Here is a 115343-nt window from a genome sequence, read left to right on the forward strand (position 1 = left end):
TGCTCCATCAGACTTGCGTCCATTGTGGAAGATTCCCTACTGCTGCCTCCCGTAGGAGTTTGGGCCGTGTCTCAGTCCCAATGTGGCCGATCAGTCTCTCAACTCGGCTATGCATCATTGCCTTGGTGGGCCGTTACCCCACCAACTAGCTAATGCACCGCGGGCCCATCCTAAAGTGACAGCTTAAAGCCGCCTTTCAAACAAAAGCCATGCAGCTTCTGTTGTTATCCGGTATTAGCACCTGTTTCCAAGTGGTATCCCAGTCTTTGGGGCAGGTTGCCCACGTGTTACTCACCCATCCGCCGCTCGCGTCCAACAAATCACCCCGAAGGGATCTTTGAATTCAGCTCGCTCGACTTGCATGTATTAGGCACGCCGCCAGCGTTCGTCCTGAGCCAGGATCAAACTCTCATTTTGAAAATGAGCTCTTTTTAATCTGCTCCAGATTATTGCTTGCGAATTGACTTCGCTTATTTGTTTGGATTCAAGTAAACTTGAACCCGCACACTGCGAAACTTTGTTCAGTTTTCAAAGTACCAACTTGTTGCCTGCCTTTCGGCGACGCAACGTTTTATATCTTAGCAAGATGATGAATCCTTGTCAACATCTTTTTAAGATTTTGTTTCCTTAGGAAAACGCTTCGGCTTTCCCGCGGGAGCAAATAATACTTTACCTGCATTTTGCTTTTAAGTCAAATTGCCCTTTTCATTCGTTTTGTACCATAAACGCACGGGTGCGTTGTAACACGCTATTGATTTAAGCTTTGTAAAGCATCGCCTTGCAATGTTAATCTCTTCTATTTTTCTCGCTGATTGTTCGGAAATTACCGATTTTATCCTTTAAAATTTCCCAAACTTTTTTCTTTTTTTGTTTTTTCAAGCAAAAAAATTAAGAAAATACGGTAAAAAAACAAAAAAGAAGCCGGCGCCTGCCGGCTTCTTTTTGCTTGTTCAGTTGCTTTGTCTTCATTTTTTCTTTTAGTTTGTAAAATTGGCCGTTTGGAAACTATGCCGGATTCTGCTGCTTTATCAGCTGAGTTCCTTGATGATGCCTTGCAATGTTTCCTTTGCCTCATTTGGCAATGGATTTTCCGGATTCTTGTCATTGTAGTCGTTGACCCAGTCAAGCCGGTCCTGCATTCTCGCCACCAAGGTCTTCTTGTAGTCTGGATCATCCAGCTTGACCTCAAAGCCTGCCAGCGGCATGTAGGAAACGCCCTTGAAGTCACCAAACGGCTTCCACTCATCAGTATCGTCAGCCAGGTATTCCAGGATCTTCATGGTCAGCTCCTTAGGAATGTCCTTGCCCATGAAGGCATCCGTATTCAAAACGTAGCAGGCCGCGTGACGCTCAGTGAACAGTTCCTTAAAGTCGCCGTAGTCGCCAGCCACTGGGTAGGCTCTGAACGGGTCAGCAAATGGCTCGATGACCAAGGTGTTCATGTCAAAGCCCTTTGGCAGGTTTTCCGCGGAAGTCCGCTTGGTGGCCAAAGTCAAGCCCATGGTCGTGGCCAGGACCGGATCGTCAATCTTCAAGACTGGCGGCAAAGAGTTGTCCTTCATGATCCAGAACAAGGCCGTGATTGGATCCTTCTCCACGTCTACCCGGTTGGCGGAAGTGTAGCGGCTCTTGATCACCCGGCCGTTGTGGTTGCGCAGGTCCTCAGTCACCAAGACCTTTCTCCCGGCTTCATCCTGGGTCACCGCGCAGTTCATCACTACCGTATAGTACTCGGTTTCGTGGTGGCCGGCTGGATAATCGTGGGTCTTGTCAAAGTAGGCTGGCTCAAGGGCTACGGATGAACCGTCTTCTCTTGAGATAATGAAGGCGTCATCGTGCAGCACCGTGATGTCATACTTGCCGCCATGGGTCGCGTGGGTCAGGGTTGACTTGCCTGAGCCTGACAAGCCGTAAAAAGCAAAGACCTTGTCGTTCTTGTCCTTGAAGTGGAAGGCCTTTTCCCCGCCGTGGCAGGCCGCGTAGCCGTGGCGGTGGGCCATGGCCCAGGCCAAGGTCAAAGTCCCCTTCTTCAGCTCCCCGAAGTAGCGCAGGCCAAAGACCGCGGCCGCGTTGTGGGGAGCGTCAAAGACGCCAAAGCCCTTTGGATAGTCAGGATCAGTGACGTTAGGGTCAAAGTAGAAGTAGATATCGCCCTCATCATATGCCTTTGAGTTCTTGTACATCTTGGCTGCTTCCTCATCAAAGAACTGGAAGTTCAAAATGTAGCTCAAAAGGTTGAAAGCCTGGTCTTCCGGCATCATCACGTGCGCCTTGACCGTGAATGATTCATCAAGACCTACCAGGACCGTCGCCTTCAAGTACCGTTGCTCATGGCCAGCATAAATATCTTCATACAGGTTGCTTGCCAAGGCTGCCGGGTCTTCCTTTGGATCGTCGACAAAGTGCCGGGCGCTGGCCGTCCGGCCCAAGATCTTGCCGTGGTTGTAAACAAGCTGGGTGGCTCCCATTGGCAAGCCTAATTCCTTAGTGTGCAGGATTGGCAGGTCAGTCACGATCACTCCTGACTGCTTCTTTGCCAATTCATAGGCTTCAGCGACGCTGGTCACCTCATGCACGTTGTTGCCGTAAAAGGCACTTTCGATCGTCGCGCGCACGCGGCTGAAGACCGGGTTGGATCTTTTTAGTTCATTTTGCTTAAAACGTTCTTGCGTACTCATCTTTCTGGTTCCTTCCGTATTTTTCAAAAGCGGTTACATTTTCTCCTTGTCTTAATCATAGCAAGTTCTTTGTGAAGAATCAAACATTAGCTCAAACTCTTGCAAGAATCTTATGAAATCGCTTCAATTTAGTTAAATTCACGGTAATTCTTTGTAAAAACGCAAAAGAAAAAGCACTTCGGACTGAAGTGCTTTCAGAGACTATTCATTGAAAATGTCTTACAAAACTAGTTGCCACGGACGTACTTCACGGCTTGGATGCCGGCTTGCCGGCCAAAGACAACCGTCTCCGCGATTGAGTTCCCGCCAATCCGGTTGTTGCCGTGCAGCCCCCCGGAAACCTCACCAGCAGCGTAGAGGCCAGGAATTTCGTGACCGTTGGTGTCCAGGACTTCGGTTTCAGGCGTGATGTGGATCCCGTCCATCGTGTAGTGGATGGCTGGGTGAATGTGGATGGCGAAGAATGGCGCGTCAGTCACGCCGCGGTCCATCCCCGTGGTTCTGCCAAAGGCTTGGTCGTCATGCTTTTCAACCGCCCCGTTCCAGGCAGCCACCGTGGCTTCCAGGCCAGCAGCGTCGACGCCGATCTTGCCGGCCAGTTCTTCCAGGCTTTGGCCATGTTCAACCAAGCCGACTGAATCATAGAACTCAACCGCCTTCACGTGATCCCGAATGCCTTGGTCAAAGATCAGGTAGGCCCCATCCTCATTCAAACCGGTGATGGCCGCTGAAACGACTTTCCGGGTGTCCAGTTCGTTGACGAAGCGCTGGCCGGCCTGGTTGACCAAAATAGCGCCTTCCCCGCGGACTGCTTCGCCGATCAAGAAGGTTCTAGGGCCATCGGTTTGGGCCGTTGGGTGTACTTGGATAAAACGCATCTGGATCAGCTGGGCGTCTACCCCTTCCGCCAGCAGTAGGCCGTCACCAGTCGCGCCAGCCTGGTTGGTCGTCTTGTAGTCAGCCAGGTCAGGCCGGTATTTCTTGATGATTTCCTTAGAAGCGCCAAAGCCCCCCGTCGCCAGGATCACGGCCTTGGCCTTCACGGTTCTGCGGCCGTCAGGGCCAGCAATCTCAACCCCGGTAATTCGTTTGCTTTCATCCTGCAGCAGCTTGGTGACCTTGGCCTGGTTGAAAACAGAGATTCTTTCCTTTTCAACGCTCTTGAGCAGGCCCGTCACCAGGTAGCCGCCAACTGGAGCCATGGAAGCCGGACGGTGGGCCCGCTTCTGGCTCATCCCCCCAGTGATGGTCAAATCGGAAAGCTCAATCTCGTGTTCCTTAAGCCAGTCAATCGCCAAAGGCGCATGATCGACAAAGTAATGGAGCATCTCGGTATCGTTCAGGCAGCCACCGCCCTTTAAGGTTTCCTTGTAGAAGTCAGCCTTGTTGTCAATGATCCCATGATCGTATTGCACCAGGGATTCAGCCGCGTTCATGCCGGAAGAAGCCTTGTTGGTGTTGCCGCCAAGGGCCTCATTCTTTTCAAAAACGGCCACGCTGGCACCCAGTTCATGTGCCTGCAAGGCAGCTGACAAGCCAGTGCCGCCGGCGCCAATAATTACTATGTCATAGCTCGGGTTGACCAAATCAATTGGACTTGTTTTGAATAAGTATTTTGCCATGTCTTTTCCTCTACTTAAAATTATTTCTGCTTACACTCTCATTATAAGCTGCTTTTTGTATTTTTTAAAATCAAAAAAGATTATTTTAAAATATTCAAATAATTGCCGCTAGAGTTCAAAGGCTTGTAAGCGCTGCAATCAGTGCTTGACAAACGCAAAAAAGACTCTCCAGCGGAGAGTCTTTTGCAGAGCCTGCTTAATAATTAGCGGTGCTGGTGATTGAGCTTCTTGGCCAAGAAGTCGCCGACGACTTGCACGATGAAGATCATGATGACAACCAGCAGCGTTGCCAGGAATGTTACGTCGGTCGCGAAGTCGCGGTAACCGTATTGGATAGCCGTCGTACCCAAGCCGCCGGCCCCAACGGCCCCAGCCATGGCGGTCAAGCCGATCAGGCTGATGATGGAGACGGTGGATACGCGGACGATTTCGGACCGGGTTTCCTTCAAGTAGACGTCAAAGATAATGTCCCAGTTGGAAGCCCCCAAGCTCTTGGCGGCTTCAACCTTGCCTGGGTCCAGGCTTTCCAAAGCGACTTGGACCTGGCGGGCGTAGAATGGGAAGATCCCCAAGGTCAATGGCACCAAAGCCGCGGTATCGCCGATTTCAGTCCCGACGATCAAGCGGGTCAAAGGTGACACGAAGGCCAGCAAAATAATGAATGGGACAGCCCGCAGGATGGAAACCAGCTTATCGCACACGTTGTACCAGAACCTGTTTTCCAAAATGCCGCCGGGTTCAGTCAAGACCAGGACGACCCCGAAGAAAAGCCCCAGGATGCCCCCAAAGACAGATGGCCAAAAGGTCATGTAAATGATCTGCATGATGGAGGTGCCCCAGCCGGTGTCCCCGCTCCAGCCTAAGTTGTAAATGTTAGGGAAGTTGACAGCGATCCAATGTACAAATGCGTTCATTATAAGCGATTGCCCCTTTCATCCAATTCAGTAACCGTAACCCCTTGCTCGTTCAGGAACTTGACCGTGGCCTTTTGCTGGTCAGCATCCCCCTTGGCGGTGATCAGCAGCGTGCCGACCGGCTCGTCGGCCAGAATCTCCACGTTCCCGTACAGCATGGAGGCTTCAACGCCCAGCTGCCGATAAAGCTCAATGATGATTGACTTTTCCACGTTGTTCAAGTTGTAGACCAGCTGGTAGAGGGCCTCGTTTTCGTGCAGGGTAATATCCAGCCCCTTCAAAGTGTCCACGACTTGCAATGAGCCGCCCACGAACTTCTGGGTCAATTCCTTTTGCGGGTGCAGGAAGACTTCCCGCAGGTTGCCCTTTTCGATGACTTTCCCGTTTTCCATGACGGCAACCTTGTTGGCTACCTTCTTGACGGCGTCCATTTCGTGGGTGATCAAGACGATGGTCAGGCCCAGTTCCTTGTTCAATTTCTTGAGCAGGTCCAGGATCTGGATGGTGGTCTGCGGGTCCAGAGCACTCGTGGCTTCGTCTGACAAAAGGATGTCCGGATCGTTGGCCAAAGCCCGGGCAATGGCCACCCGCTGCTGCTGGCCACCAGACAATTGGGCCGGATATGCCTCCGCCTTGTCTTCCAGGTCAACCAGCTTTAAGAGCTTGCGGCATTTGGCTTCCAGGTCTTCATCGCTTAAGCCGGAGTGCTTGAGGGCGAAGGCAATGTTTTCAATGACCGTGGTCTCGTTCAACAGGTTGAACTGCTGGAAGATCATGCCAATCTTTCGTCTATGAGCACGCAGGTCCTTTTCGGAAATGACTTGCTTGCCGTCTTTTACGAATTCTACCCCGTCAACCGTGACGCTGCCGGCAGATGGCTTTTGCAGCAGGTTGATGGTACGGACCAGGGTCGACTTGCCGGCACCTGAGAAGCCAACGATCCCGTAGATGTCCCCTTTTTCAATGTGCAGGGTAACATCCTGCACGGCTTTAACGTCCTCTTCCTTCTTGCGCTTAAAAGTCACGCTGACATGGTCTAGTTGAATAATGCTCATATATGACCGTCCTTTTATTGATTATGCTTGCTTAGTTGGCTTAGAACTTAGCGTCCCAAGCTGCTTCTTGCTTAGTGCCGTAGTACTTCTTGTACAGCTTCTTGGTCTTCGCGGTTTGGTATGCCTTTACGACATCCTTGTAAGCCTGCTTGTTCTTGTCCTTCTTGTTGGCAACGATGATGTTGATCCATTGGAATGAGTCCTTGTTGATTGGCTCAACGTAGATGGTTTGCTTGTCGCCAAGGCCAGCTGGGTTAGCGTAGTCGTTGTTGACAACGGCGGCGTCAACTGACTTCAAAACGCGGGCAGCTTGTTCAGTTGCAACTTCCTTGATCTTGAAGTTCTTCGGGTTGCTCTTGATGTCAGCAACTGAGTAAATCTTGGTTGCGCTGGTCCCTTTCAGGGTAATCAGGCCGGCGTTCTTCAATACCAGCAGGGCCCGGGCTTCGTTGGTTGCATCGTTAGGAATGGCAATCGTCGCGCCCTTTGGCAGAGCCTTGAGTGACTTGTACTTCAGTGAGTAAAGACGGATTGGGGCGATGTAGGTCTTGCCGATGGCTACCAGGTTGCCCTTGTTGGCCTTGTTCCAGTTGTTCAGGAAGTTGTAGTGCTGGAAAGCGTTCAGATCCAGGTCGCCTGACTTCAAGGCGCTGTTTGGCTGGTTGTAGTCAGAGAAGTTCTTGATCTTGACGGTCACGTTGTACTTCTTCTTGGCGGTTTGCGCCACGCTCTTCCAGATGGCCCGTTCAGCCTTAGTCGCGCCAACGACGCCGACCGTTACGGTCTCGCTCTTGGCTGAGTCGTTTGAGCCCTTCTTACCGAATGACAGCCAACCGATCAAGACCAAGGCCACTACGACAACGACGGCAATAATAATATTTCTTTGCTTCTTTTTCTTCATTTTGAAGATCCTCCCATATTTTTATTTCCAGATTAAATAAACTCTTATCTCTAAAAACACTAATTTCTACAAGTCATCACGATTGGCCGAGCGGTGATAAAAAAAGCGCTCCGTCCCTCTGTAAAGGACGAAGCGCTTCGTGTTACCACCTTTAGTTCATTCACTGCTTGCACAGCGAATCTCACCAACTGTCTCCCCAATTCATCAGGGAACCAGCTTGCTTGTTTAACGAGAGCAACCCCGGAGCCGGCTAAATATCACCGGCCCATATCATTCCAAGCCCATCTTCGCCAGGAAGCTCCTGTCGCCTTTCACCAACCGGCGACTCTCTGTGAAGAAGCTTGCTCCAGCTACTCTGCTTTTCGAGATAACTTGTATTTCATTTGATGTTTATAATTTATCATCATTTTTTAAGGTCGTCAAGAAACAATATTAAAAAAGTCCGGATTTTTTTAATATTGTTTTTCCTATAGTTCACCGGCATCCTTGCGGTAAGCCTTGATAATGTCGCCGACCTTGGCCTCACGGCCCTTTTCGCTGATGACATTGGAGACTTCTTTAATCCCATCGCAGATCCGGGACATGCCCCTGAACAAGGTCATGCCGGCAAAGAAGAGGACAATGATCGTGAAGACTGCCCGTTTCGACAGAGCTGAGAGCCTGAAGAAGCCAGGGATGAAAATGATCGACAAAATGATGCAGACCGCGGAGACCGCCATTACCAGCAGCCGGTACTTGTTCAGCGGCCGCGAGATCCAGAAGAGCACCATCATGCCTACCAAGACCAAGAGGATGGTTGACGAGGTTCCTACTTCCTTAGAGCCGATATTGATAAATTTGTCGGTCAAGACCAGGATGCTGACGGCCAGCCAGTCGGTAATCCCGCCAGGAATGGACTTGGTCAGGATATTGACCGTAAAGTTGCCGCGAATGCGCTTATGGTTGGTCTCAAGTGCCAAAAGGAAGGATGGCAGGCCAATGGTAAAGCTGGAAATCAGGGTGATCTGGGCTGGCTTGAGCGGGTAATTAATGGTCAAGATCAAGGACATCAAGGCCATCAACAAAGAGAAGATGTTCTTGACCAAAAACAGGCCAGCTGAGCGCTCGATGTTGTTGACTACCTGCCGGCCTTCATTGACGACCTGCGGCATCTTGGCAAAGTTGGAGTCCAGCAAGACGACCTGCGAGGCCTGTACGGCCGCGCTGTTGCCTGAGGCCATGGCAATTGAGCAGTCGGCTTCTTTCATGGCCAGAATGTCGTTGACCCCGTCCCCAGTCATGGCCACCGTCTTGCCCTGCTTTTGCAAGGCATTGACGAACTTCTTCTTCTGTTCCGGCTTGACCCGGCCAAAGACATTGTAGTCAGCAACGGCTTTTTCATATTCGCCGTCTTTGATCGTCTGGGCGTCAAGATACTTGTCCGCCCCGGCAATGCCAGCCTGGGCCGCGACTCTGGAGACGGTCACCGGATTGTCCCCGGAAATGACCTTGATGTCCACGCCCTGCTTGGCGAAGTACTGGAAGGTATCCTTGGCCTCGCGTCTGATCGGGTTGGACAAAAGCACGTAGCCCAGAACTTCCACCGGCTGGGTCAGGGCTTCTTTTTCATCTGCCATCTCCAGTGGATAGCGGCAAAAGGCCAGAACCCGGTAGCCTTCTTCAGGATATTTGGCAAATTCTTCCTGGTATTCCGGCAGCTCGCCCTGCAAGAGCATTTCAGGTGCCCCCATCAGCAGCGTATAGCCGTCAAAAACCGCCCCGCTATACTTGTTCACGGAAGTGAACGGAATAATTGCCTTGGCCTTGCCGCCGCCCTCTTGACCATACTTTTGGCTCAGGGCTTCGGCCGTAATGTTGTCCACTGGCATGCTGGCGGCATAGTCGGTCAACAGAGCCTCTAAGTCCCGGCCTTGGTAGTGGGGGGACTGGATGGCTTTTTCAACCGCCATTTTCGGTTCCGTAATCGTCCCCGTCTTGTCAACGCAGAGGACGTTGACCCGGGCCAAGGTCTCCACGCTCTTCATGTCGTGCAGCATGACCTGGTTGCGGGCCAGGCGCATTGCAGCCAGGGCCAGGGCCACGGTCGTCAGCAGGTAGAGTCCTTCCGGAATCATCCCGATAATGGCCGCTTCCATGGAACTGATGGATTCCGCGAAGCCCTGATGGTTCATGAAGTAGGCTTGGGCAAACAGGGCCACGCCAAGGGGAATGATAATGATCCCGACCCACTTGATCAAGCGGTTGATCGCGCGGATCATGGCCGACTCTTCTCCGCCGCCCATGGCTTTGGCCTGGGCTGTCAGCTTGGCGATGTAGGAATCGGCGCCAACCTTGACCAGCTGGGCTAAAACCTTGCCGGAAACGATAAAGGAGCCAGACAATAGCTGGTCGCCTGGGCTCTTGGCAATTTCATCGGCTTCCCCCGTCAGCAGGGACTCATTGACGTGGACTTCCCCGTCAACGACGACCGCGTCAGCTGGAATCTGGTCCCCGGTCTTCAGCAGGACCAGATCATCAGCCACCAATTGGTCAATCGGGACCCGAACCCGCTTCTTGCCGCGGATGGCCACCACTTCGGCCTGGTTCAGGACGCTCAGCTTGCTTAAGACCGACTTGGCCCGGATTTCCTGAACGATCCCAATCACCGTGTTCAAGATAATGACCGGCAGGAAGGTCAGGTCCCGGATGTCCCCGGCAATCAGCAACAGGATGGTCAAGACCAGGAAAATCAGGTTGAAGTAGGTAAAGACGTTCTCCCTGATAATCTGCTTGTTGGTCTTGAACTCATCATCAATCGCGACGTTGACCTTGCCGGCCGCGACCCGCTGGTCAACCTCGGCTTGGGTCAAGCCCGTCTCAACATTCGTTTTCATTTTTTCACCCTCTCATCTTTCCGTGCAGCTCGTCTTCATTCATCGCCGCGCGTTTTTAGTGCTTGCGCTGGTAGCTTTCAAAAACATAAGGGTACTTGTTCTTGGCATCCGGCTCATGGCTTTCAGCAGCCACCAGGTCAAACTGCCCGTAGTCAATGGCCGGCATGTAGGTGTCGGCTGCAAAGGCCGCCTTGATCACCGTCCGCTCCAGCCGATCAGCCCGGCTGGCCAGCATTTCAAACAGGCTGGCCCCGCCGATGGCGCAGACTTCCACGTCCGCGTTCGCCGCCAGCCACTGGTTCATGGCCTCCTGGCTGGTCAAGACGAGCACGCGGTCATTGTCCGCGTATTTTCGGGCAAAATCCGCGCTCCGGGTCAAAACGACGTGAACCCGACCCGGCAGCAGCTTGGGGAAGGAGGCAAAGGTCTTGCGCCCCATCAGCATTGGATGGCCCATGGTCTTGTCTTTAAAGTGGTGCAGGTCAGCGGGCAGATGCCAGGGCAAGTGGCCATTCAGCCCGATCGCCCCGTTTTCGTCTTCCGCCCAGACAAAAGTAATCATTTGAATCTCCTTTGACTAGATATAGAAAGCAATTATACCGCTACTGGCGCCTTAATGGTGCCATGGTGCTTATAGTCAAGGACCTTGATGTCCTTCATCTCAAAGTCAGCCACCGCCCGCTTTTCCGGGTTGAGCCACAAGGTTGGGGCGTCATATGGCTGCCGGGTCAGCTGCTCCTTGACTTGGTTAAAGTGGTTGCGGTAGATGTGGGCATCGCCCAAGGTGTGCACGAATTCGCCCACTTCCAGGCCGGTTTCCCTAGCCACCAGCGACAAAAGCAAAGAATAGCTGGCAATGTTGAAAGGCACGCCCAGGAACATGTCGCCTGATCTTTGGTAGAGCTGCAAGGAGAGCTTGCCGTCGGCCACGTAGAACTGGAACAAGACGTGGCAAGGCGGCAAAGCGCTGGCTGGCACGTCTTCGGGATTCCAGGCAGTGACGATCATCCGGCGGGAGTCCGGCGTGGTCTTGATCTGCTCGATCACGTTGGCAATCTGGTCGATAAAGCCGCCGCCCCGCTTGCCCCAATGACGCCACTGGGCCCCATAGACGTCGCCCAGATCGCCGTATTTTTGGGCAAAGTCGCTGTCATCCAATATCCGCTGGCAGAACTTGCCCATCTCATCATCGTAGACCCGCTTGAAATCCGGGTCCGTTTGACTGCGCAGGCCAAAGTCAGTCATGTCCGGACCTTGATATTCCGGGCTGGTGACCCAGTTCTTGAAGGCCCACTCATCCCAAATGTGGTTCTTGTGCTGGAGCAGGAAGCGGATGTTGGTGTCCCCGCGCAGGAACCAGAGCAGCTCGCTCTTAATCAAGCCAAAAGGCACCCGCTTGGTCGTCAAAATCGGAAAGCCCTGGCTCAGGTCGAAGCGCATCTGGGCCCCAAACAGGCTCCGCGTCCCCGTTCCGGTCCGGTCGCTCTTGTCGTGGCCTTCTTCCATGATTTTTCTAAGCAAATCCAAATATTGTTGATCTTGATTAGCCATCGATACGTCCTTTTCTAAAACTCTAAAACAAAAATGGTTAAGTCTTTTTCCCCCTCAAGTCTAACAGACTTTTTGCCGCAAAAAGCAAATTTAGATGTTCTTTAAGCTCTTTCTTGGCTATAATATTGTCCATATCCAAAAAGTATTATGGATATTATTGCATCATTTTTTATTTACAATCTGGAGGATTGCCAATGATTATTGTAAGGATTTTATTGATCGTCTTAGTCTTGGTCCTGCTGGCCGCGGGCATCAGGATCGTACCGCAGAATTCCGAAGGGCTGATTGAAACCTTGGGCCGCTACAGCCGGACCGTAAAAGCCGGACCTACCCTGCTCATCCCCTTCATCCAGCGCTTAAGAAAAGTTTCCCTGGCCCTGCAGCCGCTGGAAATCTCCAAGTACTCCATTATCACCAAGGACAACGCGGAGATTACCACCAGTCTGACCTTGAACTACCTGGTCACCGATTCCTACAAGTACTTTTACAACAACACCGATTCCGTTGAATCCATGGTTCAGCTGATCCGCGGCCACCTGCGCGACATCATCGGGCGGATGGAACTGAACGAGGCCTTAGGCTCAACCAGCCAAATCAACGCCCAATTGTCCGATGCCATCGGCGACTTGACCGACATCTACGGGATCCGTGTGGTCCGGGTCAACGTCGATGAACTCCTGCCCAGCCCGGAAATTCAGAAGGCCATGGACAAGCAATTGACGGCTGACCGGGAAAAGACCGCTGCCATTGCCCGCGCTGAAGGGGAAGCCCGCAATATCGAGCTGACCACCAAGGCCAAGAACGACGCCCTGGTAGCCACCGCCAAGGCCAAGGCGGAGGCCATCCGCACCCAAGCCGATGCTGACGCCTACCGGATCAGCAAGCTGGAAGCGGCCTTAAGCCAGGCTGGTGAAGGCTACTTCAGAAATCAGAGCCTGGACTCCTTCAACAACCTGGCGGCCGGTCCCAACAACCTGATCATCCTGGACAAGGACGAGATCGGCGACTTGGGCAAGATTCCTGCCGCGGCCCAGATCTGGGACAAGAGCAGCCAGCAGAAGCCGCAAGCTTAACAGTCCAAAAAAGCCGGAGACCAGTTCTCTCCGGCTTTTTTGGCGCTTATCGTCTCTTCACTCTATTTTGCAAGCTGTATTTCTCTATTTTTTCTTTCCCTGTATTTTGATTTTGTCTATTTTACTTGGAAGATAGCCGCCTGGCCGTCCAAAGTGCGCTGGATGTCGGTCATGCTTTGGAAGAACATGTTCTTGACCGCCATCTTGGTGTAGTAGGCTGAGTGCGGCGACATGACCACGTTCGGCATGTTGATCAGTTCAGTATAGTCTTCAGGCAGTGAGCCCACGTCTTCAAACTTGCGGCCAAAAATCTTGCTTTCCCCTTCAAGCACGTCCAAAGCCGCCCCGCCAATTTCGTGGTACTTCAAGGCCACGATCAGGGCCTTGGTGTCGATCAATTCCCCGCGGGATTCATTGACGATGATCGCGTCATCCTTCATTTCCGCGAATTCGTTGGCGCTGAACATCCCCACGTTGTCCTTGGTCAACGGAATATGCAGCTGGATGATGTCCGCCGTCTTGATCAAGGTCTCCAGATCAACGAAGTCCAGAAAAGGCTCCAAAGATGCATTATAGACCGGATCATAGCCAATCACGCGGGCCCCAAGGGCATGATAGAGTTCCGCCGCGGCTGACCCGATCCGGCCCAGGCCGACGATCCCGACCGTCTGGTTGAAGATTTCATCGCTCATCAGCTCAACTGGCCGGGTAAAGTCCCCGCGCCGCATCTTGCGGTGGTAGTAGCCCCATTTGCGCAGCAGGTACATGGCCCCGGTCAGGCCGTTTTCGGCAATGGCGCGCGGTGAATAGGCCGGAACGTTTGAAACGACGATGCCATACTTCTTGGCCAGCTTCAAGTCCACGATATCGACGCCGACCTGGCGGATGGCCAAGTGCTTGATCCCATTGTCTGCCAAGGCCTTATAGATCTTTTCATCTTTAATTTGCTCCATCTGCTGAACGGAGACGGCATCAAAGCCCTTGGTCAGGTCAACGGTGTCGTCCGTCAATGGACTGGTGGTATATTTGATTTCATCATCAGCATGCTGGTCTTCCCATTCTAGAAAGAACCGTTCCTCAACGGGAGACAGGCTGAATACGTAAGCTTTCATTTTATTCTCCTTCCAGACTTTTTGCCTATATTATTACAAAAAAATGAGAAAGATTCCAGCCCTATTTTGCTATTTTAATTTTTCTCACTTAATCCGGAAAACAGCAGATTTCTTTAAATAAATTTTAAGCGTAATTAACCTGCCCCAGCCAAGGCAAATAGGCGCCTGCGTGTTAAAATAGAACACGCAAAACTCAGTCAGCAGATCATTATTGGAGGAAAAATGTCAGCAGAACACCGCTACGTGCAGCCGCAAAATGCCCAAGAAGCCATGGAGCTGATTCAAAAGCTCTTCAACCAGTACCGTCACGCTCCCCTGACTCCGGAGCTAATGGCCTACCACAACAACCTGATCGCCCGCCTTGAAGGCGACATCCGTCAAGCCGCCGCCGCTGAAGGCAGCCAGGAGCGGCTAAAAGATTTGGACAGCATGACCAGCCTGATGAAAGACTGGACTTCCATCCGCCTGTCCGGCCGCCCCTTCGCCGGAAAAATGCGGCATTTCAAGTTTGTCTCTGACCAGCACCAGCACTTCAAGCGCCGGGTTCACAAGATTAAAGGCACGAGCGACCACCGGGCTACCCGGCACTAAAAACGGCATATGACAAAAGGACGCAGATCTCGCAGCATGATCTGCGCCCTTTTGCTTTTACACAAATATCTTGCCAGCAGGCATCCCCCACAAGAAAGAAATCAAGGTCAGCGACCGGGCCACGATCTTCAACCTCATGGTTGGCCTTAACGGCTACACCATCAGTTCCGGGATCATCTCCAGCAAGCTGAACGACGACAAGATCGTCGCGATCCCCCTGGACCTGGACGACCCGATTACTTTAGGCGTGGCCTGCCACCAGCATGCCCGCCTGAGCCACCTGGCACAAAGGTACCTGCAGCTGCTCAAGAACCACATTCGCGGCTATGGCTTCAAGATTATCGGCGAAGACTAAAAAAACAAGCACCGGCCTCGGTGCTTGTTTTTTGCTTGAACGCTTTATTGGATATAAGCGTACTTGTAGCTCCACTGGGTCCCGGCATTGTTGTGAATGACGCCCTTGACCTTGCTCTTTTGCAGGTAGGCCGTGGTCTGCTGGTAGATCGGCGTGATAGCCTGCTCGCTGTTGACCAGGCGGGCCGCAGCCACCAGATCATCCCAGCGTTTTTGCGGGTCATTGGCGTCTTGGTTCAATGCCCGCTTGATCAGGGCGTCGTACTTGGCGCTGGTCCACTTGCCGTAGTTGTAGGAAGTGCCGCTTTCCATGATCTGCATGAAGGTCATCGGGTCGTTGAAGTCCCCGCCCCAGCCGGAAACGTAAACGTCAAAGTCGCCATCGCTGGCCTTGGCATAGGCATTTTTGCCGGGGATGCTGGAAACCTTGACGCTGATTCCCTCCAAGACTTTGGTCCATTGGGACTGGATATACTGGGTCAGCGCGTCGGCGTTGGTTGACTCGTTTGAAGCAAGTAGGGTAATCGTCAGCTTCTTGCTGCCCAGCGCCTTCAAGCCGGCCCGCCAGTGCTTTTCCGCCAGTTTTTCATCGTAGTCGACGGTATTAGCCACTTCCTGCTCGTCAGCGAAATCCCGCTTGCTTGCCGGATCGTAAGCCAGGCCTGAGGAAACGAAGCCCTTAGGCACGGTTGAGCCATCGCCAAAGACCTTGGTCGTCAAAGTCTTGCGGTCAAGGGCCAGGGACATGGCCAAGCGGATGTCCTTGTTGTTGAGTGCCTTTTTGACCACCGGATCCTTGGCCTTGAAATTGTAGGCCAGAAAGGCTACGTAAGAATAGCCGTAGGTTCTGTAGTCCTTGCTGGTCTTAAGCTGCTTGACCTGCTCGCTTGACAGGGGCGTCAAGTCCAGCTTGCCCTGCTGGTAGAGCTGGTAGCCGGTGTTGGTCGTCTTGACCACTTGGTAGTTGATCTTCTGCAGCTTGACGGCCTGCTTGTCCCAGTACTGTCCGTTCTTGACAAACGACCAGCTGTCATTGGTCCCCTTCCAGCCAGTCATTTTGAACGGGCCGGAATAAAGCATGTACTTGGAGCTGGTCGCGTACTTCTTGCCAGTCTTCTTGATGAAGGCCTCGTTTTGCGGCCCAAAGAGTGGGTAAGCCATCAGGACCTTGAAGTAGGCGATTGGCTTGTCCAGCTTGACGATGACCGTGTCCTGGCCCTTGGCGGAAATGCCCAGCGAACTCGGACGCTTTTTGCCCGCGGTGATCGCGTCCGCGTTCTTTATGCCTGAAAACAGGTAGGAATATGGGGACGCGGTCTTGGGATTGATCGTCCGGCGCCAGGAGTAGACAAAGTCCTGCGCCGTGATCTTTTCGCCGTTGGACCATTTGGCATTGGGACGGATTTTGAAGGCCCAGGTCTTCCCGTTCTTGGAGACTTGGCCTTCCTTTGCCAGGCCAGGTGCTGGCGTCCCCTTCTTGCCCAAGCGGTAGAAGCTTTCAAAGACATTCCCCGTCTGTCCATAGCCCGTGGCCTTGCTGATGTCGATGGTGTCCAGGGGGGCGGCAGCCGACAGGTTCAAGACCTGCTTGTCCCTACTGGCCTTTTGGGCCGCGCCATTCGTGCCGCAGGCAGCCAGCAACAAGGCCGCGCTGACGCTCAAGCCGGCGGCCGCCAATTTCTTAAACTTGCTCATGTTTTTTCCTCCATGCTGACAAAAAAAGCAGCCGTCTCCAAAGTTGGAAACAGCTGCTCGTTCTCTGCCATTATTGATAATTTCGCTGATAGTGACCCTTGGTCAGCTACCTGCTTGGCAAATCCGCTTGAAAGGCTAAATCCAATTTCGGCATCACAAATGAGTCGTATGCGTGACACATACAACATGCTGACATAACTTGACAGTTTTGTGATGCAAACATTGACTTAGCTCCTTTCACCGATTTAGTTAAATCATACCGATCCGCTTACTAAAAGTCAACAGTTTTAGTTGACTTTTGTAACTTTTATTTTTTCAGGGTCAAGACCTGGTCAAGCGGGCAGCGGGGGGCGTCATAGCCATTGACGTAGTGGTCCTTTGGATAGCCCAGGCCAATCCCCATGGCAACCCATTGGTCGTCAGGGATGCCCATGACGGCGCGGACTTCATCCGGGTATTTGACGAATTCATAGGCCGGCATGGAGGATACCCCCAAGCCTTGGGCCGCCAGGGCCAAAGTCTGGCCAAAGGCCCCCAGGTCATAGATGGACCACTGGTTGGAGATCTTTGGCAAAGTCAGGTAGGCAATGGCCGGGGCATCAAAGAGCTGCTTTTGCAGGGTGACCCCTCTGAGTTCCTTGAGTTCTGGCGTGTTCAGGTATGCGGCCGTGGCCTCGTTGTGCTTGGCCATGTTGGCCTGCGGGAAGGGATCCCAGTCCGTGCGGTGGGTCGTCGGCCAGTCAGGCGCGGCTTCCCGGCCACTGGCAACATTGTCCAGGTGCCTTTGCCGCAGGGCCTTCAGGCTCTCCCCAGTCGCGAGATAGACCCGCCAAGGCTGGGAGTCAACCCAGGATGGAGCTCTTTGCGCCAAAGCGACGATTTCGCGCAAGGTTGCCTCTGGCACTTCCTTGTCCTTGTCAAACCAGCGGATGCTGCGGCGGTTCTTGATTGCTTCAATTGCGTCCATTGCTTGCCTCTTTCTTTTTCATGACGATGCTTACTTTTCGTTAATATAGCACAGAATTGGCTTTTCACGCAAAGAATCGCTATAATTGATTCAAAAGCTGACCAAAGGAGGAGAAACAGATGGGCTTGACCTTTAGAAACAACAATGACCTGGACCGCTTGTTCGACAAGTTTGCCAGCGTCCCTGACCCAAAGAAGACGCCAAAAGGCGCAGGCAAGGATGCCAAAGACACCAAGAAAGACGATAAAGCCGCGGACGAACACAAGTAAGCTGCCTGACCATCAACTGATGGTCTCTTTTTTTGCCATTTTTTGACCGCTAATTTTTTCTAAAGGCAGGTAAAAATTAGGCGTTTTCATCCCCGCCAGCACTACATTTAGGCTAAAATAAAAATTAGAAGAAGCAATCGACTATGCGTTAGGAAGTGAGCGGCAATGGACAATGACAACAGCAACCTGCTGACCTATTTGGAATGGCGCGGCGACATCCCCCTGGACAAGTCGCCATTCAATGAGATCGACGCCTTGGTGCTGGCAATTTTTTCATACTTGAACTTAGAGGACTACATTCCGGCGGGGAAGAAATACGTTACTCTGGACAGTGCCGCCAAGAAATACTTCGCCAAAGAAGAGCATGAGCGCGACGCGTCCCAGTACCAGCAGCTCTTCCGCCTGATGTCGGAGGCTGACCGCTTCAAAAAGGCCAAGCTGTCGCACTTTAACACGACTTTGACCGACCAAAGCCAATTCAGCGCCGTCAAGGTGGTCCTGGAGGATGATACCCACTTCGTGGCTTTCCGCGGCACTGACGACACCCTGGTGGGCTGGAAGGAAGACTTTGAGATTTCCTTTAAGGAGACCCGGGCACAGACGATGAGCGTCAGGTACATGACCAAGATCCTGAACGAAGACAGCGCCCCATATATCTTGGGTGGCCACTCCAAGGGCGGCAACCTGGCCGAATACGCGGCCATTCACCTGGCCAGCCAGTACCATGACCGGATCAAGGCCGTCTATACTTTTGACAGTCCTGGCCTGGCCGATGAAGTGTCCGGCGACTGCAACGGCGATTATCTCAAGCGAATTCTGCACCGCTATGTGCCAGACTACTCCATCATTGGCCGCCTGTTTGAGCCAAAGGACATTGAGCCTACGATCGTCTACTCAACCAACGGCAACCTGGCCCAGCACGACACCTACTCCTGGCAGATCAAGGGCCACCAGTTCGTGACCCGCAAGCGGCCCAACTCAGAGTCGCGGATCTACAACCAGTTGATCAGCCAATGGATCGGCGAAGCCAAGCTGGACGAGCGTGAGGCCTTGACCAACGACCTGTTTGACGCCCTGGCGGCCAGTGGGTCAACCAAGATCAACCAGCTGGACAAGAACGGTTTTGGCGGCTTTGGGGCCATCCTTTTGTCAGTGGCCAACTCCTCCAGAAGAACCAAGTTCGTCCTGGGCAACCTGTTCAGCTCCATCTGGAGAATGATCAAGGACCAGCAGATCGGTTCGGCCCTCTTCTCCAGAGACAGCCTGACCGGCTGGCTCTTGGTCCTGGCCGGCATCATCAGCTTGACCGCGCCTAACTATGCCTTTAAAGCCTTCGGCGTTCTGGTAGCCGCCGGCGGGATCATGTTCAGTTTCAACCATATCCTGAAAGTTTCCGTCTCCGCCTTTAAGCCCCAGCAGAAGCGCTTTTTCATCATCACCTACCTGATCCTGTTCGCGGTCTCGGTCGCCCTTTTGTCCAACAACCAGCTGCTGATCTTCCTGGCCCACTACTTCCTGGGGATCTTCCTCCTCTTTTATGCCTACGGCCGCAGCCGGAAGATCATCCTCCACAAGGAGCATGGCATTTTCCGGATGATCATTACAGGGGCTGAAGCCTTGATTTCTTTTGCCCTGGGCATCGTGGTGATCATCAATCCGGAATACTTCAACCACCGGTCAATCATCATCATCGGCGCCCTTCTGATCGCCTATGGGGCCTTCAAGCTGCTTGGCGAGCTCTTCACCCACCGGCCAAAGATGCCAAAACGGCACCGGTAATCCGAAAGAAAAGACTAAAAAACTGTTGCGCTTGCCGCGCAACAGTTTTTTGTTTTTATCTTTTTGACTGCTTAATATGCATCTGCCTAGTCTTCCTGCAGGCGATCGTCAATCCACTTGCCCAATTCATCCACGTGGAGCTTATCCACGGATGAAAAGCACAGGAAGTCGACATTGTCCAGCTTGCTCAGGCCCAAGGCCTTGTTAAAGGCGGAATAGGTCTTGTTGAAGGCATTCTTCTTAACCTTGTCCATCTTGGTCGCCACTACCAGAATTGGCAGCTTCAGGTACTGGGCATAGTCAAACATCGCGATGTCATCATCAGTTGGGGCATGGCGGCCATCAATCAAGATGATTAAGCCCTTCAGGTAGGCCCGGGTTTCCAGGTAGTCCTGGATCATCTGGCCAAATTCTTCCCGCTGCTTCTTTGACACCTTGGCGTAGCCATAGCCTGGCACGTCGACCAGGTAAAAGTCGCCATTGACCTTGTAGAAGTTCAAAGTCTGGGTCTTGCCCGGCGATGATGAGGTTCTGGCCAGGTTCTTCCGCTTCAGCAGGGTATTGATCAGGCTGGACTTGCCGACATTGGAACGGCCAGCCAAAGCGATCTCATCCAAGCCATCGGTTGGATACTGGCTCTCATAGACCGCGCTGGTCGTAAATTCGCTGCTTTTAACGATCATCGGCGACCTCTTTCAATTCTCGGCGGACAATCTTTGGCTTGCCCATCCCGCTGATGGTTTCCGGCGTAATGATGACCTTGGCAATGTCCTTTTCGCTAGGCGTCTTGTACATGACGTCCATCAGGGAGTTTTCAATGATGGTCCGCAGGCCTCTAGCCCCCATCTTGCGCTCAATGGCCAGGTTGGCAATTTCCCGCACGGCGGCAGGTTCAAATTCCAGGTCAACCCCGTCAAGAGACAAGAGCTTCTGGTATTGCTTGACCAAGGCATTCTTTGGCTCAGTCAGAATCCGGACCAGGTCATCCGCGTCCAGCCGGTCAAGGGTTGTGATGATTGGAATCCGGCCGATGAATTCCGGAATCAGCCCAAACTTGACCAAGTCGCCCGTCGTCAGGAACTGGTTCCAGTTGTCATCATCAACCTTGCCAGCCTCTTGCTCAGCCCCAAAGCCGATCGTCTTCTTGCCTAAGCGGTTCTTGACGATCTGTTCGATCCCGTCAAAGGCACCGCCGACGATGAAGAGAATGTTGGTCGTATCCATCCGGATCATTTCCTGCTGCGGGTGCTTGCGGCCGCCCTGCGGCGGAACGGAAGCGATCGTGCCTTCCAAGATCTTCAAAAGCGCCTGCTGCACGCCTTCCCCAGAAACGTCCCGGGTAATTGAGACGTTTTCCGACTTCTTGGAGATCTTGTCGATTTCATCAATGTAGATAATCCCGCGCTGAGCTCTTTCCAAGTCGTAGTCAGCGTTTTGCAAGAGCTTGAGCAGAATGTTCTCCACGTCTTCACCCACATAGCCGGCTTCAGTCAAAGTCGTGGCATCCGCGATCGCGAATGGCACGTTCAAGATTCTGGCCAGAGTTTGGGCCAGGTAGGTCTTGCCTGAGCCAGTCGGCCCGATCAAGGCAATGTTGGACTTTTGCAATTCCGTTGAAGAATCCACGTCCATTTGGCTGATCCGCTTGTAATGGTTGTAAACGGCCACGGACAACACGCGCTTGGCTCTGTCCTGCCCGATCACGTATTGGTCAAGCTGCTGCTTGATTTCCATTGGCTTTGGCAGCTCCCGCGCTTCCTTGAGCGAATCCAGTCGCAATTCATCATCGATAATATGCTTGGCGAGGTCAACGTCCTCGTTGCAGATATACACGCCGTTGCCGGCGATCATCTTCTTAACTTGGCTGGCAGATTTCCCGCAGAATGAGCATCTCACTTCTTCTGGATCTGTAAACTTTGTAGCCATGTATTCCCTCCTCTATTTGCTAAAGACTAGATTAGCATAAAAGAGCCTTCATTGCCTAAATTAAGCATTAAAAAGGCTAAAAAGGTCCAAAGAAAAACCCCGCATGGCCCAGAGCCATTACGGGGTTCCAAATAAATCTAAGCTAGCAGCTTAAATTCATTAGTCTTCTGACTGTTCGTCATCGCTGCCTTCTTCAAGCTTAGCTTTAGCAACTTGCTTTGCGGAGTCAGTGATCAAGTCCATGGCCTTGCGAACGTTGATGTCGTGTGACAGCATTTCGTTGCTCAAAGTGTTGCGAACAACCTTTTCGTCCATGTTGTATTCGTGGGCCAATTCCTTGATTTCGTTGTCGATTTCTTCTTCAGAAGCAGTGAAGCCTTCAGCCTTAACGATTGCTTCAAGAACCAGGTTGGTCTTAACGCGTTCAGCAGCGTTGGCTGAAAGTTGCTTGCGCAGCTGGTCTTCAGTGGTATTGGTCAGCTTGAAGTAAGTAGCTGGGTCAATTCCTTGACGTTGCATGTCGCCCAAGTATTGGTTGAGTTGCGTGTCAACGTCTTCTTGGATCATGACGTCAGGAATTTCGTCTACAGTAGCGTTCTTAACGGCAGTGGTGATTGCTGCTTCTTGGATAGCGCGCTTAGCGGCTTCTTCCTTGTCAGCCTTCAGGTCAGCCTTGATCTTGTCCTTCAATTCGTCCAAGGTTTCAACTGAGTCGTCAACGTCCTTAGCGAATTCGTCGTCAAGTTCTGGCAATTGCTTTGACTTGACTTCGTGGATCTTGGTTTGGAAGTGAGCTTCCTTGCCAGCCAAGTCCTTAGCGCCGTAGTCTTCTGGGAAGGTAACGACTACGTCTACTTCGTCGCCGGCTTCATGGCCAACAAGTTGGTCTTCAAAGCCAGGAATGAAGGTTTGTGAGCCCAATTCCAGTGAGTAGTTTTGAGCTGAGCCGCCGTCAAATTCCTTGCCGTCTACAGTCCCAACGTAATCGATCGTAACAGTGTCGCCGTTTTCAGCCTTGCCGTTCTTCAAGACCATTTCAGCGTTTTGTTCTTGGCGCTTAGTCAGTTCAGCGTCGATGTCCTTTTGGTAGACACGGGTGTTTTGCTTTGGAACTTCGATTTCCTTGTATTGGCCAAGCTTGACTTCTGGTTCGACAGTCACAGTAGCCTTCATTTCCCAAGCCTTGCCCTTTTCCAATGAAATAGGGGCGATTTGCGGTTGGCCAACAGCCTTGATGCCAGCTTCTTTAACGGCTTCTGAGTAAGCCTTTGGCAAAGCAATGTTCAAAGCGTCTTCGTAAAGTGCTTCTTCACCGTAGTATTGGTCAAAGATTACGCGGGAAACGTGACCCTTACGGAAGCCAGGCACGCGCAGGTTCTTCTTGACGCGCTTGAAAGCCTGGTCCAAGCTCTTCTTTACTTCATCTTGAGAAATTTCGAAAGTAAGTTCACCAGTGGTCTTACCGGTGGTTTTCCAATTAGCAGACATTAATCAAATACCTCCAATGTCTATTTTGAGTTTGCTACTTTGCATACTTTAAATATATTACCTTAAAGACGGGCAAAAAACAATGAAACTGCCTCAAAATAGCGAATATTTACAATAAAAAAGGCGTTCTTCAGAGAAGAACGTCTTTTTCTTACTGTTAGAACTAATAAATTATTGAACTAATCAATTAGTCGTCAATTTCAGTAACTTGGCCGGCACCAACAGTTCTACCACCTTCACGGATAGTGAACTTAGTACCAACTTCGATAGCGGCTGGCTTGATCAGAGTAACTGAGAATTCAGTGTTGTCACCAGGCATAACCATTTCAGTACCTTCTGGCAATTCGATTTCACCAGTAATGTCAGTGGTGTGGAAGTAGAATTGTGGACGGTAGTCTGAGAAGAATGGAGTGTGACGGCCACCTTCGTCCTTGCTCAAGATGTAGACTTGACCCTTGAAAGTTTCGTGAGTCTTGATTGAGCCTGGAGCTGCCAGAACTTGACCACGAACAACTTGGTCACGGTCGATACCACGCAGCAATACACCAACGTTGTCGCCGGCTTCACCCAAGTCAAGAGTCTTGTGGAACATTTCCAAACCAGTTACAACTGACTTAAGAACCTTTTCTACCAAACCAACGATTTCAACTTCGTCGCCGACCTTAACAGTACCACGGTCGATACGACCTGAAGCAACAGTACCACGACCAGTGATAGTGAAGACGTCTTCAACTGGCATCAAGAATGGCTTGTCAGTGTCACGTTCTGGAGTTGGGATGTATTCGTCAACAACGTCCATCAATTCTTCGATCTTCTTTTGAGCTTCTTCATCGCCTTCAAGGGCCTTCAAAGCTGAACCACGAACAACAGGAACGTCGTCACCAGGGTAACCGTATTCTGAAAGCAAGTCTCTTACTTCCATTTCAACCAGGTCGATCAATTCTGGGTCGTCAACAAGGTCGCACTTGTTCAAGAAGACAACGATGTATTTAACACCAACCTGACGAGCCAACAAAATGTGTTCACGAGTTTGTGGCATAGGACCGTCAGTTGCGGCAACAACCAAGATGGCACCATCCATTTGAGCCGCACCAGTGATCATGTTCTTGATGTAGTCGGCGTGGCCTGGGGCGTCCATGTGGGCGTAGTGGCGCTTTTCAGTTTCGTATTCAACGTGGGCAGTGTTGATAGTGATACCACGTTCCTTTTCTTCTGGAGCAGCGTCGATTTGTGAGTAATCTTCAGCTTGTGCCAAACCCTTCTTAGCCAACACAGTAGTGATAGCTGCGGTTAAAGTAGTCTTACCGTGGTCAACGTGGCCAATAGTACCAATGTTAACGTGTGGCTTAGTTCTAACGTAATGTTCTTTTTCTGCCATTAAAATGACCCTCCTGAAATTTTACAAGAAGTCCGTTGAGACAAAACTAACGGATGATTCTCTGTTGAATATTGTACTACTTTCATCAGAGATACGCTAGTATGAAATGCGCATCTCCTTTGAAAATGTCCAAAAATGATTATACTAAATGCACCCTAAATGTAAAGTAATTTACTCAAAACTGGCCGCATTTTTTTGATAGATCCGGTCAAGCAGGTCCTGATACTCAAATCCGCCCTGCTTTTGCAGGTAGCTCAGCAAGGCTTTGGCAAATGAATCCGGGTTGGATACATAGTCTGCAATAAACGGATACAGGGATCCCAGCGCCAGGTTGGCTTCATTCAAGTATAGCGGCAATTCGCTGGGCCGGCGGCGCAGCTTGTCCGCCACTGAGCCGATTGCCTCCCGGTAGACCGGGTCTTGGCGCAAGAGGCTGGCCGTGCTTGGCACGAAAGTCTTGACCTCGCCCAAGGTCAAGACGCTGATTTTCTGGTCAATTCCCAGCTTGACCAGATCCTCGCAAAGCGCCAGGCGCAAGGCAAAGCCCTGGCTTGGATCAAGCAGCAGGCTTTGGACAAAGGGCAGGTAGCTGGGCAAATCCAGTTTAAAAAGGCTTTGATAGTGGACGTTGGTGACGACCGCGGCTTTGCGGAAATTCTGCATGATCTCTTGCTGCTGGGCCAAGCTGGCCGCTTCAACCGGAATTTCCAACTGGCCGCCGGTAAGGTGCTTGACCTGCAAGGCTTCAATCAAATAGTGATTGGCCTTTAGCGTTTGCTGGTATTCTTCAAACAAGGCCTGGTCAGAAAAAAGATCAGGCGCCGTCTTTAAAACGGCATATGCCTGATCTTCTTGTCCGTTAAGGCGGTAGACTTTCGCCAATTCAGCCCCTACGGCATTGTCAAAGCCAGAGCGCAGGGCCTCTTCCAGATTGGCAATGGCCCCTTCGCTGTCGCCTTTGGCTTCACAAGCCCGGGCTAAAGCCAGCAGGTTCGCTTGACTAACGTTTGTCATCCTTATTCCTTGCCTGCCTTCTGTCCTTGGGGCTTGCCGGTCTTCTTGGCGCTTCTGGGCTTTTGGCCAGGCTTTCCTTTGCCGTTTTTCGGAGCCTTCTTGTTTTGGGCGTGCTTCTTAGCAGCCTTGCCAGTCTTCTTGGTCCCTTTCTTGCTTGGGGTCTTGCCAGCCTCTTCGCCCTTCTCTTGGTCTTCAGTCCGCTTTTGCATCGCGCGGTGGCGGTTCTGGTTGACTTCCATTACGACTGGCAGAACGACTGGGTGCCGATTGGTCTGCTTGTAGAGGAACTTTTCCAGGTTGTTGCGGATATCCTGCTTGAGCTCAGACCAGTCAAACTTCTTGTGTTCAAAGTTGGCTTGGATGGCGTCCTTGATGACCTGAATCGAGTCTTCCATCAGCTTGTGGTTGGCCTTGATGTAGACAAAGCCCCGGCTGGTGACTTGCGGCTCGGCAATGATCTTCTTCTTCTTGCGGTCAATCGTCACCACGGCGATGAAGATCCCGTCATCTGACAAGACTTCCCGGTCGCGCAGGACGATATTGCCGACGTCGCCGACGCCGGAGCCATCGATCATGGTGTCTTCGCCTGGCACGGCAGCATCACGGACCAAGCGGTCACGCTTTTCATCATAGGCCAGGCAATCGCCGTTTTGGGTGATGAAGACGTTGTCAGCCGGCATGCCGGTTTCCTCGGCCAAATCCTTGACCTTTTCCAGCAGCCGGTAGTCGCCGATGACTGGAATCAGGAACTTCGGCTTGAGCAGGTCGATCATGGTCTGGATGTCGCGGCCAGTAGCATGGCCGCTGGTGTGCATGTTGCGGCCCAGTTCAATGACCGTGCCACCAGCCCGGTAAACCATGTCGCTGGTAACGGCAACCGTGGTTTCCACAGCATGGGACGGGGTAGTCGCGATGAAGACCAGGTCGCCTGAGTGGATCTTGATCATCCGGTGGCGGTTGTTAGCCATCTTCTGCAAGGAGTGGAGCGGCTCGCCCATGCGGCCGGTTTCCAGAATGACCGTCTTCTCTTCAGGCACGTCCTTGAGCTCCTTGACCTTCATCAGCAAGCCGTCTGGCACTTCCAGGTAGCCCAGCTTCATAGCCGTGTGCACGATCTTGGCCACGTCCCGGCCAGTCAGCAGAACCCGGCGGCCAGTCGCGGCCGCGGCGCTGATGACCTGCTGCACCCGGTTGAGATTGGAAGCCTTGGCGGCAACGATGATTCTGCCGCTGGCATTGCGGAAGACGTTGGTAATGTAAGTGCCGACTTCATTTTCACTGGCATTTGGGAAGTTGGCTTCCGCGTTTGAAGAGTCGCTCAGCAGGGCTAAGACGCCGCCCTCTTGGATTTCAGCCAAGCGGCCCATGTCGGTCCGGTAGTCCGGCCGGGCTGATGGATCGAACTTGAAGTCGCCAGTATAGACGACCTCGCCCATTGGCGTGTGGACTACGACCCCCAGTGAGTCAGGCACTGAGTGGGTCGTGTGGAAGAAGGAAACGGACGCGTTTCTGAAGTCAATTTCCGTGTCGGCATCGATCACGTTGAACAAGTCATTGTTTCTGCGCTTGTTTTCTCTTTGAACGTCAATCTTGGCCAGCTCGATGGTCAGCTTGGACCCGAAGACCGGGATGTCCCAGTTGCGCAAGATGTACGGCAAGGCACCGATTGAGTCGGCATGCCCGTGGGTCAGGAAGATCCCCGCCACCTGGTCGCCGTATTGCTTAAAGAATTCCATGTCTGGAATCACGACGTCGATCCCGAACAAGGAGCTGTCAGGGTACTTCAGCCCTGCATCAAGCACGAAGATCTCGTCCTTAACTTGCACTGCGAACATATCCTTGCCCTGTTCGCGCACGCCGCTTAATATCATGATTTTTAGTTGGTCTGACATGACTCTCCCCTTTTCTCGCAAAATAACTAGCTTAATTGCATTACTGTCTTAAAAAATATGGATCTAAAGCGATCACAACGTTTTGAATCTTATTAATTTTATCATAAACATCATGTCCGCGGTAGTCGAGAGGCCCTGGCAAAAAATTAGCCAGCCACAAGCAGCAGCGAAGAAAGGCAAACAGGAAAAGAAACAAAAGAGAAAAAATAAAAGAGGCTGGGGAAACCCAGCCTCTTAGCGCGATCTTTGTCAGAATTAACGACGCAGACCCAAGCGAGCGATCAATGCGCGGTAGCGTTCCAAGTCGTTTTCTTGCAGGTAACGAAGCAAGTTACGACGGTGACCGATCTTCTTCAACAGACCAACGTATGAGTGGTGGTCGTGTGAGTGTTGACGCATGTGTTCAGTCAAGTTGTTGATGTCTTCAGTCAAAACAGCAACTTGTACTTCTACTGAGCCAGTGTCGCCTTCGTGGGTTGCGTATTCCTTGATGATTTCGTTCTTTCTTTCTTTTGAAACAGCCATTCTGTTTGCACCTTTCTGATTAAAAATTGCCCATTAACAGCGTCCGCCGTCAGGTGGAGCGAGCAGACAACGTTAGGGGTTCATAACAAGTTTAATGATACCTGTTTTTCGAAAAAAAGCAAGCCAAATCTGCCAATTGCTTTTAAAAAAAGCAAAATTTGTCCTTGCATAACCCTCTGGCTTTAAGTATAATAATTGAGTGAATTTTAAACAATTATTGGAGGTGAATCTAATGCCACAAATCAAATCTGCTATCAAGCGTGTTAAGACCCAAGCTGCTGCTAACAAGCGCAACGCCGCTCAATTGAGCGAAATGAGAACTGCTGTCAAGAAGTTCAAGGCTGCTTCAGCTGCTGGCGCAGACAACGCCTCCGAATTACACCTTGCTGCTGTTCGTGAATTGGACAAGGCTGCTTCAAAGGGCTTGATCCACAAGAACAAGGCTAACCGTGACAAGAGTCGTTTGGCTAAGCTTGCTAAGTAATCAATAGCAACGAAATCAAGAAAGGACGAGAAACGCAATGTTTCCCGTCCTTTTTATTTTTCCTTTTTTCTGTCCTTCAGCAAGACAGGATGAAGACCTCCAAAACCTTGGCGTCCCGGTAGGTCCCATTCTTGTACTTGTAGTCCAGGTCGATCAATCGGCCCAGCATCCGCTCCAGCTGCTTGACCCCAATGCGGGTCCGCAGGGCCGTCTTGACCCGGTACGGGTGGGCGCCCAGCTCCTTGACGATCTCGCTTTCGCTTCTGCGCCGCTGGCTCAAGACCTTGACGCAGGTCAAAAATTCAACTTGGCTGATGAAGACGGCCACCAGCTGGACCGGGTAGGTCCCTTCTCTAAGCTGCGCCTGCAGGCGGTCGCTGGCTTCCTGGTAGTTGTGGGCCAAAGCTGCCTCCAGGATGGCAAAGACGTTCTGGGCCAGGCTCATGTCAACGTTCCGGTCAACCAATTCCTTTGAGATGGTCTTCGAGTTGCTGATGGCCTTCAGCTTGTTGTAGTTGCCCAAGGCCGCGTCGACAACCTGGTCGCTGCGCTCAAGGAGCAGGTCAAGGGCTGGCCGGTCGATGCGGTAGCCTTCCGCCGCGATCAGAGCCTGCATGAACTTGCCGCTTTCATAGGACTTGATGGCCGTCTTGACCGTGTTCAGCCCCTTTTCCACGCTCTTGGTGAGCTTCTTGCGCCGGTCCAGCTTCTCATAGCTGGCCACGATGACCACAATATCGTCGATCTGGTCGACATGGTCAAAAATCGCCTGCAGCTGGTCAGCCTGCTTTTTGTACTTGGCTGGCATTTTCCCAGTCAAAAAAATCGGGTTCTTGATCAAGACCAATTTCTGGGTAGCAAACAGGCTGGCTTCCGCCAAATCGGCCACCAGGTCATCCAGCGAGTCCGCCTCACAGTCGACCGTCACCTTTTCCAAGCCGTCAAAGCGTGGGTCGCTGACGTAGTCGCGGGCCAGGTAGTCGTTCAAAAAAGCATCCGGCCCCTGCAAGAGGACGTTGGGATTATTGGGCTGACTGTTGGAAAATAGTGACAATAGACTCATGACTGGACTCCGTTTCTCTAAGCTAACCTTTACTTTATCATATTTACGGATCAGCCGGCAGTCTGCCGCGCAGAAAGGAAGCAAAATATGGCTTAGTGCCTAATCCATAGTACCAGCTGATCATCCCGCAGTCCTGGGTTGAATAATAAGGGATGCCCAGCTGGCGCAAAGCAGCCAGGGTTTCCGGCTTAGGGTGGTGGTAGCGGTTGTTGCGGCCAGCGGAAATAAAGACCAGCTGGGGATTGATCCTTTGCAGGAAGTCCGGGGCTGACGACGTGTCGCTGCCATGGTGGCCCAGCTTGAAGTAGTCGACTTTTAAATCGGGCATCCGCTCCAGAATCTGCCGCTCCCCAGCCTGGTCCAAGTCGCCCGTAAAAGCCCAGGTCTTGCCGGCCAAGCTGCAGGCCAGGGACAGGGAGTCCTTGTTTTCGCCTGGTCCCCCTGCCAAGGGATGCAGGACCAGAAAGTCGATTCCGTGCCCGCCCTGATCCAAGACCCGCATTCCGGCCTGCAGCTCCACCAGCTTGGTCTGCTTGATCCTCCCGGCCAGGCGTTTTTGAAAGCCGGGATTTTGCAGCAGGCCCTTGCCAAAGTACAGGCGGTCAACCTGGATCTCACTCAGTAGCGGCCCCAGATCACCGACATGGTCAGCATCCTGGTGGCTGACGAAGACGGCATCGATCTTGCTGATGCCCTGTGATTTCAAAAAAGGGAGGGTAATCGACTCAATCTGGGGCTTTGGCTTTGGCCGCTTTTGGCCGCCAAAAGCCACCTTCCCGCCCGTATCGATCAAGTAGACCTTGCGCAAAAGCGGCGTCGTCAGCAGAATGCTGTCCCCCTGCCCCACATCGATAAAGGTCACCTGCCCTTTCAAAGGAAAATGAATCCCCAGGTACAAGAGCAAATAGCAGCTGCCCAGGACATATGTCAGGCGCTTAGCCAGCTGACCGCGAGCGGTCAGCTTTTTCTTTGCCCTTATTTCGCCTTTCTCTCTTGGTGCTTTTGAAAGCAAGGCCAAGATGGCGGCCGTCAGCGTGAAAAGTCCCGCCAGCTGCAAGGCCGTAATCTGGCCAAAAATGAGCCGGCCGATCCCCAGCTGGGAAATTTTCCCCAGCAAGCCCTCAAGCAGCTCCAAGATGCTTTCAAAGATCCGCAGGATTCCTGGAAAAGGCCGCAAAAGCAGGCTGGCCAAGCTGACCGGCATGACCACCCAGTTGAAGTAGGGCACCACCAGGAAGTTGTAAAAAATCGTGCAGACATTGATCTGGTAAAAATTCTTGAGCAGAAAAGGGGTTAGCAGGAGGTTTAACCAGCAGGACTGGGCCAGCTTGGGCATCCCCGGCGTCAGCACCAAGCCCATAGCCAGGACGTAGCTTAAGACCGCCCCCGTCGACAGCAGGAGTCTGGGGCAGACGAGCAGGTGGAGCAGGAAAGTCAGCCCCAGCACGTCCGCCCCGGTCACCCGGACCTTTTTCAAGGAAAAAGCCTGCCGCAGGCCATAGGTCAGGCTGGCCCGGATGAAGCCCGGCTGCCAACCGCTTAAAAAGATCTCAAAAGCCAGAAAGAGCAGGCAGACGGCAAAAGTCTCCTCTTCCGTCAGCCGGCCCCAGGCACAGACCAGCGACAGGGCCATGACGTAAATCCCCACGTGCATCCCTGAGATGCTCAAAATGTGAATCACGCCCAGGTCCCGGTAGTTGTTCATGTTGACCGCGTTTTCCTGGCTGGGATTTTGGGCCAGCAGGAGCTCGCTGGCAAAAAAGGCCAAAAGGCGCGGCAAGACCGCCAGGCGGCTGGCGATTTTTCGGCGCAGGCCGTGCAAACGGGCGACTGGCGAATTTTCCGTCCCTTCCAGGACCGCGCCCGTGAACTTCAGCCGCTGGCTGATGCCTTTAGCCGCGTAATAGGTCCGGTAGTCAAACTGCCCCTGGTTGGTCGCCGGCTCAAGCTCGCTGATCTCGCCCTCTCCAGGACCAAGCAGCACGGTCTGCCCGGACATGACCAACCCCGCCAGCTGCTCGTCAGCCTTGCCAAAAACCACCAGCTTGCGGTCCTTTAAATGCCCAATGCCGGTCAGGCAGCCATCCTTGACTTGAACTTCATCGGGATAAAGGAGGACCGTCTCTGGATTCTGGGTCAGCAAAGCTGGCTTTCTCAAGCCAAAAAGCACAGCCAAGCCAATTATGGCCATAAAGGCAAACGCCAAAGCGCGCAGGCTGGAATACTTGTGCCAAAGCAGGCCGGCAAAATAGGCCGCAAACAAGCCAGCGGCCAGGCGGCTGGGCAGCTGGGGCAAGCAGATGCAGGCCGCCAGGGAAGCCGCGCACAGCGCGCATAAGCAGAAAAAGCCAGCCTCCAGGCTAGACCGTAATTTGGTCCTTGAGCGCGTCGAAAGTCTTGTCGCCAATGCCTGACACTTCCTTTAATTCGTCAATAGATTTAAAGCCCCCTTTTTGCTCCCGGTAGGCAATAATCTGTTCGGCTTTCCTTTCCCCGATCCCATTCAATTTTTGCAAGTCAGCAGCCGTGGCCGTATTCAGGTTGACCTTGCCGGCCGCGCTTGACGCGGCTGGGCTGGATGAGCTGGAAGAACTGGACGCAGCTGCATTGCTGGCCATCCCCGCCGTTGGGGCTGCTGCGGTCTTTTCCCCCTTATAGGGGATGTAGACCTTGTCTTGGTCTTGCAGAAGCAGGCTGCGGTTGATGGCCTTGATCTGGGCCCGGGAAGTCAAGCCGCCCGCCGCGTCAATCAGGTCCTGCAGCCTGGAGCCGCTTTTCAGGGTATAGACCCCCTCTTCCTTGACTGCCCCGGAAATATCGCAGACGACTTTGCCGCTGGCCGCGCTTGACGCGCTGGAGGCACCCGTCTGGCGGCTGGCCGCTGACTGACTGCTGGACTGCAGCTTCGTCTGGCTCAGGAGCGCTGAATTGTCGGCTGGCTGCGGCTTTTGCTGCCAGTAAAAGAAGGCACCCGCGGCCAAAACCACGGCCACGACGTAGACCTTCTTGTCCAGGAGCCAATTTTTGATCTGATCTGGATTGATTTTTTTCATTTTTATCACCTCACTTACTAATACGCATTTTCACCCCCTTTTTACCGAAAAAAATTTCAAAAAATTTTGCCAAGAAAAAAGCTGAAGAGCGCTTGCTCTTCAGCTAATTGGATTTGGCTTAATCTGGCCTTATTTGTAGTGCTGCTCCAAGTAGTGCAGCGCGTCTTCAAAATCAGCGACTGGAACGATCTTCATCTTTGTCCCCAGCTTCTTGGCTGTCCGCTTGGCTACGGCATAGTTGGTCTGGGACTTCTTGACCCCGCCAGTCCGGTCGGTTGGGGCAAAGAAGACCTCTGCCCCCTCCTTGTCGGCCGCCACGACCTTTTTGTCCACGCCGCCGATAATGCCAACCTTGCCTTGGGCGTCAATCGTCCCCGTCCCGGCCACCTTGTGGCCCTTGGTCAGGTTCTTGCCCGTAAAGTTCTGGTAGCAGCCCAGGCTGAACATCAATCCGGCTGACGGGCCGCCGATGTCACCGACTTCAATCGTGGTCTTCGGGCTGGTTTCCACCTTCACCCGCTCCACCATGGAAATCCCGATCCCCGGCTTGCCGGTCCCCTTGACCTTGACGATCTTACCGGAAAAACGCTTCTTTTGCCCGGAGCGCAAAACCGTGATCGTGACCTTGTCGCCGATCCGCTGCTTTTGCAAATAGCTCATGAAACCCTTGGTTGACTGGAACTTGTGTCCATTGGCCGCGACAATGGTGTCGCCCATGAGCAGCTTGCCCTTAAAAGACGAGCGCTTCTGGACCTCCATTACGTAGACCCCCTGGTACTTCAGCTTGGCCTGCTTATGGGCCGCCTTGGCCGCGTAATAGATGGCATTCTGCTGGCTGGTCTGCATGTACCATTCCTGCAGCTGCTCGTATTGGTCGCTGCTGGTGCCACCCGTTGCCTCATCCCAGGTCAACCGCTCTTCATAAGGCTGGGTAAAGGACCAGAGATAGTCAGCCAGGACCGCCCGCCGCTCGCTGACGGTCACCAGATACAGGTTCTTCTGGCTTTTCACCCCGCTGGTCTTGATGTAGTCGCCCACCGGCAAGGCAGCCCCGGGCGCCTCAATCACGTACTTGGTTGGCAAGAGGGCCACCACCAGCAGGGCCACGATGGCAGCAGCCCCCAGGAAGAGCTTTTTAGCCCGCTTAGCGAACTTATTCTTGTTCTTGATCTTCATTCTTCAGCCTCTTTTCCAGGGCCGCCGCGGCCTTTTTGGGCAAAAACTGGTCAACCCGGCCCCCATAGCGGGCCACTTCTTTGACCATGCTGGAGGCAACGGCCGCGTTTTCCGGCTTGGCCAAAAACAAGACCGTTGGCAGGTCAGGCGCCAATTTTCCGTTTACCCCGGCAATCTGCTGCTCGTACAGGAAGTCGGCGCTGTTGCGGACTCCCCGTACCAAGACGTCAGCCCCCAGCTCCCGGGCCAGGTCCACCGTCAATTGGGCTGGCCGGGCCAAGACCGTAACGTTGGTCAAGCCAGCTTCAGCCACCGCAGCTTGCAAAAAATCCGCCCGCTCCGCCGGCGTGAACAGCTGCTGCTTGCTTGTATTGGTCATCACGACCACATACAGGTGGTCAAAGGCTTTGGCCGCCTGCACGACCGTATCCATGTGTCCCTTGGTTACCGGATCAAAGCTTCCGGGAAAAAGTGCGTTCGTCATTCTGCTGCCTTTCGATAGAATCTCACTAAAGTCTTGCCCAGATGGTGCTCTTTCAGCAGGTCAAAGCCCGCGATGGCCGGCAAGTCGGTCTGGTCGTCAGTCTCGGCCACGACCAGCGCGCCGTCATTGAGCAAGTCCAGCTGCTTCATGGCCGTCATATCCTTGACCATCTGCTGCTTGGCATATGGCGGGTCCAAAAAGACCAGGTCGAACTTGCGGCCCTTTTGGGCCAGGACTTTCAAGGCTACCTTGGCCGGCATGTTGGTCACGTCAAAGCGATCCGCTTCCTTGGTCAAAGCCACGTTCTTCTTGATAATGGCCACCGCGGCCCGGCTGACGTCGTTTAAGACGGCATGGTCACAGCCCCGCGACACGGCCTCAATCCCCAGGGCGCCAGAGCCGCCATACAGGTCCAGGACCTGGCCGCCAGCAAAGAACTGGCCCAGCGAATTGAACAAGGATTCCTTGACCTTGTCGCTGGTTGGCCGGGTCTTCTGGCTCTTCAAAGTAAACAGGTTGCGCTTGGCATATTTGCCGGAAATGATTCTCACTTGATCCAGTCCTCGCTTCTTTCGCCATTGTTGGCCGCGGCCAGTTTGGCTTCGGCCTCCTTGGCCATTTCAGTCAGCTGCTTTTCCGTGTCTTCGTTGTCCAGCTTGAGCTCGTCAGCCGCGGACAGGTCCACGCCCTTGACGAAGCTGAGCGCGCGCAGGCGGACAGCGGTCTCTTCTGCCTCACTGGCATTGACGTACATCACCAGGTAGTGCAGCTTTTTGGAAAAATAAACGATGTCCCCATAGCGGCGCAATTTGAATTGATCGTTGCTGGCATTGCGCAGATAGACGATCAGGCTCGTGCGCTGGGTGATGTCTCGCTCAGACAGTTCTTGGTTTACGCTCATTGCTATGCTTCCTTGCTTTTAATTTGTCATCTTCAGCGATCACGTTCATGACCAAGCCGATGCTGGCCGATAAAACGAAGAGGGAGGACCCGCCGTAGGAAATAAAGGGCAGGGTCACCCCGGTAATCGGCATCAAGCCCAATACGGCCCCGACGTTGAACAGGATCTGGAAGAACATGATGGCCGAAACCCCGAAGCAGACCAAAGACGTGTACTGGGAACCAGCATTGACGCCGTTTTCCATGATCTGAATCAGGAGATAGAACAGCAGGCCCAGAACCAGGAGAGCCCCAATTGAGCCGACTTCTTCGGCAATGATTGACAAAATGAAGTCAGTGTAAGGCTCTGGCAAGTAGCCCCGCTTTTGAATGGAATTGCCGATTCCGACCCCAAAGAGGCCGCCATTGTGGATGGCGTAGTAGGAGTTGACCAGCTGGGCCCCTTCATTGGCCGCCGTTTTGAATGGGTTCAAAAAGGCGATAAAACGCTTGAAGACGTAGACATGCTGCAAAAAGTCCGGATTCCACCTGACGATCAGGAAAAAGCCCCCGACCACCAGGACGGCAATGCCAAACAGGCTCAGCAGGGCGTAGCCTGATGGAATCCCGGAAACGGAGTACATGATCGCGACCAGAAAAAACAGAATCGCGGTCCCGCCGAAGTCTGGCTCAATCACGACCAGGAACATCATGCCCCCGGCGATGATCGCCGGCGGCAGCAGCCGCTCCATGATGTGCCCGGGAACCAGGTGCCCGTCGGCCTTGGCCAGCATTTCAGCCAGGTACAGGATCAAGGCCAGCTTGGCTAGTTCCAGCGGCTGCACGTTGACTACGCCCAGGTTGATCCAGCCCCTGGCCCCGTTGACCGCCTGGCCAAAGATGCGGACATAGACTAGCAGCCCCGTGGTCAGCGCAATCAGCAGAAACAGATTCCGCCCGTTCTGCAGCCAGTCCAATTTGATGGAGTATAAGCCCAGGCAGATGAAGACGCCAATGATTGCATACGCCAGCTGCTTCATTCCATAATAGGCAGCCGGCCGGCCGCTGATCATCAATATTTCTGAACTGGCGGAGTAGACGGCAACCACCCCCATCGTCATCAGAATGATGTATGGCAGAAAGATGCGGTAGTTGATGCCCCGCAGCTTTTTCTTAAGCCAGGCCAATTTTGGATTTTCGTTCACGTTTGATCCCTCTTTAAAACAATAGTTGCTTACTATTATAAAACAAAAAAGCCCCTGCTTCATCGCTGAAGCAGAGACTTCTGAAAAAAACAAGAATTACTTGCTTTCAGTCTTGGCCTTCTTCTTGTCGAACTTTTGACGTTCTGAAGTGTTCAGGATCTTCTTGCGCAGGCGCAGGCTTTCTGGAGTTACTTCACAGTATTCGTCATCGTTCAGGAATTCGATTGATTCTTCCAAAGTCATCTTCTTTGGAGTTCTGATGGCTGCGGCGTGGTCCTTGCCGGCAGCACGGGTGTTGGTCAGGTTCTTGCCCTTAGTGACGTTAACGGCAATGTCGCGGTCACGTGATGACATCCCCACGATCATCCCTTCGTAGACTTGAACGCCGGCGCCGATGAACAAGGTACCGCGCTGTTCAACTGACTGCAGGGAGTAAGTGGTTGACTGACCTTGGTTGATGGAAACAAGGGCACCGTTGCGGCGGCCTGGGTTCCAGTTCTTAACGACTGGCTTGTATTCAGCAAAGGTGTGGTTCATGATCCCGTAGCCGCCAGTGGCTGACATAAATTCGTTGTTGTAGCCGATCAAGCCACGTGAAGGAACTGAGAATTCAAGGCGGGTTTGGCCGTTGCCCTTGGATTCCATGTTCTGCATTTCACCCTTGCGCTGGGACAGGCCATCGATAACTGAGCCAACGTATTCGTCTGGCACGTCGACTTGGACGTTTTCAAATGGTTCGCACAATTGGCCGTCAACTTCACGGTAGATAACCTTTGGACGTGACAATTGCAGTTCAAAGCCTTCACGGCGCATTTCTTCAACCAGGATTGACAAGTGCAGCTCACCACGGCCGGAAACAGTCCAGGCGTTCAATTGGTCAGTTGGCTCAACCTTCAGGGAAACGTCAGTCCGGGTTTGGCGCATCAAGCGTTCTTCCAGCTTGGCTGGGGTAACCTGGCTGCCTTCACGGCCAGCAAATGGTGAGTCGTTGGCAACGAAGTCCATTTGCAGGGTTGGCGGGTCGATCCGGAGGGCTGGCAGGGCTTCCGGATCATCCTTAGAAGCAATGGTTTCGCCGACGAAGATGTCGTTGATCCCACTAATGGCGATGATGTCGCCCGCCTTGGCTTCCTTGATTTCGTTGCGCTTCAGGCCGAAGTAGCCGAACAGCTTGGTCACGCGGAAGTTTTGCTTAGTGCCGTCAAGCTTCATCACCGTAACTTCGTCGCCGACCTTGATCTTGCCACGGAAGACGCGGCCAACGCCGATTCGGCCAACGTAGTCGTCCCAGTCCAGCATGGTGATCTGGAATTGCAGCGGTTCGTCTTCGTTGTCCAGCGGCGCAGGAATGTTTTCCAGGATCGTATCGAAGATTGGATCCATGGTTTCTTCTTGGTCAGCTGGGTCGTCTGAGTAGCTTGAAGTACCATTCAGGGCAGAAGCGTAGACAACTGGGAATTCCAGTTGGTCATCGTTGGCACCAAGTTCAATGAACAGTTCCAGAACTTCGTCCAAGACTTCAGCTGGGCGGGCGCCTGGACGGTCGATCTTATTGACAACGACAACTGGCTTAACGCCGGCTTCCAAGGCCTTTTGCAAAACGAAGCGAGTTTGTGGCATTGGGCCTTCGTAGGCGTCAACCAAAAGCAAAGCACCGTCAACCATGTGCATGATCCGTTCAACTTCCCCACCAAAGTCGGCGTGGCCTGGCGTATCCAGGATGTTGATCGTGGTATCCTTGTACTTAACCGCGGTGTTCTTTGACAAAATCGTGATCCCGCGTTCACGTTCAATGGCGTTGGAGTCCATTGCCCGGTCTTCCAGGTTCATGTGTTCTGGCAAAGTATCGGATTGCTTCAACAGCTGGTTGACCAAGGTAGTCTTACCGTGGTCGACGTGCGCAATAATCGCGATATTTCTAATGTTTTCTCTTCTCTTTTGATCTGCCAAAAATGTTTCCTCCCCGTTCCTCATAAAAAGAACTGTGATTTAATCACAGTTCCCTTTAGCCCTCTTATGATAAGGCTGGCCGAAGTAATCGTTGATAATTTTTACAATCATTTATTGTACTACCTCCTTAGGGGCTGGTCAACAACTTCTCATTAGTTTAAACTAGTATTAGAACTGCTTTTGCCAAAATCATTTTGCATTCTGGCCAAAAGCAAATCAGCTCGAAGCTTAAACTATATTAAAAAGGAGAACCTACATTGATCTTAATGAAAGATATTGTCCGCGACGGCGATCCGGTCCTGCGGCAAGTTGCTAAGAAATTGACCTTCCCATTGTCTGACCACTACAAGAAGCTGGCCGACGACATGATGGAATACTTGGTAAACTCACAAGATCCAAAGATCGCGGCTAAGCACCAATTGCGGGCCGGCGTTGGCCTGGCTGCCCCGCAGGTCGGCGAAGGGGTCTCAATGGCTGCCCTCCTGGTTCCAAACGACAAGGGCGAAATCATCTTCAAGGAAACCTACGTCAACCCGGAAATCATTTCCGAATCAGTCCGCAAGACCTGCCTGGCTGAAGGCGAAGGCTGCCTGAGCGTTGACAAGGTCATCGACGGCTACGTTCCCCGGCCAAACAAGGTCACCATCCACTACTGGACGGTTGACGGCGAGGAAAAGACCATCCGCTTGAAGGGCTACCCAGCCATCGTTTCCGGCCACGAAATCGACCACTTGAACGGTCACCTCTTCTACGACCGCATCAACAAGGAAAACCCGTTTGCCTTGGACGACGATACCATCGTAATCGCTTAGTTTCCTGAAAAGACTTTTTTAAGATCCCACTTGCCTGCCGGCGGCTGGGATCTTTTCTCTTTTGCAAAAGCGCCTATTCTATACTTGCTTTTGCAAATATGTTAGAATTTATCTAGCTATTGAGTATTTTTGACAAATTTCTCACTGAGAACAAATCGACAACTAAATATTTAAGGAGATTTTTATGATCTACAAAGTTTTGTACCAGAAGAACAAGATTGTTAACCCACGTAGAGAAGCCACCCAAACCCTCTACATGGAAGCAGACAATGTGGTAGAAGCTAGAACTCTTGTTGAACAAAACACCCCCTACAACATTGAGCTCATCCAAGAATTGACTGGCAACTCCTTGAAGTACGAACAAGAACACGCGGACTTCAAGTTGACCACTTTTGACAAGCCAAGTGAAGATTAAAGACAACGAAGTTGCCGTTTTCGCCATTGGGGGATTGCACGAAATCGGCCGAAACATGTACTGCGTCCAGTACCAGGATGAAATCGTCATCATGGACTGCGGGATCAAGTTCCCGGAAGATGACCTCTTAGGGATCAACTACGTCATCTCCGACTACTCTTACCTGGTCAAGAACCGGGACAAGATCAAGGCCCTGGTTGTCAGCCACGGCCACGAAGACCACATCGGCGGGATTCCCTTCCTGCTGGAAAAGATCCCGGAAATCCCAGTTTACGCCACGCCTTTTGCCTTGGCCCTGATCAAGAGCAAGTGCGAGGAACACGGAATTTTAAACAAGACTGAACTTCATGAGGAATACGAGGACACGGTCCTCAAGTTTGACAAGCTGTCAGTCACTTTCTTCAGAACCACCCACTCCATCCCTGACACCTTGGGGATCGCGGTGCACACGCCGCTGGGGGCAGTGGTCTTTACTGGCGACTTCAAGTTCGACTTGACGCCAGTCATGAACCAGCCGGCACCAAACTTCCAAAGAATGGCCCAGCTGGGCAAAGAAGGCGTTTTGGCTCTGCTCTCTGACTCGACCAACGCTGAAGTGCCGCAATTTACCAAGTCCGAGCGTTTTGTCGCCGGCTCTTTGCACAATATCATCACCGGGATCAAGGGACGGATTATTTTTGCCACTTTCGCCTCCAACCTCTACCGGGTCTCAACGGCCATCAAGGCCGCGATCGACACTGGCCGCAAGGTTGCCGTCTTCGGGCGGAGCATGGAAAACGGCATCCAGAACGGGATTGACCTGGGCTACCTGCACGTACCGGACGGCTTGATCGTCGACGCGGAAACCATCAACTCTCTGCCGCCTGAGAAGGTCATGATCCTGTGTACTGGCAGCCAAGGCGAACCCCTGGCCGCCTTGTCCAGAATCGCCAACGGCACCCACCGGCAGATCAAGCTGAAGCCAAAGGACACGGTCATCTTCTCATCCAACCCAATTCCAGGCAACACCTTGAGCGTCAACCACCTGATCAACAAGCTGATGGAAGGCGGCGCCAACGTCGTTCACGGCCGCATCAACAACGTCCACACTTCCGGTCACGGCGGCCAGGAAGAACTGAAGCTGATGGTGGAATTGGCCAAGCCGAAGTACATGATTCCTGTCCACGGCGAATACCGCATGCAGGTCGTGCACGCCCACTTAGCTCAGCAAGCTGGCGTGCCTAAGGAAAACACCTTCGTCTTGAAGAACGGTGAAGTAGTCTGCTTTGGTCCTGAAGGCGCCAGAATCGCTGGCGACATCCACGTCAAGGATGTCTTCGTCGATACTTCTGGCGCGGCTGACGTTGGCAACATCGTGGTCCGCGACCGGCAGATCCTGTCTGAAGAAGGTCTGGTAGTGGCCGTGGCCACCGTTGACTACAAGCACAAGCGGGTCTTGGCCGGGCCAGACATCCTCAGCCGGGGCTTTGTCTACATGCGCGAATCCCAAGACCTGATCAACGCCGCCCAAAAGCATGTCTACCATGTCCTGAAGACGGAAATGGCTAAGAAGGAAAAGCCAAAGGACAGCGAGATCCGCAAGGCCATCATCGACAACCTGCAGGACTTCCTGTACTCCAAGACCGAGCGCCGGCCAATGATCCTGCCGATGCTGGTTGAAAAGAAATAAAGCTTAATAGCCACAAGAAAAAGAGTGAAGCACAGCTTCACTCTTTTTTGTTTTTTGCTTTATTTTTGCGGCTTGTGGCCATTCTTACTTGAACAGGTCGTTAAAGGCCTCGCTCATCGTCGGGTGGGTATAGTAGGCATCCCGCAGAACGGTATATGGCAGGCCAGCCCGCATGGCCAGCGCGATTTGGTTGATCAATTCATATGATTCAATTCCATACAAAGTTGCCCCCAGGATCAGGCCAGTCTCCGGATCAACCAGTGCCTTGAAGAGCCCGCGCGGGTCCTTGGCAACGCGGGCCTTGGGAATCGCCGCGACCGGCAGCTTGAAGAGCTGGTAGTTCTTTCCTGCCTGCTTGGCGCTTTTTTCATTCAAGCCAACGGCTGACAAAGCCGGATCGATAAAAACGCTGTACGGCAAGACCTTGCGGTCGCTGACGCGCCGCTGGCCTGAGCCATGCAGCTGGTCCTTGATAATGCGGAAGTCATCCAGGGAAATCGGCGTAAACTGCAGGCCGCCCTTGACGTCCCCCAGCGCCCACACGTTTTTCGCCGTGGTCTTTAATTGGTCATCGACTTTGATATTGCCCCGCTCATCCACTTGGATCCCGGCCTTTTCCAAATCCAAGCCGGCCGTATTGGCCTTGCGGCCAGTGGCGGCCAGAACGCGGTCGCCCTTGATGACTTTTGCCTGGCCAGCCAGCTCGTAAGTCAAGCTGACCTCCGCTTCTCCATCAGCGACGCCCTTGAGGTCAGCCCCTAAGATGAACTTGACGCCCAAGTCTTCCAGGTCTTTTTTGATTAAAGCGGCAATGTCCTCGTCTTCTCGAGGCAAAAAGACCTGATTGTGTTCAAGCACGGTTACCTTGCTGCCATACTTGGCAAACATGGCCGCGAATTCCAGGCCGATATAGCCTGCCCCGATGATGAGCAGCCGCTTAGGCAGCTCTTGTTGATTCATGGCCGCAGTTGAATCCAGCAGGAATTTGCTGGACTTTAAGCCAGGGACGGGCAGAATCACCGGCAAAGAACCCGTGTTGATGAAAATTCTTTCGCCAGTAAAGTCTTCCCGCTGCCCATTTTTGGTCAGCACGCTCACGGCGTGGCTGCCAGTAAATTTCGCGGTTCCGTCCAAGACCGTGACGCTTGGTTCATCAGCCAGCATGTGATAGTTCTTGTTCCGCAAGAAGGCCGTCATTTTATTCTTTCCGCCGACCGCGTCAACGAACTCCGTCCCCTCAGCGGCCTCAATGATCAGGCGCTTAGAGGGCAGGCAGGCAATGTTGATGCAGGTGCCGCCATACATTTGGGCTGACTTTTCAATGACCAGGACTTCTTCGCCCTGCCCCGCCAAATACTTGGCCAGGGTCTTGCCCCCCTTGCCAAAGCCGATGATAATGTTCTTGACTTGCTTCATTGTTTTCTCCTCAATGCGTATTTTTCCAAGATAAACGTAATAAATGGTAAGAGACAATCAAGAAAAAATACGCTGCCTTTGCACATGGTTAGCTAAAGATACTTACTTTTTGTAACCACTGCTTAGAGGATACCACACTCGCCGCCTGCCGTCAGCTGCCAGGAAGCAAATTGTCAAACTGTTGCAATTTATGGCGGGAATTTTCGCAAAAAGACTGCATTAGCTCAAAATAAGTCAATGCAGTCTTTTTTCATGCCAGTGCTTATTGGCCGCGCTTGGCAATGACTTCTTGCAGATTTTCGCAGCCGGCGGTAAGCTCTTCCATCCCGATCATCGGCGAAATCATGCCCGAATGAATCAATTCCGGCGTCAGATAGGCGGCTGCCTCTGCTGCTTCAGAAATTGGCGCTGCTGCCTTTTCTTCTGCTGGCTCGCCAAACTTCTCCCGCAGCAAATAGACCAGGCTGGTCTGCCGCTGGTTGCCTTCCTGCTTCATCGCCTGCGAGAAGGCCCGCGGATCGCCGACCATTACCAGCTTGCTTGAAGCCCGGGTAATGGCCGTGTACAACAGATTCCGCTTGAGCATGATGAAGTTCTGCATGGTCAAGCAGAGGATCACCAGTGGAAATTCTGACCCTTGGGACTTGTGGATGGTGACCGCGTAGGCCCGGGTCAGGTTGTTCAGGTCGTTAGGGGCAAAAGCCAGCTCTTTGCCGTCAAAATTGGCCAGCAGCCGCTCTTCCTTGTCCTCAGGGTTGACGGCAATGACCTTGCCAATCTGCCCGTTGAAGATGCCCTTTTCCGGATCATTCTGCAGCTGCAGGATCCGGTCGCCGGCCCGGAAGACCTCATCGTGCGCCTGCAAGAGCTTGCTTTTGGCCTGAGGCGGATTCAAGACTTCCTGCAGGACGTCGTTGAGGCGGTTGATTCCGGCATCCCCCCGGTACATGGCCCCCAAGACCTGGATGTCGTCAGCCGGAAAGCCGCTCTTCAAGGCTGCCGCGGCAATCTGGCCGACAACGGACGCGGCCTGGCTGGGCGGGCACTTGATAAAGGAGTAGCTCTTGGTCTTTTGGAACAAAAGCTGGTCGTCCTTGCCCTCGTTGACGGCGTGGGCCAGGGGAATGATGGTTGACCCGTCCTTTTGCCGGTGCACGACCGTCAACTTAGCCGTCGGAAAGTGCTGGCAGGCAATCAGGTCACTGAAGACGTTCCCGGCCCCGACTGATGGCAATTGGTCCTTGTCCCCCACCAAAACGATATGGGAGACATAACTGATGCAGGACAAAAGCTTCTTGAAGAGGTAAATGTCAACCATGGACATTTCGTCAATGATCAAAATGGCCCCTTCCAGCTCCTTCAAGTCGTCAAGCTCCGTCCCGTCAATTCCCAGCCCAATCAGGCGGTGGATGGTCTTGGCCTCATAGCCGGTCACTTCGCTCATCCGCTTGGCGGCCCGACCGGTCGGCGCGGCCAAAAGGAAGTCTTCTTCAGCCTCTTCTTCGTCCAGATCGGCTAGTTCCTTGAGCGCGAGCAGGATCCCGTCGATAATGGTCGTCTTGCCGCTGCCCGGCCCCCCAGTCAGAATTGACAGGGGCTGGGTTACCGCGTTTTTGACCGCCTGCTTTTGCTCTTCATCATAAGTGATGCCCAGGCTGGCTTCCGCGTGGGCAATTGCCCGATCGACCGCGCGGGCGGAATAGGCATTCTTCAACGGCTTGCTGACCCGCTCCAGCTCTTCCGTGATCTCCGCTTCAACCTTAAAGGCTGACCCTAAGGCCGCCCGGTTTTCCTGGACCACGACCTTGCCCTGCTCTTGCAGGGCATTGACGGCTTCCGCCACCAAATCGTAGTCTTCAACCTGCAGGAGGCTGACCGTATCTTGAACCAGCTTGTCCAAAAGCACGTAGGTATCGCCCTCCCGGGTCAAGGCCAGGCTCAAGACCTCAATTACCGCCCCTTGGGCCCTCTTTGGCGAATTCGGAGCGATCCCGAAGTGCTGGGCCAAGCGGTCCGCGGCCTTGAAGGAGTAGCCGGACACGTCCCCCAAAGGCGCGTAGGGGTCTTCCTGCAGCTTGGAAAGGGCCTGCTCATGGTATTTCTTGTAGAGCTGGCCAGCTGTCCGCTTATTGATGCCCCAGTTGGCCAATTCCACCAGCATTTCCGACAGGTTGTCCGTGTCCCGCAGGCCGTTTAAGAGGCTCTGCTTCTGCTTGGGCTTCAGGCCCAGCTGGTCAATCTTGGCCGGATCGCTTTGCAAAAGCTTAAGGGCATTTGGCCCCAGGGCCTGGACGATCTTTTCCGCCGCCTTCTTGCCGATCCCGGGAAACTTGTCGCTGGCCAGGTACTTCTCCACCCCGCCGCTTTCGCTGGGCAAAACCCGCGTGCAGGAGTCAGCCTGAAACTGGGTCCCGTACTTGGGGTGCTCAACCAGCTGGCCGCTGAAGCGGTAGTCCCCGTCTTCCTCCAGGTCGCCGAAATTGCCGGTCACCTTGATCTCGTCATCAGCGTAGTCAGCCAATTCGCCCTGGATCTCCACGACCAAAATCTTGAAGAGGCTGTCGGCGCTCTCAAAGATGATGCTTTTCAGTTTTCCGGTAAATTCGGTCATGCTACTGCTCCTTCTTGTTCTTGCCGGCAACCAGCTTCATGATGCTGGCATATTGGTCCCGTGCCTGCTTGTAGTACTTGGGATCCATTTTCTTGGCTCTGGCAAAAAATTTCTCCGCCCGGTCCCGGTCGCGGCCATGCCAGCTGACGCCCAGGAGAAAATTGACCTTGGCCGTCCGCTGCTTTTCCGGAATGCTGGCATAAGAAGCACTGGCCGCCTTCAGCTCGCCAAGGGCCAGCCAGATGTCGCCTAAGAGCTCCTTCACGTGGTCGTCCACCCGCTTGATGGATAAGGCGTGGGCCAGGGCTTTTTCATTCTGTCCCGTCTTCAGGTAGACCAAGGCCTTCTGGTAAAGGGTGTCGTCATCATTGGGAATCTGATTCAAAAGCGCCAGGGACTTATTGAACTCCCCTTGGGCATAGTAGGCAACCGCCAAGTCATAGTCCACGTCCTGGGGATTTTTGATTAAGCCCTTGGCCTGGACCAAGAGCTTCTGCGCCTGCTCCGGGCTGCCCTGTTCCAAGAGGTAGGAAGCCAGCTGCAGGTAGTTGTCGGTCTCGCGCGGATCGGCATCGATTTTTCCAATCAAGGCGTGAATGGCCTCGTTAACCTTGCCGTCCGCGTACATTTCAGCGATCTGCTTATCCATTAGAGTCCATCCGTTTCTGACATTTGCTTGCCTAAAGGCGTGACGTCGGACCACTTGACCAGGTCGAAGTACTGCCCGTCCGGCCGGCTGGCCAGGATGGTTACGCTGGTGTTGTAGATGACCCCGTTCTGTCTGACGTGCTTGACGTCATAGCCCAAAAGCGCCCCCATGATGGCAGACAGAACCGCCCCATGGCTGACGACCAGAATCTTGTCTTCCTTGCTCGGGTACTTCATAGACATTTCCCGGCCAAATGACAAGCCGCGCTCCATGGCGTGCGGATAGGATTCAGCATCGATTGACGCGGCATCGAACTTTTCCGGGTGGTGCCAGAAGTCGTCAATCTGTTCTGGATAAAGCTCGGCGATCTTGTCGAACTTCTCCCCTTCCATCTTGCCCAGGTTCATCTCCCGCAAGCGCTCGTCAATATGAACGGGCAGGCTGCAGTTCATGGCCTCCTCCAGCTTCAAGGCCGTGGTCCGCGCCCTTTCCAGGGGACTGGCATAGACGGCCCGGAACTTGGTCTTGCGCAGGTACTTGCCTAGTTTTTCAATGTCGGCGTAGCTTTCCGGCAGCAGGTGGGAATCCCCGTGCCCGCCTTGGAAGCGCCTTTCCAAATTCCATTCAGTCTTGCCGTGTCTTACAAAATAAATTTCCATAATTTTTATCGCCTCTCGTAACTATCGCTACTATTATAGCAATCTCCGGCAAAAGGGCCAAAGCAAACGAAAAAAGATGGGGCCAAATTGGTCCCATCTCTGGCAATTCTGCTGATTCATTAGACCAGTTGCATCTGCTGGTCGCCTTGGAAGGCAGCATCAATATTGCCGCCGCCCAAGCATTCCTCGCCGTCATACAAAACCAGGGCTTGGCCTGGCGTCACTGCCCGGGCTGGCTCGTCGAAGTAGACGTCGGCCGTCCGGTCGCTGGCGTGGTACTTCACGCTCACGCCCACGTCGCACTGACGGTAGCGGAACTTGGCCGTGGCCTTGAATTCAAGGTCGTGGTCCGGGTTGCCGGTAAAGAAGGTCATCCCGGAGGCCTTCAGGCTGGTCGCGTACAAGCGCGGGCTGTCGTAGCCCTGCTCAACGATCAGTTGGTTGGTCTTCAGGTCCTTGCCAACGACAAACCACGGCGCGGTCGATTCTTTGGTTGAGCCCAAGCCCAAACCCTGCCGCTGGCCGATCGTGTAGTACATCAAGCCGGCGTGGTGGCCTACGACCTTGCCGTCCGGGGTCACCATGTCGCCGCCTTGGGCTGGCAAAAATTCACTCAGGAAGTGCTTGAAGTTCCGCTCGCCGATGAAGCAGATCCCGGTTGAATCCTTCTTCTTGGCGTTGGCCAGGCCGGCTTCTTCCGCGATCTTGCGGACTTGCGGCTTGGTCAGATCCTGCAGGGGGAAGATGGCCTTCTTGATCTGCTCTTGAGTCAGCTGGCTCAAGAAGTAGGTCTGGTCCTTATTCCCGTCTTTTGGCCGCATCATGTGCACGAGCCCGTTCTCATCCTTGACCGTCTTGGCGTAGTGGCCCATGGCCAGGTAGTCGGCATCCAGATTCATCGCGTAGTCCAAAAAGGCCTTGAACTTGATTTCCGTGTTGCACATGATGTCGGGATTTGGCGTTCTGCCCGCCTTGTACTCCTTCAAGAAGTACTGGAAGACCCGCTCCCAGTATTCTTTTTCAAAGTTGATCGAATAGTAAGGGATGCCGATCTTGTCAGCAACCTTCTTGACATCTTCGTAATCTTCCGTAGCCGTGCAAACACCGTCATCGTCAGTGTCGTCCCAGTTCTTCATAAAGACGCCGACGACGTCATAGCCTTGCTGCTTGAGCAGCAGGGCGGAAACTGATGAGTCCACCCCGCCGCTCATCCCAACAACGACTCTAATCTTGCTATTGTCAACCATGCAAATTCAATCCTTTACTTAACTTCTACTAAAATCTTGCGGTCCTCGAGGTCTTTGAGGATATAGTCCAAAAGCTCCACCGTAGGTGCCAGCTGCTTGTTCTTAAAGATGTTTACTTTCTGCAGGCCGCTAGGATCAGTGACGACCATGGTCAGGCGGCTCAAGTCGCTGGTGACGGTCATCTTCAGCTCCGTCGTCGCGTTGTATGGCGATTCATTGTAAAGCGGGTGCTTGTACACGAAATTGCCGCGCGGCGTCTTTTGAAAGCCGGCATCGATCAAAGCATAGAGCTTGATGTCTGGTGCCAGGGTAAACTTGCGTTTGTCGCCATTGATATTCACAGTATTAGCCATAAAGTAAAAACCTCACTTGTAAATTGTAAGTAACTCTGCTTAAAAAAGCAACCATTTAGTCTTTGGCCTGCCGGGCCTTGATCTTTTCCACGATTTCCACCAAGGCGTCGGCAAAGGCCTGGACTTCCTCAGCCGTGTTGTAGCGGCCAAAGGATACCCGGATTGATTCGCTGACCCGCGGCGACTTGGCCCCAAACATCGCGGTCAAGACGTGCGATGGGGTCAGGCTGCCGGCCGTGCAGGCTGAACCGCCAGAGACGGCAAAGCCGGCCAGGTCCAGGTTGGCAATCAGGACATAGGTGGACACCCCGTTCAAGCGGAGATTCAAGACGTGGTGGGAAACCAGGCCAGTCAAGGGACTGTTGACTTCATATGCCACCCCGTTTTGGTCCAGCGTGTCCAGGATCAGCTTCTGAAAGCCGGCATACTTGGCCTGCAGGTCAGCCTTGGCCACTTCCTGCACTTCTTCAACTGCCTTGCCAAAGCCGGCAATGCCAGGCACGTTCTCCGTGCCGGCCCGCCGCTTCATTTCCTGGTCCCCGCCGTAAATCCGGTTGGGCACGCGGATGCCGTCGCGCTCATACAGGAAGCCCAAGAACTTGGGCCCATTGATCTTGTGGGCTGACGTTGACAAAAAGTCGATGTTCATGTCCTGGACGTCAATGTCGATATTGCCCAGGCCTTGAACGGCATCAACGTGGAAGTAGGCATTGGAGTCCTTGACGATCTCGCCGATTTCCTTGAGCGGGTTGACTGAGCCGACCTCGTTGTTGACGGCCATGACCGACACTAGAATCGTGTCCGGGGTCAAGGCTTCTTTAAGCTGGTTCAGGTCAATGTGGCCCGTCTCATCCACGTCCAGGTAGGTCACGTCAAAGCCCAGCTCTTCCAGGTGCTGCATGGACTTCAAGACTGACTCATGCTCAATCTTGGTCGTGATCAGGTGCTTGCCCGCTTTTTGCCGCATTTCGGCCACGCCAAAAATTACGGTGTTGTTTGATTCAGACCCGCCTGAAGTAAAGATGATCTCCTGATCCTTGGCGTTGATCGCCTTGGCAATGGTCTGGCGGGCATGCTCAACCACGCGTCTGGCCTCGCGGCCAAAGCTGTGGGTGCTTGAGGCATTGCCAAAATCATTCCGCATCTCATCCGCGATCAGGTCGACCACGCTTGGCGACATCGGGGTCGTTGCCGCGTTATCCAAATAAACGTTCTTGCTTAAACTCAAAGCTTGTTCTCCTTCAGATAGTCAACAATCAATTCAGCTGCCTTGGCGCCAACTTCCTTGACAAAGGCCACGAAATCGTTGTCGGCATTCTCATCGCCATTGTCGGAAATCGCGCGCAGGGCAATCAGCGGGGTGCCAAAGTGGTAGGCAACCTGGGCAAAGGCCGCCCCTTCCATTTCAACGGCCAGGGCGTCTGGGAAGTTCTTCAGGATCGCGGCTTTTTGGGCTTGCGAAGAAATGAAGGAATCGCCAGTGACTACCAGCCCTTCCTTGTAGGCCACGCCCTTTCTTTCCAGGTAGTGTTTGAAGTCTTCTCTTTCCGGGCTGTCCAGGAGGAAGCGCGCCGGCTCTTGCGGGATCTGTCCTTCAACGTAGTTGCCGGCACTGGTGTTATGGGCATCATGGTAGGCAAAGGCGTTTGGCAAGACCAGGTCCTTGCGGTGGATGTCCTTTTGCAAAGAGCCTGCTGACCCGGTCAAAATGACCAGGTCGATTTTCTCACAGGCCAGGAGGCTGGACAGGTTCATCGCCGCCTGGACCTTGCCGATCCCCGTCAGCCCCAGGTAGAGATCATTCCCCTGAACAGAAAAATGTTCGAATTCTGTCGAACCGAACATTTCCTTCTTTTCAGAGGAAAAATAATGACGATAAAACTCGGCTTCTTCAGCCATTGGTACTACGATCGCAATCTTCATATATATTTCCTCAATTCAATTTTAAAGCTTAAACAAAATCAGCAAAACTGCCACGATTAATAGACACACGATAAGGATAGCAAAGTTTAGTCTTTTTTTCAGCCTTTGCGCCTTATCCTCGCTGGAGAGGCTGGTCTTTAGCTGATTTTGTCTGCTTTTGCCTGGGCCATGAGCAGAAGAAGCAGCTGAACCAGCTGCTTCCTCCTGATCATCAAGCCAAGGGCTTTTTTCTTGCGCCTGCCGGCGCCGGTAGTCTGAACGTTTCTCTGACATGGAACCTCTAACCTTCTGAACCGGTCAGCAGCATGTTTTCCCATACGGAAATCGCGTATATGGTCTTGGCATCAACGATTTTGCCCTCTGTCAACAGGTTCTTCAATTCTTCCAAGCTGTACCAGCTGGCAGTCAAAAACTCGTCGTCGTCAAGCGGCGACTTGTCTTCGGCTGCGGTCAGCGTATCGCAGTAGTAGAGGTACAGCTTTTCATTGCTAAAGCCGGGAGAGGTGTAGAATTCCGCCACCTGCTCCCAATAGTCGGCCTTGAGGCCGCCTTCTTCGTTTAACTCCCGTTTCATTGCATCCAAAGGACTCACGTCAGTGTCGTCGATCATTCCGGCTGGAATTTCGAGCGTGAGCTGCTTGATGGCCTCACGCCACTGCTCAACCAGGAGCATCTCCTTTTGGTCGTTGATGCAGATGGCCGCGGCGGCTGGACCATGGTCGACAAGCTCGCGGGTAGCGGTCTTGCCATTTGGCAGCCGCACCGTATTCACATGAAGGGAGATGAAGCCTCCATGGAAAAGCTCTTTGGACGAAACTTCAGTTTCCTTTAATTCCATACATTAATTCCTTTGCTTAGTCTTTGGCCAAGTAAACATTGATGCATTGCAGGCCGTTCTTGCCCTGAGCCAGCTGGTAGCGCACGCGCTGGCCTGCTTCCAATCTCTTATAGCCCTCCTCCTTGATGGCGGTATAAAAGACAAAATATGACTTGTGGTTTTGGTCGTCTTCGATGAAGCCAAAGCTGGCCTTTGGCTCAAACTGCTTTACAACTCCCGTGCGCATTAGTTTTCAAAACCTTCCTCTACGGCTTCTGGGAAGTCGGTTTCAATGATCTTGGCGCAGCGGCCGCAGAATTCTGGCAGCTTGGCGTCAACGCCGACGTCACTTCTGTACATCCGGCAGCGTGGGCAGACCTCGCCTTCAGCATGGCTGACGGCCACGCTGGAGTGGTCCAGCTTTTGGGCGCTGGCTGGAGCTTCCCCTTGGCCAAACTTCAGGTCAGAAACGATCAAGATTTCGCGGAAGTCTTCATCGCCAATGGCTTCCAAGGCCTGCTTGACTTCGTCATCTGGGTAGACGGTCACGCTGGCTTCAAATGACTTACCGATCAGCTTGGAGTTTCTGGCTTCTTCCAAAGCCTTAAGGACGTCGTCCCGCAGCTTCATGAATTCGTGCCAGTTGGCCTTCAGTTCGTCTGCATCCGGGTAGTCGGCAACTTCAGGGAAGTTTGCCAGGTAGACGTCATCTTCGTCTTCCTTGAGGTATTGCCAAACTTCACCCATAGTGTGCGGCAGGATTGGCGCCAGGATCTTGGCCAATTTGACTACCGTGTCGTAGATCACGGTCTGCATTGACCGGCGGGCAAAGGAATCCTTGGATTCGATGTAAAGGACGTCCTTGGCAAAGTCAAGGTAGAAGGCAGACAAGTCGTTGGTGATGTACTTGAAGACTGACTTGTAAACGTCGTTGAAGTCGTAGCTGTCATAGCTTACCCGGCTTTCAGCGATCAGGTCGTTCAGCTTCACTTCCATGTACTTGTCGATTGAGCGCATGTCTTTGTAGGCCACCCGGTTCTTGGCCGGATCAAAGTCAGTGGTGTTGGCCAGCATGAAGCGGAAGGTGTTTCTGATCTTCCGGTAGGCTTCTGACATTTGGCGGAAGATATCCATTGAAACCGCCACGTCGCCGGAAGCGTCAACTGAAGCAACCCACAGGCGGATGATTTCCGCCCCCATCTTGGCGATGACTTCGTTAGGAACGATGACGTTGCCCAGGGACTTGGACATCTTGCGGCCTTTGTCATCCAAGGTAAAGCCTTGGGACAGGATTGACTTGTATGGAGCCACGCCGTTAGTGGCAACGGAAGTGATCAAACTTGAGTTGAACCAGCCACGGTATTGGTCGGACCCTTCCAGGTACATTGAGGTTGGGTATTCCATGTCGGCTCCCAAAGCTCGGGTGCCGGCCCATGACGTCCCTGAGTCGAACCAAACGTCCAAGATGTCAGTTTCCTTGGTGAACTTGCCGTTTGGTGAGTGCTCGGAAGTAAAGCCTGCTGGCAGCAGGTCTTCTACTGGGTGGGTGAACCAGGCGTTTGACCCTTCCTTGGCAAACAGGTTGGCAACGTGGTCGATGGTTTCTGGAGTCACGATCGCCGTGCCGTCTTCAGCGTAGAAGATTGGCAATGGCACGCCCCAGGCCCGCTGGCGGGAAATTACCCAGTCGCCGCGGTCCTTGATCATGTTGTACAAACGGGTCTTGCCCCATGATGGGTAGAAGCTGGTCTTTTCGATCTGGTCCAAAATCTGGTCTCTGAACTTGGAAATTGACGCAAACCATTGGGTCGTTGCCCGGTAGACGACTGGCTTCTTGGTCCGCCAGTCGTGGGCGGCTGAGTGGACAAAAGTGCTGTAGTGAAGCAGGTTGCCGGCAGCGGCCAGCTTGTCCTTGACGATCTCGTTGGTATCCGTGTAGAACTTGCCAACCAGGTCCTTGTCAGGGATTTCTTCAGTAAAGCAGCCCTTGGCGTCCATTGGTGAAAGCACCTTGAAGCCATAGCGCATGGCGGTGTTGTAGTCGTCTTCACCAAAGCCGGAAGCGGTGTGGACCAAGCCGGTACCGTCTTCGGCAGTAACGTAGACGGCTTCCATCAAAAGGCTTTCGCGGCCTTCGATGTATGGGTGCTTGGCCACCATGTATTCCATATCAGTCCCCTTGAGGTGCTGAACGACTTCGTAGTCTTCCCAGTTCAAGATCTTGGCTACGGCTTCCAGGCGGTCAGTGCCGACAACGTAGCGGCGGTCGCCAACCTTGACGACTGAGTAGTCAAACTTCGGGTTGACGGCGATCCCTTGGTTTGAAGGGATGGTCCATGGAGTAGTCGTCCAGATCAGGAAGTAGGTGTCCTTTTCATCCAGCTTGCCCTTGCCGTCCTTGACTGGGAAGGAGATGTAGATGGATGGGGATTCAACGTCATGGTATTCAACTTCGGCTTCAGCCAGGGTTGATTCACTGGACCATGACCAGTAGACTGGCTTCTTGCCTTGGTAGATGTAGCCATTTTCGTACATCTTGCCGAAGACGCGGACTTCAGCTGCTTCAAATTCCGGCAGCAAGGTAATGTATGGGTGCTTCCAGTCGCCGATTACGCCCAGGCGCTTGAAGTCAGTCCGCTGCTTTTCAATCTGTTCCATGGCAAATTGCCGGCAAAGCTCCCGGTAAGCAGCCCGATCCATGGTCTTGCGGTCAACGCCTTGTTTGGTCAATTGCTGCTCAATTGGCAGGCCGTGGGTATCCCAGCCAGGAATGTATGGGGCATAGTAGCCTTCCATGTTCTTGGTCCGGACGATGATGTCCTTGGTAATCTTGTTCAAAGCGTGACCCATGTGGATGTTCCCGTTGGCAAATGGCGGGCCATCGTGCAGGTCAAAGCGTTCGTGGCCTTCGTTGAGCTTCAAACGTCTTTCATACAGCTTATTGTCTTCCCATTGCTTTTCCCATTCAGCTTCCCGCTTAGGCAGGTTGCCGCGCATTGGGAACTTGGTCTTGCCCAGGTTAAGAGTATCCTTTACGCGCATGGCTAAGTCCTTTCAAAACTAAAAATATACTAAAAACTAAAAATACTAGAAACTAAAACAACTGAACAGCGAACGTGGAATAGCGAACCCAAACAAAAAAGTCTCGTCCCCAATAGGACGAGACAATCGTGGTACCACCTAAATTGGGCCTCAAAGAGACCCCGCTTGTATCCGCGTATCGTGCGGACCGCCGGTCAAACCAATTGGCAGCCGATCGCTCGCTGGACTATTGTCAGCCTCGCACCCTCGCTGACTCGCTGCTTGCGTCCTTGAGCTTACTGTCGGTTTGCTTGTTATTCCAAGTTAAGCTGACAGGCGCTGCCGTTTCTTTGTAGCGTCTGTCTACAGTAATGAAGTTTACGGCATGACAGGCCGCTTTGTCAAATAATTATTTGCTGCTAGACCGCCAAAGCTGGTAGTCCAGGTGCAGGCGCCCCTTTTTGGTGGGCTTGATGCCACTGATTTGCAAGCGGCCAAAGTGCCGGAGACTGATCATGTCGCCGATGGCGGCAATTTTCTCCGGAGCAGCCTCCTCATGCCAGTTCAGCTTGACGTCGCCAGCCGTGAAGGCTTCTTTAAGCTGGGACCGGCTCTTGCCCGTGACGGCCGCTAAAAGCGCGTCTAAGCGCATTGACGAGGCTACAGCACTCTCAGTCACTGAATTGTCCTCAATGGCTGTCAGCTCTTTTAAAGGCACTTGGTGAAGACGGACGCGGGTCCGCCCAATCCGGTCGATCTGCCGGTCAAAGAAGTCGCTCAGCTCAGCTTCAGCGAAGAACTGCCACGTTCCCTGCCCATCAGTGACAATGTCGCCAAAAGTGGCCACTTCCACTCCGGAATTGGCCAAGCTGCCCAAGATCTGCCCATGACGCAGCTGGGCAAACTTTTGCGGATAATCAATCTGATAGAGAACGATTTTGTAATCATCCGGTTTAAGGTTTTCCCAGTCCTCACTTAGATAGACCCGCTTTTTCTCAGCTGCCTGGTAGCCGCCAAATTCCTGCAGCACGGCCTCGCCCCCAACGACCGTCTCCAGGATCTCGCGTTCGCGCGGGTCAAGGAAGTGGGTCAGAATGGCTTCATGCTTAAAAATCAGCCGATTAAAAAGACCAACAAAGTAGTCGATTGTTGGTCTTTCTTCTGGTTCAAAATGTGGATAAAAAGCGCTGGCTTGTCTGCGCTGCATCATGCAAAAATCCTCGCTAAGATATTGAACAGCCAGCCAAGCGCGTAGCTCTGAACGAAATAGATCAGAAACAGGGCAATCACTGGCGAAATATCGATTCCGGTAGCGTACATCAGCTTCAAGAGCGGGCCTTGTCTGAACAAGCGCACGTATGGCTCAACCATCCGGTCGATGAACTGACCCAGGCTCGAGTTGCGGATTGACGGCACCCATGACATCAGGGCGTCAATGACGATCACGAAGCTGTAAATTTCCAGCAGATAGTACAGAATCCTGTACAGCGTGTATAAAAAGTTCATTAGCTCAAGTTGTCTTTCTTGTCGAGCAATTCAGTTACCTTGCCATCGGTTTGGAAGTTCTTTGGCGTTGCCAGGAAGATCTTGTTGCCGACGCGCTGGATTTCCCCTTCAAGGGCGTAAACAGTCCCAGTGATGAAGTCAACTACCCGGCGGGCAGAGCCGTCATCCATCCGGCTGAAGTTGATGATGATCGCCTTGTCGTGCAACAGGTTCTGCGCGATTTCCTTGGCATCTGAGTAAACCCGTGGCTCATAGATCACGATTTCGCTCTTTTGCTTGCTGCTCAAGCCAGACTTGATTGAAACGACATTGTTGGCGTTGCTTGCATTGCTGGCGTAGCTGCTTTCAGCCTGGACCTCTTCGTCATCATAGTAATCTTCCTTTGGCTGTTCTTCTTCAAAGCCAAAGAACTTAGAAAAAGTACCTTTACCTGCCATTTGCCTAACCTCCTTTAACGGTCACGACGATGCTTGAAGAATGGGATGTCGTCGTCATCATCGTCATCGTCGTAGTCCGTGTTGATATCGATTTGTGAAATGCTGTCTTGCCCCTTGTCGTCAAAAGCTGGCTCTTCAGCCTGCTTTTCTTCGGCCCGGTCAGCAGTCCCGCGGCGGTCATAATCGTCGTTCAAGCCCCAGACGCTGGTTGGATCCACCATGCTGCTTGCTTGGCGCGGCTCTGCTTCCTTGGCCTTTGGCGCTTCTGGAACTGGTTCTGGCGCCGGCGCTTCTGGAGCTGATGCTTCTTCAGCCAAAATCTTTGGCGCTGCCTTGACCGTCTTTTCTTCAGCGTGGGCGGCAACTTGGTGACCGCGTCCCGGCAGCTGCTTGGAAGCTTCTTCTTCAGCTTCATCGTCAATCCCGGTGGCAATTACCGTAACCACGACCTCATCGCCCAAGTTAGGGTTGATGGAAGTACCGAAGATGATGTTGACGTCTTCGCCAGCCGCGTTGGCCACGATTTCTGAGGCGTCTTGCGCTTCAAACAAGGTCAAGTCCGGACCGCCAGTGATGTTCAGCAGTACCTGCTTGGCCCCATCGATTGAGACTTCCAAAAGCGGTGAAGAAATCGCCATCTTGGTAGCTTCGACGGTTCTGTTCTCGCCGCTGGCACGGCCGATCCCCATCAAAGCTGCCCCTTGGTTCTCCATGACCGTCTTTACGTCGGCAAAGTCCAAGTTCACGTAGTCGGTTGAAGTGATCAGGTCGGAAATGCCTTGCACCCCTTGCTTGAGGACGTTGTCGGCTTCCTTGAAGGCTTCCATCATCGGCGTCTTCTTGTCGACGATTTCCAGCAGGCGGTTGTTGGCAACGATGACCAAAGTGTCAACGTATTCCTTCAGCTTGGCAATCCCTTCAGCAGCGTTCTTTGACCGCTTAGGGCCTTCAAAGCTGAATGGCCGGGTAACGACGCCGACCGTCAAGGCCCCCGTTTCCCGGGCAATCTTGGCAATGACTGGAGCGGCACCAGTCCCAGTCCCGCCGCCCATGCCGGCGGTGATGAAGATCATGTCCGCGCCCTTCAAGGCTTCTTCAATCGTTTCTTCGCTTTCTTCGGCTGCCTTTTGCCCGGTTTCTGGATGAGAGCCTGCTCCCAGTCCCCGGGTCAGTTTTGGCCCCAATTGAATCTTCACTTCAGCATTGTTGCTGTTGAGTGCTTGCACGTCCGTGTTGGCCGCGATGAAGGACACGCCTTGGACGCCGTCTTCGATCATCCGGTTGACCGCATTGCCGCCGGCACCACCGACGCCGATCACCTTGATCACTGCGTTATTGTTGTCGTCTGAATCAAAAGTAAAATCCATCTACTACCACCCTTAATCAAAGAACTTTCTGAGAAATGCAGCTAAGCCTTTGTCTTTATTTTTGTTATTATTTGTATCCATTTCTGGCTCATCGTCCAGATCATGAGCAGCTTCCTGCTCAGCATGCTTAGTATCATTATAAGCTACTTTTGCTTGAGTTTCAGTACTTACCGCTGGTCTTTTAGCAATTTTTGGCCGGCTGGCAGCAGAAACTCCCGCTTCATTGGAGGCATATGCCCGGTCGTCATAGAGCACGCTGTTGGCCAAGTAGCCGATATCGGCTAACTGATGGGCATAGTTGACCAGCCCGTAGGCAACCGCGTAGACCGGATTGCGCAGGCCAATCTGGGCTGGCTGATAGATCTTGGCTTTGACGTCATAGTCCTCCGCTACCAGCTCATCGATTCCCTGCAAAAGGGCACTGCCGCCAGTAATGATCACGCCAGCTGGCAAGGACAGAGCACCATGCTTGTAAAGGCCCTTGCCAACCCGGCGCAGGATCTGCTGCAAGCGGGCATTGATGATCTCGCTGAGATACTTGTCGCTGACCATGGTCTCCTTGTCCTGGCCCACGGCCTTGACGGCAAACTTCTCATTTTCTGAGGCCAGGCTTGGCAAAGCATAGCCGTAGTCGCGCTTGAGGGCTTCCGCGTCGCTCATGGTCGTTGACAGAACCACGGAAATGTCGTGGGTGATGTCGCTGGCCCCCTTGAGGTCAACGGTCGCGTACTTGATCTGGCTGTCCCGGATCACGGTCGCGGTCGTCGTGCCGCCGCCCATGTCAAGCAGAATGGCGCCAAAAGTGCGCTCAGCCTCATCCAGGGCAACCGCGGAAATCGCCATTGGAGCCGGCACGAAGAAGTTGTTGCCGATTCCGGCATGCTTGAGCACGGAGTTGATGTTGTGCAGGTCAGCCGCCGGCGCGGTCATCATGACCCCGCGAACGACCAGGGACCGGGCCATCATGGTCCGGGGATCGTCAACTTCCTTCTCGCCGTCAATCACGAAGCGGCTTGGGAAAAAAGCCACGGCCCGCCGGTCCTTCTTTTGCCCAGCCTTGATGGCCGAACGGATCGCGTTTCTGACGTCCTCGTCGCTTACTTCATGCTCTGTCTCATTGATGTTGATCAGTCCAGCCACGTTCTCCAGCTGCAGCAGGCTGACCGGCACGGCGGTCACTACCCGGTAGATCTTGCTGTTGGTCTTTTCAGCTGCCAGGCGAATGGCATTTCTGACGGAATCAGCGGCCTGATCGATATCGACAATCTTGCCGTGGCGCATCCCCTTGGTGGGCGCAGCAACCGCGCCAATAACCTGCAGCCCCTGCCGGCTGGCGTCAGCCACGACCACTTTGATGGAGGTAGTCCCCATGTCTAAGCCTACCAAAAGATTTGAATTGTCCAAGCTACATTCCTCCAATTACTCATTCATAATAATAAAGATAATCATACACTATTTTTCCACTGAAAAGCTAAGAAATCCCGTAGGCTTTTTTCTCTTCGGCAGTCAAAGGTCTGGTAAAGGCCCCGACTTCCATGTCGATGACGCTCTTCTCCGTCAAGTCCTGCTTAATGGCATTGTAGTACTTGACCTTGGAGCGGATGGTCGCGGTGTTGCCGATGATGACGTTGCCATCTTTCATGACCATGATCATCTGGGTCTTGCGGCGGGTGTTGCCCGACAGCATCTTGACCTGGTCCTTGAAGTAGTCAGGGAAAGAGTTAAAGATCTTCAGATTGGTCTTTAAGGAGACAGTCTTGCTGTAGCCGATAAACAGGGGCTTGTCATGGTCGACCTCGTTCCAGGACAAGGTCTTAGTTCCCAGTCCCCCATTGGAGAGGATCTTGCGGTAGACCGATCCGGCCTTGACGTAGCCAATCACCCTACGCTCTTTAACCTTGAAGTTCAAGGTATTCAGTCCTGACAGGGTCAACTTGACCGAGCCGACTTCAGGGAAGGTCTTTGACAATTTCCGACTGATCTTCTGGTTGCTGCGCAAGGAGTCAAGCACCTTGTCAGAAGCCGTGATCTCACTGGCCCTGACCAGGCTCTTGGCATCCAGATCGCCGGCCCCATAAATCCGGACCGTGGAGACGTCCGCGTAAGGCGAGACGTAATAGGCCAAGGCACAGATAATGAGCAGGCAGACCACGATGATTGAGCCCAAGCGCGTCAGCAGGCTCCGCCGTCTTTCCCGCTGCAATGAGGGAAGCTGGGAAGAAACCTTGCGGCGGTCCTCCTTTTGCTGGTTGCGCTCCTCATCATGGCGGAGGAATTTTGCCAGTTCATCTTTCGGGTCTTTCTTGGTAATGCGCGCCATTAGCTCCCCTCCTTTCTACAAGCGGCTAGTTCTTGGCAAGGTCTTCCATCACCTGGATGACTTGGTCAGATGCATCCGGGACGCCCAGCTTCTTGGAGGCTTCGCGCATCTTTTCAGAGCAGCTTTCATCCAAGAGCAGGTGGTCAATGGATGAGACGAAGGTGTTCTCGTTCAAGTCGTCTTCGGCGATCAAGAGCGCGGCCCCCGCCTTTTCCAGGTCCTGGGCATTCTTCATCTGGTGGTTGTGGGTCACGTTTGGACTAGGAATCAGGATGACCGGCACGCCCAAAGCCGTAAATTCAGCCAGGCTGGTCGCGCCAGACCGGGAAACGACGCAGGTCATTTCTGGCAAAAGGCCCGGCATGTTGGCAATGTATGGCACGATCTTGATTGACTGGCCATAGTCGATGTCCTTAAGCTTCTTTTCAACCGCGTCATAGTAGTAGGTCCCAGTGGCCCAGATGACTTGGTAAGGCTTCTTCTTCAATTCCATCAGACTCTTGAGCATGACTCTGTTGATGGCCAAAGCCCCACGTGAGCCCCCAAAGACCAGTACGGTCGGCACTGATGGATTCAAGCCCAGCTCTTTTTCCAGGTCAACCGGCTCGGCGTTGACGCTCAGAACCTGTTGGGAGCGGGGGTTGCCAGTCTTGACCAGCTTCTTCTTTTCCGGAAATTCCTTAGCGGCGTCATCAAAGGTGTAGCAGATCTTGTCCACGAAGTGGCCTAAGAACTTGTTGGCCACGCCGACGACCGAGTTGGATTCATGAATCATGGTCGGGATCTTCATCCGGCTGGCTTCATAGACGATCGCGCCTGAGACGTAGCCGCCAGTGCCCAGAACGACGTCTGGCCTGAAGTCCTTCAAAATCTTGCGGGCACTCTTGGTGGCCTGCATGAACAAGCTGATGGTCTTGAAGTTTTTGAGCGGGTGCTTGCGGTCAAAGCCCTGGATGTCGATGGTTGTAAAATTGACGCCCGCGGCAGGAACGATCTTTGACTCCAGCCCCTTCTTGGTTCCGACAAAGAGGATTTCATCATTGGTGCAGATGCCCCGTTCCTTAAGCCGGTCAATCAAGGCCATGATTGGATAGATGTGGCCGCCAGTGCCGCCGCCTGAAAAAATAACTCTCATTTTGTTCTGCTTCTCTTCTCTATTCTGATCTTTCTTTTACTTTTCTTCTTTGGCTTTCAATTCTTCAATGTACTGCATGAACAAGTCGCCGCGCTGCTCAAAGGTCTTGAACTGATCCCAGGAAGCGCAGGCTGGCGAGAACAGGAGCACCTCACCGGACTTGACCAGCTTGGCCGCGGCCAGAACCCCTTCCTTAAGGTTATCGACGATCACGATATTCTTGATGCCGGCCTTGCGGGCTGCATCAGCCAGCAGGTAGCGGGTTTCGCCGTAAAGGACGATTGCTCTGACGTGCTTCTTGAAGAGCTCAACCAGGTCATCAAAGACGAATCCCCGGTCCAAGCCGCCGGCCAGCAGGACTTCCGGCTGGTCAAATGACGGAATGGCTACCGTGGCGGCTTCAATGTTGGTTGACTTGGAGTCGTTGTAGACGCGGGCGCCATGCAGGGTCGTCACGTATTGCAGACGGTGGCGGGCCCCCTTGAAAGTTGACAAGACCGCGTAGATGTCATCCTTGTCAGCCCCCATCAGGGTGCTGATGCCGATGGCAACTAAGGAGTTCTGCAGGTTGTGGATGCCTGGCAACTTGATGTCGGCAATCTTCATCATCTTGTCATCCTTGTGCATCAAGTAGCCATCGCCAATGTAGAAGTCGGCACTCGGATCACTCTCGCTGAAGGTCAGAATCTTGGCCTTAGTTGCTGCTTGCTCCTGGGCCAGGATGTCCTTCTGGTCAAAGTTGGCCAGGAAGAAGTCGTCCTCCTTTTGGAAGCGGGCTACGTTCAGCTTGGCATTCACGTAGTTTTCAAAGGTCTTGTGGTAGTCCAGGTGGACGTTGTGGTAGATGTCCACGATGGCAGCCACCTTTGGATCAATGTCAGTCACGCCCAGCAATTGGAAGCTGGACATTTCACAGACCAGAATGTCGTCCTTGTCAGCCTTGTCCAGCACGACCTCTGAAATCGGAATCCCGATATTGCCCACCGCGTAAGCGTGGTGGCCGGACTTGGCCAGGAAGTGGTCCAGAATCCGCGCGGTCAGCATGACCGTGGTGGTCTTGCCGTTTGAGCCGGTGACGCAGACGTACTTGGAATCAGCCGCGCTCAGCGCGACTTCTGGTTCGGTGATGATTGGCACCTGCTTTTCCTGGGCCTTGACGACCATTGGGTTTTCGTAAGGAATCCCCGGGTTCTTGACCAGGTAGTCAAAGTGCTCTTCATCAAACAGCTCGACTGGGTGCTTGCCGCCAATCACGCGGACGCCGGCAGCCGCAAGCTCCTTGGCTTTGGGATCGTCAGTCAGGTCAGCCTTGTCGTTCAAGGTCAGCTTGGCCCCTAAAGCCAGCAAAAGCTTGGAAACGGCAAAGCCGCTACGGCCCAAGCCTAATACCAGAATGTTTTTCTGATCGAATTTCTTGATCTGTTTCATTTTTCTATGAATCTCTCCAACTAGAATCTGCTAAATTTTTAACCCCAAATTGCCAGGTAGATGGCGCTGCCGATCAGCCCAACGATCCAGAAAACAATGTCGACCTTCCATTCGCTCCACCCCAGCATTTCGAAGTGGTGGTGAATTGGGGTCATCTTGAAGATCCGCTTGCCCGTCGTCTGGAAGGAAATTACCTGCAGGATGACTGAGGCCGTCTCACAGACAAAGACAATGCCGACCAGCAAGAGCGACCATGGCCGGTTGAGCAGGATTGACACGGCCGCCAAGCCGCCCCCCAAGGCCAATGAGCCCGCGTCGCCCATGAAGATCTTGGCTGGCTTATGGTTGTACATGAAGAAGGCAGCCAAGCCCCCCATGACGGCCAGGCAGAAGATCAAAACGCCTGCCTGCCCGGCCTTGAAGGCCAGCCAGGCATAGGTCCCGTAGGCGATAAAGGACAGGCCGGTTGCCAGCCCATCCAGGCCGTCTGACAGGTTGACCGCGTTTGAGAAGCCAACCAGCCAGAAAATGACAAAGAAGATGAACAAGGCCGTGCTGGTGACCACGCCCGCGAATGGAAGATACAAGGCGAACTTGAAGTGGTCACTGGCGGCCAAGGCCACGATAATTGCAGCCAATACCAGCTGCAAGGCAAACTTTTGCCAAGCCCGCAAGCCCAGGTTCCGCTTGTAGAAAAGCTTCAGACCATCATCCAGGAAGCCGATGATCCCGTAGCCCAAGAGGGCCACGATCAGCATCCAGACTGACTTGGTCAACTGGCCGGTCATAGCGCAGGCCACGATGGTGATTATGGAAGCGACCAGCACGAAGACCGTTCCGCCCATGGTTGGGGTCCCGGACTTCTTGGCGTGCCACTTTGGACCTTCGCCGCGGATCTGCTGACCCTCATCATGGCTGCGCATGTAGATAATCATCCATGGCAATATCAAGGCGCTCAGCACCAAGGAAACAATAAAAGCAATAGTAGCTGCTAGCATCAACGATTTACTCCTTTAAAACAACTTTCAACTTCATCCCCGGCTTAAGCTGGCTGCCGGCCGAAAGACTCTGCGATTTGACCTTGCCGGTCCCAGTCAGCTTCAGCTTGAGGCCAGCCAGGCTCGCATAATTTTCAACCTGCTCGCTGGACCAGGAGGACATGTCCGGCATCGTGATCTTGCCGCCGGTCAAGACAAAGAGCTTGCTGCCCACGGTCACTGAGCTGCCGGCGGCAGCCTTTTGGCTGGTCACCGTCTTGCCCGTCCCCAGCTGCACCAGGGTCAAGCCCGCGCCCGTGGCCAGCTTCTTTGCCTGGTCCACCGTCTTGCCGGTCACGCTTGGCGTCTTGACGACTGCCGTAGCCGATTTAGACCCCTGTGACATCAGGATGATCCGGTTCATCATCGGCTTAAAGATCTGGGACAGGATGGTTTCAGCCCCCGAGCCCAGACGGCTTGGCTGCTTGATCGTCAGATAGATGCAGTAGCGCGGGTTCTTGGTTGGGGTGATCCCCACCACGGAGAAGATATAGTTCTTGTCCCCGGTCATGTAGCCGCCCGTAGGCTTGGCAATCTGGGCCGTCCCCGTCTTGACGCCGAAGTCCTTGCCCTTCATGTAGTAGGTGTAGCCCGTCCCGATCTTTTGGTTCAAGACCTTCTTCATGTTGGCCATGACAACCTTGCGGGTCGCCGCGGTAAAGACCGGCTTGCCCACCTTTTCAACCTGGTAGCCCTTGACGGTCTTGCCGCTGGCGTCGGTAATTTTTTCAACCAATTGTGGCTTAACCATCTGGCCATTGTTAGCCAGGGCACTGTAAACCTGCATCATCTGCATGACGTTGACCGTCACCCCTTGGCCAAAGGAAGTTACCGCCTGGTCGACAGGAGAGCTGAAGGACAAGCTGCCCGGCATTTCTCCTGGCAGGGTCACGCCCGTCTTCTGGGTAATGCGGAAGGCCTTAAGGTACTTCTTCCAGGTCTTGGCCCCCATCTTGCGCTCCAGGTAGACCATGCCGACATTGGATGATCTTGGGAAGGCTTGGGAGAAGGGAATCGTCCCCCAGCCAGACTTGACCCAGTCATAGATGGTTGAACCACCAATGGTGATTGAACCGGACCGGTAGTAGGCGCTGGGATTGTAGTTGCCGCTGTTGACGGCGGCAGACAGAGAAAGAATCTTGAAGACCGAACCCGGCTCATAGGTTGACTGAACCAGCAGGTCGCTCCCTGCCTTGCTTAAGCCAGACTTGGTCTGGGCGTTGAAGGTTGGCCGCTGGGAGGCCGCCAGGATCCTCCCGGTCTTCAGGTCCTCGACCACCGCCGTCAAAGCCTTGGGCTGATAGGCTTTCTGCACCTTGGACATGTAAGTCTCCAGGGAGTTCTGGAGCTGGGAGTCCAAAGTCAGGTAGAGGTTGTCGCCGTCCTTGGCCGCCTTATAGGAATGCGACCCGCTTGGCAGTTGGTATTCGGATGAGTCAACGGTTGAAGTCTCATAGCCGTTTTTCCCCTTCAAAATCTTGTCATACCAAACCTCTAGCCCCGTCACCCCATAGAGTTCGGTGGAGTTGGTCGCCGAGTTGTTCTTGCTCAAGGTGTAGCCGACCACGTTGGAGGCAAAGACCCCGTTTGGATACAGGCGCGACGGCGTTTCCATGAACTTGATCCCGGTCAGGTGCATGGCCTGGATCCGCTTCTTTTGGGTGAGGTTCAGGCCCGTCCCCGCGGTCCCGAACTGCACTTGGAAAGTATTCTTCTTGGTGGGGTTCAGGTACTTGTAGATCTTGGCGGCTGACAGCGGCAAGACCGTAGCCAGCTTCTCAGCCGTCTTCTTCTTGTCCTGAACGTAAAGGGGCTTTTTGTCAGAGTCGACATAGGTCTTGTCCAGAATGGCATAGACCGTGTAGGTATGCGAATCCTGGGCAATAACCAGGCCGTTCTTGTCATAGATGGTCCCTCTATTGGCCGTCAGCACGGTATTTCGCCGGTAAATGGCCGCGGTCCGCTTGCTGATATCCTGTCCATCGATATACTTGGAAATCGACAGGTAGAGCATGCGGCCAGCAAATAAAAGAAAAACCAAAGCAACGACTACCTCAAGTGCTCTCCCCACTGTGAACCGATAGGCGTGTGCTCTGGATTTTAATTTCTTTAGATTATTGGTCTTTCTCATTAGCGAATCGTCCTAATGTTGTTTTCCCGCAATTTTAAACCTTGCTCAGCCGCAATCTTGTTCAGGCGTGAGCTGGATGAGAGCTCGCCGATTTCCTGTTGGAGGTCGGAAGTCTGGCTCTTGGCCTTGATGATGGACTGCTTGACGTCAGACAGCTCATGCTGGGCGTAGGTGGCTGAAACGCTGGCGGATACATTCAAAGTAATCAAAACGACAGCAGCGATCAAGCCCACCCCAATCAGCAGCTTCTCAAAAGGAGAATATGGTACTTTCTGTGGATTGACCACGGGAACGTGGCGTTCCTGTGGTCGGTTGACTTCTTCTGGTTCGTAATTGTAATTTCTTAATGAACTTCCAGCCATTTTCTGTGGTCCTTGCTATCTCATCTACAACTTTTCCGCTACTCGTAATTTCGCACTGTGTGAGCGGTTGTTTTCTTCCAATTCTTCGGCTGAAGCCACGATCGGCTTGCGGTTGACCAGCTTCAGGCTTGGCTTCAAGTCAGCCGGTGCCTCAGGCATCCCCCGCGGGATCTCGACTTCAGAATATTTCTTAAAGGTCTTCTTGACGATCTTGTCTTCCAATGACTGGAAAGTGATCACAGCAATCCGCCCGCCTGGCTTCAAAGCCGCGATGGCTTCCTCAAGCGTGGCTTGGAGGACATCCAGCTCATGGTTGACTTCCACCCGGATAGCCTGAAAGCTCTTCTTGGCCGGGTGGCCGCCAGTCCGCCGGGCATAGGCGGGAATTGCTTCCTTGATAATGTCGACCAGTTCAAAGGTCGTCTCAATTGGCTTCTGCTGCCGCTTCTCAACGATCCGGCGGGCGATCTGTCTGGAAAACTTCTCGTCCCCATAGCGGTACAAGACATCTGCCAGCTGCTTCTGGCTGTAAGTATTGACCAGCTGATAGGCATCAAAATCCTGGCTCTGGTCCATCCGCATGTCCAAACGGGCATCAAAGCGGTAGGAAAAGCCTCTTTGTGCCTGGTCCAGCTGCGGGGAGGACACGCCCAGATCGTAGTAGATGCCGTCAATGCCGTCATAGCCCAGCTTAGCCAGTTCTTCAGTCAGGTGGCTGAAATTGTTGTGAACCAGCTGGAGTCTTGGCTGACTGTCGGCTTGCAAGTAGTCCTTAAAGTTTTCTTTAGCCGTATCGATCGCGTATTCATCTTGGTCAAAGCCAATGACGGTCCCCGCGCTCAACTGGCTGAGCAGGTAGCGGGCATGGCCGCCGCCGCCAAAAGTCGCGTCGACATACACGCCGCCAGCCTGGGGCTTTAAGTTGTCAATCGTCTCGTGCAATAATACGCTAAAGTGCTTAAATTCCATACCTATAACTCGATGTCGTCCAATCCTTCTGCAATGTCGTCGTAGTCTTCGTTGGCCTCGTCAGTGAAGCTGTCCCAGCGCTCTTTTGCCCAAATTTCAATTCGGCTGGAAACGCCGACAATCACGCATTCCTTCTTCAGGCCCGCGTGATCCTTCAAAATGGGCGTCAAATTAACCCGTCCCTGCTTGTCAAATTCGCCTTCCATGGCTCCGGAATAGAACATCCGAGTAAAACTGCGCGCGTTCTTCTTGGTCAAGGGAAGCTTGGCCAGCTTGGCCTCAACTTTGGCCCACTCTTCTGGCGGATAGGCAAAGATGCAGCCATCCAGGCCGCGGGTAAAAATCATGCGGTTGCCGGCCTGCTCACGGAACTTGGCCGGAATGATCAAGCGGCCTTTAGCATCGAGATTATGCTGATATTCGCCCATGAACATGGCCAGCTCCCCCCTTCTGTTAACAATTTACCACAAATCCCCACTTTAAACCACAATATCTAAAAATCGCCAAGACAATTTCATAAAAAATAAAAAATTTGCCATAAAAAGATGCCTCAGCCGCCAGGCTAAGGCATTTCACGCATCAGTTATTTTGACCGGTCAAGTGGCAGGTCAGACCAAAACGACTACCAAGAGTCCCAAATACCAGAGCAAGGAACAGATGTCGAGGTAGGACCAGAACTCCCGGAAGATCTTCCCCATGGAAATGTTCTTATTAATCACTGCCCAGCGGATGGCGGCGCAGAGGATCAAGATAAAGTAGAACAAAAAGCCGTAAGGGAGAAAAGACGGCACCTGCTTGACCTGGGTGATCAGCTGGCAAGGGTAGAGCAAAAAGAGCGGCATGACGTCCACCCCGTTGAGCTTGCTCCCGTTTGGGAGCATCATGTTCATGATGATGCCGATGACCAGGCCGGCCACAGGCAAAGCAAAAATTAACAGCATAGTTTTTCCTCCATCTAACTCATCCTATTTTAGCTTTTTATTGGAAATTAAGACATACAAATTGCAAAAAAGGGCCAGAAAGGTTAAAATACTTCTCGAAATATTTAGGAGGGCTACTTGATGGCACGCAGAAAGAAAAAGTCAACATTCCAAAAAATCGAAAACGTCATGGTCATATTGATGGCCGCCATTACCCTGTTCGGCGTAGCAGCTACTGCTGTCTACTACCTGATGGGCTAAGCGCCGCAGCGGCCTGTGAAGCATTAGCAGACAAACAAAAGAGACCGGAATTTTTCCGGTCTCTTTTGTGTTCTTCTTTTCCTTTTGTCTGCTGCCCTAGTAGCGGTAGTTGTCCAGATCGACCAGGAATGGATAGTTCCGGGCCAGTTTAGCCCAAATCCAGTAGGTCAAGACCGTCAACAGGGCGCTCCAGCCGGCCGTGTAAAGGATGCTCATTCCTGCTTGCCCCAGGCTGGCCTGAGTCCAGCCGATCAGCCGGAAGATCAGCCAGACGTAGGCGCTGAAAGCGGACGTCATCAGCAACAGGCCGATCAGGCGGAAGATGAACAGCTCAGGAAAGACCCTGGAGTACCAGCGGCCAAAAGCAGACATAACCGGCAGCCCTACCGCGTAAACGCCAACGATGCCGTAAAAGTAAAGGTCGGCAATAACCCCGGCCGCCAGAGCCAGCCAGACTTCCTTGGCATTACGGTCATCTTCAAAGGCCACTACCATTACGGCAATCGGCAAAAGCAGCAAAGATGCCCGGCTATTGCCATAGCTCATGGTCTGGTGCAGGACTGCAGCCAGGCAGCCATCCAGAATCATGGCCACGTAAAGGGCGATCGCGACCACCCACTGCTTGAAAATCCGCATTAGCCAGTCACGCTCCTTTTAACCACCGTTACCACGGAAGTATCATCCAGGTTGCCGGCAGGCTTGATCTTGATCAGGTCAGACAGGCCAAAGCTGTCCTTAGTCGTGTTGGTAACCGTCCCGATCAACAGCCCCTTTGGCGAGGTCCCGCCCAAGCCACTGGTGTAAACCTTGGTCCCCTTGGTCAGCTTGCTTGAGCTGGAAGCCTGGGTAAAAGTAATCGTGCCGCCGGATTCCGCAGTAATGATCCCGTGGACGGTCTTGCCGTTGCTGGCTGTCGCCTGAACGGCAAAGCGGTTGGCAGAATCGTCAGTAGTCGTAATCAATTCGACCTTGGAAGTGACCGCGTCGACTTCCAGGATCCGCCCGATGACCCCGCCGCCGGACATGACTGCCATATTTTTCTTCAAGCCAGAAGCCTTGCCCTTGTCAATGGTCAAAATTTCAGTCCAAGAGTCTGCTGACCGGGAAACTACGGACGCGTTGGTCGTTGAGTAGGTCGTCAAGGTTGACTTGACCCCGGCCGCCGACTTGAGCTGAGCATTTTCCTTCTTCAAGGCCTCATTTTCAGCTTCGACTTGGGCAGTTTCTGAAACCTTCCGCTTGAGGTGGTCGTTTTCGCTCACGGCATTGATTATGGCGTCAACGTTATTGATGCCGCCGGACAGCCAGCCGACTGGCACGCTGACAATGCGCGAGCCCACGGAAACGATGTCGTTGCCAAGGCTCTGGATAAAGAGCGGGCTGTTCAAATCATTGCGCAAAAGGACAGTCGAGCCCAACAAGATGATGAACGCCACAACCGTTCCCAGCGCGGACAGCATTTTTCTGTTTTGAAAAAATTTCTTCATAAAAGTCAATCCAAACAAAAACCGGCTGGCAAGCCGGTTTTATTTTATTTACTTGTCTTACGCATTACGTCCAGGTGCTTCAAAGACTCACCAGTCCCAATTGCGACGCAGTCAAGCGGATCTTGGGCAATAAATACTGGAACCTTGGTTGCATCTGAAATGACTTCTGGCAGGTTCTTGAGCAAGGCACCACCACCGGTAAGCACGATACCATGGTCAATTACGTCGGCCGCGATTTCAGGAGAAGTAGATTCAAGCGTTTCCTTGATTGCGACAATAATGTCTTGAACGACATCTTGGATGGCCGTTGCCACGTCAACCGCGCTGATGTCCAATGACTTAGGCAGGCCGGAAACCAAGTCGCGGCCGCGGATGGTCATGGATTCAATATCCTTGGCATCTTCAACTGAGGCAGAACCGATTTGGATCTTGATGTCTTCCGCGGTTCTTTCACCAATCAGCAGGTTGTACTTGCTGTGAACGAAGTTGGTAATGGCTTGGTTGAACTTGTCGCCAGCCTGGCGGATTGAAGTTGAGGATACGATCCCGCCCAGGGAAATCGTGGCCACGTCAGTGGTACCGCCACCGATGTCAACGACCATTGAGCCGGTTGGCTCCATGACTGGCAAGCCAGCACCGATCGCAGCCGCGAACGGCTCTTCGATCACGTAGGCTTCCCGGGCACCAGCCACGCGGGCAGCATCGATCACGGCCCGCTTCTCGACTTCGGTAACGCCTGAAGGAACGCAGATCATGACTGATGGCTTTGAGTTGCCAACCGTCTTGCCCATGAAGTACTTGAGCATTGCGGCCGTAGTGTCGTAGTCGGCGATGACCCCATCCTTCATTGGACGGATAGCTACAATTGAGCCTGGAGTTCTGCCGATCATTTCCTTGGCTTCTGAACCAACTGCAATAACTTCGCCAGTTTTAGTATTCTTGGCAACGACTGAAGGCTCACGCAGGACGATGCCCTTGCCTTCAACGTAAACCAGGGTATTGGCGGTACCCAGGTCGATGCCGATATTCTTTGAACCAAATCCAAACACGGATATATCTCTCCTTAATTTACTCGCTTTAATCTTGATTAATTATAGCATAAAGCCCGTGAAATTCATGACCTCGCTTAAATTTTACCTTATTTTAAGAATAAGGCGGTGGCGGACTGGCTTTCTGCTGAGGCGCCGGGCGCTTTTTTCCTGGCGTCTCTGCTCTTTAGTATACCCGCTTTTCAGCCCGCTACTAACTAATTTTTCCTTAAAGCATGAAAAATGCCGATAATTTGTCAAAATTTTCTGAAAAAAGCATCACAAAACGGCCGCTGATTTTCAGCGGCCGCTGCCATTAAAAGAGGTCCTGCTCCCGCAGGCTTAAATATTCGCCCCCGCCCACCACGAAGTGGTCCAGAAAGCCGATCTTCATCAGCCGGCTGGCTTCTTGCAGGCCTTTGGTCATTTCAAGGTCGTTTTGCGACGGGGTCAAGGTCCCGCTGGGGTGGTTGTGGGCCACGATGATGTTGGCGCAGCCATAGATCACCGCCCAGCGGAAGACCTCCCGCGGGTGAACCCAGGACCGGTCCAAGGTGCCTTGAAAGAGCATCTTCTCCCCGATCAGGTTCTGCTGCTGGTCAAAATAGAGCCCCCAGAACTGCTCCTGCTTCTCGCCCAGGAGCTTGTTGGCCAGGTAGCTGCCGATCTTGGAGCTGTTGTTCCAGTTGCGGCTGCGTCTGACGTCGGTACGCCGGAGCCGGTCCAAGGCCACTTCGGTCGTCAGGGCCAGATCAGGCGGACAGTCGGGACCGGAGGCATAATCCACCAGGTCCTTGAAGCTGTCGATCCCCTGCTGGGCCAGCCAGTCCCAAAGCTCGTCAAAAGTCTTGACGGGCAGCTGGCTGAACAGCAGTCTGAGCAGCTCGCGGTCGCTTTTGATGTAGTAGTAGTTTGCGGTCATATCTGTTTCCTTTTTCAAGTAAAATCCCCTGCCTTTCACTTACTACTACACCAAAAAGGGGACTTTTTACCGAATTTTTTCCAAAAATTCCCAAAAATCTTTGCAAATCAAGCTGGCCCGCTCCTGGTCAGCGGCTTTAGGCGCCAGCAGATCAGGAATCATGACCACGTCCAGCCCCGCGTTATAAGCGGCTTCAACGCCTGTGCTGGAATCCTCAAAGACCAGCAGCTCCGCTTTGGCCAGGCCTGACTTCTCCTGCGCGGCCAAGTAGACGTCCGGGGCCGGCTTGGAGCGGATTTTCCGGCGGACCGCGTCATCATGGGACAAGATGAAATCAAAGCAGTTGCGGGTGCCGGTCACCCAAAGGTTCTGCTCGATGACTTTCTCGTAGTTGCTGGAAGCCAGGCCGATCGTCAAGCCCAGCTGTCCGAACCTGTTCAAGGCGGCATTGACGCCCGGCTTGAGCTTGAGGCGCCCCTCCCGGGTCCACTGGTCCACCAGATCATCAGTGCGCTTGATAAAGGCTTCCCGTTCTTGCCCGTTCTTGAAATACTTATGGTAAAACTCATCCATGGCCGTCATCGAGGCCCCGACCAGCTTTAAATAGGTATCAGGGGCCAACCCCAAGTGGTACTCATTTGAAGCCTGGATGTTGGCCTTCCAGTAGAGCTCCTCTGAGTTGACCATTAAGCCGTCCATGTCAAAAATCACGCCCTTTTTTTCATGGGCAATTCCTGCTACGCGCATCGCTGTCTCCTTTTGCTCTCTTGCTTGGACTATTCTTTTTCCGTCTGCTCAGCATGCAGCTTGAGCAGAATGGCACTGACCAGGTAGAAGGAACCGGAAACCAGCAGCAGGTCTTCATCCGCCAGCGCGGACGCCATTTTCTGATAGGCCGTCCACGGATCAGCCTGGTAAGAAAAGCGGTCCAGGTACTTGGCCGGGAAGTCTTCCTTTCTGGCTGCCCGCGGATAATCGACCGTGGTCAAGACCACGTCGTCCTCAGCCTGGAACAAGTCCAAGACCTGGTCAATGTCCTTGTCCTTCATCATGCCAACCAGAGCATGCAGACGGCCGCGTCTGGCCTTGGCCTGGCCGTGGGCGAAGTGGAGCAGGTTGCCCATGGCTTGCAGGTTGTGGGCCCCATCAAGGACGATCATCGGCCGGCGCTGGATAATCTGGTAGCGCCCAGGCACGACCGTCTCATTGATGGCGGCTTCCGCGGCTTCCGCTTCCAGGCTCATGGCTGGGTTCTTCAAGCACAAGAGGTTGAAGGCCCGCAAGGCCATGGCCGCGTCGAAAGTCTCCACTTCCGGTCTGGGCAGGAGATCATATTTTTGCCCGCTGGCCAGGGAAACCACGAACTTCTCGCTGCCCGCTTCCAAGACGCGGAAATTCTTGCCCAGCCAGTAGCCGGTGCTGGCTTCTTCTGCAATCTTCTTCTCCAGAATGCCCTTGACGCTTTCCGGAATATTGCCCAAAACGACCGGACGCTTGTACTTGATGACCCCGCTCTTTTCCCGGGCAATATCCTGGATCGTCGGCCCGATGATCATTTCATGGTCCAAGCCGATCGTGGTAATGATGCTGACTTCCGGCGTGATGACATTGGTCTTGTCGTGCTCTCCCCCGATGCCGACTTCAATTACGGCATAGTCGCAATCTTTATGGGCAAAATAGGCAAAGGCCATGGCCACTTCGTATTCAAAAGTCACCAGGCCAAAGTCTGGGTCCTGGTCCTGCTCGCGCACTGCTGCCATCGCCTCCCAGACCTCATTGGCCACGTTCAAGAGGTCAGAATCGCTGATCCCTTGGCCGTTGAGCTGAATGCGCTCATTAAAGCTGATGATGTAGGGGGAAACGAAAAGGCCAGTCTGCTGACCGGCCTTTTGGAGCAGATTACTCAAATAGTATGAAGTTGACCCCTTGCCGTTGGTCCCTGTCACGTGAATGGTCTTGACCTGGTCCTGCGGATTGCCCAGCTGGGCCAGCAGGCGCTTGATGTAGGTCAGATCGCTCTTGTCATGCAGGTGGGGCAAATGGTAGAGATAATCTGTAAATTCTTTAACTGTCGTGAATTTCACGTCTTTAACGACTTTCCTTCAATTCTTGAATCCGTTCCTTGACGCCGGCCAGCTGGCTTTCATATTCAGCCTTCTTGGCCTTTTCCTTGTCAACGACGGCAGCTGGCGCGTGGTCAGTGAAGCCCTTGTTGGCCAGCTTCTTGCTTGCGCGCTCGACTTCGCCTTCCAGACGCTTTTCTTCCTTTTCCATCTTGGCAATTTCATCGTCAAGGTTGACCAGTTCTGACAGCGGCACGAAGATCTGGGCCCCGGAGATGACGGCCGTCTTGGCCAGTTTAGGGGCAGCAACCTTGGTTGCCACTTCAAACTTCTTCGGGTGCAGGAAGTTCTCAACGTAAGTCTTGTTTTCGTCCAGGATTTCCTTGTCGCTTTCGTTGTCCAGCTGGATCATGATGTCGATCGCGCTGGACATTGGCGCGTTCACTTCCATCCGGATGTTGCGGACGGCCTTGATGATGTCGATCAAGAAGGCCATCTTCCGGTCAGCTTCGGTATTGGTGAATTCAGGGTGAACGACTGGGTATTCAGCCACCATGATTGACTTGCCTTCATGTGGCATTGACAACCACAGCTTTTCCGTAACGAATGGCATGATTGGGTGGATCAAGCGCAGGATCTGGTCCAGAATCCAGGTCAGGTTGGCCTGCTTTCTGGCCTTCAATTCTTCGTCATCGCCATACAAGGCTACCTTGGAGATTTCAATGTACCAGTCACAGAAGTCGTTCCAGATGAAGTTGTACATTTCCCGGCCGGCTTCACCGAATTGGAATTCGTCAAAGAGCCGGGTAGTTTCCTTGACGGTGTGGTTCAAGCGATCAAAAATCCAGGCGTCAGCCAGGTCAAACTTGCTGGTATCTGGCATTTGAGCCGGCTTGGCATCTTCTGGCAGGTTCATGATCACGAAGCGGCTGGCATTCCAGAGCTTGTTGATGAAGTTCCAGGCTGAATCCATCTTGGTGTAGCTGAACCGGGTGTCTTGGCCAGGAGCCGTCCCGTTGAGCAGGAACCAGCGCAGGGCGTCGGCACCATACTTGTTGATCACGTCCATTGGGTCGATCCCGTTGCCCAGGGACTTGGACATCTTGCGCCCTTGCTCGTCACGGATCAAGCCGTGCAAAACAACGTTGTCGAATGGCCGGCGGCCAGTAAAGTGCAAGCTTTGGAAGATCATTCTGGAAACCCAGAAGAAGATGATGTCATAGCCCGTTACCAAAGTGTCGGTTGGGAAGTAGCGCTTGAAGTCTTCTGAATTTTCATCTGGCCAGCCAAGCGTTGAGAATGGCCACAAGGCACTTGAGAACCAGGTGTCAAGCACGTCTGGGTCTTGATCCCAGTTTTCGATGTCTTTTGGCGCTTCCTCGCCAACGTACATCTCACCAGTCTCCTTGTTGTACCAGGCTGGAATCCGGTGCCCCCACCAAAGCTGACGGGAGATGACCCAGTCGTGGACGTTTTCCATCCAGTGGTCCAAGGTGCCTTCAAAGCGGTCCGGCACGAAGTTGACCTTGTCGTCGCCCTTTTGATTTTCCAAGACCTTGTCAGCCAGCGGCTTCATCTTGACGAACCATTGGGTTGACAAGCGCGGTTCAACCTGCACGCCTGAGCGCTCTGAGTGGCCAACTGAGTGGACGATTGGCTCAACCTTGATCAGGTAGCCTTCAGCCTTCAGGTCCTCAACCAGCTGCTTGCGGCAGTCGAAGCGATCCATGCCAGCATACTTGCCGCACTTGTCGTTCATGGTCCCGTCATCGTTCATGACGTTGATCCGGGCCAGATTGTGGCGGTTGCCGACTTCAAAGTCGTTCGGGTCATGGGCTGGGGTAATCTTGACCAAACCAGTCCCAAATTCTGGGTCAACGTGCTGGTCTTCAATGATTGGAATCTCGCGGCCAACCAAAGGCAGGATCAAGGTCTTGCCCACCAGGTCCTTGTAGCGCTCATCGCCAGGAGCCACGGCCACGGCGGTGTCCCCGAACATGGTTTCCGGACGGGTCGTTGCAATCTCAACTGAGCCTGAGCCATCCTTAAGCGGGTACATGATGTGGTAGAAGGCGCCTTGGTCGTCCTTGTGAATGACTTCAATGTCGGACAAGGCCGTGCGCAGCTTTGGGTCCCAGTTGATGATGTATTCGCCGCGGTAGATCAAGCCTTCCTTGTACAGCTGCACGAAGACGCGGCGGACGGCCTTGGACAGGCCCTTGTCCAGGGTGAAGCGCTCGCGGCTGTAGTCCAGGGACAAGCCCAGCTTCTTCCATTGGCTCTTGATGATGTTGGCGTATTCATCCTTCCATTCCCAAACCTTGTCAATGAACTTTTCCCGGCCCAGGTCGTAGCGGCTGACGCCTTGTTCACGCAGGCGGGCTTCAACCTTGGCTTGGGTAGCGATCCCGGCGTGGTCCATCCCCGGCAGGTAGAGGGTGTCATAGCCCTGCATCCGCTTGTAGCGGATCAAGGTGTCTTGAATCGCCGTGTCCCAGGCGTGGCCCAGGTGCAGCTTGCCAGTAACGTTTGGCGGCGGAATAACGATTGAGTATGGCTTGGCCTTCTTGTCACCAGATGGCTTGAAGAGATCTTCATCAAGCCATTCTTGATAACGCCCAGCCTCAACCTCATTTGGGTTGTATTTAGGTGCTAATTCTGTCATAAATTTCCTCCAATAAAAAAGTCCTAGACATCGAAATGTCTAGGACGATTTAGTAACCGCGGTACCACCTAGCTTGGGCACGAATGCCCCTGCTTAAAACGGCGGTAACGGCGCGCAGACCCGGATCGACCTACTAGCAGTTCAGCCGACCAGCTAATCAAGCTACCAGGCGGCTTCCGGTCTCTCAGCATAATGACCTTTCTCTGTCATGAAGCGCCACCTCTTGTTTCTTGCTGTTGGAATGAAGTATAGCATAATTTTGCCCAACAAAAAAGTGGAATCTGCTATCTGCCTAAGGCGGCCAGCTCCTGGCGGGTCAATTCCCGGTATTGGCCCGGCTGCAAGCTGGCATCTAGGGTCAAGGTCCCCATGGTGAGCCGCTTAAGCTCGGTCACCTTCATCCCTTGGGAAGCAAACATCCGCTTGACCTGGTGGTACTTGCCCTCAGTGATCGTGACCAAGACCTCGGACTGGTCCTGGTCAAAGTCCTGCTTCAGGATCTCCAGCTTGGCCGGCTTAAGCTGGCTTCCATCCCTCAAGCTGATGCCGGCTTGAAAATGCGCGGCCGTATTTTCATCCGCCACGCCGGCGATTTTAGCCCAGTAGCTCTTGGCCACATGAAATTCCGGCGCCAGCAGCTCATGGTTGAGCTGGCCGTCGTTGGTCAACAGCAGCAAGCCAGTCGTATCCTTGTCCAAGCGCCCAACGGGTGCCAGGCCTCGGTAGCGGTCAGCTGGCTTCAATAAGTCCAGCACCGTCTTTTGCCGGGCATCTTCCGTGGCCGACAGGACGCCTTTGGGCTTGTGCAGCATGAAGTAGTGAAACTTCTGGTAGCCGATCTCCTGACCATTGACCGCGACCGTATCCTGGTCCTTGATCTTCTGCTTGGCCGTCCGGCAGACCTGGCCATTGACCGTGACCTGCCCGGCCTTGATCAATTCCTTGACCTGGGAGCGGGTTCCCTGGTTCATGTCCGCCAGGTATTTGTCCAGGCGCAGCATTATAGCAAAGCGGCGTCTTCGTCCGCGATGTTGTCGATAAACTTCTGGCCTGGATAGATTGGGGTGACCTTCACGCCGGCCAAAGCCCGCTCAAGCAGGCCGTCCACGTCAAGGCGGGCCTCGTATTCCCGGGCCTTGTCGATCTTAGGCTTGGTCTTTGGCCGCGGCGGGGCAAAGATGGTGCAGCAGTCTTCAAATGGCTGGATTGACAGGTCAAAAGTTCCGATCTCTTCAGCCTTGGCAATAATCTCGTTCTTGTCCATGGTGGCAACTGGCCGGATGACTGGCGTCGCGGTCACGTCGTTGATGGCAGCCATTGACTCCAGAGTCTGGGAAGCCACCTGGCCGACTGATTCGCCGTTGAAGATCGCCAGGCCGTGGCGCTTGGCCCGGATCATGTCCGCCAAGCGCAGCATGAAGCGGCGCTGAACGGTCATCAAGTAGCCTTCCGGCAGCTTTTCCTTGATGGTTTCCTGAATTTCGGCAAAAGGCACCTGGATGAAGTTAATCTTCCCGCAGTACTTGGCCAGGATGCTGGTCAGTTCCATGGCCTTGGCCAAGGCCTTCTCTGAAGTGTAAGGCGGTGAGAAGAAGTGGACCATTTCAATGTCCACGCCCCGCTTCATGGCCAGGTAGGACGCTACTGGCGAGTCGATCCCGCCTGACAGCATCATCATGGCCTTGCCGGCAGTGCCGACTGGCATCCCGCCGATGCCATGCAGGAGCTGGTTGGAAATGTAGGCCCCGTCCTGGCGGATTTCCAGGCGCAGAACCATGTCCGGCCGCTTCATTTCCGCCTGCAGGCCGGTCATATGGTTGTAGAGGTAGTCAGCCACCAGCTGGTTCAATTGGTTGGTGTCATACTCGTACTTGTGGTCGCTTCTTCTGGTGTTGACCTTGAAGGTCATCCCTTCCTTGTAGGTGGCCTGCATCAATTCCAAGGCCGTCTTTTCGATCTCTTCCAGGGTCTTTTCCGTCCGGATGACCGGCGAATAAGTTTGGATCCCAAAGACCAGCTTCAGGCGCTCGTCCACTTTTTCAAATGGAGTGCCATTCAAAATGATGTGCATGCGGTCATGGTGAGTCTTGATGGCCAGGTCCGGGAAGTCGCGCAGAACCTTCTGCACGTTGCCGGCCAAGCGGTTGATAAAGTCCTTGCGGTTCTTGCCCTTAGTGGAAAGCTCACCGTAGCGGACCATAATTTCAGTGTATTGCAATGTTATTCTCCTAAGTGGTTAATCTTGGCAAAATGCCGGTAGATCTTGTCGAAGGCCGCGATAAATTCATCGGCTTCTGCCAAAGTGTTGGTCTCGTCAAAGCTCAGGCGGACCGCGCTGGTGGCGATGTCATCAGGCGTTCTCATGGCCACCAGGGTGCTGGCTTCATCAGCCGTCTTGGACGCGCAGGCTGACGTCGTTGAGATGTAGATGTCCTGCTCTTCCAAAGTGTGCACCAGAGTTTCGCCCCGGATGCCTTCCAAGGCAAAGCAGAGCACGTGCGGGGCAAAATTGTCCTGCATTGGCGAGAAGATGTGGATGCCCGGCTTGCCGGCCAGGTAGTCGCTAATGCGGCGCTTGATAGCCGTTTCGCGGGCAGCCTTCTCGCTTTCGCCGGTCAAAACCAGACGGGCGGCCCGGGCCATGGCCGCGATCGCGGCCAGGTTTTCAGTCCCGGAGCGCAGGCCCTTTTCCTGCCCGCCCCCTTCGCAAAGGGGCATGATCATCCGCCCCTCCTTCTTGTAGAGGATGCCGATCCCGCGCGGGCCGTGGAACTTGTGGGATGAGAAGCTCATCATGTCGACGCGGCTGGTGAAGACCTGGTCCCAAATGCCCTTGCCGAAGGCCTGGACGTTGTCCACGTGGAAGTGGACGTTCGGGTAGTCTTCCAGGATTTCGGAAATTTCCCGAATTGGCTGAATGGTCCCGATCTCATTGTTGACCCCCATGATGGAGACCAAAGTCGTATCAGAATCCAAGGCCCGCTTCAAGTCCTCCGGGTTGACCCGGCCTTCCTTGTCCACTGGCAGGCGGGTGACCCGGAAGCCCAGGTTTTCCAGCTCGTTAAAAGTATTGGCCACGGAAGCGTGCTCCACGGATGAAGTAATCAAGTGCTTGCCAAACTCCCGCTTGGCCAGGGCAGTTCCCTTGATGGCGGTGTTGTTGGACTCGGTTCCGCCAGAAGTGAAGAAGATCTCGTGCGGCTTGACCCCCATGAGGTCCGCGATCTGCCGGCGGGAAGCTTCCAGCAATTGGTGGGCCCGGTCGCCCAGCTTGTGCAGGCTGGATGGATTGCCCCAAATATTCTTGACAACCTGATCATATGTTTCAAGTGCTTCCGGCGCCATTCTGGTCGTGGCACTGTTATCGAAATAAATCACGTTTGCTCTCCTTAAAAAAGCGGCCATATAAATGACCGCTTGACAATAATGTTTAATTTTAGTCCAAAATCAGGTCAACTGCAACGACTAAGCCTTAAGCTTCCTTGGGCTGGGTCGCCGTTTCCGCCTGCTCGCGGTAGTAGGAGCTCTCGATGCGCTGGTAGCTGCCTGGTTCAACCCGTTCAACCGCCGTGGCGATCGTATCCAAAGCGTCTTTGTAGTTGTAGTCGCGCTCGTAGCGCTTCATGGCTTCTCTTCTGGCCCGCAAGACCCCTTCATTGTCCAGGAACTTGTTGGAGTACTGCATGGTCAGTTCAAACAGATTGGCGGAGCTGATGATGTCATCGGCTTCCTTTTGCAGGCGGGCGACATCGTCAGAAATCTGCACCAAGTCGCTGGAGATCTTCTCCATGTTGATCCGGACCTGGTTAAGCTCCCGGCTGGTCTTGCCAATTTCGTTGATGACCAGGGTATACATCTGCAGGAAGCTTTCCGGAATGCCAGGCAAGTGCTGGCGGGTCAGGTGCCGGTAGACCAAAGAGACCTGCTGCTTGAATTCCTTGATGGACCGGTGGGCCACTTCTTCAGCATCGTACAAGCCGTCAACGGCTTCCGACAATTCCTTCTCCCGGTCCTCGATTTCCTGCAGGCGGCCCAGCATCCGGGTCCAGTCGCTTTCAACGTCTGAAAAGACCGCCCGGCCTTCGGCAATCTTCTGGGTAGCTCTGATGAAGTCAGAGTCCATCTTGTGGATTTCCCGCTCCAAAGCCCGGCTCTCGTCCAACTCCCCGTGGGTCAGCTCGTAGCTTTCATCAATGTGGTGCAGCTTCTTGATCAGCTGCTGGCTGATATTCTCCTGGTGGGACAGGATCCGCTGCAGCTTGTCCTGGTTCTTCTCAACGAAAGGCCGGGCCTTGTATTCCTTTTCCAGGATCGCGTAGAGGGTGTCGATTTCCTTTTGCACCTTCTTGATCCCCTTTTCACAGGTCTCAAGATCCAGCTTGGCCAAGTCCTGCTGGGACTTGTCGATCTGCTCGTTGGACTGCTTGACTTCCAGCAGGACGTCAAGATTGCCAAAGCCATACTTGTCATCGCGCATCTTCTTGTAGGCCGCGGAAATCTCATCCAGCTGGTCGCTGAAGACGTTCTGGAGCTCATGCTGGTCTTCCTTGACCTTTGGCAGCTTCTCCTGCAGGCTGGTCAAAGCACTCCGGATCGTCGAAAGCATCCGCTTGGCTTCCACGTGGTCGCCCTGGGCGGTCAGGCTCTTGGCCTCGGCAAAGTCGCTTTCCATGGCGGAAAGCTTGTTTTCGATCTCATCCAGGGCCAGGCTGTAGTCGTATGAGTCCGCCAGAATCGTCTTGCGGATTTCCCGGTAGGCCCCCATCAGCTCATCGTATTGGGCCTTGTTTTCCCGGTTGGACTCCAGCAGCTGGGTGAAAACCTCAGCGGAATTCTTGACGTTCTCCTCAATGGAGGCCACCAAGTCGCTGGCCTTCTTGATTGCCTGGTGACTCTTGAGCAGGCGGTAGCGGGCATTGTCATCAGCCGCTTCCTCGATCAGCCGCTGAATGGTTGGAAACTTCTCACTGGCCTCCTTGTAGCTCTTCTTCCAGGTGTTCAAGGTCGCCAGACTCTCCCCGGCCAGCTCCATCTGGTTCAGCTTGCCAATGGCCCGTTCCAGGTGCAGGTCTTCCATATTGCCCAAATCATTGTCCAGTTCTTCAATTTCGCGCAGGTGCCGCCGGTTGACCAGCAGCATCGCGGCGATCGCCACGATAATCGCGATAATGATCGTAATGATTAGTAGAGATTGTGTAGATGACATATCTTTCTCCTCCGCAATTACCAATATTATACCAAATGTAGGCGCCTTAACGAGCAAAGCTTTAATTTTCTGCCTTTTTTCTTGCTTTATGGCCCGGATGCTCTTATAATAGTCGTCGTGTAAAATATTTGCAGCCATAAGCGACAAGAACGTCAACATCTCGGGACGATTTTGTTAGTGAACGAGTAACCCACGCTGCACGGGCGAAAATGTAAACTCGAGATGCACGAATGTTGAGCTTATATTGTGATATTTTACTCCAAGAAATTTTATATTTATATCATTGGAGGATTTTTTATATGTCAAGATACACTGGTCCAAGTTGGAAGCGTTCAAGAAGATTGGGGATTTCCCTTTCAGGTACTGGCAAGGAACTTGCCCGTCGTTCATACGCTCCAGGTCAACACGGTCCTAACCAACGCGGCCGTTTGTCAGAATACGGCATGCAATTGCACGAAAAGCAAAAGCTGCGTTGGATGTTCGGCTTGAACGAACGTCAATTCCGTACTTTGTTCGCACGCGCCGGCAAGATCCGTGAAGGCCAACACGGCACCAACTTCATGATCTTGCTTGAACGTCGTCTGGACAACGTCGTTTACCGTCTCGGCTTGGCTACTACCCGTGAACAAGCTCGTCAATTGGTAAACCACGGCCACATCACTGTTGATGGCAAGCGCGTTGACATCCCTTCATACGAAGTTGCTCCTGGTCAAGTAATCGGCTTGAAGGAAAAGTCAAAGAACTTGCAACAAGTTAAGGACGCTTTGGAAGCTACTAACGCTCGTCCTTCATTTGTTTCATTCGACGAAGACAAGATGGAAGGTCAATTGGTTCGTTTGCCAGAACGCGACGAAATGGAACCTGACATTGACGAAGCCCTCGTTGTTGAATACTACAACAAGTTGCTGTAATATTTTTCAGGCTTCAAAAGACGCATGCATCCGCATGCGTCTTTTTTTTGCTTTTCTTTGCTTTAAATTTTGTTCCAGTTTGTTTTTGTTATTCTTCAGGCAAATTGTGTACAATAAACCCATAAAGGGAAACACAGAGAGGATAGAAAAGGTGACTAATATGGCTGATGACGAATTAGAGAAACGGGTTCAAAATGCCGCCGCGGGCATCACGCCCCAGACGCGGCCAGACGAGCGGCGCCGCTACCTGGGTTCTTTGCGCGAGCGGGTCTACGTCCGCATGAATCTGCAAGAGGCCCAAGATCCCCAGCTGACCAAGCTCTTCTTAGACCATTTCAGCGACTATCAAGGCTACACTATCTTGATCAACGGCAACACGCCAAATCCGCGCTTTGTCAACCGGGTTGAAGCCGCAGCCGCCAAGAGCGGAATCAAGTTCTGCCTGATCAATGATGAGACGGCCAGAACCGGCGATGAAGATTCAGCTATCCTGGTCGTCAGCCAGGAAGCCATCAACCGGATGCGGATCGAGATCGGCCAGGTCTACGCCCCGCCCCTGCCGGCGGAGGAGCTGGCCGCGCCGGCTAAGAAGAAAGAGGGCTTTTTCCACCGCCTCTTTCATGGTGACGCCAAATGAAGCCTTTAGCCTACCGGATGCGGCCGCGTGATTTGGACGAGGTCGTGGGCCAGCAGCACCTGGTCGGACCCAAGAAGATCATCCGCCGGATGGTCGAGGCCAAGCGCCTGTCCAGTATGATCCTCTACGGTCCCCCTGGCATCGGCAAGACCAGCATTGCCTCAGCGATTGCCGGTTCGACCAAATATGCCTTCCGCCAGCTCAACGCCGCGACCGACGGCAAAAAAGAGCTGGCTCAGGTCGCGGCCGAAGGCAAGATGAGCGGGACGGTCATTCTCTTGCTGGATGAAATTCACCGCCTGGACAAGGTCAAGCAGGACTTCCTGCTGCCCTTGCTTGAGTCCGGCCAGATCATCCTGATCGGGGCAACCACGGAAAATCCTTATATCGCCATCTCCCCGGCCATCCGGTCGCGCTGTCAGATCTTTCAACTAAAGCCCCTGACTGAAGCGGACGCCAAAACGGCCATCAAGCGGGCGATCGCGGATGAAGAGCGGGGCCTGGGCAAGTATCACGTGACTTTGACCGCTGACGCCCTGGAGCTCCTGGTTGAAAAAGGCAACGGCGACCTGCGCTCAACTTTAAACGGGCTGGAGCTGGCCGTCCTGTCAACCCGCCAGGAGCTGAAAGATGAAGGCCAAAGCGCGGACCAGGTGACGGTCACTAAAGAAGACATGGCTGAATCCCTGCAGATGAAGACCCAAGCTTTTGACGCGTCTGGCGATGGCCACTACGACCTGGTCTCCGCCTTTCAAAAATCAATACGCGGCTCTGACACCGACGCCGCCCTCCACTATTTGGCCCGCTTAATTGAATCTGGCGACCTGATTTCCATCTGCCGGCGGCTCTTGGTCATTGCCTATGAAGACATTGGCCTGGCCAATCCGCCGGCCGCTGAGCGGGCCGCAGCGGCTATTTGGAGCGCCAGACAGCTGGGCTTGCCAGAAGCCCGCATCCCCCTGGCAAACGCCGTGATCGAGCTCTGCTTGTCCCCTAAGAGCAATTCAGCCATCGGGGCCATTGACAAGGCACTGAGCGACGTCCGGACCAAGCGGGTTGGCGAGATTCCTGACGATCTAAAGGATGCCCATTACCAGGGCGCCAAGAAGCTGGGGCACGGCAATGGCTATGTCTACCCCCACGACTTTCCGGGCGACTGGGTGCCACAGCAGTATCTGCCAAACAATCTGTTAGGCGCCCAGTATTTCGCCCCCAAGGGCGAGTCCAAGTTTGAAGGAGCCTTTAAAAAGCAGTACCTCAAGCTGCGGCACATGCAGGAGGCGGGCCTGGCCAAGCGGAAGGCAGATCAGCCGTAAGCGCTTTTATTTTGCTTGACAAGCGGCAAGCGATTATATACTATAATAAGTGATCTGAGTTGATCGTCAAAAGCCTATTTGTAAATTAGTTGACCGATCAAACTTAAGGACGTGGTGGTTCGTCAGTAACTACTGAATCGGAATGCTGCTTGGCAGAATCCATATTCACTGCGCGACGAACCGGATTTTGTAGATTTTTTACGGGATCAACAAGCGCCATTTATGCTTTGGTCAACTCGGATTTTCTTAGATAATCAGCAGCGGCCCGGAGGGGCCGCTTTTTTATTGGCATTTTTTTGCTACAATTACTTACAGCAGCAAAATTCAATAACAGGAGTTTAAAAACAATGATTTACATTCGCATCGTGATGATCTGCTTCATCCTCGCCCTGATGCTGACGGCCTGGTACCTGTGGCATCGGCGAAACGGCGCCTTCCTGGTCTTTGACGTCAGCGGGAATCCGGAACTGCACCAGATCCTGACCGTGACCGCGGTCGCCTTGGTCGCGATCAGCGTGCTGGGCATTTTCCTGCTCTTTTCCGGCAACAAGTACCTGAACTTGATCACCCTCTTTTTGGGGTCAGGGGCGATCCTGATTTTTGCCCTGATAATTTCCAAAAACGAGCACTAAATCGTTTGCAGATTTGGTAAAATATAGCTAGGAAGAGGTGGCTAAAATGACAAAGACATATCAATACAAACACATTCAAATTGCTGTCGATGGTTCCAAGGAAGCCGACTTGGCCTTCAAGCGCGCGATTGCCGTAGCCAAGCACATGAATGCCGACTTGGAAATCCTGCACGTCATCGACACCCGTTCATTCCAAAACGTTTCAAGCTTTGACTCCGCAATGGTTGAACAAGTGTCCAACGATGCCAAGAAGAAGATGGAAAAGTACTCCCAAGCTGCTAAAGAAGCCGGGGTCAAGGAAGTCCACTTCTCAATCGAGTTCGGCTCACCAAAGACCATCATCAGTCGTGACTTCCCTAAGAAGCATGACATCGACCTGATCGTTGTTGGGGCTACCGGCTTGAATGCCGTAGAGCGGCTGTTGATCGGCAGCGTTACCGAATACGTCACCAGAACTGCCGATTGCGATGTTTTGGTGGTTAGACACAGCAGACTGCCAGAAGCCGACTAGCATTAACAATCGATTATCAGCAAAAGAAAAACAGGCCTCGCGGCCTGTTTTTCTTTTGGCTTTTTCTGACGGTTTGCTTAAAAGTCGCCAGCAGTACTGAACATGTAGTCCTTATTGTGCCACTTCATGGAGAGGATCAAGCCCACCCCAATCATATTCCCCAAGAGGGCCGACCCACCCTGTGAAACAAATGGCAGAGGAACCCCGGTAAGGGGCAACAAATCAATGCTCATGCCGATGTTTTCAAAAACGTGGAACAAAATCATCATGATAATCCCTGTGGACACGTATGAGTAAAAAGCGTTCTTAGTGTCGAAGGTAATCTTGACCATTTGGATGATCAAAACCAGGTAGATCCCGATCAAGCTCACCCCGCCGACAAAACCAAAGGTTTCACCGATAACGGAGAAGATCATGTCGGAGTTTCTAACCGGCACGTAGACCTTGATGTTGTTCCAGCCATTGCCGAAGACCTGGCCAGAACCGATCGCCTTCATTGACTGCCAAAGCTGGTAAGCCGAGTTACTCGTTGCTCCTGACGGATCAGACCAGGACTTAATTCTTTCCAGCTGGTAAGTCTTGAAATAGTGGCTCAGGATCGTCTGCCCTTCCTTGGTAAAGACCAGAAGAATGGCAGTAATCCCCACAACCGCCATCAAGACGAAGACGGGCACGATAATAGCCCAGGAAATCCCGGAAACCAACAGAATGCCGGCCGTAATGGCGACGAAGACCAAGCAGGTCCCAAAGTCTGGCTGCAGCATCAGCAAAATGCCGACTGGCAGGAACCAGGCAATAACCTTCCCGATCAAAAGCCAGTCATTCTTCAAGTTGTGGGCATAGCGCTGGTTGTGCTCACGCACGACCCGGGCCAGCTGCAGGATATAGGCCGGCTTCATCACTTCCGAAGGCTGAAAACTGATCGGTCCAACGACGAACCAGGACTTGGCCCCACTGGAAGCCGCCGTCGAGCGGTCATAAAGGAACAAAACCAGGACCAAGAGGACCAGGCCGACGCCATATAAGTATGGAGCCAGCTTGAAGATCTGTTCAGCATCAAAGTGCATGATAAAAGCCACCATAGTCCAGCAGATCACGTACCAGACGATCTGCATGACCACTGTCTTGACTGGTGTCCCATAGGTCGAGTCGTTTGATGACGCGTTGTAGATCGAATAAAAACTGACGAAAGACAGCAATACGACCGGGATGATAACCCCCCAGGCGATCCGATCATACCAATTGTTCTCTTCTTGAACTTTTGCCATGAATAATCACTACTTAATAAAAATTACTTTTCATGCAAGGTGAAGTATGCAAGAAGGTCATTAATACCAGCATCAAGGGTTTTAGCGAACATCACGCTGTTTGTCTTGTTGGTAGTAACCCGGTACTTGCCTTCAACCTTTTCAATCAAGCCAATTGTCTTCTTCTTCGGAATGACAACTTCCCAAGTCGGAAGTGAGCGTCCCTTGAGTTCGTTGACTTCAATCCCAATGTTTTCTTGACTTCTTGACATGTTTCCTCCTAGTTGGCGTCACTGTGAAATTTCTTGACGATAATCTCATCCTCATAGCGCTCAGGGTGCGGGTTCTTGAACAAGGTGAAATTATCCGGCACTGGATCCACCCCACCCCGGTTAAAAGGATTGCAGCGCAGAATGCGGGCGCAGCCCATGATCAGTCCCAAGATCAATCCATGCTTCTGCAGGGCATCAATCATGTAGCTGGAACAAGTCGGGTAGAAGCGGCAGCTGTCCGGCAAAATTGGCGACAAGAGCTTCTGATAGCCCTTGACCAAAAAGATCAACAAATTTCGGATCATGTTTAGTGACGCTCGTGCTTTTCAATATTTTGCAGCAGGATCCCGGTCCCCAGGGCCACTGATTCCAGTGGTGACTCAGCGATCAGGACTGGAACTGACAAGTGGTCAGCGATCAGCTTGTCGATATTCTTCAGCAGCGCCCCACCACCGGTGATCATGATGCCCCGGTCGATAATGTCGGCTGACAATTCTGGCGGCGTCTCCTGCAAGACCTGCTTAGTCGCAGCAATGATGGACAACAGGCCTGGGGTCAGGGCTTCGCAGATTTCTTCTGCAGACACCGTGATCTGCTTTGGCAGACCGTCAATCGTATCCCGGCCCCGGACCGTCATGGTTTCATCCTTATCCGGATCGGTTGCCGCGCCAATCTCAATCTTGATCGTTTCCGCGGTTCTGGTCCCGATCAAGAGTTGATGGTTGGCCTTAATGTAGTTGACGATCGCTTGGTTCATCTTGTCGCCGGCATAGCGCAAGGACTTGGAAGTAACGATTTCTCCCATTGACAGGATCGCGATGTCCGTGGTCCCGCCACCGATGTCGATGACCATGTTGCCTTGCGGCTTGAAGATGTCCAGGCCAGCCCCGACGGCTGCCACCTTTGGCTCAAAGTCCAGGTAGACCTTGCCGCCGCCAGACTTTTCCGCGGCTTGAATGATCGCCTTTTGCTCAATCGAGGTCACGCCAGTTGGGGTGCAGACCAAAATGTTCGGCTTGGACATGAAGCCCTTCACGTTCAGCTTCTCAATAAAGTAAGACAGCATGGCTTCAGTGATGTCAAAGTCAGCAATTACGCCATCCTTAAGTGGCCGGATCACGCGGATGTTGCCAGGAGTACGCCCTACCATTTCATAAGCTTCCGTCCCCACTGCGACTACCTTGTTGGTGTTTGTATCAACAGCAACGACAGAAGGCTCATCAATCACGATGCCTTTACCGGAAACGTTGATCAAAACGTTCGCGGTACCTAAATCAATACCAATATCTTTTGACACGTATATTTCCTCCATAACATATTAATGTTAATTGTACCATAAAAGGTGTACGGGTTACCTGATTCGCCTAACCCTTTTAGCAATTTTAAAAAAGGTTGGACAGCTGCAGGGAGCTATCAATAAAGGAAATCACGAATTGGGCCACCAGGTAGCCCAAGGCAATGGCCGTAAAGATCAAAAAGGTCTGGGCTTCAAATGGCTTGTCTGACCGGATCAGGTTTTCGATCTTGACTGCTTTGACGGCCTGGAAGGCCAGGGCGATGGCCACCAGGTAAATGACGATGCTGAGCACCGCATGAATTCCGAGTTGTCTCATAATAAAATCTCCATCAAAAAAGAGCGGATTGACTCCGCTCTTTCCCTTTTATTTGTGGTGAAGCGCATCGTAAACACGAATACGGGTAACCGCACGCTGCAATGCAAGTTCTGCACGCTGCAATGACTGTTGGTCGTGCTTTTCCTTGGCTTCCTTGATGTGGGCTTCTGCCCGCTGCTTGGCAGCCTCGGCACGCGTAAGGTCAATGTTCCGGGCGCGTTCAGCATTATCGGCAATAATCGTGGCCACGTTGTCGGCAAAGGCGATGATTCCGCCGCTGACGGCAATGTAGTCAACCTTGTGGTCCATTTCTGCTCCTCTTTTGACCCGGATTTCCCCAATCGCAAGCGGCGTAAGAATCGGCATGTGATTGTACAGGATTTGCCGGTCACCATCAACAGCCCGCATTGAGACGGAGCTGCCACGGTGAGAGTAGATCAGGCCATTCGGCGTCACGATCTTGATCTGAAAAAGTTTCTCTGGTTCTGCCATGGTGCATCACCCTACTTTTCTAACAATGCTTTAGCTTCTGGATCACTTGGGGTAACGCCCATTTCTTGTGCCTTCTTCACAACGTCTTCGATTGGGCCAACGTTTCTGAAGGCGTCTTCTGGCAGGTCGTCAAGATGGCCATCGAGGATCATCTTAAAGCCCTTAACCGTTTCCTTGATAGGAACGTATGAACCAGGACGTCCAGTGAAGACTTCAGCAACGAAGAAGTTTTGTGACAGGAAGAATTGAATCTTCCGGGCACGGGCAACAATCATCTTTTCCTCGTCTGACAATTCATCCATCCCCAAAACGGAAATGATGTCTTGCAGTTCGTGGTAGCGTTGCAAAATGTGCTGTACGCGAGTTGCGACTTCGTAGTGTTCTTGACCGACAATTTCTGGGTCCAAGGCGCTTGAAGTTGATTCCAATGGGTCAACGGCTGGGTAGATACCTTGTTCTACCAAGCTACGCTCCAAGTTGGTCGTCGCGTCCAAGTGGGCGAAAGTAGTCGCTGGCGCTGGGTCAGTGTAGTCGTCGGCAGGAACGTAAACGGCTTGGATAGAAGTGATGGAACCCTTCTTAGTTGAAGTGATTCTTTCTTGCAATTGTCCCATTTCAGTTGCCAAAGTTGGCTGGTAACCAACGGCACTTGGCATCCGGCCCAACAGGGCGGAAACTTCAGAACCGGCCTGAGTAAACCGGAAGATGTTGTCGATGAAGAGCAGGACGTCTTGACCTTCAACGTCTCTGAAGTATTCAGCGATCGTCAAGCCAGTCAAGGCAACCCGCATTCTGGCACCAGGCGGCTCGTTCATCTGACCAAAGACCATGGCGGTCTTGTTCAGAACCCCAGATGCCTTCATTTCAAAGTAAAGGTCGTTACCTTCACGAGTTCTTTCACCAACCCCGGTAAAGACTGAGATACCGTTGTGTTCTTGGGCGATGTTGTGGATCAATTCCTGGATGATGGTCGTCTTGCCAACACCGGCACCCCCGAACAGACCAACCTTACCACCACGCAAATATGGTTCAAGCAGGTCAATAACTTTAATCCCAGTTTCCAAAATTTCACGGCTGGTAGTTAATTCATCGTACTTAGGTGCTTCTTTGTGGATCCCGGAACGTGGGTGGTCAGCAGGAAATTCTGGACCGCCATCGATTGGGTTGCCTAAAACGTTGAAGACACGGCCCAAAGTATCTTTCCCAACTGGGACAGAAATTGGGGCACCAGTATCTTCAACCTTCATGCCACGCCGAAGGCCATCGGTAGATTCCATGGCGATGCAGCGCAAGACGCCGTCGCCTTGTTCAAGAGTAACTTCAAGCGTAATGGATTCAGTGTCTGACTTGATGACTTTCAACGCGTTGTTGATATCTGGCAAGTCTTTGTCAATTGGAAACTTGACGTCGACAACTGGTCCAATAACTTGAACGATTTCACCTTGACTCAAACTTCTACCTCCTTCTTTTCTATTATTCAAGGGCATTCGCACCACTGACGATTTCAGTAATTTCAGTGGTGATCTGTGCCTGTCTTGCACGGTTTAATTGCAAACTTAAGCTGGATACGAGGTCCTGGGCGTTGTCCGTGGCGCTCTTCATAGCCGTCATGGAACTTGCGTGCTCCGCGGTCTTAGCGTCCAAGATGGCGCCGTAGATCTCAGCCCGCGCGAATTGCGGCAGCAGAGTTGCCAAAACGCTGTCAACGTCTGGAGCGATCTCATACTCAATTTCTTTGCTTTCTTCCGCGGCTTCAGTGCCGATATCCAAGTCTTGGATCGGCAGCATCTTTTCAGCCCGGAAGACTGATGACAGGGTGTTGACGTGGTGGGTGTAGCAGACGTACAGCACGTCATACACGCCATTCAAGTACATTTTGATCGCCGTGGAAACGACTGGCAGAACTTCCTTGAAGCCTGGAACGTCGGATACGCCGTTCTTTTCGTAGACGACGTTCAGGTTGTTCTTCTTGAAGAACTGTGAGCCAACGCTCCCAACGGACAGGATCTTGGATTCCAGGCCCTGGGCCTTGTCATCTTCGATCATGCTCATCATGTGCTTGAGAATGTTGGAGTTGTATGAGCCAACCAAGCCACGGTCCCCGGTAACTACCAAATAGCCTACGGAATGAACTTCGTCGCGCTCCTTGACCATGTCGGAGATGATCCCCATCCCGAAGACGTCACTATAATCAATCCGGTCAATGTTGTCCTGGTTGATCTTGTAGTTGCTCTTCTTCAAGTGGTCAATGACGCTGGCGCTCATCAAACGGGAAACCGTTTGATGAAGCAGCTCATTGTACATCTGGTAGCCCTTGTCCTTCTTTTCAGTTTGATTCAGTTTGGCGGCTGAAACCATGTGCATGGCTTCAGTGATCTTACTCGTTTGCTTAACTGAAGCGATTCTCTTCTTCAATTCAAGTAAAGATGCAGGCATAGTCTACCTCCTAATTCTTACTTGATGGTGAGAAACTGTCCGCAAACTGTTGAAGAGCGTCTTGAAGCTTCTTTTCATCTGGCAGCTTGCCAGTTGACTTAATTTCTTCCAACAAATCAGCATGACTTGCATCAAAGTTGGTGTAAAGTTCTTGTTCAAAGCGACCGATGTCATCAACTGGAACAGCGTCCAGGAAGCCATGGGTCAAGGCGTACAAGAGTACGACCTGCTTTTCAACAGGAACTGGCTTGTGCAGTGGCTGCTTCAAGACTTCAACAGTCCGCCGCCCACGCGCCAAACGCTTTTGGGTAGCTTGGTCCAAGTCGGAACCGAATTGGGCGAAGCTTTCCAGTTCGCGGTATGAAGCCAGGTCGGTCCGCAAGGTACCGGCAACCTTCTTCATGGCCGGAATCTGGGCTGACCCACCAACACGGGAAACTGAGGCACCAGCGTCAATGGCTGGCCGCGTGCCTGAGAAGAACAGGTCGCTTTGCAGGAAGATCTGCCCGTCAGTGATGGAAATCACGTTGGTTGGAATGTAGGCAGAAATGTCCCCGGCTTCAGTTTGAATAAATGGCAATGCGGTCAAGGAGCCGCCACCCAGCTTGTCGCTCAGCTTGGCACTGCGTTCAAGCAAACGTGAGTGCAAGTAGAAGACGTCACCTGGGTAGGCTTCACGGCCTGGCGGCCGCCGCAGCAGCAGTGAAAGCTCACGGTAGGCCACGGCCTGCTTTGACAAGTCGTCGAAGACGATCAGGACGTCCTTGCCATTGTACATGAACTCTTCACCCATCGCCGTGCCCGAGTAAGGAGCGATGTAAAGCATTGGAGCTGGTTCTGATGGACCGGCTTCCACAACAATGGTGTAATCCATTGCCCCAAATTTCTTCAAGGTTTCAACTTGTGCTCTGACAGTTGATTCCTTTTGACCGATTGAGACGTAGATACAAATTACGTCTTGACCCTTTTGATTCAAAATGGTGTCAATCGCCAAACTGGTCTTGCCAGTCTTACGGTCACCAATGATCAATTCACGCTGGCCACGGCCAATTGGCACCAGCGCGTCGATAGCCTTAATACCAGTTTGCAGTGGCTGCTTAACGGACTGACGGTCCATAACGCCTGGCGCCTTGGACTCGATTGGACGAGTCTTGTCAGTCTTGATTTCACCCAAGCCATCGACTGGTTGGCCCAGAGGGTTGACAACTCTACCAATTAAAGCGTCACCAACTGGAACTTGCATGATACGGCCAGTTCTCTTAACCTGGTCCCCTTCTCTGATATCGTCGAACTTGCCCAAAATAACGATACCAACGTCATTGGCTTCCAAGTTCTGCGCGATACCATAGGAACCATTGTCAAACTGCAGGAGCTCACCGGACAAGACGTTGTTCAAGCCGTGAGCGCGGGCGATACCATCGCCGACGTAAGTTACGACACCAACTTCGTCGATGTCCAGCTTATCATCGTAGTGTTCAAGTTGTTGCTTGATCAAAGAGCTGATTTCTTCCGCTTTAATGCTCAATGGTTTCACCTCTTTATAATCTTTTATTTAGTTAAATGGGCGCGAATTTTCTCCAACCGATGCTTGACTGAGCCATCGATTACGCGGCCCTGAGTCTTCAGAACCACGCCGCCTATAATTTCTGGATCAACTTCATTTACAAGATGAAGTTCTTTCAAGCCATACTTCTTAGCATAGCTGTCAGCAAGACGCTGCAGTTGATCTTTATCCAGCTTAACTGCAGTCTTAGCAACGCCCGTGTCAATCCTGTTGGCCTTGTTGTACAAAAGCACAAAGTAGTCAATAATGTTGACGAGATAGGCAAAGCGGTCGTAGCTAAGCAAGAAGTCTAACACTTCCTGAACCTCTGCAGAAAAGCCTTGCTCAACCGCGGACAACAGCTTGCGCTTTTCACCGCTGTCCAAGACAGGGTCACTCAAAACGGCCACAAAGCGTGGCTCAGCTTCAGCGGCCTGCTTCAAGGCAGTCAATTCCTCGTAGAATTCGGCCACCTTGTCCGTGTCTTGGGCAAAGTCGAAAATCGCAGTTCCGTAGCGTCTTGCTGTCTCTTCTCTACTTAAGGCCATTAGTCATTCAACCCCTTAATGAACTGATCAACTAAATCCTTTTGATCAGCAGCAGATAAGTTCTTAGCAATTACCTTTTCAGCAATCGTCACGGAAAGATCAGCCACCTCGTCTCTGGCTTCGTTTAAGGCGTCAGCCTTGGCTTGGGCAGCTTCGGCTTTGGCCTTTTCCCGGATGCCAGCGGCATCGGCAGTTGCTTGGGCAACCATTTCCTTGCCGGTCTTTTGTGCATTGCTCTTTGCATCGGAGAGAATTTGCGTTGCTTCTTGTCTTGAATTCTGCAAAGCAGCTTCCCGTTCATTGGCTAAAGTTTCAGCCTTCTTGCGGTTGCTGGCAGCTTGATCCAAGTCATCAATGACTTTTTGACGGCGCTTCTCCATCATGTTCTTGACTGGACCCCAAGCATAGTACTCAACGGCCAGCAGAAGGATGGCGAAAACGATCAGGTACCACAGCATGTTGGCAATGTAGATCTCAGCGCCGGCTAATACTGGTTGAAATATCATCGACAATCCTTCTCTCTCAATTTAGTAACTTGTGGTAATTAAACAGATATGTTCTTTTAATTACAGGAACAAAATCAAGAAAGCGATAACGATCGCCAAGATAGGAACGGCTTCGATCAAACCAACGCCGATGAACATAGTTGATCTTAAGTTGCCGGCGCTTTCTGGTTGGCGAGCGATACCTTCGATAGTCTTGGAAATAACCTTACCGTTACCCCATGAAGCAGCTAAAGCGGCGATACCAGCGACCAAAGCCGCTGCTAAATACTTTAAACCTTGAGTCATAATAAAACCTCCGAAAAAATTATTCTTGCGTAACCTTCTTGCCAATATAAACCATTGACAGAGTTACAAAAACATACGCCTGGATAGAGCCAATGAAGACAGAGAAACCTTGCCAGATCATTGCCAGTGGGGCGGCCAGGATCCGGGTAATAATCCCGTAGCTTGGGCCGAGCTGTCCGCCGATCAGCGTCAGCAGGACTTCACCGGCAAAAATGTTACCGTAAAGACGCAGTGACAACGTCAAGAAGTTGGTGAATTCTTCAATGACGTTGATTGGCAGAAGGAAACCTACCGGATTTGCATAATTCTTCAGGTAGCCCTTCGTGCCAAATTTCTGGATCCCAAAGGTAAACGACAGAAGCAAGGTCATCATCGCGAACGACATTGTCGTCACTGGATCAGCAGTTGGTGATTTGATGACCATGTAGTCACCGACTTTCACTTCCAAGAACAACCCAAGTTGGTTCATGCAGAAGATGAAAAGGAAGAGAACAAAGGCGTACAGCGACAGGTGCTTTCTGGCTGCCTCATCGCTGACGTTGTCCCGAACGATGCCGTCAGTGAAGTCGATCATCATTTCCAGGGCGTTCTGCTTATTGTTCGGTTTCATTTCAATCTTACGTGAAAGAGCGTAACAAATGGCAAAAACCACAATTGCCATCAAGGTTGAACCAATTACGCCGACCATGTCGACATTCCAACCAAATATATTGAAGACAAGTGGATTCTCCAATTCTTCGTGACCTCCCTTCTTGTGCTGAAATCTTCAAACACGTCATATATTTTACACCAATTAAAAGTTTTGGGAACTCTTGTAACCGCTATAATTGCGAAAATAAATTTACTTGGTCCCGAAGATCCGGTCGCCCGCATCCCCCAATCCTGGGAAGATGTAGCCGTTTGGCATCAGCTTTTCGTCCAAGGCAGCACAGTAGATGTCAACGTCCGGATTTTCTTCCTGAATCGCCTTGACGCCTTCTGGAGCAGCTACCAAAACTGCGAGCTTAATATCGGTCACGCCGCGCTTCTTGAGCGCGTTGATCGCCAAGTTGGCCGAACCGCCAGTTGCCAGCATTGGGTCAACGACGATGCATTCGCGTTCGGTCACGTCCTTTGGCATCTTGAAGAAGTATTCAACCGGCTTCAAGGTTTCTTCATCCCGGTACATTCCGATCACGCCAACCTTAGCGGATGGAATCATTTCCAAAACGCCATTCACCATGCCCATGCCCGCACGCAGGATTGGAACGATGGTCAGCTTCTTGCCGGCCAATTCCTTCTGCACCGTCTTCCCCATTGGGGTTTCGATCTCAACATCTTGCAACGGCAAGTCGCGGGTCATTTCGTAGGTCATCAGCCCTGCGATTTCCCCAACGATCCGGCGGAACTCATTTGAGCCAGTGTCCTTGCGGCGAATAATCGTCAGCTTGTGCTGGATCAATGGATGGTTTAACACAGTAAGTTTTCCCATTAAAAATCCTCCATTCAAAAAATACCATGTCATCAATATTATAAAAAAAAACAGAAAGAGTTCAAACCCTTTCTGTTCACGCTTTTCGCTAATTTCCGCGCCTTGACCAATCCACGGTCTTTGGGCAAGTCAATCAGACAAATCGGCGTCTTTGTCGCTTAGTTTTAATTATTAAATAATCAGCCAGTATGCTAATTTCTTACAGGTGGTGACCACCAGCTGCCTTGTTCAAGCGGTTCATATATGCCAGGCTCTCTTCGCCTTCCGTGAACCCTTGCACGTAAATCTTCTTGATTTGGTCCATATCATCGAAATAGCGCAAGCCCCCAAACAGGTTGTGGTCAGCATCAACCAAGTCCCGGCCCAAGTCGAACTTGTTGGCCAGCGGCAGGTCAAGCGTGTCTAAGATCCGGCCCAGGGCCATTACCCCGCAGCTTTCATCCAGCTTGAGCGTCTTAAAGCTTTCCGGGTCATCAACCACGTAAACCTGCGCGGCTGGCGCGTAGTGACGGTACTTCATCCCTGGAGCCTTTGGCACGTCCTTGTCGCCCACCTTGCCGGTGTTGACGCGGACGTCTTCGCCCAAGACCTCGCTGATTTCTTCCGGCGTGATCTTGCCTGGCCGCAAGACGACGGCCGGCTCAACGGACAGGTCAACGATCGTGGATTCAAGGCCAACCTCAGTCTCCCCGCCGTCAACGATCCCGGCAATCTTGCCCTTCAGGTCGTGGTAGACGTGCTGGGCGGTGGTTGGACTTGGCTTGGTGGAAGTATTGGCTGACGGGCCCACGATCGGCTTGCCCAGCTTGGCAATCAGGTCATGGGTCAATTGGTCGTCCGGGCAGCGGAAGGCCACCGTCTTCAAGCCGCCAGTCACGGCTTCAGGCAGGGTCCCCTCCTTGACAAAGAGCAGGATCGTCAACGGGCCTGGCCAAAAGCGCTTGATCAGCTTTTCTGCCCGCTCTGGGACTTCCTTGGCGTATGGCCGCATCATTTCTTCATCAGCCACAGTCACGATCAGGGGATTGTCGCTTGGGCGTCCCTTGGCCGCGTAAACCTTCTTGACGGAGTCTTCTCTTGTGGCCAAGGCTCCCAGGCCATAGACGGTTTCAGTTGGAAAAGCCACCAGCTGCCCTTGACTCAAGAGCTTGGCCGCCTCATCCAGCTGATCCTTGTTAAAAATCTTCGTTTCCATTATTTTTGCCATTCTCCATAAACCATCCGGGGCTTGCCCGCCATATCCTTGCGGAACTCGATCTTGAAATCAGGCAATTCTTTGGCAAACAAGGCCTTTAATTCATCTTCCTCGCTGAAGCCGAATTCCAGGAAGAAGCGGCCGCCTGAATTCAGGTGATCGCGCACCTGCTTGGCGAACTTCCGGTAGAATTCCAAGCCGTCCTTCCCGCCAAAGAGGGCTTCTTTAGGTTCATTGTCCAGAACGCTTTGATCCATCACGTTTTTTTCGCTTGGCTTGATGTACGGCGGGTTGGAAATGATCAGGTCAAACTTCCCTAAGCCAAGCAGGACGTTGGCCTTGCGGGTCGTCACGTCGACGCCGTAAGTCAGGAAATTTTCCTCGCTGATCAGCAAAGGCGCGTCAGCAATGTCGCTGGCGTAATACTTCAGGCCGGTCAAGCCCTTTTTCTCAGCTTCCTTGGCCAAGGCAACGGTAATATTGCCTGAGCCCGTTCCTAGGTCCAAGACCACGTCATTATCTTGCAGGTGCTCCAAGGCCCATTCAACCAGTTCCTCGGTCTCAAAGCGGGGAATCAAGACCCCGCGGGCCACCTTCAGCTTGTAGCCCAAAAACCAGGCATAGCCCAGAATATACTGGGGTGAAATCCCCTTGGCCAGCTTCTTGACGTCCTTGTTGACCTGCTTGACCTGGTCATCGGTCAATTCCAGATCCTGCTTGAGCTCATACTGGCTGGGGGTCAGGCCCAGTCTTTCGGCCAGTACGTAGTCGATATCGTCTTGACGCGCGTTCTCAGCCATTTCGCTGGCCTTGATCCGCATGTCCTTCAAAGTCTTAGGCATTGTCAGCCAACTCCTCTAATTGCTTGGTTTGGTAGTAAACCGTCAAAGCGTCGATAATTTCGTCCAAGTCCCCGTCCATGACCCGGTCCAGCTTGTTGATGGTCAAGCCGATCCGGTGGTCAGTTACCCGGTTTTGCGGATAGTTGTAGGTTCTGATTCTTTCAGACCGGTCACCCGTCCCCACGGCGCTCTTGCGCTTTTCGTCATACTTGTCCCGGTTCTGGCTTTCATAGAAGTCGTAGACGCGGGACTTCAGGATTTCCATGGCCTTGGCCCGGTTCTGCTGCTGGGACCGCTGGTCCTGCATGGCAACTACGATCCCGGTTGGCAAGTGGGTCATCCGGACCGCGCTGGAAGTCTTGTTGATGTGCTGGCCACCAGCACCGGATGAACGGTAGACGTCGACTCTGATGTCCTTTGGATCCAGCTCCAGGTCAACCTGCTCGTATTCAGGCATGACGGCTACCGTCGCCGTCGAGGTGTGCACCCGGCCAGCTGATTCGGTTACTGGAATCCGCTGCACCCGGTGGGCCCCGTTTTCATACTTCAGCTTGGAGTAGACCTTGTCGCCCGTGATCATGATGGCCACGCGCTTGTAGCCGCCGACTTCAGTCTGTTCCGAGTCGACCACGGAAACGTTCCAGCCTTGCTTTTCGGCATACTTTTCGTACATGCGCAAAAGGTCGCCGGCAAACAATGAGGCTTCATCGCCCCCAGCGGCCCCACGGATTTCCATGATGATGTCCTTGTCGTCGTTGGGATCCTTTGGCAGCATCAAGATCTTGATTTCATCTTCCAGCTTGACCACTTCAGCTTCCAGCTCAGCGTTTTCCATCTTGGCCATTTCCACCAGCTCAGCGTCTGAGCCGTCAGCAATGATTTCCTTGTTGCCGGCAATTTCTTCTTGGTCAGCCTTGTACTTGCGGTACTTTTGGATGACTTCCCGCATGTCGGCTTCTTCCTTGGTAATTTCCATGTAGCGCTTGGTGTCGCTGATGACCTCAGGATCCGCCATCATTTCCTGCACTTCTTCATAGCGGGCTTCCAAGCTCTCCAATTGGTCCATTACTTTGTCCATTTTGTCCTTCTTTCCAAATCGTTAACTAACTTCTGCTAAATCAAAAAACTAATCGCGCTTTTGATCCGGGTGGAAATAGTGGAAGCGGCAGACCGGGTAGTATGCCTCGTCGCCCCCTATTTGCACCTGCTCGCCCTCATAGATAGGCTGGCCATCCTTGTAGCGCAAGGCCATGATCGCCTTGTGCCCGCAAAAATGGCAGATCGTCTTCATCTCTTCTATTTTATCAGCATAGAGCAAAAGATACTCGCTGCCTTCAAAAAGATGATTCTGAAAGTCATTCTTGAGCCCAAAGGCCATAACCGGGATATGGAGCTCGTCGACGATCCGCGCGCATTCAATGACCTGATGCTTCTTCAAGAACTGGGCCTCATCGATCAGGACGGCAGCCAAAGGCTGCCCGTCTTTGTCCATGTCCTCTTGGTTAAGCCTCTTGATATAGTCAAACAGGTTCATGTCGTCTTCGATGACTCTCGCCTCGCGGCTGAGCCCGATCCGGGAGGCAACGACCCCCTGGCCTGAGCGGGTGTCCACGGCCGAAGTCATCAGCATGACCTTCCGGCCTTGGATTTCATAGTTGTGGGCGACTTTCAAAATTTCAATCGTTTTGCCGCTGCCCATCGCGCCGTATTCGAAAAAGAACTGTGCCATAATCTCCACCTTAAAATTTTTTCACTCAAATAAGTATAGAGTATTTTTCTTAAGATTGCAGGCATTCCACTAACTAATTTCGGTTATTATGGTAAGATTGTTGATAAGTTTGAAGAAAAACAAGAACAAGGAAGATTAATAATGACTATTAAATCCAATATCGCGACCTTGGCCGGCCGCTCCTCATACTGGTTCCTTCACAACGTTTTAAAGGGCGGGACCAGCTTCCCAGGCAAGCTTGCCATGCAGATCGACCCCGATGTCCTGCAGCAGCTTGGCCGGGACTATGAAACGATCATCGTCACCGGGACCAACGGCAAGACCATGACCACGGCTTTGATTACCCAGACTTTGCGGGAAAAGTACGGCGACATCCTGACCAACCCTTCCGGCTCCAACATGGCCCAGGGGATCGTGACCGCCTTTTTGGCCCACAAGAGCAAGAAAGGCAGCCGCAAGCTGGCCGTTCTGGAAGTCGATGAAGCCAACGTCAAGCGCGTTACCCAGCTGGTCCACCCAGCTGCTTTCGTCTTGACCAACATTTTCCGCGACCAGATGGACCGCTACGGCGAAATCTACACGACCTATGAAAAGATCGTCGACGGGATCAAGCTGGCTCCTGACGCCAAGATCATCGCCAACGGGGATGCCAGCATCTTCTCTTCCGTTGACCTGCCAAACCCCAAAGTCTTCTTTGGCTTTGAGACCAGCCAGGACAAGCCGCAAAACGACCTGAAGGCCGCGGTCAACACCGACGGCGTCCTGTGCCCCAAGTGCAACCACATCCTGCACTACCACTGCATCTCCTACGCCAACCTGGGCGACTTCTTCTGCCCAAGCTGCGGCTACGAGCGGCCAAAGCTGGCCTACAAGCTGGAAAAGATCAGCGAGCAGACCCCCAGCCGGATCCGCTTCACCATCGAAGGGCAGGAATTCTCCGTCAATATCGGCGGGACCTACAATATCTACAATGCTTTGGCCGCTTTCGCGACGGCCAGCGAATTTGGCGTTTCCGCGAGCGAGATCGCGGATGCTTTTGCCAAGAACAAGCGGATTTTCGGCCGTCAGGAACTGATCAATTACGCGGGCAAACAGATTGAGATCATCCTGGTCAAGAACCCAGTCGGCTTAAACGAGGTTTTGAGCCTCCTGAACACGGAGCAGGACCACTACACCCTAGCCGCCCTCCTCAACGCCCACCACGCTGACGGGATCGACACCAGCTGGATCTGGGACGGAAACTTCGAAAGCCTGAACAAGGAGCAGATCGACCAGATCATCGTCGGCGGCGAGCGCCATAAGGACATGCACTTGCGTCTGGAAGTTGCCGGGCTTGACCCGGACAAGATGATCACGGAGCCGGACTTTGACCAGCTCCTCACTGCCTTCAAGCAGGCGCCAAACGACAAGATCTACATCCTGTCGACCTACACCGCCATGCTGCACCTGCGCCAAGTCTTTGCCGACAAGGGCGTGCTTAAGCGGCGGATCAACTAAAGCAAACAAGAGTCTGGAAAAATTCTAACGAATAAAAAGGCTTCTAGAAGCGAAATAACTTCTGGAAGTCTTTTTATGTATCTCAAAAGTACTCCACTGTCGCATTATCAGATCGCGGTCGTGGCCACGGCGATCAGGTTGATCAAGGCCAGGAGCAAGGCGGCAATCGTCACCGCCTTGAAAGTAGCGTTGGCCTGGCCGCGCATGGCCGTAGCGAGCCACAAGAGCCCCTCTAAGGCCGCCACGCCCAGGGAAGCAAACAGGGTCAACAGAAACAGGGGCATCAGGCGGCTGTTCATCTGCCCGAGCAGGATCAAGATCCCGGCGTACAGAACGCCGCAGGCGCCCAATTTTTCCTTGGTGGTCAGTTTTTTCATCGCTTGGTCCTCGTCTTTCTACTTGTTTTCCGCCAAAAAGCTGTTGATGATCCGGCTGCGCATGGTCAAAAAGATTTGGTTGTGCCGGCTGGGGTGGACCCGGTTGGTCAGCATGACCAAGCCGGACTGCTTGACGCGATCGTACATGATCAAAGTGCCGGTAAAGCCGGTGTGGTAGATGAGCGGGTACTTGTCCTGGGGATCAAAGACCAGGTTCCAGCCCCAGGCACGCGGCTGCAGGCCATTAGGCGTGCGCACGGCATAGAGCTGGGCAATCGCGTCCTGGCTGAGCGGAAGCAGGCTTGGATTCACGCCTGTATAGGCCTGGCCCATCAAGACCAGGTCCTTGACCGTTGAAAACAGGCCGGCCGACCCGCAGCGCGCTCCTAGCTGGCGGGCCTTGGGGTCATGCACGATCCCCTGCAGAACCGTTCCGTTGACCAGTTCCGTAGGCACGCACTCCTGTCGGTCAGGGTGAAAAGTGGTCTCAGTCAAGCCGGCTGGACGAAAGATCATGTCCGCCGCGGCCGTTTGCACCGGCTGGCCCAAAATTCGCTCAACGACCAGGCCCAGCAAGACGAAATTGGTGTCAGCATAGCGGACGACGCGTTCAAACTCATCCGTCACCGGCAAACCCACGATCGCCTTCAGCAGATCCTCCCCGCTCAGGCTGGAGCGGTTGGGAATCCAGCCCCTGATCCCCGAGGTATGGGTCAGCAGGTGCCAAAGGCGGACCCGATCGTCGCCAAATTCCGGGACGTACTTGGTCAGGCGGTCGTCAAAACTGACCCGCCCCTCTTCATACAGCTTTAAAAGGACCGCCCCCGTAGCCAGGACCTTGGTGCAGGAAGCCAGGTCATAGACGGCAAAGGGACTCAGCTGGGTCTTTTGGGGATAGAGCGCGGCAAAGCCTACAGTTGAGGCAAAGACCTGGTCGCCCTTCATAAAGGCATAGTTGACGCCAGGCACGATTCTTTCCGATACCAGGGACTCGATCAGGTTTTGGGTCTTAGGAAAATTGATCATGAAACCACCCTTCTCAATAACAATCTACAGGTTATTATAGAGTAAGCAGAATTTTTTTGGAAAAAGTTTGGAAAAAAATTGACAAATAAGTCAAAGAAGCGCACAATAAAACATGTCGGTTATGACTCGCCCGTTGGTCAAGTGGTTAAGACGCTACCCTCTCAAGGTGGAGTCATGAGTTCAATTCTCGTACGGGTGATTTACTGCGATGTAGCCAAATCGGTAAGGCAGTGGACTCTGAATCCATAATGTTCCGGTTCGAGCCCGGACATCGCAATAATCAGAAAAGCCAAGCTTCCTCGAAGCTTGGCTTTTTTGCTGCTTGTTATTTTTTCGCTCTACTTGCTGACATAGGCCTTCTTGAAGTTCCATTCGCTGCGGTTGCAGACCCAGCCCTTGACGCTTGGCCGGATCAGCCAGGCATCGTCTTCATAGTAGATCGGAACGACCCCGGCATCGCTGAGCAGGATGCTTTCGGCCTCGCTCATGTCCTTCATGCGGGCGGCTTGGTCATTCGTGTCCTTGGAGGCCGCGATCAGCTGGTCATAGCGGCTGTTCTTCCAGGAGCCGTAGTTGGAGGCGTTGCTGCTGGTCAGCAGTTCCAGGAAGGAAATCGGGTCGCCGAAGTCGGCAATCCAATCTGACCCGCAGAGCTGGAACTTGCCGGATTCCCGCCGGGCCAGCCGGGTCTTGAACGGCACGCTGGTCACGGTTATTTTCAAGCCGGGCAATTTGGTCTCCAGCATGCTCTGCAGCGCCTCCCCGGTCTTCTTGGCACTGTCGCTGTCGCTGGTCAGCAGGTTCAGGGTCATCCCGCTCTTGCCCAGTTCGCTTAAGCCTTTTTGCCAGTATTCCTTGGCCAAGCTTGGCTGGTACTTGTACAGCTTCTTGGCTGACGTTGAGATCAAGCTGGTATAGTCCTGCCCCTTGACGCTCGTCAGCCCCTTGGCCGTATACGTGCTGGCTGCCTGGTTGTTCCCGCCCAGGATCCTGACCAGGTCCTCCCGGTTGATAGCCAGGGAGATGGCCTTGCGGATATTGCTGCTGGCCAGGTTAGGATTCTTTTCGTTCAGCTCCAAGTAGTAGGTCCCGCCGTTGGCCAGGCTGTAATAGCCGCTCTTGTCCTTAAACTGCTTGGTCAAGTTGGAGTCCAGGCCTAAAGCATCGATCTTCTTTGACTCATAGAGGTTGTAGGCGGTCGATGCCGTCTTGTTGACCGTGAAGCTGATCTGGTCCAGCTTGACCTGGTCCTTGTCCCAGTAGTCCGGGTTCTTGACCAGCTTCCAGGACAGGTTGCTCCCGCTCCAGCCTTTTTGCAGGAAAGGCCCGTTGTAGGCCATGTACTTGGAGGCCGTCCCGTACTTGTCGCCGTATTTCCTGACGGCTCGCTCCTCTTGCGGGAAGAAGACCGGAAAGGCCATCAGATCCTTAAAATAGGCCATCCGCTTCTCCAAAGTGACTACCAGCTGGTATTTGCCCACAGCCTTGATCCCGAGGCTGGAAACCGGCTTTTTGCCGTTTTGAATGGCATCGGCATTCTTGATCCCGGAAAACAGGTAGGCATACTCAGCCTCGGTCTTGGGATTGACCGTCCGCCGCCAGGAGTAGACGAAGTCCTTGGCAGTCACTGGAGTGCCGTCATTCCACTTGGACTTGCGAAGCTTGAAGACGTAGGTCAAGCCATCCTTGGAAACCTTGGCGCTGGTGGCCAGTCCTGGCTCTTGCCCCTGCTTGACGTTGCGGTAGAGCCCCTCCATGGAGTTGATCATCTGCGTGAAGCTGACCACGTCCGTGGCCTTGGACGGATCCATCGTGGTAATTTCCCCGCCAACCGACCAGTTCAGGTCCTGTTCATTCTTGGTGCTCTGCTTTTGGCTGCAGGCGCTTAAGGCCAAAGCGGCCAAGGCAACCCCAGTCAAGGCAAATCTTCTCGATGACATTTTAATCCCCCCTATACGTTGCATAAGTACCGCGCTTAATGTTAGCGCATACATTCTCGTCACTTTAAATTTTAGCACTAGTCCTCATTCTTTTATCATGTCAAACGCAAAAAAGGACCAAATCCGGAATTTGTTGCAAAACAAAAGCAGCATCCCCCTCTCACCAAGGGATGCTGCTTTGCCTGGCTGATCGCTGCAGCCAATCGTAAATTAGTTTTAGTTTTTAGATAGCGCTTAGTGCAGTTGTTCCTCAATAAATCCAACCCCACCTCACAAGTTCAATTGTAGCTGGATTTATAATTAAAGCAATCCACATAAAAAAATCAAAAGGCGGTCAAAAAGAAATTAAGCGTTTCAATTTTTTGCACGACCTGAATAATGGCGAAAATGACAGCCGTTACACTTTTTGCTAAAAATTTCTCCCTAAAATTCCCGTCATGCATAAGCAAAATTTAGAACCATGCAAAAAGAGCGAAGGCAAATGCCTTCGCTCTTTCGCGGCCAGGATTACAGACGGCTGGTCAGTTCGTCGTGCAGGTCTTCGTAGCCTGGCTTGTTAAGCAGACCAAACATGTTGCGCTTGTAAGCTTCAACGCCTGGCTGGTTGAATGGGTTGATCCCGTTCAGGTAGCCTGAGATGGCTACTGACAGTTCGAACCAGTAGATCAGGTAGCCCAAAGTATGTTCGCTTTGGTCAGCAATGTTGACCGTCATAACTGGCACGCCGCCGTCGGTGTGGGCCAGGACAACGCCTTCGTAGGCGCGGTCGTTGACGTAGTTCATGGTCTTGCCTTCCAGGAAGTTCAATTGGTCAAGGTTTTCCTTGTCGCCTGGGATAGCAACGTCAGCCCGTGGGCCAGCCACGCGGACAACGGTTTCCATCAAGTTGCGGCGGCCTTCTTGGATGTATTGGCCCAGTGAGTGCAGGTCAGTGGTGAAGTTGGCGCTTGATGGGTAGATCCCCTTCTGGTCCTTGCCTTCTGATTCACCCATCAATTGCTTCCACCATTCGCCAAACATTCTGATGGTTGGTTCGTAGTTTTCAAGCAATTCAGTGGTGAAGCCCTTGCGGTAAAGGATGTTTCTCAAAGCAGCGTATTGGTAAGGAGAATCCTTGCTTACGTCAGTGTCAGTGTAAGCGGCCCGGGCGTCAGCAGCACCTTGCATCAATTCGTCGATGTTGGCGCCGGAAACGGCAATTGGGAGCAAGCCAACGGCTGACAAGACGCTGAAGCGGCCACCAACGTCATCTGGAACTACGAATTCTTCATAGCCTTCAGCGTCGGCTTCAGTCTTCAAGGCACCCTTCTTGCGGTCAGTAGTTGCGTAGATCCGCTTTGCGGCTTCTTCCTTGCCGTACTTTTCGATCAGCTTGGCCTTCAAGACGCGGAAGGCAACTGATGGTTCAGTAGTGGTACCTGACTTGGAGATGATGTTCAAGGAGAAGTCCTTGTCGCCCAGCCAGTTGATCAAGTCTGACAGGTAAGTGCCTGACAGGCTGTTGCCGCAAAAGACAACCTTTGGATAGTCGCTCTTTTCAGCCATGTAGAATGATGAGTTCAAGAATTCGATAGAAGCTTGGGCACCCAAGTATGAGCCACCAATCCCGATCCCGATCAAGACGTCTGAGTCGCTTTGGATCTTCTTAGCGGCCTTCTTGATGCGGGCGAATTCGTCCTTGTCATAGTCTACTGGCAGGTTGAGCCAGCCACGGAAGTCGTTGCCGGCACCAGTGCCTTCACGCAATTCCTTATCTGCGGCGTCAACCATTGCTTGCATTTCCTTAAGTTCGTTTTCGTGAACGAAAGGAGTCAATTTACTGCTGTCAAAACTAACTACACTATTCATGTTTCAGCTTCCTTACTAGAAAATGTTAAATAAATCATTCACAAGATAATAATATCATTGTTGCCCTTTCATTGCTAGTGCTTATCGCTTTTTTTGCCTGAATTTAACAAAACCAGCAATGCATAGAGCCCATACCCCAATAGTACACCGCATGCATTAAAAAAAACATCATCAACGTCTGAAACTCCAGTTATCAGCAAAAATTGCAAGAACTCAATCATGACTGATGAGCAGACGCCTAAGAAGAAGACCTGCCAGAGGCAGTGCTTTTTCCTGAGAACATTGGGCATTAAGGCGCCAAATGGGACAAAGGCCAGGACGTTGCCAAAGGAGTTGTAGTAAAAGTCGACCTTGCTTTGGGCATAGATCAGTTTCCAGGTATTCTTCATAAAGACCAGGTTGATATTGGCCGGGGACCGGTGCCAGTGGAAATCGAGCTCCCAAGGAAAGTAAGAGGAGCGGAAAGTCGTCAGCATCAAGACCAGGAGGAAGTAAAAGACGAAGACCCACAAGCCGAATTCGGATTTGACCGTCCGCCGCCTTCTAATGGCCAGCAGCCAGATCAAGCGGAGGATGGCAAAGATCAAGAAATAGAACAGGGTCTTGTCCAGGCCCTGAAAGGTCAGCTTGACCAAAGGAAAGTGGTTGATCCTGGTCGCGTACTGGCTGGCTAGAAAATTGTAAAGTGATCCTAAAAATAGCATGATTGTGGTCCCATCTCTATTGTTTTCCTCAATTATACAAGTTTTACGGGGACAAAAATTTAAAGAAAGTCCTAACTCTCAGGAAAAGTTTGTCTAATTTTGCCGCAACCTTTAAAATTAAGAAGGATAAAAGGAGAACAAATATTTTGAAAAAGCGCAACATCTTTCGGGCGGTGCAGACCCGAACGGGCTTTTTGGCCCTGCTGGTCTGCTGCTACTGGCTCAAGTACCTTTTTGTCGCCTATGCCGACTTTAATTTGGGCATCGCGAATCCGCTCCAGCACATCATTATGTGGCTCAGTCCTTTGGGGGCCAGCATCATTTTGATCAGTCTCGGCTTTTACTTTACCAAGCCTCTGGTCTCCTATATTGCCATGCTGGCCATTGACGCGGCGAACACGGCCCTTTTGTTTGCCAACGTCCTCTATTACCGGCAATTCACGGACTTTATCACGATCAAGACCATGACCAACATCAGCAAGGTCTCACAGGGCCTTGGCAAGAGCTCGGCGGCCCTGCTGCAGGCCAGCGACCTTTTGATCTGGCTTGACCTGATCGTCATCATCTTCCTGCTGGTCTGCAAGGTGATCAAGATCGACCAGAAGTCATATGGCTTCTCAAGTTCTTTCGCGGTCACCTCGTTTGGCTTTTTCATGCTTTTTTTGAACATGATGATCGCCGAATGCAACCGGCCGCGGCTTTTAAAGAATACTTTTGACCGGACCTACGTGGTCAAGTACCTGGGGATTGACTCTTTTACGGTCTATGACGCCATCAAGAACGAATCCAGCGCCACGGTCACCAAGAACGCCAGCGCTACGGAACTGAACAAGATCCTGGACTTTACCAGCAAGAACTACGCCAAGCCCAACCCCAAGTACTTTGGCGCTGAAAAGGGCAAAAACGTGATCATCATCCACCTGGAAAGCTTCCAGCAGTTCCTGATTGGCCTAAAGGTCAACGGCAAGGAGGTCACCCCCTTCCTGAACTCGCTTTATCGGGACAAGCACACCCTGGCCTACGCCAACTTCTACCACCAGGTCGGCCTGGGGCGGACTAGCGACGCGGAAAACATGCTGGAGACCAGCACTTATGGGATTTCCGACGGCTCCCTCTTCACCTCGCTGGGCTCAACCAATACCTTCCAAGCGGCCCCGCAAATCCTGAGCCAGGCTGGCGGCTACACGTCCGCCGTCTTCCACGGCAACGTGGGCAGCTTCTGGAACCGGAACGACGTCTACAAGAGCATGGGCTACAACTACTTTTTTGACCAGAGCTACTTCAGCCAGCAAACAGGCGACAGCTCTGGCTACGGACTCAAGGACAAGCTGCTTTTTGCCGAAAGCGTCAAGTACCTGGAACGGATGCAGCAGCCCTTCTATGCCAAGTTCATCACGGTCACCAACCACACGCCCTTTGACTTGGACAGCCAGGACCAGGACAAGAGCTTCAAGACGACCAACACCAGCGACGCGACGATCAACAATTACTTTATGACCGCCCATTATCTGGACCAGGCTTTGAAGGAATTTTTTGCCTACTTGAAAAAGACCGGACTCTACGACAAGTCATTGATCATGATCTACGGCGACCACTACGGCTTGAGCAACGAAGAATACACCACGCTGGCGCCGGTCATCGGGGCTGACCCGAATGACTGGTCAAGCTGCAACACCGCCCAGATGCAGAAGGTGCCCTTCATGCTCCATGCTTCCAATCTCAAGGGCGGAATCAAAAGCGAGTATGCCGGCGAGATCGACGTCCTGCCGACCCTGCTCCACCTTTTGGGCGTCTCCACCAAGGGCTACGTTCAATTTGGCACGGATATCCTGTCCAAGCAGCACAAGCAGATCGTCGTCTTCAGAAACGGCACGATCATCACGCCGAAGTACACGATCATCGGCGGCAAAGGGATCAAGGGCGACGTCTATGACAGCAAGAGCGGCAAGCAGCTGACCGAGTTCAGCGACCAGCAGAAGAAGGAAATTGCCTTGCTGGCCGCTTATGGCAAGATGTCTCTGGGCGCTTCCGATACCCTGAACAACAAGAACCTGCTCCGCTACTACACCCCGGCCGGCTTCTCCCCAGTCCTGCCAACTACGTACGACTATACGGACAACTACCAGCGGATGATGCAGTTGATCAATGACCTGGGCAGCAGCTCAACGGCCCTGATCAGCCAGAAGGGCAAGTCGACGACCAGTCTGTATAAGACGGATGCCGCGGAACTGCGCAAGCGGGAAAGCGAGATCACCCAAGTTCCAGACGCGGTCTTGAATTCCCAATCCAGCACAAGTTCTAGTTCCAGCTCCAGTTCAAGCAGCCAGAGTTCAGCCAGCTCCAGCAACAAATAAGGCGTCTGGGAAAAAGACCCTAGCAAATAAAAAAGGCTTCTAGAAGTGATAAAACTTCTGGAAGCCTTTTTTATCTATCTCAAATCACAGCAGAGAGCTGCTGAAGCTCAAAAGTTCCCTACTGCCGTGGTTTTCCCACATTCAATTGTCCAAATCCAAAAAACGCTCATCTAAATTAGATGAGCGTCCTAAGGCCTTGCTGTCTTAACTTATTTTTTCCCAGACTCCTTAATTGTCGTCTGAATACTTTTTCTCAAAGCCTTGGTCGTACAAGGTTATCGTGAAGGTCGATCCCTTGTCAAGCTCAGAATCAACCTTGATCTCCCCGCCATGCTGGCGGATCAGGGACAAGACGATCGACAGGCCCAGGCCTGATTCACCGGTGCCGCCATAGCGGGCCCGGGCTGGGTCGGCCTTGTAGAAGCGCTCAAAAATGTACTTGGTCTGGTCAGGACTCATCCCAATCCCGTTGTCCGCGACGCTGAAGCGGGAACCATGCGGTACCCGCCAGCCCTTGATCACGATCTTGCCATTCTTCGTAAACTGAATGGCGTTTTGGGCCAAGTTGACCATGATCTGCTTGAAGCGGTCCTGGTCAGCATAAGTCATGATCTCATCCGGCGCGTCAACTTCCAGCACGTCGCCATTCTTTTGGGCATTCTGGAGCAGCTGCTGCTTCAAGTCGCCCAAGATGACGCTGGCGTTGAACTTGCTTTTGGTCAGCTGGCTCTTGCCCGTCCGGATTCTTTCATAGTCCAGGTTCTTGTTGACCAAGCGGATCAAGCGCTTGGTTTCCCGCTGCATCAGGGAAATGGACTGGGGGATGGATTCTTCGGGAATGGCATCATACGCCAGCCCTTCCAAAAGCCCATTGATCGTCGTCAGCGGCGTCCGCATCTCATGGGCCACGTCTTGCATGAACTGGTCCCGCCGTTTCTCTTGCGCCTTGATCTCTTCATTGGACTTCTTCAAGGAGACCACCATCTCATCGAAGTTTTCGGCCAATTCGTCAATCTCATCCGAGCTCCGGTGCGGCACTTGCACGGTCAAGTCACCCGAAGCAACCTGCCGGGCGGCAACGGACAACCGCTTGATCCGGCCGGTCTGGTAGTAGGCCAAAATGAAGCTCAGAATCAAGCTGACCACGAAGGTGATGACCAAAGCCCGGCCTAAATTGGCCTTGGCCATGTCCACCGGTTGCATGACGTCTTTGACCTGGGAGCCAACCATAATGGCCCCGACGAACTCCTTGGAGCCAGTGGCAGTCTTGACGAACTGCGGCATGATCACCCAGGTGTAGCTGGCAGTGGCAAAAAGATGCTTTCTCCCGCTGCTGCTCTGTTTCTGGCTGCTTTTCAGCTTGGCCCGCCCCTGCAGCTTCGGATTGAGCGACTGCTGGTCAGTCCCGTGGTCATTCTTGATCCGGACGACCTGGCCGGACTTGAGCAGCTTTTGCGCCGCTGGCTTGAGCAGCTGGTAGCCACCCACTGGGTAGGTAGTGGAGAAGTCCTTGTCCATCATAAAGATCTTGACCCCTTCATCGCTCATGACGAAGGTCAGCTTCTGCAAGAAGAAGGGATTGAGCTGGCTTTGGCTGTCCTCGCTCCCGATCGGCAGCTCAAACTTGGGCTTGCCTTTGGCAGAGCTGCCGCTCGACGTCTTCACGTCCCCCCACTGCAGGCGGGACAGATTGGCCGCGTACTCTTCCAAGCGGGCAAAATTGTTTTGATAGGCCTGGCTTTTTTCATAGTTAATGGCCGAAAAGCCAATAATCAGCGCTGAGGTCAAAATAATGACCAAAAAACTCAGAATATGTTGATAAATCAGCTTCATTGCTTAACCTGAGAGTCGTCAAACTTGTAGCCCACGCCCCAGACCGTCTGGATGATCTGCGGCCCCATCTTTTCCAGCTTCTGGCGCAGCTTCTTGATGTGGGCGTCAACCGTTCTTTCTTCGCCAAAGTATTCATAGCCCCAAACCTGCTCCAAAAGCTGCTCTCTGGAAAAGACTTGCTTGGGCTTTTGCGCCATGGTGTACAGGAGGTCAAATTCCTTTGGCGTCAAGCCGGTGACTGGCTTGTCATCAAAGGTAACCTCGCGCCGGCTCTTGGAAATCTTGATGTGGGTCGTGACCAGATCATAGTCGCTCTTGCTCTCTTCCTGGCTGCTGGTCCCATCCAGCATGACCCGCCGGTGCAAGGCCTTGATTCTGGCGATCAAGGCTAAGGGGCTGAATGGCTTGGTAACGTAGTCGTCAGCCCCGATGCCCAGGCCCAGAACCTGGTCAGATTCCGAATCTCGAGCCGTCAGCATGATAATCGGCACGGTTTGCGAGATCTGGCGGATTTCCCGGGCCACTTGAATCCCGTCCTTCTTCGGCAGGTTCAAGTCCAAGGTAATAAGGTCATAGTCGTGGGGGTGGGCCTTGAACTTTTCAACCGCTGCTTCTCCGTCATAAGCCGGGTCTTCCTCCCAGCCCTCTTTCTTAAAGAAGAGGTCCATCATTTCTGACACTGAGGCATCATCTTCAACCATTAAGATTTTCATTTTTGCTTTTTCCCCTTTCTCACTAATGGGCCGCAAGTCCACTGCATAGCTGCATTTTCTATATTACTTTATTTTAGCATTATTAAGCCTAGACTGCCTGACTATACTATGCCAGGCAAATAGAAAAAGCCTTTGCCCTGGCTGTGAAGAAAATGTGATCTTCAGCCAAAAAGCAATGGCTTTTTCTATTCTTGATAAGTGGCAATCCCCCGCTTGAGCCGGTCCAGCCCGTCTTTGACTGAAGCCAGCGGACAGGCCAGGTTGATCCGGATGAAGGAAGCCCCCTGTCCCCGGTAGATGTTGCCAGGGGAAAGGATCAGGCCCGTCGCTGCCCGCAGATAGGCAGCCAGCTTGCGGGCATCCTCCGTTACTTGGGACACGTCAACCCACAAAAGGTAGGTGGCCGTCCCATTGATGGCCTTGGCGGCAGGAATTTCGTCCTTGATAAAAGCTTCAGCATAGGCGAAGTTTTCCCGCAGCTGCCGTTTCAGCTGTTTCAGCCACTCGTCCCCTTTTTCATATGCCGCGATAGTCGCCGGCACCGCCAGGAGATTGGGCTCAGCTAGCTCTTCGCTGTTGAAGCCGCGGTTGACGATCGCCCGCAGGTTCTCATCAGGAATGATGGCCGTTGCCGCGTGCAAGGCCGCGAGGTTGAAGGTCTTGCTTGGCGACACCAGGGAGATGACGCTGGAGCGGGCTGGCCCAGTCACCGCAAAGGCCGGAGTCATGTCCCGCCCCTCTCTGACCAAGTCGGCGTGAATTTCGTCGGACACGAGCACGACATGGTGCTTGTGACACAGCGCCGCGATTCTCTCTACCTCTTCTTTAGTCCAGACATAGCCGATCGGGTTGTGGGGGTTGCAGAAGATCATCAGCGTGGTCAAGGGATCAGCCAGCTTGCGCTCCAGATCCGCCCAGTCAACCCGGTACTGCCGCTGGCCGGGATCATATTCCAGGTCACTGGAAAGGACGCGGCGGCCATTGTTCTCAATCGAGTTGTAAAAAATATTGTAGACCGGCTCTTGCACCAAGACCTGGTCGCCCAGGTGGGCAAGCCGGCGGACAATGGAGGAAATGGCCGGAACGACGCCGGTGACGTAGATCTCCCAGTCCTCATCCGGCCGGACGCCATGCTGCTTTGCTTCCCAGTCAGCCACGGCCTTGAAATATTCATCCGGCAGGTCTTCATAGCCAAAAGCTCCCACCGTCAGCTTTTGCTGCATGGCCTCGATTATCTCCGGGGCGGTCGCGAAATCCATGTCAGCAATCCACATTGGCAGCTCTCCTGGCCGCAGGTTGCCCCACTTGATGGAATTCTGCTCTCTGACCGGAATGGTCGTAAAATCGTATTTGCTCATCTTTGCCTCCCGCGCAAAATCAACGCACTGCTGCTTGGTTCAAGTCGGATGCCGCGATCCGCTCGCCAATCTTTTCGCACTCAATCACGGTCCGTTCAGGAATAATTTTATCCTCATCCATGATCAGCTGGCCAATTTCCGGAACCTTGACCCGGCCGGAAACGGGATTTTTGATGCTGACCACCGGCGCCGCCAATTCGGCGTCCAGCCCGGAAACATATTCAAAGACCAGGTCAGAATCGATCAGCTTGCAGTTTCTCATGGTCAAGTGGTCGATGTAGTTCAAGCCTTGGTCAGAGCGGATGGTGCAATTGACCAAAGTCACGTTTTTGCTGTTCCAAGCCAGGTATTCCCCATCCAGGACCGAATCATAGACCGTGACGTTTTCGCAGTTCCAAAAATTGTCCTTGGTCACGAAAGTGCAGTGGTGGGCTTCGATGTTTTTGGCCCCGTCAAAGGCATAGTTGCCGATGATGGAAACGTGGTCCAGGTAGATATTCTCGCTATCTTTGCCAAAGTAGTTGCCATTGATCTGGCTGTCAGCAATCCGGATGTCCTTGCAGGTCCACATGGTTTCCTCGGCATCCCCGAAGTGGACGTGGTCCAAAGTCACCCCCTGGCAGCGACGGAAGAGCTTTGGGGCCTGGAGGGCAGAGTTGGCTACTGTAATCTTGTTGGTGTACCAGATCCCTGACCGGGCCATGGTTTCAAAAGTCGTCCGCTCCACGCGCACGTTTTCGCTGTACCAGAGGGGGTACTTATAGGTAAACACGGAATCAGTCAGTTGCAGATCGCGGCATTCCTTAAGGGGAGATTCACCCATGCCAAACACGCAGTCCTTGAGCTCGAGGCTATTGGCGCCAAAAAGGATTCTTTCGCCTGTAAAATACTTGTTATTAAACTTGGTCGTCATTTCTTTTTTCCTTCTCTATCAGCAACAATTCTGTCTATATTACTAAGTTTATGCTTTTGCCAGCTTCTTGTAAAAAATAAGTGCCGGCGAAAAACAAAAAATCGCGGGACAATCCCGCGATTTAAACTTGCCTGCCTTTGCCGCTATGCTTGAAGGACAACCAGCCGGCGGCCGCCGAGCTTGCCTTTGAGCAGCTGCTTGACCAGCTTCTTGGCGCTGGTTTCCGAGCTGGTCAAGATGCCGGCCTTAATAGCCGCTGCTTGTGCCCGCTTAAGAGCCGCCTTTTCGGCCTTGGTCACGTCTTCCTTTTGACTCCAATTGAACAGGGCGGCTTTTTGGTCATAGAACTTGATCGATGACGGATCAATGGCCGCGCTCAGGATCTTGGCCGCGGGCAGGGTCACCGTCACCTTGCTTTGGTCAACTTTGACCTGCACGTCCTTGACCTTGATCCCGGCCTTGAAGTTGGCCGTGTAGACCATGGAAAAGCCCTTCTGGGTAATCAAGGGAATCTCGCCCTGGGTCAATTTGTATAAGCCAGTGTAGGTATATTTTTCCGTCGACAGCTCGCCGATGTCAGCCAGGCGGCTGGAAATAGCCGCTTCTGACACGGTCTCATGGCTGGCCTTTGGCAGATGCTGGCCGATCATGCCGCCGATCATCAACAAAGCAACTACGGCGACAAAAGCGAACAATCCGCGAAATGGCAGACGGAATTTCTGGTCCTTTTTCATATTGCTGCCTCCTTCTAGAGCTGATTAATATTATCAGTCTATGGCCGGCAAATGCAAGCCGCAGGCCTTTTCTTCAGGATTATTTATACTTTTCCTGGCCTGCAGCTTAATTCTAAACGCTGGACAGGCCAGACGCTAATGCCTATAATCGGCTTCGTGATATTCACTTTTTGCAAAACAAGAGAAAGGACAAACGATCATGGAAATTCAAGCCTTGCGCTACTTCTACGCCGTCGCCAAAACCGAGAACATGACCCGGGCCGCGGCCCAGCTGCACGTCAGCCAATCCACCATTTCCCGCCAGCTGAAGGCGCTTGAAGCAGATCTGGGACAAAAGCTCTTTACCCGCCACAGCTTCAGCATTGAACTGACTGAACAGGGGCGGCTATTGAAAGAACAGGCAGCAGACCTCTTGCTGATGGCGGACAAGATCGAGCATGAATTCCGCACTTGGGATGAGGTGACTGGCGGCGACCTCTACCTGGGGCTGGCTGAATCCTACCAGATCCGCTGGCTGGCCTCCTGGATCAGCCAGTTTAAGCAGCAGTACCCCAAGCTCCACTACCACGTGACCAGCGGCGACCGCGGGCAGGTCTACGAGCGCCTGGACCGGGGCGTCCTGGACTTTGGAGTGGTCTGCGAGCAGCCAAATCCCGACAAGTATGCCGCTTTGCCCCTACCTGAAACCGACACCTGGGGCGCGGTCATGCGGACCGACTCCCCGTTGGCCAAGCAAAAGGCCATCCGGGCCGAGGACTTGGCCGGCTTGCCCTTGTTTGCTTCTGAAGAAGCCTGGGAGCACGACCTGCCGCGCTGGGCCCAGGAAAAGATGGGCAGCCTGCAGCTGGAAGGGAGCTTTCGCCTGGCCTACAACGGGGCAATTTTTGTCAGAGAGGGCCTGGGGATCATGCTGACTTTTGACCGCCTGGTCGACACCAGCCCTGGCAGCGGACTGACCTTTGTCCCGCTGACCCCGAAGCTGGAAGAACACCTCTACTTTACCTGGCGCAAGGATGCCAACTTCTCCCCGATTGCTGAGCGCTTCTACAAGTTCGTCTTGGAAAAAGCGAATG

Annotated in this window: 109 protein-coding genes, 2 tRNA genes, 1 rRNA gene and 1 pseudogene (1 of these 113 running past the window's edge); 20 read left to right on the forward strand and 93 right to left on the reverse strand. The window is 52.9% G+C overall.

Features of this window, described 5'->3' with window-relative positions:
* The 9 genes from FYJ62_RS01055 to FYJ62_RS01095 all read right to left on the reverse strand — a co-directional run.
* Positions 1–417, reverse strand: a 16S ribosomal RNA gene (locus tag FYJ62_RS01055); the annotation flags it as partial.
* Between the two features lie 611 nt (positions 418–1028).
* Positions 1029–2678 (reverse strand): phosphoenolpyruvate carboxykinase (ATP), encoded by a 1650-nt coding sequence (locus FYJ62_RS01060; protein ID WP_154546932.1) that lies wholly within the window; start codon positions 2676–2678, stop codon positions 1029–1031.
* Positions 2679–2905: 227 nt separating this feature from the next.
* Positions 2906–4300, reverse strand: a complete 1395-nt coding sequence (locus FYJ62_RS01065) for a flavocytochrome c (protein WP_154546933.1) — start codon at positions 4298–4300, stop codon at positions 2906–2908.
* 203 nt (positions 4301–4503) lie between these two features.
* The gene (locus FYJ62_RS01070) at positions 4504–5217 is read right to left on the reverse strand and encodes a methionine ABC transporter permease (RefSeq protein WP_407657278.1); all 714 of its coding nucleotides are present in this window, start codon (positions 5215–5217) and stop codon (positions 4504–4506) included.
* The gene (locus FYJ62_RS01075; RefSeq protein ID WP_154546935.1) at positions 5214–6269 is read right to left on the reverse strand and encodes a methionine ABC transporter ATP-binding protein; all 1056 of its coding nucleotides are present in this window, start codon (positions 6267–6269) and stop codon (positions 5214–5216) included. Before FYJ62_RS01075 ends, FYJ62_RS01070 begins: the two co-directional genes overlap by 4 nt.
* 40 nt (positions 6270–6309) lie before the next feature.
* A complete protein-coding gene (locus FYJ62_RS01080; protein WP_154546936.1) occupies positions 6310–7170 on the reverse strand; it encodes a MetQ/NlpA family ABC transporter substrate-binding protein in 861 nt (286 codons plus the stop codon).
* Between the two features lie 467 nt (positions 7171–7637).
* Entirely contained in the window at positions 7638–10043 is a 2406-nt protein-coding gene (locus FYJ62_RS01085; RefSeq protein ID WP_154546937.1) for an HAD-IC family P-type ATPase, read from the reverse strand.
* Positions 10044–10098: 55 nt separating this feature from the next.
* Entirely contained in the window at positions 10099–10605 is a 507-nt protein-coding gene (locus FYJ62_RS01090) for a dihydrofolate reductase (RefSeq protein WP_154546938.1), read from the reverse strand.
* A gap of 32 nt (positions 10606–10637) precedes the next feature.
* Positions 10638–11594 (reverse strand): thymidylate synthase, encoded by a 957-nt coding sequence (locus FYJ62_RS01095; protein WP_154546939.1) that lies wholly within the window; start codon positions 11592–11594, stop codon positions 10638–10640.
* Positions 11595–11788: 194 nt separating this feature from the next.
* Here FYJ62_RS01095 and FYJ62_RS01100 point away from each other — a divergent pair, with 194 nt between their 5' ends.
* The gene (locus FYJ62_RS01100) at positions 11789–12667 is read left to right on the forward strand and encodes an SPFH domain-containing protein (RefSeq protein WP_154546940.1); all 879 of its coding nucleotides are present in this window, start codon (positions 11789–11791) and stop codon (positions 12665–12667) included.
* 116 nt (positions 12668–12783) lie between these two features.
* On the opposite strand, the gene FYJ62_RS01105 is transcribed toward FYJ62_RS01100, so the two are convergent.
* Positions 12784–13779: a D-2-hydroxyacid dehydrogenase gene (locus tag FYJ62_RS01105; protein WP_154546941.1), complete on the reverse strand. Its 996-nt coding sequence runs from the start codon at positions 13777–13779 to the stop codon at positions 12784–12786.
* Positions 13780–14001: 222 nt separating this feature from the next.
* Between FYJ62_RS01105 and FYJ62_RS01110 the strand changes: the two genes are divergently transcribed.
* Complete coding sequence (locus tag FYJ62_RS01110) at positions 14002–14370, forward strand: hypothetical protein (RefSeq protein WP_154546942.1); 369 nt, start codon at positions 14002–14004, stop codon at positions 14368–14370.
* Between the two features lie 49 nt (positions 14371–14419).
* A pseudogene (locus tag FYJ62_RS01115) lies at positions 14420–14725 on the forward strand (LysR family transcriptional regulator); the annotation flags it as partial.
* Positions 14726–14769: 44 nt separating this feature from the next.
* Here FYJ62_RS01115 and FYJ62_RS01120 read toward each other — a convergent pair.
* On the reverse strand, positions 14770–16419 hold the full coding sequence (locus FYJ62_RS01120) for a peptide ABC transporter substrate-binding protein (protein WP_154546943.1): 1650 nt from the start codon (positions 16417–16419) through the stop codon (positions 14770–14772).
* Between the two features lie 307 nt (positions 16420–16726).
* Positions 16727–17386, reverse strand: a complete 660-nt coding sequence (locus FYJ62_RS01125) for a nitroreductase (protein ID WP_154546944.1) — start codon at positions 17384–17386, stop codon at positions 16727–16729.
* Positions 17387–17505: 119 nt separating this feature from the next.
* Here FYJ62_RS01125 and FYJ62_RS10555 point away from each other — a divergent pair, with 119 nt between their 5' ends.
* Both FYJ62_RS10555 and FYJ62_RS01130 read left to right on the forward strand, forming a co-directional pair.
* Entirely contained in the window at positions 17506–17655 is a 150-nt protein-coding gene (locus tag FYJ62_RS10555; protein ID WP_195837365.1) for an SPJ_0845 family protein, read from the forward strand.
* A 165-nt stretch (positions 17656–17820) separates the two neighbouring features.
* Entirely contained in the window at positions 17821–19434 is a 1614-nt protein-coding gene (locus FYJ62_RS01130; protein WP_154546945.1) for an Mbeg1-like protein, read from the forward strand.
* Positions 19435–19520: 86 nt separating this feature from the next.
* Here FYJ62_RS01130 and yihA read toward each other — a convergent pair whose 3' ends face one another.
* The 7 genes from yihA to rpsO all read right to left on the reverse strand — a co-directional run bounded on the left by yihA (position 19521) and on the right by rpsO (position 27657).
* Positions 19521–20117: a ribosome biogenesis GTP-binding protein YihA/YsxC gene (gene yihA, locus FYJ62_RS01135; protein WP_154546946.1), complete on the reverse strand. Its 597-nt coding sequence runs from the start codon at positions 20115–20117 to the stop codon at positions 19521–19523.
* A complete protein-coding gene (gene clpX / locus FYJ62_RS01140) occupies positions 20107–21360 on the reverse strand; it encodes an ATP-dependent Clp protease ATP-binding subunit ClpX (protein WP_154546947.1) in 1254 nt (417 codons plus the stop codon). Before clpX ends, yihA begins: the two co-directional genes overlap by 11 nt.
* A 159-nt stretch (positions 21361–21519) precedes the next feature.
* On the reverse strand, positions 21520–22848 hold the full coding sequence (gene tig / locus FYJ62_RS01145) for a trigger factor (protein ID WP_154546948.1): 1329 nt from the start codon (positions 22846–22848) through the stop codon (positions 21520–21522).
* 187 nt (positions 22849–23035) lie between these two features.
* A complete protein-coding gene (gene tuf / locus FYJ62_RS01150; protein WP_154546949.1) occupies positions 23036–24226 on the reverse strand; it encodes an elongation factor Tu in 1191 nt (396 codons plus the stop codon).
* Positions 24227–24397: 171 nt separating this feature from the next.
* The gene (locus FYJ62_RS01155; RefSeq protein ID WP_154546950.1) at positions 24398–25240 is read right to left on the reverse strand and encodes a tetratricopeptide repeat protein; all 843 of its coding nucleotides are present in this window, start codon (positions 25238–25240) and stop codon (positions 24398–24400) included.
* Between the two features lie 2 nt (positions 25241–25242).
* Complete coding sequence (locus FYJ62_RS01160) at positions 25243–27132, reverse strand: ribonuclease J (RefSeq protein ID WP_154546951.1); 1890 nt, start codon at positions 27130–27132, stop codon at positions 25243–25245.
* Between the two features lie 255 nt (positions 27133–27387).
* Entirely contained in the window at positions 27388–27657 is a 270-nt protein-coding gene (rpsO, locus tag FYJ62_RS01165; RefSeq protein WP_154546952.1) for a 30S ribosomal protein S15, read from the reverse strand.
* Positions 27658–27889: 232 nt separating this feature from the next.
* Here rpsO and rpsT point away from each other — a divergent pair, with 232 nt between their 5' ends.
* Positions 27890–28141: a 30S ribosomal protein S20 gene (rpsT, locus tag FYJ62_RS01170; protein WP_154546953.1), complete on the forward strand. Its 252-nt coding sequence runs from the start codon at positions 27890–27892 to the stop codon at positions 28139–28141.
* 76 nt (positions 28142–28217) lie between these two features.
* Here rpsT and holA read toward each other — a convergent pair whose 3' ends face one another.
* The 9 genes from holA to typA form a co-directional block, all read right to left on the reverse strand.
* A complete protein-coding gene (gene holA, locus FYJ62_RS01175; RefSeq protein WP_154546954.1) occupies positions 28218–29204 on the reverse strand; it encodes a DNA polymerase III subunit delta in 987 nt (328 codons plus the stop codon).
* Positions 29205–29247: 43 nt separating this feature from the next.
* Positions 29248–31533 (reverse strand): DNA internalization-related competence protein ComEC/Rec2, encoded by a 2286-nt coding sequence (locus FYJ62_RS01180; protein WP_407657279.1) that lies wholly within the window; start codon positions 31531–31533, stop codon positions 29248–29250.
* A gap of 31 nt (positions 31534–31564) precedes the next feature.
* Entirely contained in the window at positions 31565–32257 is a 693-nt protein-coding gene (locus FYJ62_RS01185; RefSeq protein WP_154546956.1) for a helix-hairpin-helix domain-containing protein, read from the reverse strand.
* 129 nt (positions 32258–32386) lie between these two features.
* A complete protein-coding gene (locus FYJ62_RS01190) occupies positions 32387–33433 on the reverse strand; it encodes a SepM family pheromone-processing serine protease (RefSeq protein ID WP_154546957.1) in 1047 nt (348 codons plus the stop codon).
* Positions 33411–33917, reverse strand: coding sequence for a pantetheine-phosphate adenylyltransferase (gene coaD / locus FYJ62_RS01195; RefSeq protein ID WP_154546958.1), 507 nt, complete (start codon positions 33915–33917; stop codon positions 33411–33413). Before coaD ends, FYJ62_RS01190 begins: the two co-directional genes overlap by 23 nt.
* Positions 33914–34468 carry a 16S rRNA (guanine(966)-N(2))-methyltransferase RsmD gene (gene rsmD, locus FYJ62_RS01200; RefSeq protein WP_206987433.1) on the reverse strand — a complete coding sequence of 185 codons (555 nt, stop codon included), beginning with the start codon at positions 34466–34468 and terminating at the stop codon, positions 33914–33916. Before rsmD ends, coaD begins: the two co-directional genes overlap by 4 nt.
* Positions 34465–34818 (reverse strand): YlbG family protein, encoded by a 354-nt coding sequence (locus FYJ62_RS01205; RefSeq protein WP_154546960.1) that lies wholly within the window; start codon positions 34816–34818, stop codon positions 34465–34467. The genes rsmD and FYJ62_RS01205 overlap by 4 nt, the downstream gene beginning before the upstream one ends.
* On the reverse strand, positions 34793–35917 hold the full coding sequence (locus FYJ62_RS01210) for an FtsW/RodA/SpoVE family cell cycle protein (protein WP_229771801.1): 1125 nt from the start codon (positions 35915–35917) through the stop codon (positions 34793–34795). Before FYJ62_RS01210 ends, FYJ62_RS01205 begins: the two co-directional genes overlap by 26 nt.
* Before the next feature lie 180 nt (positions 35918–36097).
* A complete protein-coding gene (typA, locus tag FYJ62_RS01215; protein WP_154546961.1) occupies positions 36098–37975 on the reverse strand; it encodes a translational GTPase TypA in 1878 nt (625 codons plus the stop codon).
* A 233-nt stretch (positions 37976–38208) separates the two neighbouring features.
* Between typA and def the strand changes: the two genes are divergently transcribed.
* The 3 genes from def (at position 38209) to rnjA (ending at position 40847) form a co-directional block, all read left to right on the forward strand.
* Entirely contained in the window at positions 38209–38763 is a 555-nt protein-coding gene (def, locus tag FYJ62_RS01220) for a peptide deformylase (protein WP_154546962.1), read from the forward strand.
* A 184-nt stretch (positions 38764–38947) separates the two neighbouring features.
* Positions 38948–39178 carry a DNA-dependent RNA polymerase subunit epsilon gene (locus tag FYJ62_RS01225; protein ID WP_154546963.1) on the forward strand — a complete coding sequence of 77 codons (231 nt, stop codon included), beginning with the start codon at positions 38948–38950 and terminating at the stop codon, positions 39176–39178.
* The gene (gene rnjA / locus FYJ62_RS01230; protein ID WP_318282408.1) at positions 39168–40847 is read left to right on the forward strand and encodes a ribonuclease J1; all 1680 of its coding nucleotides are present in this window, start codon (positions 39168–39170) and stop codon (positions 40845–40847) included. The genes FYJ62_RS01225 and rnjA overlap by 11 nt, the downstream gene beginning before the upstream one ends.
* A gap of 84 nt (positions 40848–40931) precedes the next feature.
* Here the strand turns inward: rnjA and FYJ62_RS01235 are convergent, their stop codons facing one another.
* From FYJ62_RS01235 to FYJ62_RS01360, 26 genes are all read right to left on the reverse strand, one after another.
* Positions 40932–42263, reverse strand: a complete 1332-nt coding sequence (locus FYJ62_RS01235; RefSeq protein ID WP_154546965.1) for an FAD-dependent oxidoreductase — start codon at positions 42261–42263, stop codon at positions 40932–40934.
* A gap of 262 nt (positions 42264–42525) precedes the next feature.
* A complete protein-coding gene (gene recD2, locus FYJ62_RS01240; RefSeq protein WP_154546966.1) occupies positions 42526–44874 on the reverse strand; it encodes an SF1B family DNA helicase RecD2 in 2349 nt (782 codons plus the stop codon).
* 1 nt (position 44875) lies between these two features.
* The gene (locus tag FYJ62_RS01245) at positions 44876–45523 is read right to left on the reverse strand and encodes a tetratricopeptide repeat protein (protein WP_154546967.1); all 648 of its coding nucleotides are present in this window, start codon (positions 45521–45523) and stop codon (positions 44876–44878) included.
* Positions 45523–46182 (reverse strand): histidine phosphatase family protein, encoded by a 660-nt coding sequence (locus FYJ62_RS01250; protein WP_154546968.1) that lies wholly within the window; start codon positions 46180–46182, stop codon positions 45523–45525. Before FYJ62_RS01250 ends, FYJ62_RS01245 begins: the two co-directional genes overlap by 1 nt.
* Before the next feature lie 119 nt (positions 46183–46301).
* Complete coding sequence (gene mnmA / locus FYJ62_RS01255; protein ID WP_154546969.1) at positions 46302–47429, reverse strand: tRNA 2-thiouridine(34) synthase MnmA; 1128 nt, start codon at positions 47427–47429, stop codon at positions 46302–46304.
* A 14-nt stretch (positions 47430–47443) separates the two neighbouring features.
* A complete protein-coding gene (locus FYJ62_RS01260) occupies positions 47444–47782 on the reverse strand; it encodes a DUF1831 domain-containing protein (RefSeq protein ID WP_154546970.1) in 339 nt (112 codons plus the stop codon).
* Positions 47783–47837: 55 nt separating this feature from the next.
* A complete protein-coding gene (locus FYJ62_RS01265) occupies positions 47838–49010 on the reverse strand; it encodes a cysteine desulfurase family protein (protein WP_268233444.1) in 1173 nt (390 codons plus the stop codon).
* The gene (locus FYJ62_RS01270; RefSeq protein ID WP_154546971.1) at positions 49007–49705 is read right to left on the reverse strand and encodes a 5'-methylthioadenosine/adenosylhomocysteine nucleosidase; all 699 of its coding nucleotides are present in this window, start codon (positions 49703–49705) and stop codon (positions 49007–49009) included. The genes FYJ62_RS01265 and FYJ62_RS01270 overlap by 4 nt, the downstream gene beginning before the upstream one ends.
* Positions 49706–49726: 21 nt before the next feature.
* Entirely contained in the window at positions 49727–49978 is a 252-nt protein-coding gene (locus tag FYJ62_RS01275; protein WP_154546972.1) for a hypothetical protein, read from the reverse strand.
* A gap of 7 nt (positions 49979–49985) precedes the next feature.
* Positions 49986–50543: an NUDIX hydrolase gene (locus FYJ62_RS01280; RefSeq protein WP_154546973.1), complete on the reverse strand. Its 558-nt coding sequence runs from the start codon at positions 50541–50543 to the stop codon at positions 49986–49988.
* Positions 50544–50559: 16 nt separating this feature from the next.
* Entirely contained in the window at positions 50560–50769 is a 210-nt protein-coding gene (locus FYJ62_RS01285; RefSeq protein ID WP_154546974.1) for a cold-shock protein, read from the reverse strand.
* On the reverse strand, positions 50769–53564 hold the full coding sequence (ileS, locus tag FYJ62_RS01290; protein ID WP_154546975.1) for an isoleucine--tRNA ligase: 2796 nt from the start codon (positions 53562–53564) through the stop codon (positions 50769–50771). The genes FYJ62_RS01285 and ileS overlap by 1 nt, the downstream gene beginning before the upstream one ends.
* Positions 53565–53952: 388 nt before the next feature.
* On the reverse strand, positions 53953–54750 hold the full coding sequence (locus FYJ62_RS01295) for a YlmH family RNA-binding protein (RefSeq protein ID WP_154547094.1): 798 nt from the start codon (positions 54748–54750) through the stop codon (positions 53953–53955).
* Entirely contained in the window at positions 54750–55049 is a 300-nt protein-coding gene (locus FYJ62_RS01300) for a YggT family protein (RefSeq protein ID WP_154546976.1), read from the reverse strand. Before FYJ62_RS01300 ends, FYJ62_RS01295 begins: the two co-directional genes overlap by 1 nt.
* Complete coding sequence (locus FYJ62_RS01305) at positions 55049–55486, reverse strand: cell division protein SepF (protein WP_154546977.1); 438 nt, start codon at positions 55484–55486, stop codon at positions 55049–55051. The genes FYJ62_RS01300 and FYJ62_RS01305 overlap by 1 nt, the downstream gene beginning before the upstream one ends.
* A 14-nt stretch (positions 55487–55500) precedes the next feature.
* Complete coding sequence (ftsZ, locus tag FYJ62_RS01310; protein ID WP_154546978.1) at positions 55501–56853, reverse strand: cell division protein FtsZ; 1353 nt, start codon at positions 56851–56853, stop codon at positions 55501–55503.
* 12 nt (positions 56854–56865) lie between these two features.
* Positions 56866–58257 (reverse strand): cell division protein FtsA, encoded by a 1392-nt coding sequence (gene ftsA, locus FYJ62_RS01315; protein WP_154546979.1) that lies wholly within the window; start codon positions 58255–58257, stop codon positions 56866–56868.
* Positions 58258–58324: 67 nt separating this feature from the next.
* Entirely contained in the window at positions 58325–59173 is an 849-nt protein-coding gene (locus tag FYJ62_RS01320; RefSeq protein ID WP_154546980.1) for a cell division protein FtsQ/DivIB, read from the reverse strand.
* Between the two features lie 25 nt (positions 59174–59198).
* Positions 59199–60308, reverse strand: a complete 1110-nt coding sequence (murG, locus tag FYJ62_RS01325; RefSeq protein ID WP_154546981.1) for an undecaprenyldiphospho-muramoylpentapeptide beta-N-acetylglucosaminyltransferase — start codon at positions 60306–60308, stop codon at positions 59199–59201.
* Positions 60309–60344: 36 nt separating this feature from the next.
* Complete coding sequence (gene murD, locus FYJ62_RS01330; protein ID WP_154546982.1) at positions 60345–61736, reverse strand: UDP-N-acetylmuramoyl-L-alanine--D-glutamate ligase; 1392 nt, start codon at positions 61734–61736, stop codon at positions 60345–60347.
* A 38-nt stretch (positions 61737–61774) separates the two neighbouring features.
* Positions 61775–62734 carry a phospho-N-acetylmuramoyl-pentapeptide-transferase gene (mraY, locus tag FYJ62_RS01335; RefSeq protein WP_154546983.1) on the reverse strand — a complete coding sequence of 320 codons (960 nt, stop codon included), beginning with the start codon at positions 62732–62734 and terminating at the stop codon, positions 61775–61777.
* Positions 62735–62741: 7 nt separating this feature from the next.
* Entirely contained in the window at positions 62742–64904 is a 2163-nt protein-coding gene (locus FYJ62_RS01340) for a peptidoglycan D,D-transpeptidase FtsI family protein (RefSeq protein WP_154546984.1), read from the reverse strand.
* Positions 64904–65266 carry a cell division protein FtsL gene (gene ftsL, locus FYJ62_RS01345; RefSeq protein ID WP_154546985.1) on the reverse strand — a complete coding sequence of 121 codons (363 nt, stop codon included), beginning with the start codon at positions 65264–65266 and terminating at the stop codon, positions 64904–64906. The genes FYJ62_RS01340 and ftsL overlap by 1 nt, the downstream gene beginning before the upstream one ends.
* A 24-nt stretch (positions 65267–65290) precedes the next feature.
* A complete protein-coding gene (rsmH, locus tag FYJ62_RS01350; RefSeq protein WP_154546986.1) occupies positions 65291–66235 on the reverse strand; it encodes a 16S rRNA (cytosine(1402)-N(4))-methyltransferase RsmH in 945 nt (314 codons plus the stop codon).
* Between the two features lie 2 nt (positions 66236–66237).
* Positions 66238–66669: a division/cell wall cluster transcriptional repressor MraZ gene (gene mraZ, locus FYJ62_RS01355; protein ID WP_154546987.1), complete on the reverse strand. Its 432-nt coding sequence runs from the start codon at positions 66667–66669 to the stop codon at positions 66238–66240.
* A gap of 174 nt (positions 66670–66843) precedes the next feature.
* Positions 66844–67176: a DUF3397 domain-containing protein gene (locus FYJ62_RS01360; protein ID WP_154546988.1), complete on the reverse strand. Its 333-nt coding sequence runs from the start codon at positions 67174–67176 to the stop codon at positions 66844–66846.
* A gap of 120 nt (positions 67177–67296) precedes the next feature.
* Here FYJ62_RS01360 and FYJ62_RS01365 point away from each other — a divergent pair, with 120 nt between their 5' ends.
* Positions 67297–67416 (forward strand): DUF4044 domain-containing protein, encoded by a 120-nt coding sequence (locus tag FYJ62_RS01365; protein ID WP_154546989.1) that lies wholly within the window; start codon positions 67297–67299, stop codon positions 67414–67416.
* A gap of 96 nt (positions 67417–67512) precedes the next feature.
* Here FYJ62_RS01365 and mreD read toward each other — a convergent pair whose 3' ends face one another.
* The 11 genes from mreD to ezrA form a co-directional block, all read right to left on the reverse strand.
* The gene (gene mreD, locus FYJ62_RS01370; RefSeq protein ID WP_154546991.1) at positions 67513–68052 is read right to left on the reverse strand and encodes a rod shape-determining protein MreD; all 540 of its coding nucleotides are present in this window, start codon (positions 68050–68052) and stop codon (positions 67513–67515) included.
* A complete protein-coding gene (gene mreC / locus FYJ62_RS01375) occupies positions 68052–68903 on the reverse strand; it encodes a rod shape-determining protein MreC (protein WP_195837366.1) in 852 nt (283 codons plus the stop codon). The genes mreD and mreC overlap by 1 nt, the downstream gene beginning before the upstream one ends.
* Before the next feature lie 44 nt (positions 68904–68947).
* A complete protein-coding gene (locus FYJ62_RS01380) occupies positions 68948–69952 on the reverse strand; it encodes a rod shape-determining protein (protein WP_206987459.1) in 1005 nt (334 codons plus the stop codon).
* A 295-nt stretch (positions 69953–70247) separates the two neighbouring features.
* Positions 70248–70853 carry a JAB domain-containing protein gene (locus FYJ62_RS01385; RefSeq protein ID WP_154546993.1) on the reverse strand — a complete coding sequence of 202 codons (606 nt, stop codon included), beginning with the start codon at positions 70851–70853 and terminating at the stop codon, positions 70248–70250.
* A 66-nt stretch (positions 70854–70919) separates the two neighbouring features.
* The gene (locus FYJ62_RS01390; protein WP_154546995.1) at positions 70920–71600 is read right to left on the reverse strand and encodes an HAD family hydrolase; all 681 of its coding nucleotides are present in this window, start codon (positions 71598–71600) and stop codon (positions 70920–70922) included.
* 29 nt (positions 71601–71629) lie between these two features.
* Complete coding sequence (locus FYJ62_RS01395; protein WP_206987461.1) at positions 71630–72937, reverse strand: bifunctional folylpolyglutamate synthase/dihydrofolate synthase; 1308 nt, start codon at positions 72935–72937, stop codon at positions 71630–71632.
* Positions 72938–72941: 4 nt separating this feature from the next.
* Positions 72942–75581, reverse strand: coding sequence for a valine--tRNA ligase (locus FYJ62_RS01400; RefSeq protein WP_154546996.1), 2640 nt, complete (start codon positions 75579–75581; stop codon positions 72942–72944).
* A 284-nt stretch (positions 75582–75865) separates the two neighbouring features.
* A complete protein-coding gene (locus tag FYJ62_RS01405) occupies positions 75866–76582 on the reverse strand; it encodes a pseudouridine synthase (RefSeq protein WP_154546997.1) in 717 nt (238 codons plus the stop codon).
* On the reverse strand, positions 76582–77799 hold the full coding sequence (gene thiI, locus FYJ62_RS01410; protein WP_154546999.1) for a tRNA uracil 4-sulfurtransferase ThiI: 1218 nt from the start codon (positions 77797–77799) through the stop codon (positions 76582–76584). Before thiI ends, FYJ62_RS01405 begins: the two co-directional genes overlap by 1 nt.
* 2 nt (positions 77800–77801) lie before the next feature.
* Positions 77802–78959 (reverse strand): cysteine desulfurase family protein, encoded by a 1158-nt coding sequence (locus FYJ62_RS01415; RefSeq protein WP_206987464.1) that lies wholly within the window; start codon positions 78957–78959, stop codon positions 77802–77804.
* 94 nt (positions 78960–79053) lie between these two features.
* Complete coding sequence (gene ezrA / locus FYJ62_RS01420) at positions 79054–80787, reverse strand: septation ring formation regulator EzrA (protein WP_154547003.1); 1734 nt, start codon at positions 80785–80787, stop codon at positions 79054–79056.
* Positions 80788–81086: 299 nt separating this feature from the next.
* On the opposite strand from ezrA, the gene rpsD reads away from it, so the two are divergent.
* From rpsD to FYJ62_RS01445, 5 genes are all read left to right on the forward strand, one after another.
* The gene (gene rpsD, locus FYJ62_RS01425) at positions 81087–81698 is read left to right on the forward strand and encodes a 30S ribosomal protein S4 (RefSeq protein WP_154547005.1); all 612 of its coding nucleotides are present in this window, start codon (positions 81087–81089) and stop codon (positions 81696–81698) included.
* Between the two features lie 160 nt (positions 81699–81858).
* Complete coding sequence (locus tag FYJ62_RS01430; RefSeq protein ID WP_154547007.1) at positions 81859–82335, forward strand: YueI family protein; 477 nt, start codon at positions 81859–81861, stop codon at positions 82333–82335.
* Entirely contained in the window at positions 82332–83651 is a 1320-nt protein-coding gene (locus FYJ62_RS01435) for a replication-associated recombination protein A (protein WP_154547009.1), read from the forward strand. Before FYJ62_RS01430 ends, FYJ62_RS01435 begins: the two co-directional genes overlap by 4 nt.
* A 347-nt stretch (positions 83652–83998) precedes the next feature.
* The gene (locus tag FYJ62_RS01440; protein ID WP_154547011.1) at positions 83999–84283 is read left to right on the forward strand and encodes a hypothetical protein; all 285 of its coding nucleotides are present in this window, start codon (positions 83999–84001) and stop codon (positions 84281–84283) included.
* Between the two features lie 46 nt (positions 84284–84329).
* Positions 84330–84794, forward strand: coding sequence for a universal stress protein (locus FYJ62_RS01445; protein ID WP_154547013.1), 465 nt, complete (start codon positions 84330–84332; stop codon positions 84792–84794).
* 77 nt (positions 84795–84871) lie between these two features.
* On the opposite strand, the gene FYJ62_RS01450 is transcribed toward FYJ62_RS01445, so the two are convergent.
* From FYJ62_RS01450 to FYJ62_RS01535, 18 genes are all read right to left on the reverse strand, one after another.
* Complete coding sequence (locus FYJ62_RS01450; protein ID WP_154547015.1) at positions 84872–86062, reverse strand: FtsW/RodA/SpoVE family cell cycle protein; 1191 nt, start codon at positions 86060–86062, stop codon at positions 84872–84874.
* A gap of 23 nt (positions 86063–86085) precedes the next feature.
* A complete protein-coding gene (locus FYJ62_RS01455; protein WP_154547017.1) occupies positions 86086–86313 on the reverse strand; it encodes a DUF2969 domain-containing protein in 228 nt (75 codons plus the stop codon).
* Between the two features lie 8 nt (positions 86314–86321).
* The gene (yidD, locus tag FYJ62_RS01460; RefSeq protein ID WP_154547019.1) at positions 86322–86618 is read right to left on the reverse strand and encodes a membrane protein insertion efficiency factor YidD; all 297 of its coding nucleotides are present in this window, start codon (positions 86616–86618) and stop codon (positions 86322–86324) included.
* Between the two features lie 2 nt (positions 86619–86620).
* Positions 86621–87610 carry a rod shape-determining protein gene (mreB, locus tag FYJ62_RS01465; protein WP_302187248.1) on the reverse strand — a complete coding sequence of 330 codons (990 nt, stop codon included), beginning with the start codon at positions 87608–87610 and terminating at the stop codon, positions 86621–86623.
* Between the two features lie 85 nt (positions 87611–87695).
* Complete coding sequence (locus tag FYJ62_RS01470) at positions 87696–87926, reverse strand: DUF1146 domain-containing protein (protein ID WP_154547023.1); 231 nt, start codon at positions 87924–87926, stop codon at positions 87696–87698.
* 48 nt (positions 87927–87974) lie between these two features.
* Complete coding sequence (locus FYJ62_RS01475; RefSeq protein ID WP_154547025.1) at positions 87975–88418, reverse strand: F0F1 ATP synthase subunit epsilon; 444 nt, start codon at positions 88416–88418, stop codon at positions 87975–87977.
* An 11-nt stretch (positions 88419–88429) separates the two neighbouring features.
* Complete coding sequence (atpD, locus tag FYJ62_RS01480; RefSeq protein ID WP_154547028.1) at positions 88430–89869, reverse strand: F0F1 ATP synthase subunit beta; 1440 nt, start codon at positions 89867–89869, stop codon at positions 88430–88432.
* 22 nt (positions 89870–89891) lie between these two features.
* Complete coding sequence (locus tag FYJ62_RS01485; protein WP_154547030.1) at positions 89892–90854, reverse strand: F0F1 ATP synthase subunit gamma; 963 nt, start codon at positions 90852–90854, stop codon at positions 89892–89894.
* A gap of 10 nt (positions 90855–90864) precedes the next feature.
* Complete coding sequence (atpA, locus tag FYJ62_RS01490; protein WP_154547033.1) at positions 90865–92379, reverse strand: F0F1 ATP synthase subunit alpha; 1515 nt, start codon at positions 92377–92379, stop codon at positions 90865–90867.
* 23 nt (positions 92380–92402) lie between these two features.
* Positions 92403–92945: an ATP synthase F1 subunit delta gene (gene atpH, locus FYJ62_RS01495; RefSeq protein ID WP_154547035.1), complete on the reverse strand. Its 543-nt coding sequence runs from the start codon at positions 92943–92945 to the stop codon at positions 92403–92405.
* Positions 92945–93451, reverse strand: coding sequence for a F0F1 ATP synthase subunit B (atpF, locus tag FYJ62_RS01500; protein ID WP_154547037.1), 507 nt, complete (start codon positions 93449–93451; stop codon positions 92945–92947). Before atpF ends, atpH begins: the two co-directional genes overlap by 1 nt.
* A 60-nt stretch (positions 93452–93511) precedes the next feature.
* On the reverse strand, positions 93512–93736 hold the full coding sequence (atpE, locus tag FYJ62_RS01505; protein ID WP_154547039.1) for a F0F1 ATP synthase subunit C: 225 nt from the start codon (positions 93734–93736) through the stop codon (positions 93512–93514).
* Positions 93737–93755: 19 nt separating this feature from the next.
* Entirely contained in the window at positions 93756–94424 is a 669-nt protein-coding gene (atpB, locus tag FYJ62_RS01510; protein ID WP_326831971.1) for a F0F1 ATP synthase subunit A, read from the reverse strand.
* A 153-nt stretch (positions 94425–94577) separates the two neighbouring features.
* Positions 94578–95207, reverse strand: a complete 630-nt coding sequence (upp, locus tag FYJ62_RS01515) for a uracil phosphoribosyltransferase (protein WP_154547043.1) — start codon at positions 95205–95207, stop codon at positions 94578–94580.
* A 199-nt stretch (positions 95208–95406) separates the two neighbouring features.
* A complete protein-coding gene (locus FYJ62_RS01520; RefSeq protein WP_154547045.1) occupies positions 95407–96402 on the reverse strand; it encodes an L-threonylcarbamoyladenylate synthase in 996 nt (331 codons plus the stop codon).
* Entirely contained in the window at positions 96402–97244 is an 843-nt protein-coding gene (gene prmC / locus FYJ62_RS01525) for a peptide chain release factor N(5)-glutamine methyltransferase (protein ID WP_154547047.1), read from the reverse strand. Before prmC ends, FYJ62_RS01520 begins: the two co-directional genes overlap by 1 nt.
* The gene (gene prfA / locus FYJ62_RS01530; protein WP_154547049.1) at positions 97237–98322 is read right to left on the reverse strand and encodes a peptide chain release factor 1; all 1086 of its coding nucleotides are present in this window, start codon (positions 98320–98322) and stop codon (positions 97237–97239) included. Before prfA ends, prmC begins: the two co-directional genes overlap by 8 nt.
* Before the next feature lie 48 nt (positions 98323–98370).
* Complete coding sequence (locus FYJ62_RS01535) at positions 98371–98973, reverse strand: thymidine kinase (RefSeq protein WP_154547051.1); 603 nt, start codon at positions 98971–98973, stop codon at positions 98371–98373.
* Between the two features lie 141 nt (positions 98974–99114).
* Here FYJ62_RS01535 and FYJ62_RS01540 point away from each other — a divergent pair, with 141 nt between their 5' ends.
* Positions 99115–100470 (forward strand): Mur ligase family protein, encoded by a 1356-nt coding sequence (locus FYJ62_RS01540; RefSeq protein WP_154547053.1) that lies wholly within the window; start codon positions 99115–99117, stop codon positions 100468–100470.
* 107 nt (positions 100471–100577) lie between these two features.
* Here FYJ62_RS01540 and FYJ62_RS01545 read toward each other — a convergent pair whose 3' ends face one another.
* Together FYJ62_RS01545 and FYJ62_RS01550 are read right to left on the reverse strand one after the other, a co-directional pair.
* Positions 100578–100847: a hypothetical protein gene (locus FYJ62_RS01545; RefSeq protein ID WP_154547055.1), complete on the reverse strand. Its 270-nt coding sequence runs from the start codon at positions 100845–100847 to the stop codon at positions 100578–100580.
* Between the two features lie 18 nt (positions 100848–100865).
* Positions 100866–101873 (reverse strand): serine hydrolase domain-containing protein, encoded by a 1008-nt coding sequence (locus FYJ62_RS01550; protein WP_154547057.1) that lies wholly within the window; start codon positions 101871–101873, stop codon positions 100866–100868.
* A gap of 127 nt (positions 101874–102000) precedes the next feature.
* On the opposite strand from FYJ62_RS01550, the gene FYJ62_RS01555 reads away from it, so the two are divergent.
* Together FYJ62_RS01555 and FYJ62_RS01560 are read left to right on the forward strand one after the other, a co-directional pair.
* Positions 102001–102072 (forward strand) — tRNA-Glu (locus FYJ62_RS01555).
* A gap of 5 nt (positions 102073–102077) precedes the next feature.
* Positions 102078–102150 (forward strand) — tRNA-Gln (locus FYJ62_RS01560).
* A gap of 61 nt (positions 102151–102211) precedes the next feature.
* On the opposite strand, the gene FYJ62_RS01565 is transcribed toward FYJ62_RS01560, so the two are convergent.
* The 3 genes from FYJ62_RS01565 to FYJ62_RS01575 form a co-directional block, all read right to left on the reverse strand.
* Positions 102212–103813, reverse strand: coding sequence for a peptide ABC transporter substrate-binding protein (locus FYJ62_RS01565; protein ID WP_154547059.1), 1602 nt, complete (start codon positions 103811–103813; stop codon positions 102212–102214).
* A gap of 507 nt (positions 103814–104320) precedes the next feature.
* The gene (locus tag FYJ62_RS01570) at positions 104321–105661 is read right to left on the reverse strand and encodes a glucose-6-phosphate isomerase (RefSeq protein ID WP_154547061.1); all 1341 of its coding nucleotides are present in this window, start codon (positions 105659–105661) and stop codon (positions 104321–104323) included.
* A gap of 74 nt (positions 105662–105735) precedes the next feature.
* On the reverse strand, positions 105736–106365 hold the full coding sequence (locus tag FYJ62_RS01575) for a VanZ family protein (protein ID WP_154547063.1): 630 nt from the start codon (positions 106363–106365) through the stop codon (positions 105736–105738).
* Between the two features lie 146 nt (positions 106366–106511).
* On the opposite strand from FYJ62_RS01575, the gene FYJ62_RS01580 reads away from it, so the two are divergent.
* On the forward strand, positions 106512–108719 hold the full coding sequence (locus FYJ62_RS01580; protein ID WP_154547065.1) for an LTA synthase family protein: 2208 nt from the start codon (positions 106512–106514) through the stop codon (positions 108717–108719).
* A 228-nt stretch (positions 108720–108947) separates the two neighbouring features.
* On the opposite strand, the gene FYJ62_RS01585 is transcribed toward FYJ62_RS01580, so the two are convergent.
* The 5 genes from FYJ62_RS01585 to FYJ62_RS01605 all read right to left on the reverse strand — a co-directional run bounded on the left by FYJ62_RS01585 (position 108948) and on the right by FYJ62_RS01605 (position 114270).
* Positions 108948–110552: a sensor histidine kinase gene (locus FYJ62_RS01585; protein WP_154547067.1), complete on the reverse strand. Its 1605-nt coding sequence runs from the start codon at positions 110550–110552 to the stop codon at positions 108948–108950.
* Positions 110549–111265 carry a response regulator transcription factor gene (locus FYJ62_RS01590; protein ID WP_154547069.1) on the reverse strand — a complete coding sequence of 239 codons (717 nt, stop codon included), beginning with the start codon at positions 111263–111265 and terminating at the stop codon, positions 110549–110551. The genes FYJ62_RS01585 and FYJ62_RS01590 overlap by 4 nt, the downstream gene beginning before the upstream one ends.
* Positions 111266–111450: 185 nt before the next feature.
* Entirely contained in the window at positions 111451–112623 is a 1173-nt protein-coding gene (locus FYJ62_RS01595; protein WP_154547072.1) for a MalY/PatB family protein, read from the reverse strand.
* Between the two features lie 19 nt (positions 112624–112642).
* Complete coding sequence (locus tag FYJ62_RS01600; RefSeq protein ID WP_154547074.1) at positions 112643–113536, reverse strand: DUF3737 family protein; 894 nt, start codon at positions 113534–113536, stop codon at positions 112643–112645.
* A 143-nt stretch (positions 113537–113679) separates the two neighbouring features.
* Entirely contained in the window at positions 113680–114270 is a 591-nt protein-coding gene (locus tag FYJ62_RS01605; RefSeq protein ID WP_154547076.1) for a DUF4230 domain-containing protein, read from the reverse strand.
* A 199-nt stretch (positions 114271–114469) separates the two neighbouring features.
* Between FYJ62_RS01605 and FYJ62_RS01610 the strand changes: the two genes are divergently transcribed.
* A protein-coding gene (locus FYJ62_RS01610) for a LysR family transcriptional regulator (RefSeq protein ID WP_154547078.1) crosses the window boundary here: on the forward strand, positions 114470–115343 show its 5' portion. 11 nt of this gene lie beyond the right edge of the window; the window shows 874 of its 885 coding nt (coding positions 1–874); its start codon is at positions 114470–114472; the stop codon falls past the right edge of the window.

The sequence above is a fragment of the Lactobacillus porci genome, assembly GCF_009695985.1.
In the GTDB taxonomy this organism is placed as follows: domain Bacteria; phylum Bacillota; class Bacilli; order Lactobacillales; family Lactobacillaceae; genus Lactobacillus; species Lactobacillus absianus.

Bases quoted from the DNA above. Each gene is read 5' to 3' on its own strand.
- clpX (WP_154546947.1), bottom strand. From the start codon at position 21,360: ATGGCTACAAAGTTTACAGATCCAGAAGAAGTGAGATGCTCATTCTGC.
- murD (WP_154546982.1), bottom strand. From the start codon at position 61,736: ATGAAACAGATCAAGAAATTCGATCAGAAAAACATTCTGGTATTAGGC.
- FYJ62_RS01250 (WP_154546968.1), bottom strand. From the start codon at position 46,182: ATGGAAATTTATTTTGTAAGACACGGCAAGACTGAATGGAATTTGGAA.
- ileS (WP_154546975.1), bottom strand. From the start codon at position 53,564: ATGCGCGTAAAGGATACTCTTAACCTGGGCAAGACCAAGTTCCCAATG.
- FYJ62_RS01320 (WP_154546980.1), bottom strand. From the start codon at position 59,173: ATGGCGCGCATTACCAAGAAAGACCCGAAAGATGAACTGGCAAAATTC.
- atpH (WP_154547035.1), bottom strand. From the start codon at position 92,945: ATGGCCTTAAGTAGAGAAGAGACAGCAAGACGCTACGGAACTGCGATT.
- FYJ62_RS01600 (WP_154547074.1), bottom strand. From the start codon at position 113,536: ATGACGACCAAGTTTAATAACAAGTATTTTACAGGCGAAAGAATCCTT.
- FYJ62_RS01235 (WP_154546965.1), bottom strand. From the start codon at position 42,263: ATGAAGCAAGTCAAGAACATTATCATCGGCTTTGGCAAGGGGGGCAAG.
- FYJ62_RS01360 (WP_154546988.1), bottom strand. From the start codon at position 67,176: ATGCTGTTAATTTTTGCTTTGCCTGTGGCCGGCCTGGTCATCGGCATC.
- FYJ62_RS01260 (WP_154546970.1), bottom strand. From the start codon at position 47,782: ATGGCTAATACTGTGAATATCAATGGCGACAAACGCAAGTTTACCCTG.
- FYJ62_RS01585 (WP_154547067.1), bottom strand. From the start codon at position 110,552: ATGAAGCTGATTTATCAACATATTCTGAGTTTTTTGGTCATTATTTTG.
- FYJ62_RS01305 (WP_154546977.1), bottom strand. From the start codon at position 55,486: ATGGCAGGTAAAGGTACTTTTTCTAAGTTCTTTGGCTTTGAAGAAGAA.
- FYJ62_RS01080 (WP_154546936.1), bottom strand. From the start codon at position 7,170: ATGAAGAAAAAGAAGCAAAGAAATATTATTATTGCCGTCGTTGTCGTA.
- FYJ62_RS01595 (WP_154547072.1), bottom strand. From the start codon at position 112,623: ATGAGCAAATACGATTTTACGACCATTCCGGTCAGAGAGCAGAATTCC.
- FYJ62_RS01470 (WP_154547023.1), bottom strand. From the start codon at position 87,926: ATGAGACAACTCGGAATTCATGCGGTGCTCAGCATCGTCATTTACCTG.
- FYJ62_RS01185 (WP_154546956.1), bottom strand. From the start codon at position 32,257: ATGAAAAAAATCAATCCAGATCAGATCAAAAATTGGCTCCTGGACAAG.
- FYJ62_RS01605 (WP_154547076.1), bottom strand. From the start codon at position 114,270: ATGAAAAAGGACCAGAAATTCCGTCTGCCATTTCGCGGATTGTTCGCT.
- FYJ62_RS01245 (WP_154546967.1), bottom strand. From the start codon at position 45,523: ATGGATAAGCAGATCGCTGAAATGTACGCGGACGGCAAGGTTAACGAG.
- FYJ62_RS01100 (WP_154546940.1), top strand. From the start codon at position 11,789: ATGATTATTGTAAGGATTTTATTGATCGTCTTAGTCTTGGTCCTGCTG.
- FYJ62_RS01295 (WP_154547094.1), bottom strand. From the start codon at position 54,750: ATGCAGCGCAGACAAGCCAGCGCTTTTTATCCACATTTTGAACCAGAA.
- FYJ62_RS01190 (WP_154546957.1), bottom strand. From the start codon at position 33,433: ATGAAGATCAAGAACAAGAATAAGTTCGCTAAGCGGGCTAAAAAGCTC.
- FYJ62_RS01060 (WP_154546932.1), bottom strand. From the start codon at position 2,678: ATGAGTACGCAAGAACGTTTTAAGCAAAATGAACTAAAAAGATCCAAC.
- FYJ62_RS01285 (WP_154546974.1), bottom strand. From the start codon at position 50,769: ATGCGCACGGGAGTTGTAAAGCAGTTTGAGCCAAAGGCCAGCTTTGGC.
- FYJ62_RS01120 (WP_154546943.1), bottom strand. From the start codon at position 16,419: ATGAGCAAGTTTAAGAAATTGGCGGCCGCCGGCTTGAGCGTCAGCGCG.
- FYJ62_RS01270 (WP_154546971.1), bottom strand. From the start codon at position 49,705: ATGAAGATTGCGATCGTAGTACCAATGGCTGAAGAAGCCGAGTTTTAT.
- FYJ62_RS01385 (WP_154546993.1), bottom strand. From the start codon at position 70,853: ATGACCGCAAACTACTACTACATCAAAAGCGACCGCGAGCTGCTCAGA.
- FYJ62_RS01565 (WP_154547059.1), bottom strand. From the start codon at position 103,813: ATGTCATCGAGAAGATTTGCCTTGACTGGGGTTGCCTTGGCCGCTTTG.
- rpsT (WP_154546953.1), top strand. From the start codon at position 27,890: ATGCCACAAATCAAATCTGCTATCAAGCGTGTTAAGACCCAAGCTGCT.
- atpF (WP_154547037.1), bottom strand. From the start codon at position 93,451: ATGATATTTCAACCAGTATTAGCCGGCGCTGAGATCTACATTGCCAAC.
- coaD (WP_154546958.1), bottom strand. From the start codon at position 33,917: ATGACGAACGCACTTTTTCCCGGAAGCTTTGATCCGGTAACCAAGGGA.
- tuf (WP_154546949.1), bottom strand. From the start codon at position 24,226: ATGGCAGAAAAAGAACATTACGTTAGAACTAAGCCACACGTTAACATT.
- FYJ62_RS01540 (WP_154547053.1), top strand. From the start codon at position 99,115: ATGACTATTAAATCCAATATCGCGACCTTGGCCGGCCGCTCCTCATAC.
- mreC (WP_195837366.1), bottom strand. From the start codon at position 68,903: ATGAAGAAATTTTTTCAAAACAGAAAAATGCTGTCCGCGCTGGGAACG.
- FYJ62_RS01400 (WP_154546996.1), bottom strand. From the start codon at position 75,581: ATGACAGAATTAGCACCTAAATACAACCCAAATGAGGTTGAGGCTGGG.
- rpsO (WP_154546952.1), bottom strand. From the start codon at position 27,657: ATGGCTGTTTCAAAAGAAAGAAAGAACGAAATCATCAAGGAATACGCA.
- FYJ62_RS01340 (WP_154546984.1), bottom strand. From the start codon at position 64,904: ATGAGAAAGACCAATAATCTAAAGAAATTAAAATCCAGAGCACACGCC.
- ftsZ (WP_154546978.1), bottom strand. From the start codon at position 56,853: ATGGATTTTACTTTTGATTCAGACGACAACAATAACGCAGTGATCAAG.
- FYJ62_RS01430 (WP_154547007.1), top strand. From the start codon at position 81,859: ATGGCTGATGACGAATTAGAGAAACGGGTTCAAAATGCCGCCGCGGGC.
- mraZ (WP_154546987.1), bottom strand. From the start codon at position 66,669: ATGTTCATGGGCGAATATCAGCATAATCTCGATGCTAAAGGCCGCTTG.
- FYJ62_RS01085 (WP_154546937.1), bottom strand. From the start codon at position 10,043: ATGAAAACGAATGTTGAGACGGGCTTGACCCAAGCCGAGGTTGACCAG.
- ftsL (WP_154546985.1), bottom strand. From the start codon at position 65,266: ATGGCTGGAAGTTCATTAAGAAATTACAATTACGAACCAGAAGAAGTC.
- FYJ62_RS01095 (WP_154546939.1), bottom strand. From the start codon at position 11,594: ATGGCTAATCAAGATCAACAATATTTGGATTTGCTTAGAAAAATCATG.
- FYJ62_RS01225 (WP_154546963.1), top strand. From the start codon at position 38,948: ATGATCTACAAAGTTTTGTACCAGAAGAACAAGATTGTTAACCCACGT.
- FYJ62_RS01440 (WP_154547011.1), top strand. From the start codon at position 83,999: ATGATTTACATTCGCATCGTGATGATCTGCTTCATCCTCGCCCTGATG.
- upp (WP_154547043.1), bottom strand. From the start codon at position 95,207: ATGGGAAAACTTACTGTGTTAAACCATCCATTGATCCAGCACAAGCTG.
- prfA (WP_154547049.1), bottom strand. From the start codon at position 98,322: ATGGACAAAGTAATGGACCAATTGGAGAGCTTGGAAGCCCGCTATGAA.
- yihA (WP_154546946.1), bottom strand. From the start codon at position 20,117: ATGATCGTTAAAAGCAGCGAATTTACGACCAGCGCGGTCTATGAGAGC.
- recD2 (WP_154546966.1), bottom strand. From the start codon at position 44,874: ATGACCGAATTTACCGGAAAACTGAAAAGCATCATCTTTGAGAGCGCC.
- FYJ62_RS01205 (WP_154546960.1), bottom strand. From the start codon at position 34,818: ATGAGCGTAAACCAAGAACTGTCTGAGCGAGACATCACCCAGCGCACG.
- FYJ62_RS01535 (WP_154547051.1), bottom strand. From the start codon at position 98,973: ATGGCACAGTTCTTTTTCGAATACGGCGCGATGGGCAGCGGCAAAACG.
- FYJ62_RS01065 (WP_154546933.1), bottom strand. From the start codon at position 4,300: ATGGCAAAATACTTATTCAAAACAAGTCCAATTGATTTGGTCAACCCG.
- FYJ62_RS01570 (WP_154547061.1), bottom strand. From the start codon at position 105,661: ATGAATAGTGTAGTTAGTTTTGACAGCAGTAAATTGACTCCTTTCGTT.
- FYJ62_RS01390 (WP_154546995.1), bottom strand. From the start codon at position 71,600: ATGCGCGTAGCAGGAATTGCCCATGAAAAAAAGGGCGTGATTTTTGAC.
- rsmH (WP_154546986.1), bottom strand. From the start codon at position 66,235: ATGGAATTTAAGCACTTTAGCGTATTATTGCACGAGACGATTGACAAC.
- rpsD (WP_154547005.1), top strand. From the start codon at position 81,087: ATGTCAAGATACACTGGTCCAAGTTGGAAGCGTTCAAGAAGATTGGGG.
- FYJ62_RS01545 (WP_154547055.1), bottom strand. From the start codon at position 100,847: ATGAAAAAACTGACCACCAAGGAAAAATTGGGCGCCTGCGGCGTTCTG.
- FYJ62_RS01110 (WP_154546942.1), top strand. From the start codon at position 14,002: ATGTCAGCAGAACACCGCTACGTGCAGCCGCAAAATGCCCAAGAAGCC.
- murG (WP_154546981.1), bottom strand. From the start codon at position 60,308: ATGAGAGTTATTTTTTCAGGCGGCGGCACTGGCGGCCACATCTATCCA.
- FYJ62_RS01300 (WP_154546976.1), bottom strand. From the start codon at position 55,049: ATGAACTTTTTATACACGCTGTACAGGATTCTGTACTATCTGCTGGAA.
- FYJ62_RS01365 (WP_154546989.1), top strand. From the start codon at position 67,297: ATGGCACGCAGAAAGAAAAAGTCAACATTCCAAAAAATCGAAAACGTC.
- FYJ62_RS01435 (WP_154547009.1), top strand. From the start codon at position 82,332: ATGAAGCCTTTAGCCTACCGGATGCGGCCGCGTGATTTGGACGAGGTC.
- FYJ62_RS01590 (WP_154547069.1), bottom strand. From the start codon at position 111,265: ATGAAAATCTTAATGGTTGAAGATGATGCCTCAGTGTCAGAAATGATG.
- FYJ62_RS01475 (WP_154547025.1), bottom strand. From the start codon at position 88,418: ATGGCAGAACCAGAGAAACTTTTTCAGATCAAGATCGTGACGCCGAAT.
- atpB (WP_326831971.1), bottom strand. From the start codon at position 94,424: ATGGTCGGCGTAATTGGTTCAACCTTGATGGCAATTGTGGTTTTTGCC.
- mraY (WP_154546983.1), bottom strand. From the start codon at position 62,734: ATGCTAGCAGCTACTATTGCTTTTATTGTTTCCTTGGTGCTGAGCGCC.
- FYJ62_RS01130 (WP_154546945.1), top strand. From the start codon at position 17,821: ATGGACAATGACAACAGCAACCTGCTGACCTATTTGGAATGGCGCGGC.
- FYJ62_RS01450 (WP_154547015.1), bottom strand. From the start codon at position 86,062: ATGGCAAAAGTTCAAGAAGAGAACAATTGGTATGATCGGATCGCCTGG.
- FYJ62_RS01105 (WP_154546941.1), bottom strand. From the start codon at position 13,779: ATGAAAGCTTACGTATTCAGCCTGTCTCCCGTTGAGGAACGGTTCTTT.
- typA (WP_154546961.1), bottom strand. From the start codon at position 37,975: ATGAGGAACGGGGAGGAAACATTTTTGGCAGATCAAAAGAGAAGAGAA.
- FYJ62_RS01455 (WP_154547017.1), bottom strand. From the start codon at position 86,313: ATGTCAAGAAGTCAAGAAAACATTGGGATTGAAGTCAACGAACTCAAG.
- FYJ62_RS01520 (WP_154547045.1), bottom strand. From the start codon at position 96,402: ATGGAAACGAAGATTTTTAACAAGGATCAGCTGGATGAGGCGGCCAAG.
- FYJ62_RS01280 (WP_154546973.1), bottom strand. From the start codon at position 50,543: ATGGAATTAAAGGAAACTGAAGTTTCGTCCAAAGAGCTTTTCCATGGA.
- yidD (WP_154547019.1), bottom strand. From the start codon at position 86,618: ATGATCCGAAATTTGTTGATCTTTTTGGTCAAGGGCTATCAGAAGCTC.
- FYJ62_RS01160 (WP_154546951.1), bottom strand. From the start codon at position 27,132: ATGTCAGACCAACTAAAAATCATGATATTAAGCGGCGTGCGCGAACAG.
- FYJ62_RS01090 (WP_154546938.1), bottom strand. From the start codon at position 10,605: ATGATTACTTTTGTCTGGGCGGAAGACGAAAACGGGGCGATCGGGCTG.
- prmC (WP_154547047.1), bottom strand. From the start codon at position 97,244: ATGCCTAAGACTTTGAAGGACATGCGGATCAAGGCCAGCGAAATGGCT.
- atpE (WP_154547039.1), bottom strand. From the start codon at position 93,736: ATGACTCAAGGTTTAAAGTATTTAGCAGCGGCTTTGGTCGCTGGTATC.
- holA (WP_154546954.1), bottom strand. From the start codon at position 29,204: ATGAGTCTATTGTCACTATTTTCCAACAGTCAGCCCAATAATCCCAAC.
- ezrA (WP_154547003.1), bottom strand. From the start codon at position 80,787: ATGTCATCTACACAATCTCTACTAATCATTACGATCATTATCGCGATT.
- mreD (WP_154546991.1), bottom strand. From the start codon at position 68,052: ATGCGGATTTTCAAGCAGTGGGTGGTCGCGATCGCCCTTTACGTGGCC.
- FYJ62_RS01405 (WP_154546997.1), bottom strand. From the start codon at position 76,582: ATGCTGCGCCTGGACAAATACCTGGCGGACATGAACCAGGGAACCCGC.
- FYJ62_RS01075 (WP_154546935.1), bottom strand. From the start codon at position 6,269: ATGAGCATTATTCAACTAGACCATGTCAGCGTGACTTTTAAGCGCAAG.
- mnmA (WP_154546969.1), bottom strand. From the start codon at position 47,429: ATGGTTGACAATAGCAAGATTAGAGTCGTTGTTGGGATGAGCGGCGGG.
- FYJ62_RS01575 (WP_154547063.1), bottom strand. From the start codon at position 106,365: ATGCTATTTTTAGGATCACTTTACAATTTTCTAGCCAGCCAGTACGCG.
- FYJ62_RS01275 (WP_154546972.1), bottom strand. From the start codon at position 49,978: ATGTCAGAGAAACGTTCAGACTACCGGCGCCGGCAGGCGCAAGAAAAA.
- FYJ62_RS01485 (WP_154547030.1), bottom strand. From the start codon at position 90,854: ATGCCTGCATCTTTACTTGAATTGAAGAAGAGAATCGCTTCAGTTAAG.
- FYJ62_RS01210 (WP_229771801.1), bottom strand. From the start codon at position 35,917: ATGACGATGGGGGTGGTTGCCGTCTACTCCGCCAGTTCAGAAATATTG.
- FYJ62_RS01445 (WP_154547013.1), top strand. From the start codon at position 84,330: ATGACAAAGACATATCAATACAAACACATTCAAATTGCTGTCGATGGT.
- FYJ62_RS01125 (WP_154546944.1), bottom strand. From the start codon at position 17,386: ATGGACGCAATTGAAGCAATCAAGAACCGCCGCAGCATCCGCTGGTTT.
- FYJ62_RS01550 (WP_154547057.1), bottom strand. From the start codon at position 101,873: ATGATCAATTTTCCTAAGACCCAAAACCTGATCGAGTCCCTGGTATCG.
- FYJ62_RS10555 (WP_195837365.1), top strand. From the start codon at position 17,506: ATGGGCTTGACCTTTAGAAACAACAATGACCTGGACCGCTTGTTCGAC.
- FYJ62_RS01155 (WP_154546950.1), bottom strand. From the start codon at position 25,240: ATGACAAACGTTAGTCAAGCGAACCTGCTGGCTTTAGCCCGGGCTTGT.
- tig (WP_154546948.1), bottom strand. From the start codon at position 22,848: ATGTCTGCTAATTGGAAAACCACCGGTAAGACCACTGGTGAACTTACT.